At 68.6% G+C, this 110,956-nt stretch carries 114 protein-coding genes and 2 riboswitches (2 of these 116 only partly in view); of the genes, 46 read left to right on the top strand and 68 right to left on the bottom strand.

Annotation, left to right across the window (positions count from 1 at the left end; genetic code table 11):
* The 6 genes in view from B3D50_RS01180 to B3D50_RS01155 are tightly spaced (at most 10 nt apart) and all read right to left on the bottom strand, a layout consistent with a single transcriptional unit that may run on beyond the window.
* Positions 1–77 carry the 5' portion of a 2,3-dihydro-2,3-dihydroxybenzoate dehydrogenase gene (locus tag B3D50_RS01180; protein WP_286948962.1) on the bottom strand. The gene continues 694 nt to the left of window position 1, outside the view, so the window shows 77 of its 771 coding nt (coding positions 1–77); its start codon is at positions 75–77; its stop codon lies off the left edge, out of view.
* Entirely contained in the window at positions 74–3,964 is a 3,891-nt protein-coding gene (locus B3D50_RS01175) for an amino acid adenylation domain-containing protein (RefSeq protein ID WP_286948961.1), read from the bottom strand. The genes B3D50_RS01180 and B3D50_RS01175 overlap by 4 nt, the downstream gene beginning before the upstream one ends.
* Before the next feature lie 10 nt (positions 3,965–3,974).
* Positions 3,975–4,238, bottom strand: coding sequence for a phosphopantetheine-binding protein (locus B3D50_RS01170; protein WP_024353927.1), 264 nt, complete (start codon positions 4,236–4,238; stop codon positions 3,975–3,977).
* The gene (locus B3D50_RS01165; protein ID WP_286948955.1) at positions 4,235–4,882 is read right to left on the bottom strand and encodes an isochorismatase family protein; all 648 of its coding nucleotides are present in this window, start codon (positions 4,880–4,882) and stop codon (positions 4,235–4,237) included. Before B3D50_RS01165 ends, B3D50_RS01170 begins: the two co-directional genes overlap by 4 nt.
* Positions 4,879–6,507: a (2,3-dihydroxybenzoyl)adenylate synthase gene (locus B3D50_RS01160; RefSeq protein WP_286948953.1), complete on the bottom strand. Its 1,629-nt coding sequence runs from the start codon at positions 6,505–6,507 to the stop codon at positions 4,879–4,881. Before B3D50_RS01160 ends, B3D50_RS01165 begins: the two co-directional genes overlap by 4 nt.
* On the bottom strand, positions 6,504–7,751 hold the full coding sequence (locus tag B3D50_RS01155; protein ID WP_286948951.1) for an isochorismate synthase: 1,248 nt from the start codon (positions 7,749–7,751) through the stop codon (positions 6,504–6,506). Before B3D50_RS01155 ends, B3D50_RS01160 begins: the two co-directional genes overlap by 4 nt.
* Positions 7,752–7,898: 147 nt before the next feature.
* Between B3D50_RS01155 and B3D50_RS01150 the strand changes: the two genes are divergently transcribed.
* Complete coding sequence (locus B3D50_RS01150) at positions 7,899–8,570, top strand: response regulator transcription factor (protein WP_313414200.1); 672 nt, start codon at positions 7,899–7,901, stop codon at positions 8,568–8,570.
* Positions 8,548–9,945, top strand: a complete 1,398-nt coding sequence (locus B3D50_RS01145; RefSeq protein ID WP_286948946.1) for a sensor histidine kinase — start codon at positions 8,548–8,550, stop codon at positions 9,943–9,945. Before B3D50_RS01150 ends, B3D50_RS01145 begins: the two co-directional genes overlap by 23 nt.
* Here the strand turns inward: B3D50_RS01145 and B3D50_RS01140 are convergent.
* A complete protein-coding gene (locus B3D50_RS01140; RefSeq protein ID WP_286948943.1) occupies positions 9,910–10,980 on the bottom strand; it encodes a LysR family transcriptional regulator in 1,071 nt (356 codons plus the stop codon). The genes B3D50_RS01145 and B3D50_RS01140 overlap by 36 nt on opposite strands.
* A 171-nt stretch (positions 10,981–11,151) precedes the next feature.
* Here B3D50_RS01140 and B3D50_RS01135 point away from each other — a divergent pair, with 171 nt between their 5' ends.
* Entirely contained in the window at positions 11,152–13,257 is a 2,106-nt protein-coding gene (locus B3D50_RS01135) for a TonB-dependent receptor domain-containing protein (RefSeq protein WP_286948941.1), read from the top strand.
* A gap of 18 nt (positions 13,258–13,275) precedes the next feature.
* Positions 13,276–14,697, top strand: a complete 1,422-nt coding sequence (locus B3D50_RS01130) for a YncE family protein (RefSeq protein ID WP_286948939.1) — start codon at positions 13,276–13,278, stop codon at positions 14,695–14,697.
* Between the two features lie 49 nt (positions 14,698–14,746).
* Here the strand turns inward: B3D50_RS01130 and B3D50_RS01125 are convergent, their stop codons facing one another.
* A complete protein-coding gene (locus B3D50_RS01125) occupies positions 14,747–15,517 on the bottom strand; it encodes an alpha/beta hydrolase (RefSeq protein ID WP_286948937.1) in 771 nt (256 codons plus the stop codon).
* A gap of 67 nt (positions 15,518–15,584) precedes the next feature.
* On the opposite strand from B3D50_RS01125, the gene B3D50_RS01120 reads away from it, so the two are divergent.
* Together B3D50_RS01120 and B3D50_RS01115 are read left to right on the top strand one after the other, a co-directional pair.
* Positions 15,585–16,643 carry a FecCD family ABC transporter permease gene (locus tag B3D50_RS01120; protein WP_286948935.1) on the top strand — a complete coding sequence of 353 codons (1,059 nt, stop codon included), beginning with the start codon at positions 15,585–15,587 and terminating at the stop codon, positions 16,641–16,643.
* Entirely contained in the window at positions 16,640–17,428 is a 789-nt protein-coding gene (locus B3D50_RS01115) for an ABC transporter ATP-binding protein (RefSeq protein WP_286948933.1), read from the top strand. Before B3D50_RS01120 ends, B3D50_RS01115 begins: the two co-directional genes overlap by 4 nt.
* A gap of 86 nt (positions 17,429–17,514) precedes the next feature.
* Here B3D50_RS01115 and B3D50_RS01110 read toward each other — a convergent pair whose 3' ends face one another.
* The 4 genes from B3D50_RS01110 to B3D50_RS01095 all read right to left on the bottom strand — a co-directional run bounded on the left by B3D50_RS01110 (position 17,515) and on the right by B3D50_RS01095 (position 20,904).
* Complete coding sequence (locus tag B3D50_RS01110; RefSeq protein WP_286948931.1) at positions 17,515–18,585, bottom strand: YncE family protein; 1,071 nt, start codon at positions 18,583–18,585, stop codon at positions 17,515–17,517.
* Positions 18,586–18,605: 20 nt separating this feature from the next.
* Entirely contained in the window at positions 18,606–19,736 is a 1,131-nt protein-coding gene (locus B3D50_RS01105) for an ABC transporter substrate-binding protein (protein ID WP_286949104.1), read from the bottom strand.
* A gap of 122 nt (positions 19,737–19,858) precedes the next feature.
* Positions 19,859–20,266, bottom strand: coding sequence for an ArsR/SmtB family transcription factor (locus B3D50_RS01100; RefSeq protein WP_076223458.1), 408 nt, complete (start codon positions 20,264–20,266; stop codon positions 19,859–19,861).
* Positions 20,263–20,904, bottom strand: a complete 642-nt coding sequence (locus tag B3D50_RS01095) for a peroxiredoxin (RefSeq protein WP_286948929.1) — start codon at positions 20,902–20,904, stop codon at positions 20,263–20,265. The genes B3D50_RS01100 and B3D50_RS01095 overlap by 4 nt, the downstream gene beginning before the upstream one ends.
* A 92-nt stretch (positions 20,905–20,996) precedes the next feature.
* Between B3D50_RS01095 and B3D50_RS01090 the strand changes: the two genes are divergently transcribed.
* From B3D50_RS01090 to B3D50_RS01075, 4 genes are read left to right on the top strand one after another with little or no spacing between them, the layout of a single operon-like run.
* Positions 20,997–21,953: an MBL fold metallo-hydrolase gene (locus B3D50_RS01090; RefSeq protein WP_286948928.1), complete on the top strand. Its 957-nt coding sequence runs from the start codon at positions 20,997–20,999 to the stop codon at positions 21,951–21,953.
* A 35-nt stretch (positions 21,954–21,988) separates the two neighbouring features.
* Positions 21,989–22,402: a TIGR01244 family sulfur transferase gene (locus tag B3D50_RS01085; protein ID WP_286948926.1), complete on the top strand. Its 414-nt coding sequence runs from the start codon at positions 21,989–21,991 to the stop codon at positions 22,400–22,402.
* 3 nt (positions 22,403–22,405) lie between these two features.
* Complete coding sequence (locus B3D50_RS01080) at positions 22,406–23,683, top strand: NAD(P)/FAD-dependent oxidoreductase (RefSeq protein WP_286948924.1); 1,278 nt, start codon at positions 22,406–22,408, stop codon at positions 23,681–23,683.
* Entirely contained in the window at positions 23,683–24,483 is an 801-nt protein-coding gene (locus B3D50_RS01075; RefSeq protein ID WP_286948922.1) for a sulfite exporter TauE/SafE family protein, read from the top strand. Before B3D50_RS01080 ends, B3D50_RS01075 begins: the two co-directional genes overlap by 1 nt.
* A 40-nt stretch (positions 24,484–24,523) precedes the next feature.
* Here the strand turns inward: B3D50_RS01075 and adhP are convergent, their stop codons facing one another.
* The 4 genes from adhP to B3D50_RS01055 form a co-directional block, all read right to left on the bottom strand.
* Positions 24,524–25,558 carry an alcohol dehydrogenase AdhP gene (adhP, locus tag B3D50_RS01070; RefSeq protein WP_088411168.1) on the bottom strand — a complete coding sequence of 345 codons (1,035 nt, stop codon included), beginning with the start codon at positions 25,556–25,558 and terminating at the stop codon, positions 24,524–24,526.
* Positions 25,559–25,625: 67 nt separating this feature from the next.
* Positions 25,626–27,143: an aldehyde dehydrogenase family protein gene (locus B3D50_RS01065; protein WP_088411167.1), complete on the bottom strand. Its 1,518-nt coding sequence runs from the start codon at positions 27,141–27,143 to the stop codon at positions 25,626–25,628.
* Positions 27,144–27,291: 148 nt separating this feature from the next.
* Positions 27,292–28,263 (bottom strand): GAF domain-containing protein, encoded by a 972-nt coding sequence (locus B3D50_RS01060; protein ID WP_269299989.1) that lies wholly within the window; start codon positions 28,261–28,263, stop codon positions 27,292–27,294.
* A gap of 75 nt (positions 28,264–28,338) precedes the next feature.
* Positions 28,339–28,764 (bottom strand): RrF2 family transcriptional regulator, encoded by a 426-nt coding sequence (locus tag B3D50_RS01055; protein ID WP_286948916.1) that lies wholly within the window; start codon positions 28,762–28,764, stop codon positions 28,339–28,341.
* A gap of 124 nt (positions 28,765–28,888) precedes the next feature.
* On the opposite strand from B3D50_RS01055, the gene B3D50_RS01050 reads away from it, so the two are divergent.
* The gene (locus B3D50_RS01050; RefSeq protein ID WP_286948914.1) at positions 28,889–29,218 is read left to right on the top strand and encodes a DUF1971 domain-containing protein; all 330 of its coding nucleotides are present in this window, start codon (positions 28,889–28,891) and stop codon (positions 29,216–29,218) included.
* A gap of 55 nt (positions 29,219–29,273) precedes the next feature.
* A complete protein-coding gene (gene hmpA / locus B3D50_RS01045; RefSeq protein WP_286948912.1) occupies positions 29,274–30,476 on the top strand; it encodes an NO-inducible flavohemoprotein in 1,203 nt (400 codons plus the stop codon).
* Between the two features lie 47 nt (positions 30,477–30,523).
* Here hmpA and B3D50_RS01040 read toward each other — a convergent pair whose 3' ends face one another.
* The 3 genes from B3D50_RS01040 to ispH all read right to left on the bottom strand — a co-directional run bounded on the left by B3D50_RS01040 (position 30,524) and on the right by ispH (position 32,335).
* Positions 30,524–30,763 carry a DUF6356 family protein gene (locus tag B3D50_RS01040; RefSeq protein WP_138141879.1) on the bottom strand — a complete coding sequence of 80 codons (240 nt, stop codon included), beginning with the start codon at positions 30,761–30,763 and terminating at the stop codon, positions 30,524–30,526.
* Between the two features lie 110 nt (positions 30,764–30,873).
* Positions 30,874–31,329 (bottom strand): Lrp/AsnC family transcriptional regulator, encoded by a 456-nt coding sequence (locus B3D50_RS01035; protein ID WP_003163725.1) that lies wholly within the window; start codon positions 31,327–31,329, stop codon positions 30,874–30,876.
* 34 nt (positions 31,330–31,363) lie between these two features.
* The gene (ispH, locus tag B3D50_RS01030; RefSeq protein WP_286948908.1) at positions 31,364–32,335 is read right to left on the bottom strand and encodes a 4-hydroxy-3-methylbut-2-enyl diphosphate reductase; all 972 of its coding nucleotides are present in this window, start codon (positions 32,333–32,335) and stop codon (positions 31,364–31,366) included.
* Positions 32,336–32,494: 159 nt separating this feature from the next.
* On the opposite strand from ispH, the gene B3D50_RS01025 reads away from it, so the two are divergent.
* The 4 genes from B3D50_RS01025 to B3D50_RS01010 all read left to right on the top strand — a co-directional run bounded on the left by B3D50_RS01025 (position 32,495) and on the right by B3D50_RS01010 (position 37,516).
* Entirely contained in the window at positions 32,495–33,142 is a 648-nt protein-coding gene (locus B3D50_RS01025; protein ID WP_286948905.1) for a Tat pathway signal sequence domain protein, read from the top strand.
* Between the two features lie 3 nt (positions 33,143–33,145).
* The gene (argS, locus tag B3D50_RS01020; RefSeq protein ID WP_286948903.1) at positions 33,146–34,945 is read left to right on the top strand and encodes an arginine--tRNA ligase; all 1,800 of its coding nucleotides are present in this window, start codon (positions 33,146–33,148) and stop codon (positions 34,943–34,945) included.
* A 38-nt stretch (positions 34,946–34,983) separates the two neighbouring features.
* Positions 34,984–35,994 (top strand): adenosine deaminase, encoded by a 1,011-nt coding sequence (locus B3D50_RS01015; RefSeq protein ID WP_286948901.1) that lies wholly within the window; start codon positions 34,984–34,986, stop codon positions 35,992–35,994.
* Positions 35,995–36,214: 220 nt separating this feature from the next.
* The gene (locus B3D50_RS01010) at positions 36,215–37,516 is read left to right on the top strand and encodes a type VI secretion protein ImpB (protein WP_286948899.1); all 1,302 of its coding nucleotides are present in this window, start codon (positions 36,215–36,217) and stop codon (positions 37,514–37,516) included.
* Here the strand turns inward: B3D50_RS01010 and pncA are convergent.
* Positions 37,507–38,145, bottom strand: coding sequence for a bifunctional nicotinamidase/pyrazinamidase (gene pncA / locus B3D50_RS01005; protein WP_286948897.1), 639 nt, complete (start codon positions 38,143–38,145; stop codon positions 37,507–37,509). The two genes, B3D50_RS01010 and pncA, sit on opposite strands and share 10 nt — an antisense overlap.
* A gap of 4 nt (positions 38,146–38,149) precedes the next feature.
* Entirely contained in the window at positions 38,150–39,118 is a 969-nt protein-coding gene (locus B3D50_RS01000) for a class 1 fructose-bisphosphatase (RefSeq protein ID WP_286948895.1), read from the bottom strand.
* A gap of 114 nt (positions 39,119–39,232) precedes the next feature.
* A riboswitch (glycine riboswitch) is annotated at positions 39,233–39,329 on the top strand.
* Positions 39,330–39,493: 164 nt separating this feature from the next.
* On the opposite strand from B3D50_RS01000, the gene gcvT reads away from it, so the two are divergent.
* From gcvT to B3D50_RS00970, 6 genes are all read left to right on the top strand, one after another.
* A complete protein-coding gene (gcvT, locus tag B3D50_RS00995) occupies positions 39,494–40,606 on the top strand; it encodes a glycine cleavage system aminomethyltransferase GcvT (protein WP_286948894.1) in 1,113 nt (370 codons plus the stop codon).
* Between the two features lie 88 nt (positions 40,607–40,694).
* Positions 40,695–41,060, top strand: a complete 366-nt coding sequence (gene gcvH / locus B3D50_RS00990) for a glycine cleavage system protein GcvH (protein WP_123155206.1) — start codon at positions 40,695–40,697, stop codon at positions 41,058–41,060.
* Positions 41,061–41,181: 121 nt separating this feature from the next.
* On the top strand, positions 41,182–42,528 hold the full coding sequence (gene gcvPA, locus B3D50_RS00985; RefSeq protein WP_286948893.1) for an aminomethyl-transferring glycine dehydrogenase subunit GcvPA: 1,347 nt from the start codon (positions 41,182–41,184) through the stop codon (positions 42,526–42,528).
* Between the two features lie 15 nt (positions 42,529–42,543).
* Positions 42,544–44,121 carry an aminomethyl-transferring glycine dehydrogenase subunit GcvPB gene (gene gcvPB, locus B3D50_RS00980; RefSeq protein WP_286948891.1) on the top strand — a complete coding sequence of 526 codons (1,578 nt, stop codon included), beginning with the start codon at positions 42,544–42,546 and terminating at the stop codon, positions 44,119–44,121.
* Between the two features lie 174 nt (positions 44,122–44,295).
* Positions 44,296–44,700, top strand: coding sequence for a PGPGW domain-containing protein (locus B3D50_RS00975; protein WP_052747942.1), 405 nt, complete (start codon positions 44,296–44,298; stop codon positions 44,698–44,700).
* Positions 44,701–44,818: 118 nt separating this feature from the next.
* Complete coding sequence (locus tag B3D50_RS00970) at positions 44,819–45,289, top strand: DUF6789 family protein (protein WP_003163738.1); 471 nt, start codon at positions 44,819–44,821, stop codon at positions 45,287–45,289.
* 102 nt (positions 45,290–45,391) lie between these two features.
* Here B3D50_RS00970 and B3D50_RS00965 read toward each other — a convergent pair whose 3' ends face one another.
* The 10 genes from B3D50_RS00965 to B3D50_RS00920 form a co-directional block, all read right to left on the bottom strand.
* Complete coding sequence (locus B3D50_RS00965) at positions 45,392–45,907, bottom strand: F0F1 ATP synthase subunit B (RefSeq protein WP_286948889.1); 516 nt, start codon at positions 45,905–45,907, stop codon at positions 45,392–45,394.
* A gap of 1 nt (position 45,908) precedes the next feature.
* On the bottom strand, positions 45,909–46,481 hold the full coding sequence (locus B3D50_RS00960) for a hypothetical protein (protein ID WP_286948887.1): 573 nt from the start codon (positions 46,479–46,481) through the stop codon (positions 45,909–45,911).
* Between the two features lie 80 nt (positions 46,482–46,561).
* Entirely contained in the window at positions 46,562–46,786 is a 225-nt protein-coding gene (locus tag B3D50_RS00955) for a F0F1 ATP synthase subunit C (RefSeq protein ID WP_003168985.1), read from the bottom strand.
* Positions 46,787–46,844: 58 nt separating this feature from the next.
* Complete coding sequence (locus tag B3D50_RS00950) at positions 46,845–47,633, bottom strand: F0F1 ATP synthase subunit A (RefSeq protein WP_269299972.1); 789 nt, start codon at positions 47,631–47,633, stop codon at positions 46,845–46,847.
* 5 nt (positions 47,634–47,638) lie between these two features.
* The gene (locus B3D50_RS00945; RefSeq protein WP_269299971.1) at positions 47,639–48,010 is read right to left on the bottom strand and encodes an AtpZ/AtpI family protein; all 372 of its coding nucleotides are present in this window, start codon (positions 48,008–48,010) and stop codon (positions 47,639–47,641) included.
* Between the two features lie 154 nt (positions 48,011–48,164).
* The gene (scpB, locus tag B3D50_RS00940) at positions 48,165–48,845 is read right to left on the bottom strand and encodes an SMC-Scp complex subunit ScpB (RefSeq protein ID WP_269299970.1); all 681 of its coding nucleotides are present in this window, start codon (positions 48,843–48,845) and stop codon (positions 48,165–48,167) included.
* Positions 48,842–49,666, bottom strand: a complete 825-nt coding sequence (locus B3D50_RS00935; RefSeq protein WP_024353401.1) for a segregation and condensation protein A — start codon at positions 49,664–49,666, stop codon at positions 48,842–48,844. Before B3D50_RS00935 ends, scpB begins: the two co-directional genes overlap by 4 nt.
* A gap of 17 nt (positions 49,667–49,683) precedes the next feature.
* Entirely contained in the window at positions 49,684–50,733 is a 1,050-nt protein-coding gene (gene nagZ / locus B3D50_RS00930) for a beta-N-acetylhexosaminidase (protein ID WP_286948881.1), read from the bottom strand.
* 13 nt (positions 50,734–50,746) lie between these two features.
* Positions 50,747–51,556: an SPOR domain-containing protein gene (locus B3D50_RS00925; RefSeq protein WP_286948880.1), complete on the bottom strand. Its 810-nt coding sequence runs from the start codon at positions 51,554–51,556 to the stop codon at positions 50,747–50,749.
* Positions 51,557–51,643: 87 nt separating this feature from the next.
* Positions 51,644–52,858, bottom strand: coding sequence for a deoxyguanosinetriphosphate triphosphohydrolase (locus tag B3D50_RS00920; protein ID WP_409516095.1), 1,215 nt, complete (start codon positions 52,856–52,858; stop codon positions 51,644–51,646).
* An 81-nt stretch (positions 52,859–52,939) separates the two neighbouring features.
* Here B3D50_RS00920 and B3D50_RS00915 point away from each other — a divergent pair, with 81 nt between their 5' ends.
* The 3 genes from B3D50_RS00915 (at position 52,940) to ypfJ (ending at position 54,664) form a co-directional block, all read left to right on the top strand.
* Complete coding sequence (locus B3D50_RS00915) at positions 52,940–53,287, top strand: HesB/IscA family protein (RefSeq protein WP_167493388.1); 348 nt, start codon at positions 52,940–52,942, stop codon at positions 53,285–53,287.
* A 53-nt stretch (positions 53,288–53,340) separates the two neighbouring features.
* Positions 53,341–53,727, top strand: a complete 387-nt coding sequence (locus B3D50_RS00910; RefSeq protein ID WP_286948878.1) for a hypothetical protein — start codon at positions 53,341–53,343, stop codon at positions 53,725–53,727.
* Between the two features lie 85 nt (positions 53,728–53,812).
* Entirely contained in the window at positions 53,813–54,664 is an 852-nt protein-coding gene (ypfJ, locus tag B3D50_RS00905; RefSeq protein WP_286948876.1) for a neutral zinc metallopeptidase, read from the top strand.
* Between the two features lie 10 nt (positions 54,665–54,674).
* Here ypfJ and B3D50_RS00900 read toward each other — a convergent pair whose 3' ends face one another.
* Complete coding sequence (locus tag B3D50_RS00900) at positions 54,675–55,979, bottom strand: DUF418 domain-containing protein (protein WP_286948874.1); 1,305 nt, start codon at positions 55,977–55,979, stop codon at positions 54,675–54,677.
* Between the two features lie 65 nt (positions 55,980–56,044).
* Positions 56,045–56,989 carry an aspartyl protease family protein gene (locus B3D50_RS00895; RefSeq protein ID WP_286948873.1) on the bottom strand — a complete coding sequence of 315 codons (945 nt, stop codon included), beginning with the start codon at positions 56,987–56,989 and terminating at the stop codon, positions 56,045–56,047.
* Between the two features lie 177 nt (positions 56,990–57,166).
* On the opposite strand from B3D50_RS00895, the gene thrC reads away from it, so the two are divergent.
* Together thrC and B3D50_RS00885 are read left to right on the top strand one after the other, a co-directional pair.
* Complete coding sequence (thrC, locus tag B3D50_RS00890) at positions 57,167–58,555, top strand: threonine synthase (RefSeq protein ID WP_286948872.1); 1,389 nt, start codon at positions 57,167–57,169, stop codon at positions 58,553–58,555.
* 60 nt (positions 58,556–58,615) lie between these two features.
* Positions 58,616–59,362 (top strand): glutaredoxin family protein, encoded by a 747-nt coding sequence (locus B3D50_RS00885; protein WP_286948871.1) that lies wholly within the window; start codon positions 58,616–58,618, stop codon positions 59,360–59,362.
* A 3-nt stretch (positions 59,363–59,365) separates the two neighbouring features.
* Here B3D50_RS00885 and B3D50_RS00880 read toward each other — a convergent pair whose 3' ends face one another.
* Entirely contained in the window at positions 59,366–60,328 is a 963-nt protein-coding gene (locus B3D50_RS00880; protein ID WP_286948870.1) for a homoserine kinase, read from the bottom strand.
* 2 nt (positions 60,329–60,330) lie between these two features.
* Entirely contained in the window at positions 60,331–62,067 is a 1,737-nt protein-coding gene (locus B3D50_RS00875) for a homoserine dehydrogenase (RefSeq protein ID WP_286948869.1), read from the bottom strand.
* A gap of 455 nt (positions 62,068–62,522) precedes the next feature.
* Positions 62,523–62,649: riboswitch (SAM riboswitch) on the top strand.
* A gap of 82 nt (positions 62,650–62,731) precedes the next feature.
* Here B3D50_RS00875 and metX point away from each other — a divergent pair.
* Positions 62,732–63,796 carry a homoserine O-succinyltransferase MetX gene (metX, locus tag B3D50_RS00870; RefSeq protein ID WP_286948868.1) on the top strand — a complete coding sequence of 355 codons (1,065 nt, stop codon included), beginning with the start codon at positions 62,732–62,734 and terminating at the stop codon, positions 63,794–63,796.
* The gene (gene metB / locus B3D50_RS00865) at positions 63,793–64,971 is read left to right on the top strand and encodes a cystathionine gamma-synthase (RefSeq protein WP_286948867.1); all 1,179 of its coding nucleotides are present in this window, start codon (positions 63,793–63,795) and stop codon (positions 64,969–64,971) included. Before metX ends, metB begins: the two co-directional genes overlap by 4 nt.
* Positions 64,972–64,982: 11 nt before the next feature.
* On the opposite strand, the gene B3D50_RS00860 is transcribed toward metB, so the two are convergent.
* The 9 genes from B3D50_RS00860 to B3D50_RS00820 all read right to left on the bottom strand — a co-directional run bounded on the left by B3D50_RS00860 (position 64,983) and on the right by B3D50_RS00820 (position 76,281).
* On the bottom strand, positions 64,983–66,806 hold the full coding sequence (locus B3D50_RS00860; RefSeq protein WP_286948866.1) for a methyl-accepting chemotaxis protein: 1,824 nt from the start codon (positions 66,804–66,806) through the stop codon (positions 64,983–64,985).
* A gap of 98 nt (positions 66,807–66,904) precedes the next feature.
* The gene (locus tag B3D50_RS00855; RefSeq protein ID WP_003163761.1) at positions 66,905–67,726 is read right to left on the bottom strand and encodes a sulfite exporter TauE/SafE family protein; all 822 of its coding nucleotides are present in this window, start codon (positions 67,724–67,726) and stop codon (positions 66,905–66,907) included.
* Positions 67,727–67,794: 68 nt separating this feature from the next.
* Entirely contained in the window at positions 67,795–68,766 is a 972-nt protein-coding gene (dusA, locus tag B3D50_RS00850) for a tRNA dihydrouridine(20/20a) synthase DusA (RefSeq protein WP_409516094.1), read from the bottom strand.
* Positions 68,767–69,059: 293 nt separating this feature from the next.
* Entirely contained in the window at positions 69,060–70,628 is a 1,569-nt protein-coding gene (locus B3D50_RS00845; protein ID WP_286948862.1) for an MBL fold metallo-hydrolase, read from the bottom strand.
* A gap of 233 nt (positions 70,629–70,861) precedes the next feature.
* Complete coding sequence (locus B3D50_RS00840) at positions 70,862–71,419, bottom strand: lipocalin family protein (protein ID WP_286948861.1); 558 nt, start codon at positions 71,417–71,419, stop codon at positions 70,862–70,864.
* Positions 71,420–71,444: 25 nt separating this feature from the next.
* Complete coding sequence (locus B3D50_RS00835) at positions 71,445–72,668, bottom strand: SAM-dependent methyltransferase (RefSeq protein WP_286948858.1); 1,224 nt, start codon at positions 72,666–72,668, stop codon at positions 71,445–71,447.
* A gap of 28 nt (positions 72,669–72,696) precedes the next feature.
* Entirely contained in the window at positions 72,697–74,160 is a 1,464-nt protein-coding gene (locus B3D50_RS00830) for a cryptochrome/photolyase family protein (RefSeq protein ID WP_286948856.1), read from the bottom strand.
* The gene (locus B3D50_RS00825) at positions 74,150–74,953 is read right to left on the bottom strand and encodes a DUF1365 domain-containing protein (protein ID WP_286948854.1); all 804 of its coding nucleotides are present in this window, start codon (positions 74,951–74,953) and stop codon (positions 74,150–74,152) included. The genes B3D50_RS00830 and B3D50_RS00825 overlap by 11 nt, the downstream gene beginning before the upstream one ends.
* A complete protein-coding gene (locus B3D50_RS00820; protein WP_286948852.1) occupies positions 74,950–76,281 on the bottom strand; it encodes an NAD(P)/FAD-dependent oxidoreductase in 1,332 nt (443 codons plus the stop codon). Before B3D50_RS00820 ends, B3D50_RS00825 begins: the two co-directional genes overlap by 4 nt.
* A 164-nt stretch (positions 76,282–76,445) precedes the next feature.
* Between B3D50_RS00820 and B3D50_RS00815 the strand changes: the two genes are divergently transcribed.
* Genes B3D50_RS00815 through B3D50_RS00805 form a run of 3 tightly spaced genes read left to right on the top strand, consistent with a single transcriptional unit; the run spans position 76,446 to position 78,471 of the window.
* Positions 76,446–77,018, top strand: a complete 573-nt coding sequence (locus tag B3D50_RS00815; RefSeq protein ID WP_252865785.1) for a sigma-70 family RNA polymerase sigma factor — start codon at positions 76,446–76,448, stop codon at positions 77,016–77,018.
* Positions 77,015–77,656, top strand: a complete 642-nt coding sequence (locus B3D50_RS00810; protein WP_286948848.1) for a ChrR family anti-sigma-E factor — start codon at positions 77,015–77,017, stop codon at positions 77,654–77,656. The genes B3D50_RS00815 and B3D50_RS00810 overlap by 4 nt, the downstream gene beginning before the upstream one ends.
* Complete coding sequence (locus tag B3D50_RS00805) at positions 77,653–78,471, top strand: DUF1295 domain-containing protein (protein ID WP_286948846.1); 819 nt, start codon at positions 77,653–77,655, stop codon at positions 78,469–78,471. The genes B3D50_RS00810 and B3D50_RS00805 overlap by 4 nt, the downstream gene beginning before the upstream one ends.
* Here the strand turns inward: B3D50_RS00805 and B3D50_RS00800 are convergent.
* From B3D50_RS00800 to B3D50_RS00790, 3 genes are all read right to left on the bottom strand, one after another.
* Positions 78,468–78,875: a DUF2177 family protein gene (locus B3D50_RS00800; RefSeq protein ID WP_286948845.1), complete on the bottom strand. Its 408-nt coding sequence runs from the start codon at positions 78,873–78,875 to the stop codon at positions 78,468–78,470. The two genes, B3D50_RS00805 and B3D50_RS00800, sit on opposite strands and share 4 nt — an antisense overlap.
* Before the next feature lie 517 nt (positions 78,876–79,392).
* Entirely contained in the window at positions 79,393–80,142 is a 750-nt protein-coding gene (locus B3D50_RS00795; protein ID WP_286948843.1) for an SDR family NAD(P)-dependent oxidoreductase, read from the bottom strand.
* A gap of 38 nt (positions 80,143–80,180) precedes the next feature.
* Positions 80,181–80,939, bottom strand: coding sequence for a 3-oxoacyl-ACP reductase (locus tag B3D50_RS00790; protein ID WP_286948841.1), 759 nt, complete (start codon positions 80,937–80,939; stop codon positions 80,181–80,183).
* A 137-nt stretch (positions 80,940–81,076) separates the two neighbouring features.
* Here B3D50_RS00790 and B3D50_RS00785 point away from each other — a divergent pair, with 137 nt between their 5' ends.
* Positions 81,077–81,994, top strand: a complete 918-nt coding sequence (locus tag B3D50_RS00785) for an alpha/beta hydrolase (RefSeq protein ID WP_269299936.1) — start codon at positions 81,077–81,079, stop codon at positions 81,992–81,994.
* Between the two features lie 18 nt (positions 81,995–82,012).
* Here B3D50_RS00785 and B3D50_RS00780 read toward each other — a convergent pair whose 3' ends face one another.
* The 3 genes from B3D50_RS00780 to B3D50_RS00770 all read right to left on the bottom strand — a co-directional run bounded on the left by B3D50_RS00780 (position 82,013) and on the right by B3D50_RS00770 (position 85,105).
* Entirely contained in the window at positions 82,013–82,747 is a 735-nt protein-coding gene (locus tag B3D50_RS00780) for a prephenate dehydrogenase (protein ID WP_269299935.1), read from the bottom strand.
* Positions 82,744–84,081: a dihydroorotase gene (locus B3D50_RS00775; protein ID WP_286948839.1), complete on the bottom strand. Its 1,338-nt coding sequence runs from the start codon at positions 84,079–84,081 to the stop codon at positions 82,744–82,746. Before B3D50_RS00775 ends, B3D50_RS00780 begins: the two co-directional genes overlap by 4 nt.
* A 67-nt stretch (positions 84,082–84,148) precedes the next feature.
* Positions 84,149–85,105: a glycosyltransferase family 9 protein gene (locus tag B3D50_RS00770; protein WP_286948838.1), complete on the bottom strand. Its 957-nt coding sequence runs from the start codon at positions 85,103–85,105 to the stop codon at positions 84,149–84,151.
* A gap of 527 nt (positions 85,106–85,632) precedes the next feature.
* Here B3D50_RS00770 and B3D50_RS00765 point away from each other — a divergent pair.
* Together B3D50_RS00765 and B3D50_RS00760 are read left to right on the top strand one after the other, a co-directional pair.
* Complete coding sequence (locus B3D50_RS00765; RefSeq protein ID WP_286948836.1) at positions 85,633–87,009, top strand: flavin-containing monooxygenase; 1,377 nt, start codon at positions 85,633–85,635, stop codon at positions 87,007–87,009.
* 107 nt (positions 87,010–87,116) lie between these two features.
* Entirely contained in the window at positions 87,117–87,662 is a 546-nt protein-coding gene (locus B3D50_RS00760; protein ID WP_286948834.1) for a hypothetical protein, read from the top strand.
* On the opposite strand, the gene B3D50_RS00755 is transcribed toward B3D50_RS00760, so the two are convergent.
* The 3 genes from B3D50_RS00755 to B3D50_RS00745 are packed head-to-tail and all read right to left on the bottom strand — an operon-like array spanning position 87,647 to position 89,405.
* Entirely contained in the window at positions 87,647–88,231 is a 585-nt protein-coding gene (locus tag B3D50_RS00755; RefSeq protein WP_286948832.1) for a nucleotidyltransferase family protein, read from the bottom strand. The two genes, B3D50_RS00760 and B3D50_RS00755, sit on opposite strands and share 16 nt — an antisense overlap.
* A 41-nt stretch (positions 88,232–88,272) precedes the next feature.
* Entirely contained in the window at positions 88,273–89,064 is a 792-nt protein-coding gene (gene thiD / locus B3D50_RS00750) for a bifunctional hydroxymethylpyrimidine kinase/phosphomethylpyrimidine kinase (RefSeq protein ID WP_286948831.1), read from the bottom strand.
* Complete coding sequence (locus B3D50_RS00745; RefSeq protein ID WP_286948829.1) at positions 89,061–89,405, bottom strand: DMT family transporter; 345 nt, start codon at positions 89,403–89,405, stop codon at positions 89,061–89,063. The genes thiD and B3D50_RS00745 overlap by 4 nt, the downstream gene beginning before the upstream one ends.
* A gap of 267 nt (positions 89,406–89,672) precedes the next feature.
* On the opposite strand from B3D50_RS00745, the gene B3D50_RS00740 reads away from it, so the two are divergent.
* Positions 89,673–90,140: an SRPBCC domain-containing protein gene (locus B3D50_RS00740; RefSeq protein WP_286948828.1), complete on the top strand. Its 468-nt coding sequence runs from the start codon at positions 89,673–89,675 to the stop codon at positions 90,138–90,140.
* 3 nt (positions 90,141–90,143) lie between these two features.
* Here the strand turns inward: B3D50_RS00740 and folP are convergent, their stop codons facing one another.
* Positions 90,144–90,968 carry a dihydropteroate synthase gene (folP, locus tag B3D50_RS00735; protein WP_286948827.1) on the bottom strand — a complete coding sequence of 275 codons (825 nt, stop codon included), beginning with the start codon at positions 90,966–90,968 and terminating at the stop codon, positions 90,144–90,146.
* 259 nt (positions 90,969–91,227) lie between these two features.
* Here folP and B3D50_RS00730 point away from each other — a divergent pair, with 259 nt between their 5' ends.
* Positions 91,228–91,389, top strand: a complete 162-nt coding sequence (locus B3D50_RS00730; RefSeq protein ID WP_269299925.1) for a hypothetical protein — start codon at positions 91,228–91,230, stop codon at positions 91,387–91,389.
* 30 nt (positions 91,390–91,419) lie between these two features.
* On the top strand, positions 91,420–91,830 hold the full coding sequence (locus B3D50_RS00725; protein ID WP_286948826.1) for a GreA/GreB family elongation factor: 411 nt from the start codon (positions 91,420–91,422) through the stop codon (positions 91,828–91,830).
* 77 nt (positions 91,831–91,907) lie between these two features.
* Here the strand turns inward: B3D50_RS00725 and ftsH are convergent, their stop codons facing one another.
* The 12 genes from ftsH to B3D50_RS00665 all read right to left on the bottom strand — a co-directional run bounded on the left by ftsH (position 91,908) and on the right by B3D50_RS00665 (position 102,923).
* Positions 91,908–93,860 (bottom strand): ATP-dependent zinc metalloprotease FtsH, encoded by a 1,953-nt coding sequence (gene ftsH, locus B3D50_RS00720; RefSeq protein ID WP_286948823.1) that lies wholly within the window; start codon positions 93,858–93,860, stop codon positions 91,908–91,910.
* Between the two features lie 42 nt (positions 93,861–93,902).
* Complete coding sequence (gene tilS, locus B3D50_RS00715) at positions 93,903–95,195, bottom strand: tRNA lysidine(34) synthetase TilS (protein ID WP_286948821.1); 1,293 nt, start codon at positions 95,193–95,195, stop codon at positions 93,903–93,905.
* Positions 95,195–96,043 carry a tol-pal system protein gene (locus B3D50_RS00710; protein WP_286948820.1) on the bottom strand — a complete coding sequence of 283 codons (849 nt, stop codon included), beginning with the start codon at positions 96,041–96,043 and terminating at the stop codon, positions 95,195–95,197. Before B3D50_RS00710 ends, tilS begins: the two co-directional genes overlap by 1 nt.
* Before the next feature lie 43 nt (positions 96,044–96,086).
* Positions 96,087–97,235: a DUF3667 domain-containing protein gene (locus tag B3D50_RS00705; RefSeq protein WP_286948818.1), complete on the bottom strand. Its 1,149-nt coding sequence runs from the start codon at positions 97,233–97,235 to the stop codon at positions 96,087–96,089.
* 109 nt (positions 97,236–97,344) lie between these two features.
* Positions 97,345–97,899: a peptidoglycan-associated lipoprotein Pal gene (pal, locus tag B3D50_RS00700; RefSeq protein WP_003163860.1), complete on the bottom strand. Its 555-nt coding sequence runs from the start codon at positions 97,897–97,899 to the stop codon at positions 97,345–97,347.
* Positions 97,900–98,051: 152 nt separating this feature from the next.
* Positions 98,052–99,434 carry a Tol-Pal system beta propeller repeat protein TolB gene (gene tolB, locus B3D50_RS00695; RefSeq protein WP_286948816.1) on the bottom strand — a complete coding sequence of 461 codons (1,383 nt, stop codon included), beginning with the start codon at positions 99,432–99,434 and terminating at the stop codon, positions 98,052–98,054.
* A gap of 119 nt (positions 99,435–99,553) precedes the next feature.
* Positions 99,554–100,417, bottom strand: coding sequence for a TonB C-terminal domain-containing protein (locus tag B3D50_RS00690; RefSeq protein ID WP_052747946.1), 864 nt, complete (start codon positions 100,415–100,417; stop codon positions 99,554–99,556).
* A 6-nt stretch (positions 100,418–100,423) separates the two neighbouring features.
* Positions 100,424–100,888 (bottom strand): ExbD/TolR family protein, encoded by a 465-nt coding sequence (locus tag B3D50_RS00685; protein ID WP_040344561.1) that lies wholly within the window; start codon positions 100,886–100,888, stop codon positions 100,424–100,426.
* 3 nt (positions 100,889–100,891) lie between these two features.
* A complete protein-coding gene (gene tolQ / locus B3D50_RS00680; protein ID WP_046651812.1) occupies positions 100,892–101,653 on the bottom strand; it encodes a protein TolQ in 762 nt (253 codons plus the stop codon).
* A 123-nt stretch (positions 101,654–101,776) separates the two neighbouring features.
* Positions 101,777–102,241: a tol-pal system-associated acyl-CoA thioesterase gene (gene ybgC, locus B3D50_RS00675; RefSeq protein WP_046651813.1), complete on the bottom strand. Its 465-nt coding sequence runs from the start codon at positions 102,239–102,241 to the stop codon at positions 101,777–101,779.
* 4 nt (positions 102,242–102,245) lie between these two features.
* Positions 102,246–102,629, bottom strand: coding sequence for a hypothetical protein (locus tag B3D50_RS00670; RefSeq protein ID WP_223850955.1), 384 nt, complete (start codon positions 102,627–102,629; stop codon positions 102,246–102,248).
* An 84-nt stretch (positions 102,630–102,713) separates the two neighbouring features.
* The gene (locus tag B3D50_RS00665; protein ID WP_003163865.1) at positions 102,714–102,923 is read right to left on the bottom strand and encodes a hypothetical protein; all 210 of its coding nucleotides are present in this window, start codon (positions 102,921–102,923) and stop codon (positions 102,714–102,716) included.
* A 126-nt stretch (positions 102,924–103,049) separates the two neighbouring features.
* On the opposite strand from B3D50_RS00665, the gene B3D50_RS00660 reads away from it, so the two are divergent.
* The 7 genes from B3D50_RS00660 (at position 103,050) to ruvB (ending at position 108,341) form a co-directional block, all read left to right on the top strand.
* On the top strand, positions 103,050–103,823 hold the full coding sequence (locus B3D50_RS00660) for a YebC/PmpR family DNA-binding transcriptional regulator (protein WP_046651814.1): 774 nt from the start codon (positions 103,050–103,052) through the stop codon (positions 103,821–103,823).
* Positions 103,824–103,945: 122 nt separating this feature from the next.
* The gene (locus B3D50_RS00655; protein ID WP_286948811.1) at positions 103,946–104,464 is read left to right on the top strand and encodes a hemerythrin domain-containing protein; all 519 of its coding nucleotides are present in this window, start codon (positions 103,946–103,948) and stop codon (positions 104,462–104,464) included.
* Positions 104,457–105,158, top strand: coding sequence for an MgtC/SapB family protein (locus tag B3D50_RS00650; RefSeq protein ID WP_286948809.1), 702 nt, complete (start codon positions 104,457–104,459; stop codon positions 105,156–105,158). Before B3D50_RS00655 ends, B3D50_RS00650 begins: the two co-directional genes overlap by 8 nt.
* A gap of 59 nt (positions 105,159–105,217) precedes the next feature.
* Positions 105,218–105,940 (top strand): MgtC/SapB family protein, encoded by a 723-nt coding sequence (locus tag B3D50_RS00645; RefSeq protein WP_286948808.1) that lies wholly within the window; start codon positions 105,218–105,220, stop codon positions 105,938–105,940.
* Positions 105,941–106,007: 67 nt separating this feature from the next.
* A complete protein-coding gene (ruvC, locus tag B3D50_RS00640; protein WP_286948806.1) occupies positions 106,008–106,520 on the top strand; it encodes a crossover junction endodeoxyribonuclease RuvC in 513 nt (170 codons plus the stop codon).
* A complete protein-coding gene (gene ruvA / locus B3D50_RS00635; RefSeq protein WP_269299911.1) occupies positions 106,517–107,140 on the top strand; it encodes a Holliday junction branch migration protein RuvA in 624 nt (207 codons plus the stop codon). Before ruvC ends, ruvA begins: the two co-directional genes overlap by 4 nt.
* Positions 107,141–107,309: 169 nt before the next feature.
* Entirely contained in the window at positions 107,310–108,341 is a 1,032-nt protein-coding gene (gene ruvB / locus B3D50_RS00630; protein ID WP_286948805.1) for a Holliday junction branch migration DNA helicase RuvB, read from the top strand.
* 6 nt (positions 108,342–108,347) lie between these two features.
* Here the strand turns inward: ruvB and B3D50_RS00625 are convergent, their stop codons facing one another.
* Both B3D50_RS00625 and B3D50_RS00620 read right to left on the bottom strand, forming a co-directional pair.
* The gene (locus B3D50_RS00625) at positions 108,348–109,193 is read right to left on the bottom strand and encodes a ribokinase (protein ID WP_286948804.1); all 846 of its coding nucleotides are present in this window, start codon (positions 109,191–109,193) and stop codon (positions 108,348–108,350) included.
* A complete protein-coding gene (locus tag B3D50_RS00620; protein ID WP_286948803.1) occupies positions 109,190–110,125 on the bottom strand; it encodes a nucleoside hydrolase in 936 nt (311 codons plus the stop codon). Before B3D50_RS00620 ends, B3D50_RS00625 begins: the two co-directional genes overlap by 4 nt.
* Before the next feature lie 235 nt (positions 110,126–110,360).
* Here B3D50_RS00620 and B3D50_RS00615 point away from each other — a divergent pair, with 235 nt between their 5' ends.
* Positions 110,361–110,956: the 5' portion of a DsbA family oxidoreductase gene (locus B3D50_RS00615; RefSeq protein ID WP_286948802.1), read on the top strand. The gene runs 76 nt beyond the window's last position; the window shows 596 of its 672 coding nt (coding positions 1–596); it begins with the start codon at positions 110,361–110,363; its stop codon lies off the right edge, out of view.

Raw genomic sequence — 110,956 nt, 5'->3', positions numbered from 1 at the left:
CGCACCACAGCGGCGCCGATGCCGCCGCCCGCGCCCGTGACCAGGGCTAGACGGCCGGACAGTCCGCTGTCTCTCATCGTGCGGTCTCCTCGAAAGCGGTCATGCGGGCGTCCAGCGCCGGGGCGATCAGGGCCGTCGCCGCCGGGCCGGTCAGTTGCGGGTGCAGGAAGGGAACCTCGACCACGTCCAGATCGGCGGCGTAAGGGCGCCACAGGCCGGGCGTCAGGTCGCGCTCCTTGTGATCCAGCGCCGCGCGGACGTGGGTGGTGCGGCCGCCGAAGGGTTTGTGATGGTGCTCACGCACCAGACGGTTGGTGTCCAGCACCACGCGGATCACCCCGTCCAGCGCCGCCTCGGGCAGGCCGCCCAACGCGCTGTCGCCCGCCTTCAGGAAGGCGAGGATGGCCGCGCGGCTGCGTAAGTCGGGATACTGGGTCGGGTCGTATCCGGCGATGGCCAGAAGGGCGCGCATGGCGTCGACGGGGTCCGGCTCAGGCTCGGCGCGCCAGCACTCGGCCGGATAGGAGTCCAGCATGGCCATCAGCCCGACCTTGACCCCGCGCCGCTCCAGCTCGACCGCCGCCGCCTGGGCGATGATGCCGCCCACGGACCAGCCCGCTATATGCACCGGACCGGGCGCGCCCAAGGCCAGAATGTGATCGACATAGGCTGACGCCAGCGCGTCGATTCCGTCCGGCAGGGCGTTCTTCGGGTCCAGCGCGGGCGACTGCACGCCCCACACCGTGCGGCGCGGCGACAGGGCGCGCGCCAGGGTGCGATAGCCCCACGACAGCCCCCCCGCCGGGTGAATCAGGAACAGCGGCGGCAGGGCCGGATCGCCCTCGGCCAGACGGATCAGCACGCCCAGCCCGTTGTCGAAGTCCAGCGCCTCGGCGTCGATCAGGGCGGCCAGTTCCGCCACGCGCGGCCGGTCGAACAGGGCGCCCAGCCCCGGATCGCGCCCCAGCCGCTCGCGGATCAGCATCATCAGATGCACCGCCAGCAGGGAGTCGCCGCCCAGGGTGAAGAAGTCGTCGTCGGCGCCCGCCGGTTCGGCCCGGCCCAGCGTCTCGGCGAACAGTTCAGCGATGATCTTTTCCGTTGGCGTCTCGGCCGCCCGGCCTGCCGCCGCCTCGAATACCGGGGCGGGCAACGCCTTGCGGTCCAGCTTGCCGTTGGAGGTCGTCGGCAGGGCGTCCAGCGCCACGATGGCGGCCGGGACCATGTAATCAGGCAGGCGCGCGGCCAGCTTCACCTTCAGGGCGGCGGGGTCATAGCCCTCGGCTGGGACCAGATAGGCGACCAGACGGCGCTCGCCGGGACGGTCTTCGCGCGCCAGCACCACCGTCTCACGCGCCAGACCGCTGGCGATGACGGCGGCTTCGATCTCGCCCAGTTCGATGCGCAGGCCGCGAATCTTCACCTGATGGTCGCTGCGGCCCAGATAGACCACCGCTCCGTCCGCCCGCCGGCGCGCCACGTCGCCGGTGCGATACAGCCGCTGGCCCGAATGGTGCGGGTCAGGGATGAAGCGGTCCTCGGTCAGATCAGGCCGGTTCAGATAGCCGCGCGCCAGCTGAACGCCGCCCAGATGCAGATGGCCGCCCATGCCGGGCGCCACGGGGCGCAGTCGCTCGTCCAGAATGACCAGCCGCGTGTTCCACACCGGCCAACCGATCGGCATGGGCCGAGACGTATCGTCCGGCCCGGCGGCCCAATAGCTGACGTCCACCGCCGCCTCGGTCGGGCCGTAGAGGTTGTGCAGTTCGGCGCTCACCGTCTGGTGGAAGCGGTCGCGCAGTTCGGCGGGCAGTTCCTCGCCGCTGCAGAAGACGTGGGCGACCGCGATCCCCTTGGCCGCCGAATCGGCCAGAAAGGCCGACAGCATGGAGGGAACGAAGTGCAGGTCGGTGATCGTATGGCGGCGGATCAGCCCGGCGATGGCGGCCGGATCGCGGTGCGCGCCGGGCGGGGCCACGACCAGTTCGCCGCCCGAGATCAGGGCGAGGAAGAACTCCCACACCGACACGTCGAAGGTGGCGGGCGTCTTCTGCAGGATGCGGGTGTGGGCGCCTATGCCGTATTCGGCCTGCATCCACAGCAGGCGGTTGACGATGGCCCGATGCTCGACCAGCACCCCCTTGGGATCGCCGGTCGACCCCGAGGTGTAGATGACATAGGCGGCGTCCTCGCCCCCATGGGCGACGGCAGGCGCAGCCCTGTCCAGCGGCCAGTCGGCGGGCGCCAGCAGGGCTTCGCCGAAGGCGCCGCCGATGTCTTCATGGGCCAGAACGACGCTCGGCCCGGCGGCGCGGACTATGGCGGTGATGCGCTCGGCCGGATGCTCCAGATCGAGCGGCAGATAGGCGCCGCCTGCGCGCAAGGTCGCGACCAGGGCGATGACCAGTTCCAGCGAACGCGGCAGGGCCACGGCGACGAGGCTCTCGCGCCCCACGCCGCGCGTCGCCAGCGCCGAGGCCAGCGCGGCCGTGCGGCGGTCCAGCTCGGCGTAAGTCAGGGTCTGCTCGCCGAAGGTCAGGGCCGGGGCGTCCGGCGTCGCCTTCATCGCCGCCTCCAGCAGGGCGGTCAGCGTCGTGTCGGGAACCGGGTGGGCGGTGGCGTTGAAGGCTTCCAGTTCGCGCGCGGCCTCGCCCGGCGTGGCGATGGGAACCTCGCCCAGCGTCTCGGCGTCCAGCGCGTTCGTGAGGAAGGCGGCCAGACGCTCTGCGTGGGCGGCAGCTTCCTCCAGCGTGTAGAGGTCGGGGTTGGCGTCGACTTCCAGCGTCAGGGCCGGGGCGGCGTCGCCGCGGAAGGTGAAGCTGATGTCGTCCACCGGGCCTGTGCCCAGCACCTTCAGCGTCGTGTCCAGTCCCGCAAAGCGCGGCGGCAGGTCGAACGGTAGGACGTTGACCAGCGGCCCATACAGACGCCGCGCCCCGCCGATCAGGCCCAGATCGCGCCGCAGTTGCTCGCTGCGGTAACGCCCGTGGCGGCGGGTCTTGATCAAGGCCTTGGAGGCCAGGATCAATTGCTCGTCCAGCGGCGCGTCCTCGTCCAGCGTCAGGCGCAGCGGCGGGACGTTCATGATCATGGCGGGCGTGCGCGCCGAGGCGCTGCCCATGCGGCCCATCCACGGCACGCCGATCACCGCCTCTTCCGCGCCCGAGAAGCGGCGGACATAGGCGGCGCCGATGGCCGTCAGCACGTCGGGCCATGACAGGCGCCCGGCGTCGGCGCGGGCGCGCAGGCGGGCCGTGACCTCAGGCGGCAGGGCGCGCTCGATGCGGTGGAAGCGGTGTGCGGTCGTGGCCTTGCCGGGAGCCAGGGAGGCGACCTCGGGCGCGTCGCCCATGACCTCGCGCCAGTAGGCGGCGTCGACCGTGCGCTTGTCGGAGGCGCGATAGGCGGCGTCTTCCTCCCACACCTTGGCGATGGAGTTGAAGACCGGGCCGGGCGCCGGGCCGCCGCGCGCGGCGTTGTAAAGCTCGGCTGTGCGGTTGGTCAGCAGGGCCATGCCGAAGCCGTCGGTGGCCAGATGGTGGACGCGCAGGCTCCACAGGAAGCGTTGCGGTCCCATGCGGAACAGGATGTTGGCGGCCAGCGGGTCGCGGGTCGGGTCCAGCGGCGTCTCGTGATCGCGGCGCATGGCGGCCATGGCCTCGGCGACCGGATCGGCGGCGGCGGATACGTCGACGATTTGAAGCTGGGGCCGATGGGTCGGGTCGAGGGTCTGGAAGACCTCGCCGTCTCGTTCGACGAAACGCAGCGACAGGGCCTCGGCCTCGGCGGCGGTCTGATCGACGGCGGCGCGGAAGGCCTCGACGTCCAGATCGCCCCGGATGTCGAGATAGTGGGCCGTGTTGAAGATTGGATTGGCCGGGTCCAGCCTCTGGGCGAACCACAGGCCGGATTGGGCTTCCGTCAGCGGGTATTCCAGCGCCGCCGCCATGCGTCCGTCGTCCATGATACTGGCGTCAGGCGTCGTGACCGGCGGCGCGCAGGCGCGCCTGAACCACGCTCCACCAGCCTGCGAGCGTGGTGTGTTCGGCCAGTTCGCTGAACTCCAGCGGCACGGCCTCGCTCCACGCCAGCGACAGGTTGAGGGCGCGCAAGGAGTCGACGCCCAGGTCCATCAGATTGTCGTCGTCCAGAATGGAGTCCGGCGTTTCGTGCAGCACGGCGGCGACATCGGCGCGCATCCGTTCCAGCGTCAGATCCTGCGGGGTCAGCTTGGTCATTTCAGTCGTTCCAGAACGCGCGCCGTCGAAAGGGCCACGGCGCAGGTGTCGGCGGCCCAGGCCACCGCGCCCATATGCTTGTCGCGCGAGAAGTCGCCAAGCGCATCGGCGACGAAGAAGGGTTCGATATCACGCTGAAACGCCTCGGCGGCCGTCAGCTGGCAGCCGATGTGGGCGTAGACGCCGCAGACGATCAGCTGGTCCCGCCCCCGCACGCGCATCAGCGTCTCCAGGTTGCTGCGCTGGAAGGCGCTATAGCGGTGCTTGACCAGAGGAATGTCGCCCGTCGCCGGGGCCAGTTCGGGCAGGATGTCTTCATGCTCCGGCGTGCGGCTCATGCCCGGCCCCCACAAATCGGCTTGAAGCCCCCGGTCGCGGCGGTCCTGATCGCCATGCTGGGCGGTATAGAAGACGGGAACGCCCGCCGCACGCGCCGCCGCGATCAGCCGGGCGATATTGGCGATCAGGCCCGGCAGAGGCTCGGCGCCCGGCGCATAGGGGCGCATGAAATAGCGCTGCATGTCATGGACCAGCAGGGCGGCGCGATCGCGCTGCAACGTCCACTGGGCGCGCGAGGCGGGAATGTCCGCCTCGGTCGGCAGGGGGTAGGCCGGGACGGTCGGCAGACCCTTTGATGCGCTCACGCCTTGCCCTCTTCTTCCAGAATGCGCTGGCGAAGCGCGGCGCGCAGTTCGCGGCGGCTGACCTTTCCCACGGCGGTCACGGCGAAGTCTTCGACGAAGACGATCTGGTCCGGCACCTTGAAGTCGGCGATGTCGCGCTTGCGCATCCAGGCCTTCAGCTCGACGCCGCGCGGCGCGGCGCCGTCGGGGATGATGAAGGCGCAGATGCGCTCGCCCAGATAGTCGTCGGGCACCGACACCACGGCGGCGTCGAACACGGACGGGTGGGCCAGCAGATGATCCTCGACCTCCTCGGCCGAAATCTTCTCGCCCGCGCGGTTGATGTGGTCGGTGGCCCGGCCCATGACGACCAGATAGCCCTCTGGCGTGCGGCGCACCACGTCGCCGGTGCGATAGAAGCCGTCCTCGGTAAAGGACCGCGCATTGGCGGCCGGTTCGTTGTGATAGGCGCGGATCGTATAGGGGCCGCGCGTCAGCAGATTGCCCGGCTCGCCCTCGGCCACCGGCGCGCCCGCGTCGTCAACAATCAGGATTTCGTCGTCGGGGCTGATCGGCCTCCCCTGCGTCTCGACAATCAGGCTCTCGGGGTCGTCCAACCGGGTGTAGTTGACCAGCCCCTCGGCCATGCCGAACACCTGTTGCAGGGTGCAGTCAAGTTCAGCGCGCACGCGCCGCGCCGCCTCGGGCAGGAACTTGGCCCCGCCGACCAGCAGCACCTGAAGGCTGGACAGGTCGTGAGTCTTCTTGGCCGCCGCCTGCATCCACAAAAGGGCCAGAGGCGGCACCAGTCCGGTGATCGTCACCCCCTCGCGCGCGATCAAGGGGAAGCAGACGTCCGGCGACGGCGAGGGCGCCATCACCACCGTCGCCCCGACATAGAGGGCGCCCAGATAACCCGGCGAGCTCATCGGGAAATTATGCGCCGCCGGCAGGGCCGTCAGATAGACGCTTTCCGGCTCCAGCCCCGAGATGTCGGCGCTTTCGCGCACGCTGTAGAGATAGTCGTCGTGGGTGCGCGGGATCAGCTTGGACAGGCCGGTCGATCCGCCCGAAATCTGCAGGAAGGCCACATCGGACGGATCGGCGTCATCGCTCGGCAGGGCGGCCGGATCGGCGCGGAATCCGTCGAAGGATGCGAACTCTTCGGCCTCGCCCACCACGACCACATGGCGCAGGTCCGGAACCTCGGCCTGAACGGCGCGGGCCAGGGCGCGATAGTCGAACCCCTCATGCCGGTCGGCGACAACATAGGCCGAGGCTTCGGCGCGCGTCACGAAGTGGACGATCTCGGTCGAGCGGTGCGCGGGCAGCGCATAGACGGGGATCAGCCTGGCCCGGAACAGGCCGAAGATCACGCTGAGGAACTCGGGCAGGTTCGGCAGTTGCACCACCACCCGGTCGCCCGGCTTCAGCCCCAGGGCCAGGAAACCGGCGGCGGCCGTCTCGGCCTTTTGCAGCAGTTCGCCATAGGTCCAGCGCTGGTCCATGCCGACCACGGCGACGGCGTCAGGCTGCGCCTCCGCCCGGCTGCGCAGCAGTTGGGAGAATGTCTCGCCACGCCAATAGCCCTTGGCCCGATAGCGCGCCGCCATGTCGTCCGGCCAGACCTGTTGCAGGGGAATCATACGCTCGCCTCATCCACGCCCAGGGCGCGCAGGACGGCCTGGAACTTACCCGACGTCTCGTCCGCCTCGGCGGCGGGATCGGAGCCTTCGACAATGCCCGCCCCGGCATAGAGACGCGCCTGATCGCCGCACGTCTCGGCGCAGCGCAGCGAGACGTACCATGCGCCATCGCCGAAAGCGTTGGTCCAGCCCACGGCCCCGGCATAGAAGCCCCGGTCATAGCCTTCAAGCGCGTGAATCATCTCGGCCGCCCGGTAGCGCGGCGCGCCGCAGACAGCGGGCGTCGGATGCAGCAGGGCGGCCAGTTCGGCGGCGGAGGTTTCATCAGGGCGATGCAGTCGCCCCTCGATGCGGGTGCCCAGGTGCCACATGGTCCGGGTCGAGACCAGCGCCGGTCCGGGCGGCGCGCGCAGGTCGCTGCAATATGGCGCCAGAAAATCCATTATGGCTTCGACCACCAGGGCGTGCTCGCGGCGGTCCTTGTCCGAGGCCAGCAAGCCTTGCGCCGCCGCCTCGTCCTGCACCACGTCGGTGCTTCGGCGGGCCGATCCAGCCAGAGGATGAGAGAAGACGGCCGGGCCGCGCTTGGACGCCAGCAGTTCGGGCGTGGCGCCGACCAAACGGCGCATGGCGCCGCCAGCCCCCTCGCCCAGAGGCGTCAGAAAGCGTGCGGCGGTCGGGTCGGCCTTCAGGTCGCGCCACAGGGCGAAGGGGTCGATCGCGCCGTCGCCCTGAACCTTCAGGCTGCGCGACAGCACCACCTTGTCGACCGGCTCGGCGCCGCCCTGCGAGGCGCGCATGGCCTCAAGCGCCTGCGTCACCGCCCCCTCATAGGCCGCGCGCGAGGGCTCGGGCGTCAGGGCGCGGATCGAAGGGCGCGACGCCGTGGAAGGCCTGTCCCAGATGCGATTGGCGGCGCGCTCGGGCAGGAACAGGCAGTCGTCGGCGTTGCGGTCGAACGGCAGGGCGCCGACCAGCAGGCGCGGCGACGGCTCATCGGTTTCCGGCGCGACGGGCAGGTCAGCGAAGAAGCGACGCACGCGCGCGCCCAGGGTCGCCGCCGGTCCCGGCGTCAGGCGCTGCTTCAGGCCCGTGGTGAAGAGCCGCAGCTCCGGCGTGCTCAATCCAAAAGCCCAGTCCATGTCGTCCTTCGGCGCGGCGGCCTCATGCCGTTCGGATGCGCCGCCGCCGATCTGAACCGACAGATCGGGCGCGCCCCAGAATTCCGCTACTCTCGACTCCATGCTGATCCCTGCCGCACTCAAGCTGTTGCATATCATTCGCAACAAACTGGCCTATAGCCGAGCAACCTTCGCATTGTCTTGCGGCGAGATTAATTCCAAGCCGGTCTGGTCGTTTCGTCGCAGAGGTTTAGAAGGGCGCTTATGCGAATGCTTGTCATTGACGATGATGCCCGAACCCGCGCCTTCGTGGCCGAAGGCCTGCGCCAGCAGGGGCATACGGTCGATGAGGCGGGCGACGGCGAGGCCGGTCTGCACATGGCGATGGAGGGCGCATACGCCGCCATCGTCGTTGACCGCATGATGCCGGGGCTGCCCGGTCTGGAAGCGGTCCAGGCCATGCGCGCGGGCGGGCTGAAGACGCCGGTGCTGATGCTGACGGCGCTCGGCTCGGTGGACGACCGGGTGGCGGGGTTGAACGCGGGCGCCGACGACTATCTGGTCAAGCCCTTCGCCTTCAGCGAACTGAGCGCGCGGCTGCAGGCGCTGGTGCGGCGTCCCCCGCTGGCCGAAGCCACGACGCGGCATCGGGTGGCCGATCTGGAGATCGACGTGGCCGCCCACCGCGCCACCCGCGCGGGCCGGACGCTGGACCTGACCCCGCATGAGTTCAAACTGCTGGAGCGGCTGGCGCGCAACGCCGGTCACGCCGTGACGCGCACCATGCTGCTGGAGAGCCTGTGGGGCTTTCATTTCGACCCGCGCGCCAATCTGATCGACGCCCACATCAGCCGCCTACGCGCCAAAGTGGATCGCGGCTTCGATCAGGAGCTGATCCACACCATCCGGGGGGTGGGTTATGTCCTCAAGGCCCCGGATTGAGCCCAAACGCCCCTCGGTCTGGTCCACGGCCAGCCTGCGCTACGCCGCCGCCTTCTCGGCCCTGTTCGGACTGGGCGCGGCGGTGATGATCGCGGGCGTGGACTACGGCCTGATGCGCTTCGCCGAGGCCGAGGTCCGCGACGGGCTGAACCACCAGATGGACGTCATGCGCGCCGACGCTGACCGGCACGGCACGGCCCAGTTGGTGCAGGAGCTGAACGCCGAAGCCCGCAACCGCGACGCCCGGCGCTATCTGCTGCTGGTCGAGGCGCCGGACGGCAGCACCTTCTCCAACGGCCTGACGCGGCTGGCGGTCAATGAGACGGGCTTCCGTCGCAACCTGCCCAACAAGGCGCGCCCCGCCCGCTGGCCCGACCAGACGCCGAACATGCTGGCGCTGAGCGCGCGGGCCTCCGACGGCGGCCTGCTGGCGGTCGGACGCGACATCCAGCATCTGGACGAGCTGCGCGGCGGCATCCGCCGCTACGCCCTGATGAGCGGGATCGTCCTGATCCTGCTGGCTCTGGCCGGCGGCTGGTTCGCGGGACGGCTGTTCCTGCGGCGGCTGGAGGACGTCAACCAGGCGGTCGGTCGCATCATCGCCGGCCAGGATTCGACGCGCCTGCCCGCCGTCGGCCTGGGGCGGGAGTTCAACGAGCTGTCGGCCAACCTCAACCGAATGCTGGACCGGCAGGAGGCGGCGCTGACGACGCTGAAAACCCTGTCCGAGGGCGTGGCCCACGAACTGCGCGCGCCGCTGAACCGGGTCCGCAATCGGCTGGAGGATCTGGCCGCCAATATGGACGACGCCCAGGCGCGCGGGGCCGCCGTCGAGCGCGCGCTGGAGGAGACGGACCAGGTCAGCGCGCTGTTCGAGGCCCTGGTGACCCTGGCGCGGATCGAGAGCGGCGACGCCGCCTTGCAGACCGAGCGGCTGGACCTCGCCGCCCTGGCCGCCACAGTGGCCGACATCTACAGCCCCTTCGTCGAAGAGGCGGGCGGGTGCCTGACCGTCGCCCTCGCCCCTACAGGAGCGGTCGAGGCCGACCCCGCCCTGATCCAACAGGCCCTGGCCAACCTGATCGAGAACGCCGTCTTCCATGGCGGCGGCCGGATCGAGGTCTCGACGTGCAGCGAAAAAGGCCGGGCGGTCGTCCGCGTCGCCGACCACGGCCCCGGCGTGCCGGAAGCCGAGCGCGACAAGATCCTGCGCCGCTTCTATCGCCTTGATCAGGGCGGGAGCGGCCATACCTCCGGCGCGGGCCTGGGCCTGGCCATGGTGGCCGCCGTGGCGCGGGCGCACGGCGGCGAACTGCGGCTGGACGACAACCGGCCCGGACTAGCCGTGGAACTGGCGCTGCCGGCCGTCTCCTGAACCGTCTGCGCCTTCAGCCCCCACCGGTGCGGGGCCTGGCTCGAATTCAGCGAAGAGGGCGTCGATCAACCACTGGGTTCCAGCGTCCCCGTCCGAGCGTTCGTGCCAGACCAAGTGGTAGTCGAAGGGCCGCATCTCCTGCGGCGCTGGAAAGGCGCCGAGACCATGCGTCGCCGCGAAATGCTCGGCCGCCCGACGCGGCAGCAGGGCCACCGCCTCGCTGGTCTGCAACAGATAGGGAACCAGGGCGAAGCTCTCGGCCCGCACCAGGACGCGGCGCTCGGCCATGTCCGGCAGGTCATCCGCCACCCAATCGCCGAAGCCGTCCCCCGCCGAGGGGACGACATGGGGCCAGCGCAGCAGTTCGGCGTGCGTCGGCGTCGCCTGATGCACAGGATGGTCCGGCCGCGCCAGGCCCAGATGAGTCTCGCGGAACAGCCAGCGCGACTTCAGCCCCGCGCCCTCGGGATTCCATCCCGTCAGCACCAGATCCAGCCGGCCGTCCTCCAGCCGCCGCAGGCTGGCGTCCGACAGAGGCTCGACCGCCAGTTCCACCCCCGACGCCTCGTGCTCGATACGGGCCAGGGCCGGCGTCAGGACGCTGAGCAGGCCGAAGTCGGTGGAGGCCAGGCGGAACACCCGCTTCATCCGCCCGACGTCCAGGCCGGGGTCGCGCAGCAGGCTCTCGCCCGCGTCCAGCCAGGCGCGCAAGGGACCGGACAGGGCCTCGGCGCGCGGCGTCGGCATCATGCCGCGCGGACCGCGCACCAGCAGGGGATCGTCGAACTGATCGCGCAGCCGGGCCAGGATGCGGCTCATCGCCGGCTGGCCGATGCCCAGACGCTCGGCCGCGCGCGAGACGCTGCGCTGCTCGATCAGCACCTGAAGATGCTGAAGCAGGGTGAAATCCACGCGGTGGGGAAGTCGCCCCGACATATGGCCTCGCTGCATGACGCCCGACGCGCCGGCCTTCGCTGTATTAAGAACGCCTCTTAATTGCAACACATCGACATAGCCCTTTGCTCCCCGGCCCATCGTGCCTCCGACGGCCGCGCCCTCATGCGGCTGGGCGAATAGGCCCCATGCCGAATCCGACATTGAGACAATATTGCGAATGATTATTAGGAGCGAGCCGCTCGCACGGTCGAGCTTTCCTCCCCTCCTCGGGCGCTCGTCGCCCGCCAACGCACGCCTTTGGGGGCGCAGATGCACCTTTCGAAACGCCGCATCGGGCTGGGCCTGATGACATCAACCCTTCTCGCCGCCTCGCCGGTTCTGGCCGAGACCGCCCTGCCGGACGCCTCCGGCGTCGATCCCCAGGCCACCTCGGTCGGCGACGTCATCGTCACGGCGTCAGGAACGGCCGTGGACGTCCGCAACGCCCCGGCTTCGGTCAGCGTCATCACCCGCGACGAGATCGAACGTCAGCCGGTCCAGAGCCTGGGCGAACTGCTGGGCCGCCTGCCCGGCGTGACCGGCGGCGTCAGCCCGACCGGCGCCATGTCCAAGATCACCATCCGCGGCCTGCCGGACAACTACACCCTGGTGCTGGTCGACGGACGCCGCGTCGGCAACTCGCGCGACATCAGCTATCGCCCCGACCTGGGCCGACAGGATCTGAACTGGATCTCGCCCGACATGATCGAGCGCATCGAGGTGGTGCGCGGGCCGATGTCGTCGCTCTACGGCTCCGACGCCATGGGCGGCGTCATCAACATCATCACCCGCAAGATCGCCCCGACGTGGCGCGGGTCGGCCAACACCAGCTATACTTGGTCCGAGGATTCCGAGCGCGGCGACGCCTATCAGCTGGGCGTCAACGTGGCCGGCCCGCTCACGGAGAACCTGGGCCTGCGCCTGGGCGCGACCTACGCCCGCACAAATCCGGACGAAGTGAACCTCTCCGGCGCCAACGGCACGGGCGGCGTCGTCAACAAGAGCCTGAACGGCGTGCTGAACTGGGCGCCCGTCGAGAACCACAACCTCTCGTTCGAGGCCAACTACGGGTTGGAGGAGCCCCTAGCGCCCAAGCTGCTGGTGCCGAACCGCAACGGCGTGCTGACGCCGCAGGGGGCCTTCGGCTCGGAAACCGAACGCACCAACTTCCGCGCCAGCCACGAGGGCGAATGGTCCTTCGGCAAGACGCGCCTGGACGTCTATCGCAACGCCTTCGAGAACAAGGCGATGGGCGAATACGGCGGCTCGGCTGAGTTCGAGGAGCTGATCGTCGACGGCCTGTGGAACCTCGAGAAGACCTTCGTCTGGCAGCACAAGTTCGCCCTCGGCGCCCAGTATCGCCAGGAAGAGCTGACCAACACCGACACCATCGGCACGGTGCCGATCGACTATGACGGCAACGTCATCACCGGCGCCACGCTGAAGGGCGACACGGCGGCGATCTTCGCCGAGGACCAGATCACCCTGCGCGAAAACCTGCTGCTGACGCTCGGCGGCCGCCTGGACAGCCACGACAAATACGGCGAGCACTTCAGCCCGCGCGCCTATCTGGTCTGGCGCCCGGCCGAGGCCTGGACCCTGCGCGGCGGCGTCTCCAAGGGCTTCCGCGCCCCGTCCCTGAAGGAAAACAGCGCCGGCGCCGCGACCCAGTCCGGCGGCAACGGCTGCCGGGGCCTGATCGGCATGGCCGCCAAGGACAAGAACGGCAATCCGATCCTGGACGGTAACGGCAATCCGCTGGTCTACACCTCGGGCGGCTGCTGGATGGCGGGCAACCCGAACCTCAAGCCCGAGGAAAGCACCAGCTACGAGTTCGGCTTCGCCTATGACGGCGACGCCTACAGCTTTGCCGCCACCTATTTCCACACCGACTTCGAGAACAAGATCCAGTACGCGCCGCTGGGCTATTTCGAAGGCCGCTGGTGGACCAAGAACGAGAACGTCCAGCGCGCCCGCACCAAGGGCCTGGAGCTCAGCGGTTCTGCGGCCCTGCCCTACGACCTGACCCTGCGCGGCAACGCCACCTGGATGATCGAGGCCAAGAACCTGGACACCGGGGCCAGCCTGATCACCACGCCGGAATGGTCGGGTTACGCCTCGCTGGACTGGCGGGCGACCGATCGTCTGGGGGTCATGCTGTCGGCCCAGTACACCGGCGAACAGTTGAGCGGCGGCTCGACCCTGACCAACGCCCGCACAGAATTCGACCTGACCACCGCTTATGAGGCGTCCGACACGGTGACGCTGCGCACCGGCGTCTCCAACCTCTTCAACGAGAGGGTCAGCGGCGCCGCCGGCGACGGCTACTACTCGCCCGGCCGCCGCTTCTTCGTTGGCCTGACCACCCGCTTCTGATCCGGAGAAACTGCGATCATGACCACCCTGAGCAAATCCCTTCGCGGCGCCGCCTTCGGCGCCCTTCTGGCGGCTTCGGCCGTCGCCGTGCCGACCACGGCTTCGGCCCAGGCCCTGTTCTCGGCGCCCGAGCGTCTGGACGGCGGCCAGGTCGGCTTCTCGTCCGGCGAGCGCGGCAAGCCCGTCCTGCCGGGCGGCCCGGTCGTGGCCAATGGCCGCGGCTTCCATCCGGGCCAGAGCATCGTCCTGATGTACGGTCAGACGCCGCTGTCGACCGGCCCGATCACGGCCGACGCCGAGGGCGGCTTCGAGGCGCAGCTGACGCTGCCCCCCGACGCCCAGCCCGGCAACCACCCGATCGTGGCGGTGTCGCAATCGCCCTACAACGCCGTTCTGGCCGATCTGAAGATCTCGCCGAACGTGCCGCTGTCGAACGAGGCGGCCTATCGGATCACCAGCATCCAGCCCACGCGCGGCCTGTACCAGACCGCCTATAGCGCCAAGCGCAACGCCGTCTTCGCCACCTCGGCGGTCGGCCGCCCGCCGGTGCGTCAGTCGGAACTGCTGCGTCTGAACGCCGACACCCTGGCGGTCGAGGCCCGCGTCACCCCGGCCGCCGCGCCGGGCCGCACCGGCCGCGACGGCCAGCCCCAGGACGGCGGCGTCTTCGCCGTCTACGGCGTCGGCGTGGATGACGCCAACGACACCGTCTGGGTCTCGAACAGCCGTCAGAACACGGTCGCCGTCTATCGCCAGTCGGACCTGTCGCTGGTGCGCCAGTTCGAGCCGGGCACGGTCAACCACGCCCGCGACGTCGTCATCGACGAAGAGCACGGCAAGGCCTACGCCAGCGCCACCTTCGAGCCCGAGGTCGTGGTGTTCGACACCGCCGGCCTGACGGTGGCCAAGCGCATCAAGATCGACTCGACCGTGCGCGGCGAGACCTTCTCGGCCGCCAGCGTCTCCTACGACCGCGAGGCGCGCCGCCTGTATGTCGCCTCCAACTCGACCAATGAGGTCGCGGTCATCGACGCCGCCGCCGACACCGTGCTGAACGTCTTCCGCGTGCCCGGCGCGCGCAGCGTGATCGGCGTCTCGCACGATCCGCAGACCGACCGCATCTTCGTCGCGGCCCAGGGCACCGACAACCTGGTGGTGCTGGACGGTTCGGACGGTTCGGTCGTGGCCGACACCCCGGTCGGCGCGGGCGCCCTGAACGTGGTGTTCGAGCCGAAGTCGCGTCGCGCCTTCGTCAGCACCTTCGGCGCGGGCACGGTGACAGTGACGGACGTCGACGGCCGCATCGTCGCCAACCTGCCCGCCCCGCCGGTGGCGAACCACGTCTCGACCGACGGGCGCGGCAACGTCTATGTCGCGGTCAAGTCCGGCTGGACCACGGACGGAAACGACTCCGTGCTGCGCATCCGCCCGGCGCGTTGATCCGAACAGCCCCCGCGCCCGGCGCGGGGGCTTTTTCTCGCCGCCCCGTCTAGCCTCGATAGGGCGCGGCGAAGCGCAGGACGGCCGGCAGGGCCGCATAAGGGGTCGAGCCGTGATCCTCGTCATCAAGCACCCGCAGGCTCGCCCCACGGGCCTCCAGATCGCGGGCGTTGGAGACCATGCGCCTAGCCAGGTGCGCGGGCGGCAGCCCCTCCATCTCCTCACGGGCGCCGACGGCGACCAGCAGGTTCGCGCGCTCGGGCTGGGCGGCCACCACCGCCGGGTTCCACCAGATCGACGGGCTGATCGCGGCGTAGCGGGCGAAGGGCGCTCCGGCCGCGCGCGCCTCCAGAACGAAAAGACCCGACATCGAATGGCCCATCAGCACCGCCTGCGCGGGATCGGCGCCCAGGGTCGCCAGTTGCGGCAGCACCTCCGAACTCAGGCGCGCCAGCAAGGCTGCGCCCTGCGGCTCCGGCGCCTGGCCCTGCGGCCCCGGCGTGAAGGCGTAGGCGGCCACGCGATCGGCCACGCCCGACAGGCTGACGCCCGCCGTCATCATCGCCTCCACCCGCGTCTTGGCCGAGCGCCGCAGCAGCCGTCCGGACACCTGAGCGGCCGTATCGAAGAAGGCCTCCCCCTCCAGCAGCACCAGAACCGGCCAGCCGCCGGGCGGCCGTTCGCCCTGCGGCGTCGCCACCCGCACGTCCACGGCGGGGGCGCCATCGACAGCGGGCAGGCGGATAGCGTAGGGCTGGGTCGTGTCGGGAGCCGCGTCCTTCTGGGACGGGTCTGCAGGGGCGGGCGAGGTCAGCGTCATACGGCCACCCTAGCCTATCTGGCCATTGATATGTATTGCGACGCATTCTCTGAGTGGAGTTCGTGAATTGGCGAACGCTGAAAACGCCGTGCCCGAGGCGGTCGTCGCCTATTCCAGAAGCGTGCGGACCAAGCTGTTCGCGATCGCCGTCCTGGCCGCGCTGGCGGCGGCGGCCCTGCTGCTGGACATCGCCACCGGTCCGTCGTCGATCTCGCCCCTGACGGTGCTGCAAGGGGTGTTCGACCCGTCCAGCCTGAGCACGGCCCAGCAGGCCATCGTCTGGCAGGTGCGCCTGCCCTACGCCCTGATGGCGATGATGGTCGGCGCCGCCCTGGCTCTGGCGGGCGCCGAAATGCAGACCGTGCTGAACAATCCGCTGGCCAGCCCCTTTACGCTGGGCGTTTCGTCGGCGGCGTCGTTTGGGGCTTCGTTGGCGATCGTGCTGGGTCTGGGATCGTCCTTCATCGGGGCCGACTGGCTGGTGCCGCTGAACGCCTTCGTCTTCGCCTTCGGTTCGGTGCTGGCGCTGCAGGCCCTGGCGCGGATGAAGGGGTCGGGGATCGAGAGCATCGTCCTGTTCGGCATCGCGCTCGTTTTCGCCTTCAACGCCCTGACGGCGCTGGTGCAGTTCCTGTCCTCGGCCGAGGCGCTGCAGCAGCTGGTGTTCTGGACCATGGGCTCGCTGTCGCGCGCGACCTGGAGCAATGTCGCGGCCCTGGCGGTCGTGCTGGTCGCGGTGACGCCCTTCTCGCTTCTGTCGTCGCGCGCCCTGACGGCGCTGCGGCTGGGCGAGGACCGGGCCATGAGCTTCGGCGTCGATGTGAAGCGGCTGCGCTTCCTGTCGCTGCTGCGGGTCAGCCTGCTGTCGGCGACGGCCGTGGCCTTCGTCGGCGCCATCGGCTTCATCGGTCTGGTCGGGCCGCACATCGCCCGCCTGCTGGTGGGTGAGGATCACCGCTACTTCCTGCCCGCCAGCATCCTGGCCGGGGCGGTCATCATGTCGCTGGCCTCGGCGGCGTCCAAGATCATCGTGCCGGGCGTACTGATGCCCGTCGGCATCGTCACCGCCGTCATCGGGGTGCCGGTCTTCCTGCTGCTGATCTTCCGCAATGGAGGCCGGGCATGAGCGACCTCACGATCAGCGGCCTCGACGCCGGTTACGGCGGCCAGCCCATCATCAGCGGCTTCAGCCTGCCGCCGCTGACCGCAGGCGAAGTCGTCTCGGTCGTCGGCCCCAACGGCGCGGGCAAGAGCACCCTGCTGCGCAGTCTGGCGGGCCTGATCCCGGCGCACGGCTCGATCCGGCTGGACGAGGCCGAACTGACCCGGCTGTCGCTGGCCGACCGGGCCAAGCGCGTCACCTACATGCCCCAAACCCTGCCGCAGGGCGTGGCGCTGACGGTGCTGGAGACGGTGGTGGCCTCGATCCGCGCCACGCCCCTGCGCGGCGCCGTCTACACCGACGCCCAAGCGGCCGAGCGCGCCTATGAGGTGCTGCAACGGATCAACGCCGAGGCCCTGGCCGGGCAGCGGCTGGACCGGCTGTCAGGCGGGCAGAAACAACTGGCGGGTCTGGCCCAGGCTTTGGCGCGCGAGCCGCGCCTGCTGCTGCTGGACGAACCCACCAGCGCCCTGGACCTGCACTATCAGCTGCGCGTGCTGGACCTGGCGCGCGAGGCGGCGGCCGAACGGGGCATGACGGTGATGATCGTCCTGCACGACCTGCAGGCGGCGGCGCGCGTGTCCGACCGGATCGCCGTCATGGCCAAGGGACGGCTGGTCGCCTTCGGAACGCCGGACGAGGCGATCACGCCCGATATCCTGGCCGAGGTCTATCGCGTCTCGGCCCGTGTCCAGCGCTGCGACCGCGGCGCGCTGCAGGTCATGATCGACGACGTGCTGACGGGCTAAGCGTCCCGTCCGCCAATCTCTTCAAGCCAAGAAAAAGGCCCGGCTGCATCTGCGGCCGGGCCTTTCCTTATTCAGTCCCGATCGGATCAGGGACGGATCAGCGTCACCACGTCGCCGGTCGGGTCGACCGGGACCGGCGTGCCCGCCGGGGCGCCGCGCGGCAGGCCGCGGGCCTTGTTCGAGACGTAGACGGCGTTGGTCGCGCGGTCGATGGCGATGGTCTGGGGGAAGGTGCCCGTCTCCAGGTTAGCCTTCACCGCATAGGTGTCGGAATCCAGCACCGTCACCGTGCCCGCCTGGCGGTTAGCGACGTAAATCTGCTTGACCGCGCCGTTATAGGCGACGCTCAGGGCGCCCGCGCCGGTGGCGACCTTGTGAATCAGGGCGCCGGTGTCGGCGTTCAGCACCGTCAGTTCGCCCGATTTCTGATTGGCGACGAACAGGCGGCGGCCTTCGGAATCGACGGCGACGTTGATGGTCGAGTCGCCGTGCGACGGCCATTTGCCGACCGTCTCCCCGGTGGCCAGGTCGATGGCGGCGACTTCGTTGCTGCTCATGCCCGTGACGTAGAGGCGGTTGGTCGCGGGATCGAGCGCCGCGCCGGTCAGGCCGCCGACCGTGGCGGTGATGGTGCGTTCGACCGTGTTGGTCGCGCCGTCGATGACCCAGATCAGGTTCGGCTTGGAGGCGTCGCCCGCCTCGCCGCCGACAACACTGATGTAGACCTTGTTGTTCGCCTCATCGACGACGACCTGGCGAACGTGGGCGCCCTCTTCGTCGCCGTTGCGGATGGTGGCGATCACTTCGCCGGTGCGGGCGTTGATGGCCGTGATCACGCCCGAACGCGTGTCCGTGCCGTACAGCACCTGGGTGCGAGTGTTCAGGTTCAGGCCGTAGAGCGGGTTGGCCGAGACATCGACCGAGGATTCCGGCGCCAGCGTCTGACCTTGCAGGCGCACGATCTGGGCCTGGTTGGCGCCGCGCGGGCCGACGGCGGCGACATAGAGGTCGTTGTCGGCCGGATTGAAGACGATCTCGTACAGGCCGCCGGGGGCGACCTTGACGGTCTTCTCGATCGTCTGGGCCGAGGCGGTCGACGCCATCGCCAGGGCGGCGAAGGCGGCGGCGGTCAGAATGCCGTTGCGAAGGGTGATCATGACGGTTCTCCGGGATGAAATCAGGCGGCCGGGACCAGGTCGGTCCAGTAGTCCCCGCGATAGGGGACGGCCAGGAAGTCCTTGTTGATGGCGTCCAGCGTGGCGCGCGGGTCCAGGTCGGCGAACAGCTCGGGCTGGATCCACTTGGCCAGGACTTCGGCAGCGACGATGTCGATGGGCGAGTTGATCAGCTGGTGCGACAGACCGTGCACCCTGCCCTCGCGCACCGCCTTCAGGGTCGACAGGCCGCGCCGCCCGGCCACGCGGCGCAGCGAGGCGCGCGACGTCTCTGCGTCATATTTCGGGCCGACGACGAAGCCGCCGGTCTTCTCCAGATGCGGGCCGCCGGTGGCGATGTAGATGTCGGGATCGCGCTCGACCACGAACTCCAGGTTCAGCTTGCCCGACGGCTGTTTCAGCACCTCGGCGCCGATGTTGCGGGCGCCGACGAAGGTCAGATAGTCGCCGATGTTCCCGGCCCCCACCGAGTTGCAGCAGTCCGGCCCGTTGCCCGCGTGGGCCTCCAGGAAGACGGTCGGCTTCTGCTCATCCTTCAGCCCGGCCACACGATCGGAGATGACTTTCAACCGGGCGGCGCGGAAGGCGTTGTAGGCTTCCGCCTGCTCCTCGCGGCCGATCATGGATCCCAGCAGGGACAGGCTGCGCGGCTGGTTCTGGAACGGGTGCTGGAAGAAGTCGATGTAGGCCACGCGCACGCCCGCCTGCTCCAGCTGGGCGGTCTGGGCGTCGGTCGGGCCGGAATCCAGCGACACCAGGGCCACCTGCGGCTGGGCGCCCAGCACGGCTTCGACATTGAAGGCGGCGGCCGAACTCGGCGTCTTGGGCAGGGCCGCCAGCGTCGGCGACCTCTCCAGATAGGCGGCGTAGATGTCCGGGCTGAGGCGGTTCACGTCGCCCGCCCAGGCGGCCAGCAGGCTGACCGGATCAGGGTGAATCAGCGACAGGGCGATCAGGAAGCGACTGTCGTCGATCGACAGCTTCGTCACCGGCGGAGTGATCGCCAGCGGCCGGTCGCGCAGATCGGTCAGCAGGGAGGTCGGCGCGGCCTGGTCGCGGCGCGTGCAGGCGGCGGCCCCGGTCGCCATCAGGGCGGCGGCGCCCAGCAGCAGGGCCCGACGTCTCAACCTCACCTCGACCATCGACCCGTTCTCCGCCCATTCATCAGCGACGCCAGCGGCGTTTCGCCTCGACGCTTAATGATAATCAGTGTCAGCTTCAATCGCTGATTTGTCGCATGAGGCGGCGCGATTGTTCAGCGCGGCGGGATGATCCGGGCGAAACGGGCGGCGTCCCCGCGGGGAAGCGCCTGGTCCGGCGCCGCTTCCTGACGCACGGCCTCGGTCAGGGCCTTGGGATCGTCGCAGAAGATGCGGTGCAGCATGGCCATGACGGCCTCGGCGCGTTCGTCAGCCAGCGAATAATAGATGGAGCGCGACTCGCGCCGGGTCTTCACCAGCCCCGACTGGCGCAGCTCGGCCAACTGTTGCGACAGACCCGGTTGGCGCAGGCCCAGCTCCTGTTCCAACTGACCGACCGAACGCTCTTGCTGAGCGATATGGCACAGGATCAGCAGGCGATTGGCGTTGGCCAGTTGCCGCAGCAGTTCAGCCGCCTCGGGCGCGGCCGCCTTCAACCGTTCCAGATCGCCGCCGGGGGTCATCGCGACGCCGGTTGATAATACCAGGCGTCATCGCCCAACAGCACATCGCCCAGGTCGGTCGGCGCCGCCTGAAGCAGGGGCGCGCCCGGCGTCCAGCCTTCGGGCGCCGAGGCCCCTTCCCGATCCGCCGCCTGCAGGGCCATGACCAGCCGCAGCAGCTCCTCGATCGAGCGGCCGACGTTCATCGGATACCAGCTGATCGCCCGCACCACGCCGTTCGGATCAATGACGAAGGTGGCGCGCACCGAGGCGCTGTCGGGCGCCGCCGGGTCGATCATCCCATAGGCCTGGGCGATGACCATGGAAGGGTCTTCGATGATCGGAAACTCCACCGTCACGCCGAAGCGGTCACGGATGTCCTTCAGCCAGGCCAGGTGGGAATAGAGGCTGTCGACCGACAGACCCAGCAGCTCGCAGCCGATGGCGTTGAAGTCCGCCTGACGCCGGGCCAGGGCGATGAACTCGCTGGTGCAGACCGGGGTGAAATCCGCCGGGTGCGAGAAGAAGGCCAGCCACCGCCCGCGATAGTCGCTCAGCCGACGCTGGCCCCGCGTCGTGCGCGCGGCGAAATCCGGCGCCGCCTCATTGATCCGCAGAGGCCGCAGCAAAGGCGTGTCCGTCATCGAGTCGGTTTCCATATCCCTGAGGTAGGCGACGCTGAGGCCGCGCGCACCTTGAAAACATTTACTTGCATATAATATGTAAATATCTAATTGCTTGACTCAGATCAATGCGGAGAAACGCCGTGACCGACGCCCATATCGACCCCGCCCGCGATCACGCCGCGGACTTGATCCAGACCGCCCTGGCAGAAGCCAGCCGCCGCCCGGTCGTTAAATCCTTCTTTGACGAAGCCACCTTCACCGTCAGCCATGTCGTGCGCGACCCGAACTCCAGGGCCTGCGCCATCATCGACAGCGTGCTGGATTATGATCCCGCCTCTGGCCGCACCTCGACCGCCTCGGCCGACGCCCTGATCGCCTATGTCGAGGCCGAAGACCTTGAGGTTCACTGGCTGCTGGAGACCCACGCTCACGCCGATCACCTGTCGGCCGCGCCCTACCTGCAGGAACGCCTCGGCGGCCGCCTGGCTATCGGCCGCGACATCATCAAGGTGCAGGACGTCTTCGGCAAAGTGTTCAACGAGGGGACCGAGTTCCGCCGCGACGGCAGCCAGTTCGACCAACTTTTCGACGACGGCGACCGCTTCGCCATCGGCGGGCTTCAGGCCACGGCCCTGCACGTGCCCGGCCACACTCCGGCCTGTCTGGCCTATGTGATCGGCGACGCGGTCTTCCCCGGCGACACCCTGTTCATGCCCGATTACGGCACGGCGCGCTGCGACTTCCCCGGCGGAGACGCGCGGACGCTGTATCGCTCGATCAAGCGGCTGCTGTCCCTGCCCGCCGCGGCGCGCGTCTTCCTGTGCCACGACTACAAGGCGCCGCCCGCCCGCACCGAGTTCGCGTGGGAGACGACCATCGGCGATCAGTGCGCCTGCAACATCCACGTCCACGACGGCGTGACCGAGGATGAGTTCGTCCAGATGCGGAACGCCCGCGACGCCACCTTGTCCATGCCGCGCCTGATCCTGCCTTCGGTTCAGGTCAACATGAACGGCGGCCGGATGCCCGAGCCAGAAGACAACGGCGTCCGCTACCTGAAAATGCCCATCAACGCGCTCTGACGCGCTTCCTTTCCTCAAGCCTAGAGAACCGCCTCATGGACATCCGCCCCCTGGAAGACCGCCTGCACGTCTCGCCGCAGATCCTGCCTGAGGAGGTCCAGACGGCGGCCGCTCAAGGCTATCGCGCCATCATCTCCAACCGCCCCGACGCCGAAGAGTCGGGCCAGCCGATGACCGAGGACATCCGCGCCGCCGCCGAGGCCGCAGGCCTGACCTTCGTCCACATCCCCATTCGCGGCGGAGCCATGACGCCGGACGACGTAGCGCGCTTCAAGGCGGCGCTGGCCGAACTGCCCCAGCCCATCCTCGGCTACTGCCGCTCGGGCACCCGCACCACCTTCCTGTGGGCCCTGTCGCAGGCGGGCGAGCGCCCGGCCGAAGAGATCGTCGCCCTGGCCGCCGCCGCCGGCTACGACGTCTCGCCGCTCGGCCCGCGTCTGGAGGGCTGAGGCATGGCCCATCCGCAAGCTTCCGAAACCTGTGACGTCCTGATCGTCGGCGGCGGCGCCGCCGGGATCGCCACGGCGGCCAGCCTGCTGCGCCGCCGCCCCGGCCTTGACGTCGTGATCGTCGAGCCGTCCGAGCGCCACTATTACCAGCCCGGCTGGACCCTGGTCGGCGCGGGCGTCTTCACGCCCGAGCGCACCATGCGCGAGACCTGCCGCCTGATCCCCACGGGCGCCCGCTGGATCAAGGACAGCGTCGTCGACTTCGCGCCCGAGGCCGATCAGGTGCGCCTGTCGGACGGCCGCCGCATCGGCTATCGCGCCCTGGTCGCCGCGCCGGGCATCAAGCTGGACTGGAACGCCATCCCCGGCTTGAACGAGACGCTGGGCCGCAACGGCGTGACCTCCAACTACCGCTTCGATCTGGCGCCCTATACGTGGAAGCTGGTGCAGGAGCTTAAGGGCGGCCGCGCCCTGTTCACCCAGCCGCCCATGCCGATCAAATGCGCGGGCGCGCCTCAGAAGGCCCTGTATCTGTCAGCCGACCACTGGCAGCGCACCGACGCCCTCAAGGACGTGGACATCGAGTTCCACAACGCCGGGGCCGTGCTGTTCGGGGTCAAGGACTATGTCCCCGCCCTGATGAAATACATCGACCGCTACGGCGTCGACCTGCGCTTCAACTCGCGCCTGACCTCCATCGACGGCGAGGCGCGCAAGGCGACCTTCGCCGTCACCGACGCCGATGGGGCCGTCAGTGAGGTCGTCCGCGATTTCGACATGATCCACGTCTGCCCGCCGCAGACCGCGCCCGACTTCATTCGCAACAGCCCGCTGGCGGCTGACAGCGGCTGGATCGACGTCGACCAGTCGACGCTACACCACAACCGTCTCGACAATGTCTTCGGCCTGGGCGACGCCTGCTCGGCGCCCAACGCCAAGACCGCCGCAGCCGCCCGCAAACAGGCGCCGGTCGTGGCCGAGAACGTCATCTCCATGCTGGACGGCAAGGCGCTGAAGGCGGTCTACGACGGCTACGGCTCCTGCCCCCTTACGGTCGAGCGCGGCAAGATCGTGCTGGCCGAGTTCGGCTATGGCGGCAAGCTGCTGCCCAGCTTCCCGGCGTGGATGCTGGACGGGCGTCAGCCGACGCGCCGCGCCTGGCACCTGAAGGCGCAGGCCCTGCCGGAAATCTACTGGGTCGGGATGCTGAAGGGCCGCGAATGGCTTTGCGCCCCCGACTGCGTCGAGCCGGGCGTCGCCCCGCGAACGAAGGCCGCGTAATGAGCGAGTCGCTCAGCCTTTTGCAGTATGGCCTGGGCGCCGGGGCGGGGTCGCTGGTCGGCTTCACCCTGGGCCTGGTGGGCGGGGGCGGCTCAATCCTGGCCGTGCCGCTGATCGTCTATCTGGTGGGGGTGAAGGATCCGCACCTGGCCATCGGCACCAGCGCCTTCGCCGTGGCGGCCAACGCCTTCGCCAATCTGCTGAACCACGCCCGACACGGGGCGGTGAAGTGGAAGATCGCCCTGCTGTTCGCGGCGGCGGGCGTGGTCGGGGCGGCGCTGGGATCCAGCCTGGGCAAGGCCGTGGACGGGCAGAAGCTGCTGGCCCTGTTCGCCGTGCTGATGCTGATCGTCGGCGCCCTGATGCTGCGCGGCCGTTCGGCCGCGGGCGATCCGCATGTGACTCTGCACGCGGGCAATGCGCCCAAACTGGTCGGCACGGGCGCGGCCACGGGGATGCTGTCGGGCTTCTTCGGCATCGGCGGCGGCTTCCTGATCGTGCCCAGCCTGATGGGGTCGACCGGCATGCCCATCTATTACGCCGTCGGCTCGTCCCTGGTCGGCGTCACCGCCTTCGGCCTGACCACCGCCTTCAACTATGCGCTGGCGGGATGGGTGGACTGGCCGCTGGCGGCGGTCTTCATCGGCGGCGGCGTTCTGGGCGGGTTGGCGGGCGCGCGGCTGGCCAAACTGATGTCCAGCCGCAAGGGCCTGTTGAACAGCGTCTTCGCGGGCCTGATCTTCGTGGTGGCCCTCTATATGCTGTATCAGAGCGCCGTAGCCCTGAATCTGATCGGCTAGGCCTGCGGGCCGCCGCGCGAAACGACGGCCCGCAGCCTTTCTATCCGCCGATGGACATGACCACGCGACCTTCGATCTGGCCCTTGTGCATCCGGGCGAAGATGTCGTTGATGTTGTCCAGCGGCTCGATCGTGTTGATCGACTTCACCTTGCCGTCGGCGGCGAAGTCCAGCGCCTCCTGAAGGTCCAGACGCGTGCCGACGATCGAGCCGCGCACCGTCGTCCCGTTCAGCACCATGTCGAAGATAGACAGCGGGAAATCGCCCGCCGGCAGACCGTTCAGCGCCACGGTCGCCCCACGCGACGTCATCCCCAGCGCCTGTTCGAACGCCTTGGGCGAGACGGCGGTGACCAGCACGCCCTGGGCGCCGCCGTCGGTCTGACGCTTAATGTCGGCGGCGGGGTCGTTGGAGGTCTTGGCGTTGACCGTCACCGTCGCGCCCAACCGCCGAGCCAGATCCAGCTTGGCGTCGTCGATGTCGACCGCCGCCACGTTCAGCCCCATCGCCTTGGCGTACTGCACGGCCAGATGGCCCAGACCGCCGACGCCCGAGATCACCATCCAGTCGCCCGGCTTGGTGTCGGTCATCTTCAGGCCCTTGTAGACCGTGACCCCGGCGCACAGGATCGGCGCGATCTCCTCGAAGCCGATGTTGTCAGGCAGATGGCCGACGAAGTTCGGATCGGCCACCACATATTCGGCGAAGCTGCCGTTAACCGAATAGCCGGTGTTCTGTTGCTCGTGGCACAGGGTCTCCCAGCCGCCGAGGCAGTGTTTGCAGTGGCCGCAGGCGGTGTAGAGCCACGGCACGCCGACGCGGTCGCCTTCCTTGACGTGCTTGACCCCGGCGCCGACGCCCGAGACGTAGCCGACGCCTTCGTGACCCGGAATGAAGGGCGGGTTCGGCTTGACCGGCCAGTCGCCCTCGGCCGCGTGCAGGTCGGTGTGGCAGACGCCGGTGGCTTCAATCTTCACCTGGATCATGCCGGGGCCGGGCGTCGGGATCGGCGCGTCCTCGATCACCAGCGGCTTGCCGAACTCCCGCACGACGGCGGCCTTCATGGTTGCAGCCATGGTCTTTCCTCCTGGGTTGCAATCGCAAGACAAAAGGCGCGAACCGAAGTCCGCGCCTTGATGGAAATCAGAAGAAGCCCAATTTGTCCGGGCTGTAGCTGACCAGCAGGTTCTTGGTCTGCTGATAGTGATCCAGCATCATGCGGTGGTTCTCGCGCCCAATGCCCGACTTCTTGTAGCCGCCGAAGGCCGCGTGCGCCGGATACTGGTGGTAGCAGTTGGTCCAGACGCGGCCCGCCTGAACGGCGCGGCCCGCGCGATAGGCGGTGTTCATGTCGCGCGACCACACCCCGGCGCCCAGGCCGTATTCGGTGTCGTTGGCGATGGCGATAGCCTCTTCCAGCGTCTTGAACGTGGTCACGGCCAGAACGGGGCCGAAGATCTCCTCCTGGAATATCCGCATGTCGTTGGTGCCCTTGAACACCGTCGGCTTGACGTAATAACCGCCCGCCAGATCGTCCTTCAACACGGCCTGGTCGCCGCCGGTCAACACCTCGGCGCCCTCGTCCTTGCCGATCTTCAGATAGGACAGGATCTTCTTCAGCTGCTGGTCCGAGGCCTGGGCGCCGACCTGGGTGGTCGGGTCCAGCGGGTCGCCCTGCTTGATGGCCTCGACGCGGGCGATCGCCTTCTCGATGAAGGCCTCATAGATGTCTTCGTGGATCAGGGCGCGGCTGGGGCAGGTGCAGACCTCGCCCTGATTGAGCGCGAACATGGCGAAGCCTTCCAGCGCCTTGTCGAGGAAAGCGTCGTCGGCGTCCATCACGTCCTTGAAGAAGATGTTCGGCGACTTGCCGCCCAGCTCCAGCGTCACCGGAATGATGTTCTGGGTGGCGTATTCCATGATCTTCTGGCCGACGGCGGTCGAGCCGGTGAAGGCGATCTTGGCGATGCGCGGATTGGTGGCCAGCGGCTCGCCGACCTCGATCCCCGTGCCTGAGACGATGTTCAGCACGCCCGGCGGCAGGATGTCCTGGATCAGCTCGGCCAGCAGCAAGATGGAGGCCGGCGTCTGCTCAGCCGGCTTCAGCACGATGCAGTTGCCCGCCGCCAGAGCCGGGGCGATCTTCCACGCCGCCATCAGGATGGGGAAGTTCCACGGAATGATCTGGCCGACCACGCCCAGCGGCTCGTGGAAGTGATAGGCGACCGTGTCGTTGTCCAGCTCGGAAATGCCGCCTTCCTGCGCCCGGATGCAGCCGGCGAAATAGCGGAAGTGGTCAATGGCCAGCGGGATGTCGGCCGCGAGCGTCTCGCGCACCGGCTTGCCGTTGTCCCAGGTCTCGGCCTCGGCGATGGCCTGAAGGTTCTGCTCCATGCGGTCGGCGACGCGGTTCAGGATCAGGGCGCGCTGGGCGACGCTGGTCTTGCCCCAGCCGTCCCTGGCCGCGTGGGCGGCGTCCAGCGCCAGCTCGACGTCGGCCGCGTCCGAGCGAGCCACCTCGCACAGGACGCGGCCGTTCACCGGGGAGGTGTTCTCGAAATAGCGGCCGTTGACCGGCGCGACCCACTGGCCGCCGATGAAGTTGTCGTAGCGCGCCTTGTATTTCGGCGTCACGGCGCGGACGAATTCGGGTTTGGTCATGGGAACGGCCTCCTTGCGGTTTCCTTGGGCGCCGATTGTCGGCGTCGTTTGAGGCAAGGTCGGTCGGCCCGGCGGCCTGTTCCAGACGCCGCCCGGATGGTGCGGCGCACACCTGTCGCAGACTTGCGACAGTTTCCGTCGGGATCGGTCAGTTCAGGTCGATCAGGCCCAGACGGTGCAGCTTGCGGTGCAGGGTGGCGCGGCTGACGCCCAGGGCCCGCGCCGCCGCCGAGACATTGCCCCCGGTGCGGGCCAGGGCGCGACGCACCGCCCCGCGCTCGGCCTCCAGCAGATCGACCTCGACCTCGCCCGGCGTCAGCAGGTCGGAGGCCGGAAGTTGGGCCGCGATCCGCTCGTCGGTGATGGACAGGGACAGACGCGCCGCCCGCGTGGCCCCGATCACCAGATCGTCCCGGTCCACCGCCAGCAGGGCCGCCGTATTGCGCTCGCTGGCCCCGCCCGCCAGCACGATGCGCGCATCGGCGAAGGCCTGGCGGAAACTCTGCGCCTCGATCGCGCGCGCCGCATCGGCCACCGCCGCCGAGATCAGCCCGATGATCGCCTCGGTCGCATCCGCCCGACACGACGAGACGTCCAGCGCCCCGGCCAGCCGCCCCATGTGGTCGTGGATGGGGTGGGTGATGCAACTCAGCCCCGTGTTGCGGGCGTGGAAATGCTGTTCGCGATGGATGGTCACGGCGCGATGCTCGGCCAGGGCCGTGCCGATGCCGTTGGTGCCCTCGACCGCCTCGGACCAGACGGCTCCGGGCCAGAGACCCCAGCGGTGGAAGGTGTCGTCGTCCGCGGCCGCCCCGCGTCGCTCGACCGGCACCCCCTCGGCGTTGGTCAACAGGACGCAGCACCCCACCCCGCCGACGGCCAGGAACAGCCGGTCCAGCACGCCTTCGGCCGCGCGCGTCATCGGCTCCATCGCCTGCCGCGCCTCGCGCAACTGCTGCTCGGTGATGGTTTCGACCGCGCCGTGTTCGCCGGGGTCCAGGCCGTACAGGGTCACGGACCGACGCCACGACGCCGCCAAGGCCGAGCGCGCCCCGGCGCCCTCGTCATCCAGCGCCTGACGGATCAGGCTGGCGTGTTCATGTCGCACTCTATCGCCCATGGCCGCAGCCTCCCAGGGTCAAGGTCGACCCCGATCAGACCCCCAAGAGCGCCGAGCGTCAATGCGACCTTTGCTCTAGATCTCAGCCCGCTCGAACAGACCGGCCATGTCGACGCGGCGGCTGAGCAGGCCTTCCAGGGTGTAGCCGTCCAGCACCTTCATGAAGGCGGCCAGGGCCTGATGCAGGGCGCCCGTCAGGCCGCAGGCCGGGGCGATGATGCAACTGCCGCAGTCGACCAGATCGAAGCCGTCCTCGGTATGGCGCACCACGGCGCCGACGTTGATCTGATCCGGCGGACGCGCCAGCCGCACCCCGCCGAACCGCCCGCGCACGCTGACCAGATAGCCCGCGTTCACCAGATCGCTGACCACCTTCATCAGATGGTTCTGCGAAATGCCGTAGGCCTGGGCGATCTCCGCGATCGAGCACAGCCGATCCTGACGCGCGCCCAGATAGAGCAGCACCCGCATGGCGTAGTCGGTGTAGCGCGTCAGGCGCATTCAGCCTCTCGTGAGCTTTGGCGATCAGCGCGTTATCGCGCCGCAGAAAATTATATGCATCCTCGTTGCATGTTTCAAACGCGGGCTATAGATGCATTATCAATGTATCAATGGAGCGAAGGCGATGAACGGCCGCTCGCACAGTCAGACATCACAGCCGACGGACCGCCCCGACGCCGCTTCTGCGCCAGCGCCCTATCGCTCCACGCCGGTGTTCGACGCCGCCACCCTGCCCGCCGCCCTGCGAGCCGATCACAGCCTCAAGGCCGGAACCTGGGGCCTGATCCAGGTGCTGGAGGGCGAAGTTCGCCTGACCTATAGCGACCCTCACATGACCACCGTCCTGAAGCCCGGAACGCCGGGCCGCATCGGACCGCAGCAGGTTCATTTCGTCGAGCCGCTGGGGCCGATGAAGATGCGGGTCGACTTCTACGACCGGCCGCCCGACGGCTAGGGCGCGGCCTTTCCCCTTCCTCCCCTTCCCCATCGCAACGCCTAGGAGTTTCCTGATGGCTCAAGCCCTCAGCGAGCGCACGATCGCGCTTGTCAAAGCCACTGTCCCCGCGCTCGAGGCCCACGGCCTCGACATCGTCCGCGAGATGTATTCGCGGATGTTCCAGAACCCCGAAATCCGCGACCTGTTCAACCAGTCGCATCAGGGCGACGTCGGCTCGCAACCGCGCGCCCTGACCGGTGCCATCCTGGCCTACGCCAAGAACATCGACAACCTGGGCGCCCTGGCCGCCGCGGTCGAGCGCATCGCCCAGAAGCACGTCGGCCTGCAGATCCTGCCCGAACACTATCCCCATGTCGGAAACGCCCTGCTGGGTGCCATCGCCCATGTGCTGGGCGAGGCCGCGACCGAGGAGATCATGACCGCCTGGGGCGAGGCCTACTGGTTCCTGGCTAACATCCTGATCACCCGTGAGGCGGCCATCTATGAAGACCTGGCGGCGGCCCACGGCGGCTGGAACGGCTGGCGTGCCTTCGAGGTGGTCGAGGTGCGCCCCGAAAGCTCGGTCATCACCTCCTTCGTGCTGAAGCCCAAGGACGGCGGCCCGGTGCTGCGTCACCGACCGGGCCAGTATCTGACCTTCTGGTTCGATGTGCCCGGCCATGCGCCGATCAAGCGCAACTACTCCATCTCCTGCGCCCCGAACGACGAGACCTATCGCATCTCGGTCAAGCGCGAGGACAAGGGTCTGGCCTCGGGCTGGCTGCACGACAACGCCCGCGTCGGCATGGTGCTGAAGGTCGGCGCCCCGGCCGGCGACTTCTTCCTGCCCGAGACGCCGCCGCGCCCGGTCGTCCTGCTGTCCGGCGGCGTCGGCCTGACGCCCATGGTGTCGATGCTGGAGACTCTGGTAGCGGAGAAGACGGACACCGAGGTCCACTATGTCCACGGCGCCTATGACGCAGGAGTCCACGCCATGGGGCCGCACATCCGCGCCCTGACGGCGGCCCATCCGCGCGCGCGCAGCACCGTCTTCTATGAAGCGCCCGCCAATGACGGCGACGGCCATGACCACGCGGGGCGCATCTCCGGCGCCTGGCTGAGCCAGCAGACGCCGATCCAGGAGGCCGACTACTATCTGTGCGGCCCGCGCCCCTTCCTGCGCGCCCTGGTGTCGGACCTGCGCGACGCCGGCGTCCCGGCCGACCGCATCCACTATGAGTTCTTCGGCCCGGCGGACGAAATCCTCGCCGCCTGAGAACTCACGTCGAATCTGGGCCGTCGACGAGGCGGCCCAGGCTTCGCTCAATCCGGCTCGGTCGCCGCCAGACGAGCGGGGTCGACGCGATGCGTCACCATGCGGCGATGCAGATCGTTGATGACCCCGCTGCCCGTCTTGACGCACAGGCCCGGAAACACGGCGTGGACGAAGCAGGCCAGCGAGCCGACGAACATGGCCGCGCCGAACGAGGCGGCGACGCCCATGTGCTCCGTATAGCTCTCTCCGACCGAGGCCGGGTGATCGACGAACAGACGCTTGAGCATGAACCCTCCGCTACAGGCGACGGAGGATATCTCGATCCTCAGAGAGGATCATTTCTTTTCAATCTCCGAAACCAGCCAGAATAGAGAATATTATTCTCCCCGCAGGCTGATCAGAGCGGCAAGGCCGTCGTAAACTTGATCTGTTCCATGGCGAAGCTGGAGGAGACGTCGTCCAGCGGGGCGATGGCGATCAACCGGCGATAGAAGCGGTCATAGGCGGCGATGTCCTTGACCAGCACCTTGAGCAAATAGTCCACCTCGCCGCTCATCCGGTAGAATTCGACCACCTCGGGCAGGGCGGCGGCCTGTTTGAAGGTCTCCAGCCATTCGGCGTCGTGCCGCCGCGTCTTCACCGAGACGAAGACCACCAGCGGCAGGTCCAGCGCCTCGCGGTCCAAAAGAGCCACGCGCGCGGCGATGATCCCCGTATCCTGAAGCCGCTTCACCCGCTTCCAGCACGGCGTCTGCGTCAGGCCCACCCGCTCGGCCAATTCGGCGATGGGCACGGTGGCGTCGTCCTGCAGTATGGCCAGCAGGCGACGGTCGATGGCGTCCAGTCCGCTCATGTCGCGGCCCTCCCCGGCCGTTCCAGGCGCCGCCTCAGGCCGTCAGGGCGCGGGGCAATTTGAAGGTCACGGTCTCACGGGCGCCGTCGTCCTCGGTCACCGTCACGTCGAAGCGCGTGCCCAGCGCCTCGATCACCCCCTGCACCAGCGGCTCGGGCGCCGAGGCTCCGGCGGTCAGCCCGACCGTCTCGACCCCGTCGAACCAGCTCCAGTCCAGATCGCCCGCGTCATCGACCAGACGCGCGTCCCCGGCCCCCGCCTTCAGCGCCACATCGACCAGGCGCGCCGAGTTGGACGAGTTCTTGGACCCCACCACCAGCACCAGACCGCAGCCCTCGCCCAACCGCTTGACCGCCTCCTGACGGTTGGTGGTGGCGTAGCAGATGTCTTCCTTGTGCGGGTCGGGCAGTTCGGGGAAGCGCCGCTTCAGCGCCGCCAGGATCTCGGCCGTGTCGTCCACCGACAGCGTGGTCTGGGTGGCGTAGGCCAGCGGCTGATCGCCGGGGCGCTGGAAGGCTTCCGCGTCCTCGACCGTCTCGACCAGGCTGATGGCCCCGGCGGGCAGCTGGCCCATGGTGCCGACGACCTCGGGGTGGCCCGCGTGGCCGATCAGGATGACGTGGCGGCCCGCCGCGAAATTGCGCTCGGCCTCGACGTGGACCTTGGACACCAGCGGGCAAGTGGCGTCCAGAAACAGCATCTCACGCGAGCGGGCTGTGGCGGGCACCGACTTGGGCACGCCGTGGGCCGAGAAAACGACCGGCCGATCGTCCGGACACTCGTCCAGCTCCTTGACGAAGACGGCGCCCAGCCCTTTCAGCCGGTCGACGACGTGGCGGTTGTGAACGATCTCGTGGCGCACATAGACGGGGGCGCCGTATTTCTCGATCGCGCGCTCGACGATCTGGATGGCCCGATCCACCCCCGCGCAGAACCCCCGTGGCGTCGCCATGCGGACGGACAGGGGGCGGCGTTGAAACTGTGAGGGCGAAACAGGCGCGTTCATGGCCCGGAACCTAGTCCTTCGCGCGCGCTCTCGCCACCTTCATCGCCGAGTGATGCGCGCGCCGTTTGCCGCGCCTCGCTTTAGCCGCTATCACCACCCAGCGTGGCCCGTTCGGGCGTCTGAACGGCCCCGCCTTCATCGACTGCCGGAAAGCTCCTGATGCGTCGCGTCCTGACCGCCCTCGCCGCCCTCTCCCTCTCGGCCGCGCTGATCCCTCACGCCGCCGCTGCCCAGAGCGGTCGCCCCCAAGGCGGCCAGCAGGGCGGCCAGAAGGCCGAGCAGGCGCCGTCGCGTCCCATGCGCATCGCGCCGCTGAGCCGACGCGCCAACGCCGGTCCGTGCCCGTATGTGAAGATTCTCTACGACGCGGCCCGCTTCGTCGAACTGTCCAGCTATGAGCAGCCCACGACCAACGGCGTCGGCTTCACCGGCGAGATCGAAGGCGTCAGCTCCGACTGCGTCTATCGCGAGTCCGACCCGATCCGTCTGGACGTCAACCTGCTGTTCAGCCTGGGCAAGGGCCCGCAGGCCGAGGGCGACGCCCGCACCTATCGCTACTGGATCGCCGTGACCGAGCGGAACTCCGCCGTACTGGCCAAGGAATATTTCGACCTGCCGGTGACCTTCGGCGGCGCCGACCGCACCCAGGCCGAGGCCAGCCAGACCATCGTCATCCCGCGCGCCGACGCCACCACCAGCGGCGGCAATTTCGAAGTCCTGATCGGCTTCGACGTCACGCCGCAGATGGCCGAGTTCAACCGATCCGGCAGCCGATTCCGTCCGACTGCGGGCCAACAGACCAACTAAGACATGACCGACCTCAAGACTTCTCTCAGCGAAGCGGTCGGAGCCGCCTTCGCCGCCGAAGGCGTGGACAAGGCCCTGGCCCGCGTCACCGCGTCCGACCGTCCCGATCTGGCCGACTTCCAGTCGAACGGCGCCCTGGCCGCCGCCAAGGCGCTGAAGGCCAATCCGCGCGAACTGGCCGCCAAGGTGGCCGAGCGTCTGGCCGCCGATCCGCGTCTCAGCTCGGTCGAGGTCGCCGGTCCCGGCTTCATCAACATGAAGCTGTCGAACGCGGCCCTGGCCCAGCGCGCGGCCGAGGTCGCGGCGGATAAGGAACTGGCCGGCGCCTCGCGCGTCGAGCCGCGCAAGGTGGTCATCGACTACGGCGGCCCGAACGTGGCCAAGCCCATGCACGTTGGCCACCTGCGCAGCGCCATCATCGGCGAGAGCCTGAAGCGGTTGTTCCGCTTGCGCGGCGATGACGTCACCGGCGACGCCCACTTCGGCGACTGGGGCTTCCAGATGGGCCTGCTGATCACCGCCTGCGGCGACGAAGGGCTAGCCGACGCCTTCATGGCCGAGGGCGACGGCCCCTTCCCGGCCGAGACGCCCGTCACCTTGGCGGACCTCGACCGCCTCTATCCGCTGGCGGCGGGCAAGGCCAAGGAAGACCCCGCCTTCCGCGACCGCGCCCGCAAGGCGACGGCTGAACTGCAGGGCGGCCGCCCCGGCTATCGCGCCCTGTGGCAGCATTTCGTCGCCGTCAGCCGCGAAGCGCTGAAGCGCGAATATGACGATCTGTCGGTCGACTTCGACCTGTGGAACGGCGAGAGCGACGCCGATCCCCTGATGGGCGAGATGATCGCCGATCTGAAGGCCAAGGGCCTGCTGGTCGAGGACGACGGCGCCCAGGTGGTCCACGTCGCCCGCGACGGCGAGACGCGCAAGAAGAAGCTGGCCGACGGCTCGGTGATCGAGGCCCCGTCGCCCCCGCCCCTGCTGGTCATCAGCTCCGAAGGCTCGGCCATGTACGGCACGACCGACCTGGCGACGATCCTGGACCGCAAGAAGTCGATCGGCCCGGACCTGATCCTCTACGTCGTCGACGAGCGTCAGGCCGAGCATTTCGAACAGGTCTTCCGCGCCGCCTATCTGGCCGGCTACGCCCCCGAGAAGTCGCTGGAGCACCTTGGCTTCGGCACCATGAACGGCGCCGACGGCAAGCCGTTCAAGACCCGCGCCGGCGGCGTTCTGAAGCTGCGCGACCTGATCGACATGGCAACCGAAAAGGCGCGCGAGCGTCTGCACGAGGCCAAGCTGGGCGACGACCTGCCCGCCGAGGAGTTCGAGGACATCGCCCATAAGGTGGCGGTCGCCGCGCTGAAGTTCTCGGACCTGTCGAACAACCGCACCACCAGCTACGTCTTCGACCTCGACCGCTTCATGAGCTTCGAGGGCAAGACCGGCCCCTATCTGCTGTATCAGGCCGTGCGAGTGAAATCCCTGCTGCGCAAGGCGGCGGAACAGGGCGTGGCCCTGGCCCCCATCGTCATCGAGGAAGCCGCCGAACGCGATCTGGCCCTGACGCTGGACGCCTTCGACGCGGCCACGGCCGACGCCTATGACAAGCGTTCGCCCAATCTGATCGCCGAGCACGCCTATCGGCTGGCCCAGAGCTTCTCGAAATTCTACGCCGCCTGCCCGATCCTGGTCGCGCCGGACGCGGCGACCAAGGGCTCGCGCCTGGCCCTGGCCGCCGCGACCCTGCACCAGCTGGAGACGGCGCTACGCCTGCTGGGCATCGAGACGCCCGAGCGGATGTAATGTGATAAGGGGGAGGCGACCGCCAAGGAGCCTCCCTCATGTCCCTCGACGCCTTCATCGCCGGCCTGCCCAAGGCCGAACTGCACCTGCACATCGAAGGCTCGCTCGAGCCCGAACTGATGTTCGAACTGGCGCAGCGCAACGGCGTCGCCATCCCCTACGACAGCGTCGAGGCCGTGCGCGCGGCCTATGACTTCTCGAACCTGCAGGACTTCCTCGACATCTATTACGCGGGCGCCGCCGTGCTGCTGACGCGTCAAGACTTCGAGGATCTGGCCTTCGCCTATTTCCAGCGCGCCGCCGCCGACAACGTCCGCCACGCCGAGATCTTCTTCGACCCCCAGACCCATACCGACCGGGGCGTGCCCTTCGCCGTCGTGGTCGAGGGCCTGATCGCGGGCATGGACCGCGCGAAGAGCGAGTTGGGCGTCACCAGCGGCCTGATCCTCAGCTTCCTGCGCCACCTCAGCGAGGACGAAGCCTTCGCCACGCTGGAGGCCGCCAAGCCCTATCTGCATCACTTCATCGGCGTCGGACTGGATTCGTCCGAGGTCGGCCACCCGCCGTCGAAGTTCCAGCGCGTCTTCGCCGCCGCGCGCGACCTGGGGCTGAAGCTGTGCGCCCATGCGGGCGAGGAAGGCCCGCCCGAATACGTCCGCGAGGCGCTGGACCTGCTGCACATCGACCGCATGGACCACGGCAACCGCTCGATGGAGGACGAGGCCCTGATCGCCCGCCTGGCCGCCGAACAGATGACGCTGACCGTCTGCCCCCTGTCGAACCTGAAGCTGTGCGTGGTCAGGGATCTGAAGGACCACCCAGTCCCCGAAATGCTGCGTCGGGGCCTGCACGTCACCCTGAACTCGGACGACCCCTCCTACTTTGGCGGCTATGTGAACGCCAACTATATCCAGTTGGCCGAGGCGGTCGGCCTGACGCGCGAGCAGGTGACGCAACTGGCCAAGAACAGCTTTGAGGGCAGCTTCCTCAGCGACGCCGACAAGGCGGAGCGGATCGCCGAGGTCGACGCCTACGCGGCGGCCAACTGAGTCATCCCTCCCCCACTGCCGTCATCCTCGGGCTTGACCCGAGGATCCAGGGCGGCCTTTGCGGGACGCAGGATGCTTATAGGGCCGCGGCCTGATGGACAGGGCGTGCTGGCGGAACGCTGGATCCTCGGGTCAAGCCCGAGGATGACGGCGGAGAGAAGAAGGCCGATTACCCCACATCCGACTCCCCCGGCCCCAACGTTCCTGATATGTTCACATCATGGAGCACCCCGGCCGACAGCCTGATGAAGACCCCACCGGGCTGCGTTGGTTGTTCGTCGACCTGAACGCCTTCTTCGCCAGCGTCGAGCAGCAGCAGAACCCCGACTGGCGCGGCAAGCCCGTCATCGTCCGCCCGGCGATCAGCGAATACACCGGCGCCATCGCCGCCAGCTATGAGAGCAAGGCCTTCGGCGTCCGCACCGGGATGCAGGTGGCCGAGGCGCGCCGCCTGTGCCCCGGCCTGATCGTCGCCGAGGCGCGGCCCGACCTCTATGTCCAGATCCACAAGCAGATCATGGCCGAGATCGACCGCCATGTGCCGGTGTGGAAGGTCGGCTCCATCGACGAATGCTCGTGCCAACTGATCGGGCCGGAGCGCCGCGAGGCGAACGCCGTCGCCCTGGCCCGGCGCATTCAGGCGGGCATTCTGAAGAATGTCGGAGAGTGCCTGCGGTCATCCATCGGATTGGCGCCGTCGCGGTTTCTGGCCAAGACGGCCTGCGGCATGAAGAAGCCCGCCGGGCTGACCATATTGCGCGCCGACGAACTGCCCGGCGCCATCCTGCACCTGCCGCTGTCGCAGTATCCGGGCGTCGGCTCGCGCATGCAGCAAAGGCTGGCCGCGGCGGGCGTCACGGACACGGCGGGCCTGTGGAACATGTCGGCAAAGGAGGCGCGCGCGGTCTGGAACAGCATTGAGGGCGAGCGCATCTGGCGCGGCCTGCACGGTCTCGACAGCGAGCCGACGCCGGTCAAACCGCCCGCCTCCATCAGCCACAGCCATGTGCTGGCGCAGGCCATGCGCAACCCGGACAAGGCGCGGGCGGTCGCGCGGCGGCTGATGGTCAAGTGCGGGGCGCGGCTGCGGCGGATGGGGCTGACCGGCGCAGGCATCAGCCTGCATCTCGACATGGGACCGAAGGTGACCAAGCGCGGCTGGGACACGACGGGCCTGACCCGCGCCGTCGCCCCGACGCAGGACACCTTCGCCCTGCTGGCTGCGCTGGACGCGCTGTGGCGCCGGGTCGAGCCGGAACTGGAGGCCGGGCGGTTGAGCTATGTCGGCGTCGGCGTCCACGGCCTGACGGCGCGCGACGCCTTTGAGGCCGACCTGTTCGACATCGGCCCGGATCAGGGCGGCGACGCGCCATCCTTACGCCTGTCGCAGGCGCTGGATGCGCTGAACAAACGCTATGGCAAGGACACGGTCAGCATCGGCCCCAAGGCGGGCCTGCCCGACTATATCGGCGCCAAGATCGCCTTCACCCGCATCCCCGACGAGGCGGACTTTTATGAGTGAGAGATCAGGTCTGCGGCCGCGATCTCGGCGATCTTCAGCGCGCTGAAACTGGTCTTGGCGGCAGCCGCCGTCTCCGGGGCGATGGCGCGGCAGGCGTCCGCGATGACCACGGCTTCAAAGCCTTCGCGCACCGCGTCCTCGGCGGTGAAGCGGACGCAGTAGTCATAGGCCAGACCGCACAGGAAGACGCGCTTTACGCCCAGATCACGCAGCAGCCCCGCCAGACCGGTCGCCGTCCTGTGGTCGTTCTCATAGAAGCCCGAGTAGCTGTCGACCGCCGGATTATAGCCCTTGCGGACCACGGCCAGCGCCTTGGTCACGGCAGGCGCCGCGTCGGGATGGAAGTCCGCGCCCGGCGTCCCCTGCACGCAGTGATCCGGCCATAACATCTGGGGGCCGTAGGCGACCTCGATCTGCGTGAAGGACGCCGCGCCCGCGTGGTTGGAGGCGAAGCTGATCTGGTCCGGCGTGTGCCAGTCCTGGGTGGCGATGACGGTCGTGAACCGTTCGGCCAGCCGATTGATCAGGGGCATGATCGCCGCCCCGCCCTGAACCGCCAGGGCGCCGCCTTCGCAGAAGTCGTTCTGGGCGTCGATGACCAGAAGGGCGTCAGAAGCGGCGATCTGCATGGCCTCAGGCCGCCGCGATCTGGTCGACTTCGTTGGCCGAGCCGAGCACGACCGGCACCCGCTGGTGCAGTTCGGTCGGGATCACGTCCATGATGGCCTGCTTGCCGTCGGTGGTGGATTTGCCGCCCGCCTGCTCGACCAGGAAGGACATGGGGTTGCCTTCGTACATCAGGCGCAGCTTGCCCGGCTTGTTCGGCTCGCGCTTGTCCCACGGATAGAGGAAGACGCCGCCGCGCATCAGGATGCGGTGCACGTCGGCCACCATGGCGGCGACCCAGCGCATGTTGAAATTCTTGCCGCGCGGGCCGTCGGCGCCCTTCAGGCAGCCGTCGACATAGCGCTGGACGCTCTCGGCCCAGTGGCGCTGGTTCGACATGTTGATGGCGAACTCTTTCGTATCCGCCGGAATGCGCACGTCCTCATGCGTCATCAGCCAGCGGCCATCGGGCGCCAGGGTGAAGCCCGCCACCCCCTTGCCCGTGGTCAGCACCAGCATGGCCTGACCGGCGTAGACGGCGTAGAGCGCCGCGACCTGCTGACGGCCCGACTGCAGGAAGTCGGCCTCGGTCGGCGTCGCCGACGGCGCCTTCAGCACCGAGACGATGGTGCCGACCGGCGCATTGATGTCGATGTTGGACGAGCCGTCCAACGGGTCGAACAGCACCAGATATTCGCCTGCCGGATTGGTCGCCGGTTGCACCGTGTCCATTTCCTCGGACGCCACGCCCGCCACCGCCGGATTGGCCAGCAACGCCTCGGTCAGGATGTCGTTGGCGATGACGTCGAGCTTCTTCTGTTCCTCGTCCTGCACATTGACGGCGCCCGACGCGCCCAGCGCCCCGACCAGGGCGCCGCCCGCCACCACCTGACGGATCTCGACGCAGGCGGCGGCCGCCGTCGTCAGCGTCTCGACCAGTCCCTGCGGCAGGTCGAGGGAGGCGAGGTGGGCGGCGAGATCGGTGCGGGCGGTCATGTCGTCCTTGAAATCCTGTGGGCGAAGCGCGGTTCCCCCCCTCATGGCCGCTCGGATCGATCGCGGCAAGTCCGGCGCCGCTTGACTTCGCGCCGGAGTCGGGGCCTTAGGTCGAACGCTCTCGCGGGAGAGATCGGGTCCGTTCGCGGCGCCCGGAGCCGAAGGCGCAACCGCCCCGGAAACGCTCAGGCAAAAGGACCGCGAAAGCGCACGGACGCTGGAAAGTCGCCGAAGGGTCGTCAAGAATCCGAGGGCGCGCCGACGGAGCAAGGCCGCCCCTTGGGAGGGAACGGTCGAAATCTCTCAGGCTTCAGGACAGCGGGGGCGCGACGACGGCGGAGCTATCGCCGCAACCCGCGACCCGGAGGCGACGCCATGAGCGATCAGGCCCTTAAGACTACCCCCCTCAACGCCGCGCACCGCGCGCTTGGCGCCCGCATGGTCGGCTTCGGCGGCTATGACATGCCGGTCCAGTATGAAGGGGTGCTGGCCGAGCACCGCTGGACCCGCGAGCACGCCGGCCTGTTCGACGTCTCCCACATGGGTCAGGCGCGCATCACCGGCGCCGACGCCATCGCCCAGTTCGAGCGCTTCGTGCCCGGCGACTATGCGATCGTGAAGCCCGGCAAGCAGAAATACTCCCTGCTTCTGAACGGCCAGGGCGGGATCATGGACGACCTGATGGCGGGCAAGCCGTTCGAGGACGGCCTCTACGTCGTCGTCAACGCGGGCAACAAGGACGCCGACTTCGCCTTCCTGAGCGCCAATCTGTTCGGCGACGCCAAGCTGGAGGTGCTGGACCGCGCCCTGCTGGCCATCCAGGGGCCCGAAGCCGCCGAGGTCGTGGCCAAGCACGAACCGGCGCTGGGCGACATGGGCTTCATGGACTGCCGCACCATCCGTCTGTTCGACGAAGACTGCATCGTCTCGCGCTCGGGCTACACCGGCGAGGACGGCTATGAGATTTCGGTTCCGGCCGCCGCCGCAGAGCGTGTGTGGAACCTGCTGCTGACCGACGCGCGCGTGAAGCCGGTCGGTCTGGGGGCGCGCGACAGCTTGCGCCTGGAGGCCGGTCTGCCGCTGCACGGCCACGACATCGACGCCGAGACCACCCCGGTCGAGGCCGCCCTGACCTTCGCCCTGTCCAAGTCGCGCAAGGAACGCGCCGACTTCGCCGGGGCCGAGACCATCCTGAAGCAACTGGCCGACGGCCCGGCCCGCGTCCGCGTCGGCCTGCACGTCAAGGAAGGCGCCCCGGCCCGCGAAGGCGCCGAGATCGCCGACGCCGACGGCGCCGTGATCGGCAAGGTCACCTCGGGCGGCCCCTCGCCGACGCTGGGGCACAACATCGCCATGGGCTACGTCCCCCCGGCCTTCGCCGAGCTGGGCACGACCCTGAAAGTCCTGGTGCGTGGCCGTCCCGCCGCCGCCGAAGTCATCGCCACGCCTTTCGTGGCGACCCGCTACTATCGGAAGCCGAAGGCGTAACGCCTTCCCTTCGTCAGCCTCGGCCTTGCCGCCGAGGATCCAGCATTGAAACACGGCCTGGGCCACAGGCTTCATGAGGAAGACCAAGATGAAGTTCACCAAGGATCACGAGTGGGTTCGCCTCGACGGCGACGTCGCCACGGTCGGCATCTCCAAGCACGCCGCTGACGCCCTGGGCGACGTGGTGTTCGTCGAAACGCCGGAAGCGGGCAAGACCGTCTCGGTCGGCGACAGCTTCGCCGTCGTGGAATCGGTCAAGGCCGCCTCGGACGTCTACGCCCCCATCGCGGGCGAAGTGATCGAGGGCAACGCCGCCCTGGCCGACGCTCCGGAAACCGTCAACGCCGATCCCGAAGGCGAAGGCTGGTTCGCCAAGATCAAGGTGTCCGACGCCTCGGTGCTGGACGGCCTGATGGATCAGGCCGCCTACGACGCCTACCTGACCACCCTCTAAGACCCGCCGTCGTCCCCGGACGGCGCGGCGCGCCGATCCGGGATCGCCGGATTCCCCGCCGCTTGAAGCGCTCCCGGAGCGTCGCCCCGCGCGACCTCCGGGATGCCGCCGAGGACTTGTAATGCGCTACCTCCCCCTGACGCCCGACGACCGTGAGGCCATGCTGGCCGCCATCGGCGCCAAATCCATCGACGAACTCTTTGTCGACGTGCCACAGGCCGCGCGCCGCGACGGCTTCGTCGACCTGCCCCGCGTGGCGGGCGAACTGGAGGTCGAACGCGCCCTCTCGGCCATGGCGAGCAAGAACGCCACGGCGGGAACCGTCCCCTTCTTCTGCGGCGCCGGCGCCTATAAGCACCACATCCCGGCCACCGTGGACCATGTGATCCAGCGGTCGGAGTTCCTGACCAGCTACACCCCCTACCAGCCGGAAATCGCGCAGGGGACGCTGCAGTACCTGTATGAGTTCCAGACCCAGGTCGCGAACCTGACCGGAATGGAAGTCGCCAACGCCTCGCTTTATGACGGCTCGACCGCCATGGCCGAGGGCGTGCTGATGGCCACCCGCGTGACCCGCCGCAACAAGGCCGTCATCTCGGGCGGGGTCCACCCGCACTACGTCAAGGCGACCGAGACCGTGGTCCACGCCGTCGGCGTCGAGACCGAAGCCCTGACCGCCGCCGTTGACGCCGAAGACGCCGTCATCGCCGCCATCGACAAGGACACGGCCTGCGTCGTCGTCCAGACCCCCAACGTCTTCGGCACCGCCACCGACGTGACCAAGATCGCCGAGGCCGCCCACGCCGCCGGCGCCCTGCTGATCGTCGTGGTGACGGAAGCCGTGTCGATGGGCCTGCTGAAGTCGCCCGGCGAAATGGGCGCCGACATCGTCGCGGCCGAAGGCCAGTCGATCGGCAACGCCCTGAACTTCGGCGGTCCCTACATCGGCCTGTTCGCCACCCGCGAGAAGCTGCTGCGCCAGACGCCCGGCCGCTACTGCGGCGAGACGGTGGACGCCGAGGGCAAGCGCGGCTTCGTCCTGACCCTGTCGACGCGCGAGCAGCATATCCGCCGCGACAAGGCCACGTCGAACATCTGCACCAACTCGGGCCTCTGCTGCCTGGCGTTCAGCATCCACATGAGCCTGCTGGGCGAGACGGGCCTGCGCCAGCTGGCCCTGCTGAACCACGAAAAGGCGGTCGCCACGCGCGACGCTCTGGCCGCCATTCCGGGCGTCGAGATCCTGACCCCGCGCTTCTTCAATGAGTTCGCGGTCAAGCTGCCGAAGAACGCCGCTGAAGTCGTTCAGACCATGGCCGACAACGGCATCCTGTGCGGCGTGCCTTACAGCCGTCTGGCGCCGGATGCGGGCCTCGACGACGTCCTGCTGGTCGCCGCCACCGAGACGACGCTGGACGCCGACATCCAGATCCTGGCGGGTGCGCTCGCCAAGGTTCTGGCCGCCTAAGGGGAGATTGGAACCATGAGCACCATGAACACTGTCGGCCGCCCAACCGCCCCGAACGCCGCCTCGGACGCGTCCTACAAGCCCGCCACCCTGACCGGCGGGCGCGGCCTGCTGCAGGACGAGCCGCTGATCTTCGAAGGCGAAGGCTGGGGCAAGACCGGCGTCGACCTGCCCAAACCCGCCAGCAACGGCTCGGATCTGGGCGATCTGGTCCGCAAGGATCCGATCGGCCTGCCCGGCCTCAGCGAGCCCGAGGCCATGCGCCACTATGTGCGCCTGAGCCAGAAGAACCACGCCATCGATCTGGCGCTGTATCCGCTGGGTTCGTGCACGATGAAGCACAACCCGCGCCTGAACGAGAAGATGGCGCGCCTGCCGGGCTTCTCGGACATCCACCCGCTGCAGCCGCAGTCGACGGTGCAGGGCGCGCTGGAGCTGATGGACCAACTGGCCCACTGGCTGACGACGCTGACGGGGATGCCTGCGGTGGCCCTGTCGCCCAAGGCGGGCGCTCACGGCGAACTGTGCGGCCTGATGGCCATCCGCGCCGCCCACGAAGCCAAGGGCGAGCATGAGCAGCGCCGCAAGGTGCTGGTCCCGACCTCGGCCCACGGCACCAACCCGGCCACCGCCGCCTTCGTCGGCTATTCGGTGGTCGAAGTGGCCCAGACTGACGACGGCCGCGTCGACGTGGCCGATCTGGCGTCCAAGCTGGGCCCGGACGTGGCGGCCATCATGGTCACCAACCCGAACACCTGCGGCCTATTCGAGCGCGACATTCTGGAGATCAGCCGCCTGACCCACGAGGCGGGCGCCTATTTCTACTGCGACGGCGCCAACTTCAACGCCATAGTCGGCCGGGTGCGTCCGGGCGACCTGGGCGTCGACGCCATGCACATCAACCTGCACAAGACCTTCTCGACGCCGCACGGCGGCGGCGGTCCGGGCGCCGGTCCGGTCGTACTGTCGGAGGCCCTCGCCCCCTTCGCGCCCGCTCCCTGGGTCGTGAACACCGGCGACGGCTACAAGCTGGTCGAGCGTGAAGAAGACGAAGCTGAACAGGCCTTCGGCCGCCTGTGCGCCTTCCAGGGCCAGATGGGCATGTATGTGCGCGCCCTCAGCTACATGATGTCCCACGGCTCCGACGGCCTGCGTCAGGTCGCCGAGGACGCCGTGCTGAACGCCAACTACATCAAGGCCCGTCTGGAAGACCTGATGAGCCCCGCCTTCCCCGACGGTCCGTGCATGCACGAGGCCCTGTTCGACGACGAATGGCTGAAGGGCACGGACGTCACCACGCTCGACTTCGCCAAGGCGATGATCGACGAGGGCTTCCACCCGATGACCATGTATTTCCCGCTGGTCGTCCACGGCGCCATGCTGATCGAGCCCACCGAGACGGAGTCCAAGGCCGAACTGGACCGCTTCATCGAGGCCATGCGCCTGCTGGCGGGCGCCGCCAAGGCGGGCGACGTGGAACGCTTCAAGGGCGCGCCCTTCCATGCGCCCCTGCGGCGTCTGGACGAGACCCGCGCCGCGCGCTCGCCGCGCCTGCGCTGGGCCGCGCCGGAAGGCTCCAACCGCGCCGGTTGATCCGGGCGGAACAAGCCTGAGCACAAGGAACGCCGTGTCTTTCGGGACACGGCGTTCTGTATTTCTGGGGCGACTTACGAAAGCGTCATGGCGACGCCGCCTTTCGGCCTTGTCTCGTGCGTTTACTGATCGTCGGCCCTCCTTGGCCGAACCCTTGTTCGAGACGCCGCCCCCGTGACCCTGGTCCTGCCCTCGCTGCGCCCGCCTCCGCCGCCCCGTCCGGGGCTGGCGCGGCGTCTGCGTCGCCTGGCGCTGATGGCGGTCGGTTTCCTCATCATCGTATTGGGCATATTAATCGCCCCCCTGCCCGGCCCCGGCGGCGTGCCGGTCATCGCCCTGGGTCTCGTCATCGTCCTGCGCAACTCCTGGTGGGCCAAGCGGCAGTTCATCCGCGCCCAGCGCGCCCGGCCGAAATGGGTCTATCCCTTCCGCCGCCTGATGCGCAAAAAGCCCGAGATCGCCCCCGTCTTCTGGCAACAGACCCTGCGCGCCGAAAAGATGGTGCTGCGTCGCCGCCGCCGTCCCTTGGCGCGATTCCGTCGTCGGCTGCGCCGCGCCTGGCGCGCCTTCCGGCGATAAAGGCCAAGCTAAGGCAAACACGGGAATGTGAACGAGGTTCACGCCGCATCCGCGCGGATCGGCGTATGCTCCGCCTTGCGTAGTCTCGAAGTTGAATGCGTTGGGAGGCGCTGTTCACATGATGTCACGCGTAAAAAAGGGAATCATCGCCGGCTTCGTCGCTACGGTTGCGGTTTCCGTGCTTGAAATAGCCAACCTGTTCCTCAATCACATGTTCGATCCCTTTCCGGGGATCATCGCCCAGATGTTCGGCATGCCGGGCAATATGGCGGCCGGTTGGGTGATCCACCTGCTGATGGGCACCTTCGTGCTTGGGTCGCTGTTCGGCGTCGTCTATCCGCGACTGCCCACCGCCACGCCGATCACCAAGGGCATCGTCTTCGCCGTCGGAGCCTGGGTGGCGATGATGCTGTTCCTCACCATGGTGGGCGACTATCGGACCTTCACCGGCTCGTCCGGCTTCGGCACCATCGGCTGGCTGCTGGCGCTGCACATGGTCTTCGGCGCCGTCCTGGGCAACGTCTACTATCGCCTGGTCGAGCGCGAGAAACGCGGCGCAGCTCCGATTGGAGCCGCCCCCGCCCACTGACCGTCCTCCGTCCCGACAACAGGATTTCGGACCAGCAAAAAGGCCCCGCCGTCGCCGGCGGGGCCTGATGCTTTTCGGGGCTAGGCCTGTTCGCCGAAGCGATCAGTTCAGCTTGCCGCCGATCTGGGCGATGGCCTGGTCGATCAGCGCGTCCGTCTTGGAGCCGGCGATGCGGGCGGCCAGGATCTGGTGCGCGGCCTTGGCGGCCAGGTCGGCGGCCGCAGCCTTGACCTCTTGGGTGGCCTCCGCCTCGGCCTGGGCGATGCGGCGCTCGGCCAGGGCCTGACGGCGGGCGGTCGATTCCTCGATGCGCGCCTTGGCGTCGGCTTCCAGACGCTTGGCGTCGGCTTCGGCGGTGGCCAGCAGGTCGGCGGCCTGAGCTTCAGCCTCGGCCTTCTCCTGACGAATCTGGGCCAGCATGGCTTCGGCTTCGGCGCGCAGGCGGGCGGCCTCGTCCAGATCGCCCTGAATCTTGGCGGCCTTGGCGTCCAGGTTGGTCGCAACCAGCTTGGGCACGCCCGCCATCACCACGATGGCGATGAAGATCAGCAGGCCGATCGCGACCCACAGTTCAGGATTGGCGAAATCGTAGAAATGACCGGTCAAGAAGGCGGGCATATCAGGCGGCTCCCTTGATCGCGGCGGCCAGTTCGGCGTCTGACGCCTTCGAGCCGGTCAGACGCTCGAGCATGGCGCCCGCCGCGTCCGATGCGATGATCGTGACGTTCGCCATGGCGGCGTCACGGGTCTTGGCGATGGCGCCTTCGGCCTCGGCGATGCGCACGTTGACCACGGCTTCGTCCGCCGCCAGGCGGGCGTTGAATTCTTCGGTGACGCGCTGCTTGGCGGCCACGGCGGTCGCGCGGGCGTCGGCGCGGGCCTTTTCGACCTCGGCACGGGCGGTTTCAGCCTGAGCGGCCGCTTCGGTCTGGACCGAGCGGGCGGCGGCGATGGCGCTGTCGATCGTGTCGGCGCGCTCGTCCATGACCTTGCGCAGACGCGGGGCGAAGACCTTGGCGACCAGGACGTACAGAAGGACGAACAGGATCAGCAGATAGCCGATCTGGCCCGCCCAGTGCTGGAATTCGAACTGGGGCAGACCGCCCGAGCCATGCTCGGCCGCCGCCTGCGTCTCCGCATGGAGATCGCCCGGCGCCGGGGTCTGAACGTCAAGTGTGGGTGTGCTGGCCATGAACCGTCTTCGCTAGATCAGGACAGCGGCGCACAGGACAGGCCCGCGCGCCGCCAATTCTGAGAGATCGTAGGCTGGGATCAGCCGAAGATCATCAGGACGCCCAGCACGAAGGCCAGGATGCCCAGGGCTTCGGCCAGAGCCGCGCCGACGAACAGGTTGCCGACTTGCGAAGCGGCGGCGGCCGGGTTGCGCAGGGCGCCGGCCAGGAAGTTGCCGAAGATGTTGCCGACGGCCAGGGCCGAGCCGATCATGCCGAGGGTGGCCAGACCGGCGCCGATGTACTTAGCGGCTTCAGCGTCCATGATGATTTCCTAATTTCTTGGAGCGTTGGAGGGTAGGGTTACGAACTGAGCTCTAGCCTTAGTGGCCGTCGCCCAGGTTGACCACATCGTTAAGGTAGATGCAGGTCAGAACGGTGAAAACAAAGGCCTGAAGGAAGGCCACCAGGAACTCGAGCGCCGTCATCGCCACGACCATGCCCAGCGACAGGGCCGCCACGGGGATGAAGGCGTAGGCCAGACCGCCCGTGACGATGGCCACAGCGCCCAGTTGAACGACGAACTGGGCGAAGATCTTCAGCGCCACGTGACCGCCCAGCATGTTGCCAAACAGACGAAGGGCCAGGGTGGCCGGGCGCAGCAGGAAGGAGGCCAGTTCGATCAGGCCCACAGCCCAACGGATCGCCAGCGGCGCGCTCGACGGCCAGAACAGCTTGAGCATTCCGACGCCATTCTTAGCGAAGCCGATCACGACGACGGTCAGGAAGGAGATCAGACCCAGGGTCGCCGTCACAGCCAACTGCGAGGTGGCGGTGAAGGTCAGGAACATGCCCAGCAGGTTCATCGACAGAACCATCAGGAACACGGTGAAGGCGAAGGGGAAATACTTCCGGCCCTCGTGACCGATGATGGAGTTGGCAAGGTTGTCGACCATGCCGAACAGGCTTTCGCCCGCCGCCTGCATCCGGCCCGGCACCACCTTGGCGCCCGAGGTCGCCAGCGACAGGAAGCCCACCACGCCGACGAAGGCGATGGTCATGGCCACATGCGAATTGGTGATGGCGATCACCTGCTCGCCCAAGACGGGAACATTGACCGTGCCGAACTCTACGAGCGGCTTGACCTCAAATTGTTCAATCGGACCGGCCATAAAGCCTATCGTTCCCTGTTTTCTTCGTCAGCCTCGACGATAGGTTCGCCTTGTTGAGGCAAACCCGCCGCCTTGGCCTGCGCCATCAGCCGGTTGGCTGTGCGGCGCGCCATATAAACCGATAAGGCGAAGCCCAGAAGAACCCCGCCTACAACGCCCATCGGCGTCGTCCCGAACAACCGGTCGACGCCAAAACCTATTGCAAGACCGATCAGCACCCCCCCGAGCAGTTCGGCGATGATGCGATAGGCCTGGCCGACGACCTTTTGCGCGGCGACATCGACGGACTTATCCGCCTGAACCTTCGCCTCCAATGCGGATGCGCTTTCGTGGAGGCGTTTGATCGCCTCTTCGCGCGATTCCTTCGTCGGGGACATGGGCCTGTTCGCTCAGCGCCCGGCGCAGGGCCGGAACGGGTCTGAATTTCGGCGCGGAACCTATAGGCGAGAGGGCCTCAGGTCAAGGCGGCGCGCCTTGGACTTAAGTCCATGACTTTCCGACGCTTCTTGGGGGCGCGACGATCCGTCCCCATCAAGGTTGCGACTCTTCGTCCTCGCTGACGAAATCCTGAGCGAACTCGGGCGCCGCGTCGTCCAGCCCGGTCAGCAGATCCTCGCCTTCGTCGTCGCCTGCACGCGAGGGATCGGGCACCTCGAAACCGACCGGCATGGACAGATCCAGCAGGCCCGCCGCCTTCATCTCCTGCACGCCCGGCAGGTCATAGAGACTCGCGAGGCTGAAATGCTCGAGGAAGCGGTCGGTCGTGGCGTAGGTCACCGGCCGCCCCGGCGTGCGGCGACGCCCACGCAGGCGCACGAAGTCCATCTCCAGCAGCAGGTCCAGCGTCCCCTTGGACAGGGAGACGCCGCGCACGCTCTCGACCTCGGCGCGGGTGCAGGGCTGGTGGTAGGCGATGATGGCCAGGGTCTCGAGCGCGGCCTTGGACAGGCGGCGCGGCTCCTCGCGCTCCTCGGTCATCAGGAAGCCAAGGTCGGGCGCCGTGCGGAACCGCCAACGCTCGGCCACGCAGTCCAGCTCGACCCCGCGTCCCTGATAACGCTGCTGCAGGGCGGTCAGCGCCCCGCCGACGTCGGCGCCCTCGGGCAGACGACGCGCGATCTCGGCCAGCGACAGCGGCGCGGCGGCGGCGAACAGCAGCGCCTCGACCCGGCGTTCGATCTCGAGGTGATCCGGGGTGAAGTCGAGGGTCACGGCGTCAGCTCCAACGGCTGCCCCAGCCCTCTGCGCTTCAGCCACACCGCGTCGAATGGCCGCTCCTGCCGGATGTCCATGCCGCCCTCCTTCACCAGCTCCAGACTGGCCGACAGGGTAGAGGCCGTATAGCTGGCCTGGCTGGGGCCTTCCTGCCCCTCCGGCTTCTGCGGCGCGACACGCTCCAGCGGCGTCCACTCGGCCAGGCGCGGCATGATCTCGCGCAGCCAGTCGCGCGCGGCCTCCAGCTGGAAGGCCTCGACCCGCTGACCGGGGGCGTATTTGCGGCGTTCCTCGCGGCGGCGCTGGGCGACATAGGCGCTCATCAGCTCATAGAGGCTGGCGTCCACCCGGTCGGACGGGATAATGACCGTCGCCTGCGGGTCGCCGCGCGTGAAGACGTCGCGCTTCAGCTGCGGGCGGCTGGTGATGGCCTCCACCGCCGTGCGCATGGCCTCCAGCTTTTGCAGGCGAAAGGCCAGGGCGGCGGCGATCTCTTCGGCCGGAGGCTCCTCCGGCTTGTCCTTTTCATTGCGCGGGATCAACAGGCGCGACTTCAGATAGGCCAGCCACGACGCCATCACGAGGTAGTCGGCCGCCAGCGCGAAGTTGCGCCGTCGCGCCTCATGCACGAAGGCCAGATACTGTTCGGCCAGACGGGTGATGGACAGCTTCAGCAGGTCCACCTTCTGCGTCCGCGCCAGGGCCAGAAGGACGTGCAGCGGGCCTTCATAGCCCTCCAGATCGACGACAAAGGCCTCCTGCGCCTCGACCTGTTCGACGGCGGTGAAGTCGAGATTCGGCTGGAAGGCCTCGCTCATGCGCCCTCCCCCGCCATTCAGGTCTGCGCCTCGCCCACGTCCGGCCCTTTGGCGGCGTCAAAGCGGCCGTTCAGCGCCGCCTCCAGCCGAGCGCGGCCCTCGGCGACGTCCAGCGGCTCGGGCGCGCGGACGATGCGGTTCAGCGCAGCCTCGGCGCGGCGTTTGGCCTCGCCCTTCAGCTTCTTCGTTCCGTCGGCGACGGCGGCCATTTCCTTCAGGTCGCCGTTGCAGTGAAGCACGACGTCGCAGCCTGCCTTCAACGACTGCTCGGCGCGCTCGGTCAGCGTGCCCGACAGGGCCTGCATCGACAGGTCGTCCGACAGGATCAGGCCGGAAAAGCCCAGCCGCTCGCGCATCAGGCGGATGGCCTTCTTCGAGGTGGTGGCCGGGCGCTTGGCGTCAACGGCGGTGAAGACGACGTGAGCCGTCATCGCCATCGGCATGTCCGACAGGGCCTTGAACGGCGCGAAGTCCCAGGCGTCCAGCTCCTCGATCGCCGTCTCGACCACCGGCAGGTCGTGGTGGCTGTCCGAGAAGGCGCGGCCATGACCGGGAATGTGCTTGATGATCGGCAGGACGCCGCCCGCCAGCAGGCCTTCGGCGGCGGCGCGGCCCAGCTGGGTCACGGTCGCCGGATCCTGAGCATAGGCGCGGTCGCCGATGATGTCGTGGGCGCCCGGCACCGGCACGTCCAGCACCGGCACGCAGTCGACGGTGATGCCCAGTTCGCGCAGGTCATGGGCGATCAACCGCGCCCCCAGACGCACCAGTTCGCGCGCCGCCGCCGGGTCGTTGGTCGCCCTCAGATAGGCGGCGCCGGGCGGATATTTCGGCCAGTGCGGCGGGCCGAGGCGCTGGACCCTGCCGCCCTCCTGATCGATCAAAACGGGCGCGTCGTCGCGGCCCACGCTGTCGCGCAGTTCGGACACCAGCGCCTTGACCTGCTCGGGGCTGTCCACATTGCGGCGGAACAGGATGAAGCCCCAGGGCCTGGCCTCGGCGTAGAAGGCGCGTTCCTCCGCCGTCAGCCGGTGTCCGGAACAGCCGTAGATGGCGGCGGAGGTCATGCTTGCGCGATCCTTAGCGGACGATGCAGTCGCGGCCCGCAGCCTTCAGCGCATTGCAGAAGGCGACGGCGCGGTCGCGGCTCATGCCGGTGAAGGTGGTGCGGTAGACGGTCGAGCCGTTGGCGGCGGTGACTTCCTGCACGCGCTTTTCGGCGCCCGAGGCGTACTGGCCGAAGCGGGCGGCGACGGCGGCGTATTCGCGGTCGGCGATGGCGGTCGAGGAGAAGGCGCCGATCTGCACGCCCGACGACCCGCCCGTCGCGGCCGGAGCGGGCGCGGGAGCCGGCGCCGGAGCCTTGGTCGCCGGAGCGGGGGTTGCGGGCGCAGGCGCGGCCGGAGCCTTGGTCGCCGGCGCGGGCGCGGCGGGCGGCAGGGTCGAGGATTCGACCGGCGCGGCCGGGGTCGTCGGCGCGGGGCGCGGCAGCACCTCCTCCGGGCCGGGGGTGAAGGTCGGCGCGGCGTCGGTCGGGGCGCCGCCGTCGCGATAGACGCGGATGTCGGCTTCCGGGTCGACCGGCTGGGCGTCCAGCGGGGCCTCGACCTTCATGCTCTCGACCGGCGTGCCGACGGCGGGCGGCGCGTCCGTCGAGGAGCGCACGCCCGAGCGATAGAAGACCACCACCGCCACGATCAGCAGCAGCAGGACGACGGCGCTGATGATCAGGGTGATCGGCGGCGACTTGGCGGCCGGGGCCCGGCGCGGGTCATAGCCGCCGCGGGTGAAGGGCAGGTCGTCGTCGGTCGGCGGCGTATAGGCGCCCCGATCGCGGCCGGCGTTGGGCCCGGCGTTGGGATTGCCTCGGTGATCGTCGTCGTAGGACATTGGGTCGCGCCTTGATGGTCGTGGGACACGCGCGCGAATCGGCGCGCGTCGGCGCTCAGTCTAACGCGCCGTGAAGCCCTTCTCGAATCACAGATCGAGGGCGAGGTCGAGGCTGAACAGCTTGCGATGGACCTCGATAGCGTAACGATCTGTCATACCGGCGATGTAGTCGCACACCGCCCGCGCCCGCGCGTCCCGGTCGTCGGTCAGGGCCGAGGCCTGCCATTCCGGCGGCATGACCTCCGGCTCGGCCATGAACAGCTGGAACAGCTGGGCCAGCACCCGGCGCGCCTGACTGCGGGTCCGGTTGACGCGGTAATGGCGATACATCCGCTCGAACAGGAAGCGGCGCAGCACCGCCAGTTCCGCCATCATGCCGCTTGAGAACTGCACCAAAGTCTCCGGCGCGTTGCGGACGTCCTCGACCGTCTCGATGCGGTGTTTGGCCAGACGGGCCTCCGTCTCGGCCAGAACGTCATCGACCATGACACCGATCATGCGGCGGACGGCTTCAAGCCGCAGCATCCGCTCGTCGATGTCGGGCCAGTCGGCGCGCGCACTGGCGATACAGCGTCCGATCAGCGGCACGTCGGCCAGATCGGACAGGCTGAACAGCCCTGCCTGCACCCCGTCGTCCACGTCGTGGTTGTTATAGGCGATGTCGTCGGCGATGGCCGCGCACTGGGCTTCCAGCGAGGCGAAGGTGCCCAGACGCAAGTCCCAGTCGGCCGCCCCGCCCGGCGCATAGGCGGCGACCGCCTTCCACGCCGGGTCCGACAGCAGATGCGCCACCGGGCCGTTGTGCTTGACCACGCCCTCGACCGTCTCCCAGCTGAGGTTCAGACCGGGAAAGCCGGGATAGCGGATCTCCAGCTCGGTCACGACGCGGAAGCTCTGGACGTTGTGATCAAAGCCGCCGAACGCCTTCATCTGTTCGTGCAGTTCGTCCTCGCCCGCATGGCTGAACGGCGGGTGGCCCAGGTCGTGGGCCAGAGCGACCGTCTCGGCCAGATCGTCGTCCAGCCGCAGGGCGTGGGCCAGCGACCGGGCGATCTGCGCCACCTCAAGGCTGTGCGTCAGCCGGGTGCGGTAGTGGTCGCCCTCATGCGCCACGAAGACCTGCGTCTTCTCCTTCAGGCGGCGGAAGGCGGTGGCGTGGATGATGCGATCGCGGTCGCGGGCGAAGGCGGTGCGGGTGCGGCTGGCAGGCTCGAAAATATGACGGCCGCGGCTGGCGGCGTGGTTTTCAGCATAGGGGGCGCGGGGCAGGCTCAAGACGGCAGCACTTCGTGATGGCGACAGGCCTTTGCGAACGCCTGTCGGCCCCTCATATAGAGGGCCGTGAGCACCGTCCAATCCACAGAATCAGTCCGCGACCTGTCGCTGTCGGTCGCAACCCGGTCGCCCGAGGGCATTGTCCTGGCCGAAAGCGGCGCGCGCCGTCTGGCCAAGCTGTCCGAGGCGGAAGGCAAGCCGGTCCTGCTGCGCGTCGCCGTCGACGGCGGCGGCTGCTCAGGCTTCCAGTATCGCTTCGAGCTGGTCGACGGTCCCGAGGCCGACGATCTGGTGGTGCGTCGCGACGGGCAGGCCGTGGTGATCGACCCGGTCTCCATCCCCTTCCTGAAGGATTCCGAGATCGCCTTTGTGGATGAATTGGCAGGCGCCCAGTTCGTGATCCGCAATCCAAACGCCGCCTCCAGCTGCGGTTGCGGCGTCAGCTTCGCGATCTGAACCGCGAAAAGCCTCGCTTGGCGGCGAGGCGTAACACACCCATCTGTATGGGCATGACGCGCTTGTTCGCCCTGACCCTGCTGTTCTGCGCCGCGCCCTTGGCGACGAGCGCCCAGACCTGGTCCGGTTGGCCCGGCCCTCCCCCCGCGGGTTACGACCCCCACATCGCCCGCGCCGAGCAGCACGCCCAGGCCATGGAGCGTCTGCGCCTTCAGGCCGACCAGCGTGAGGCCGAGGCCGCCCGAATGAGGCTTCAGACCAGTCAGACATTGCAGCGGCTTGAAGCCGCGCGGTCGCCGGCCCCAGCGACGCCGCCTGCGACGGCCTATGCGCCGCGCCCGGCCGCCCTGCCCGAGCCGGCGACCCTGACGCCGCCGCTCGACCAGACCGCGCCCGGCGTGACGGAGATCGACGCCTGGCTGAGCCGCCCGCCGCACTGAACCACAGCGTTACATTTGCATCTCTTCACCTGCGCCTGCGTTTCAGCCTAGCTTCGGAGCAGACGACGAAAGCGGAGAGCGACAGATGCGTTGGCAGGGCGGACGGCGCGGCGGCGGGATCGAAGACCGACGCGGCATGGGCGGCGGCGCAGTCGCGGGCGGCGGCATCGGCGTGCTGGTGCTGGCGGCCATCGGCTATTTCGTCTTCGGCATCGACCCGAACACCACCCAGCAGCTGGCCAGCCAGTTCGGCGGCGCCGGTCAGGCCGAGCAGCAGGGCCAGATGGGCTCGCCCGAGGATCAGGACGGCCAATTCGTCGAAGTCGTCGGCTCCAACATCAACGACGTGTGGAAGACCAAGCTGCGCGGCTACACGCCGCCGACCACTGTCCTGTATGAGCAAGGCACCCAGACCGGCTGCGGCTACGGCCAGGCGGCGATGGGGCCCTTCTACTGCCCGGCCGATCAGAAGGTCTATCTGGACCTGAGCTTCTGGCGCGAGATGGAAAGCAAGCTGGGCGCGTCCGGCGCGGACTTCGCCAAGGCCTATGTCATCGCCCATGAGTTCGGCCACCACGTCCAGACCCTGACCGGCGCCAGCGCGCAGGTGCAGCGCGCCCAGCAATCGGCGCGGTCGCAGGCCGAGGGCAACCGCTACTCCGTCGCTCTGGAGCTTCAGGCCGACTGTTACGCCGGGGTCTGGGCCAGCAACGCCGCCGCCGTGTCGAACGGCCAGGTGGCGCTGGAGCCGGGCGATCTGGAGGAAGGCATGAAGACGGCCCAGGCCATCGGCGACGACGCCCTGCAACGCCGCGGCGGCGGCCGCGTCTCGCCGGAAAGCTTCACCCACGGCTCTTCGGCCCAGCGGGTCGAGTGGCTGCAGCGCGGCTATCAGACCGGCGACCCCGCCGCCTGCGACACCTTCGCCCAGCTTTAAACCCGAAACGTCAGGCGGCCTTCGCGCGCCTCAGGGGCGAGGGCCGTCCATAGGCGAACCATCGCAGCGCCCATTCCAGCGGCCCCATGTTGAACCGCACCAGCCACAGGGCGCTGAAAACCATCTGTAACACCCAGATGCCCGCCGCCACACCCCACAGGCCCCACCAGTCCAGCCTGCCCCACAGGTTGAGGCCATAGAACAGCAGGCCCGCGATCGCCGACTGGGCCAGGTAGTTGGTCAGGGCCATGCGCCCCAGATTCCTCAAGGCGCGCCCCACGAAGCCGAGCGCGTTCATCTTCCACAACGACAGAAGCAGGCCGACGTGCCCCAGGGTCATGGCGCAGCGACCCAGTTCATAGCTGGTCTGCGCCGTCCAGGACTCGGACGAGAACTGGCTGGTCCACAACATCACGGCCTGGGTGCCGTTGACCGCCAGACCCAGGGCGTAACCGCCCCCGGCCAGCGCCAGATAAAATCCGAGCGAACGCGCCCCGCCCAACACCCCCAGCTTGAAGAGCGCCATGCCCAGCAGCATGAAGGCGACCGATTCAATGACCAGGGTGATGGTGTAGCTGGACGCTGCATAGTCCAGCCAGGTCCGCACGCTCCATTTCAGCAGACCGACGACGCTTCCCGTGCGTGCGGCCGTTTCCTCGACGATGGTCTCGGGCGTCAGGGTCTGCGCCTCTCGCGCGCGGACATGGAGCTTCAACGCCTCGGCGTCCTCGACCGACAGGGCGGCCCCGGTCTCGACCTGACTGGCCAGCTCAGCGCCGCGTCGCGCCTCCATGGCCTGATAGGCGCCGACCACGGCCGACTCGAGCGTCAATAGCAGAAGCAGAGCGGCCGACAGGGCGATCAGCGTGCGCGGCCGAACAGCGCGAAAGACGAACAGCAAGAATCCCGACAGGCCGTAGACATAGAGAATGTCCCCCGGAAACAGCAGGACGGTGGCGTTGAACACGCCCAGCGCCAACAAGGCCATACAACGCCGGAAGTAGACGTCGGCCGCCTGGATCGTCCCGCGCCCGTCTTCGCCGCGCAGGGTGATCAGCAGCATCCCCGCCCCGAACAGCAGGGTGAACAGGCCCCGCATCGAGCCCTGCACGAACAGGTGCTGGATGATCCACGCCGACCAGTCGGGATTGGCCAGGGTCGGCGGCAACTCCGGATGATACTGCCCCCAGAGTCCGCCCATCATCATGATGTTGACCAACAGGATGCCGCACAGGGCGAACCCGCGCAGGAGATCCAGGCTCTCCAGACGTTGATTGGGCGACACTGATGTCATGCGAGGCGGCGGGGCGGTCATACGGGCCGCTTATCCCCCTTCAGGTCGCGGATGAAACAGATTTTTCAGATGGAAACCTATCAAAACTAAACAATGGTCACATCCATCAACGGCGCGAGGTGCAGCCGTCCGTCGCCCAAATTCATAATAACGTTCCGCCCGGCGAAAGCCTCCATGCCCAGCAGGGCTTCGGGGTAGTTGGGCAGCGCCCGGCCGGCGTAGACGGCGGTCGCCACATTGCGCCACGCCTCGCCGCCCAGCGCCACGCTTTGCGCCCGGACCATCCGCGTCCTGGCCACCCCGCCCAGGACGATGCTGGACCCCGACTGCTCGGGCCGTCCGTCCAGCAGGCCCGCGGTCCGCGCCGCCTCGTCGCTGAGCGCCAGAAGCGAAGACGAGCCGGTGTCCACCACCGCCCTGACCAGCGCGCCCTCGACCACGACCTCGGCGATCAGAGCCGTGCCCGAGCGCCGAACGGGCAAGGGCCGATAGGCGGGCGCCAGCGCCGTCCGGGCCTCGTCGAGCAGCCGCAATCGCCGTCGACGCAGGTCCATCTCCAGCGCCGCCTCCATCAGCAGATCCTGGCCCAGGATCAGCGGCGCGCCCAATCCCTCGTCGCCCCCCAACGGTCCCAGGTCCAGTATGCCCGCGCGTAGACGCCCCACGCGCGCCGTCCCTACCGCCAGATCCAGCGTCACGCCTCGCCCCATCTGGGGGCGCCCGTCCACGCCATAGGCGATCAGCGGCATGTCGAAGAGGTCGTCCAGCCCCAGCTCCGCCACCAGCCGTCGATCGACCACCGAATACTGCGCCCCGCTGTCAATCAGGGCGGTCAACTCCCGCCCCGCCAGCCGCACCCGCACCGTCGGCAACAGGGTCCGTGGCGCGACGAAACCCAACCAGCCGCTCGTCCCGTCGGCGCCGAAGGTCACGCTGGGTCGCCGCCACAGCACATGATCCTTCAGCCACAGCCCGCCGCCGACGGCGGCGGCGACGGCCCCGGCGCGAATGAGAAGGGTACGGCGGTTCATTCGTCTGACATGAACCGGGCGGCCGCGCGACGCCAGCCCCTTTTCCGGCGCCGCGTGATCAAGGCGCACGTCCGTCGTCGACTGAGCCAGGTTGTTGCGTCACGGCGCGAAAATTCCTTTCGCATACGCAAAATAATCATGACGAAGCGCCGGATCGCGGATAGAAACGACCCCGATATGACGACCTCCCCTGATCGCTACATCTCGACGCGCGGCGACGCCGCTCCCACCCGCTTCAGCGACGCCCTGTTGCGCGGCATCGCGCCGGACGGCGGCCTCTACATGCCGCAGGCCTGGCCCTCCCTGCCCGCCGACGCGACACGTCCCGGCCGCGGCTACGCCGAGATCGCCAAGGCTGCTATAGCGCCCTTCATCGGCGACGCCCTGCCTGCAGGCGCGCTGGACCGCGCTCTGGAACGCCTGACCAAGGGCTTCGACCATCCGCTGGTGACGCCGCTGGTCGAGCTGGAGCCCGGCCTGTTCGTGCTCGAACTGTTCCACGGCCCCACGGCGGCGTTCAAGGATCTAGCCATGCAGTTGGTCGCCGCCCTGTCGGACGAGGCCCTGGCCGCGACGGGCGAGACCCTGACCCTGCTGACCGCCACCAGCGGCGACACCGGCGCCGCCGCCGTGCGCGCCTTCGCGGGCGCTGAGCGCATCAAGCTGATCGTCCTGCACCCGCTGGACCGCGTCTCGCCGGTGCAGCGCAAGCAGATGACGACGGTCGAGGCGGACAACGTCCTGAACCTGGCCGTGCGCGGCGACTTCGACGACTGCCAGCGTCTGGTGAAGGGGCTGCTGGCCGAGGAATCTTTGCGCGAACAGGGCCGTCTGTCCTCGGTCAACTCGATCAACTGGGGCCGTCTGGCGGGCCAGATTCCCTATTACGTCTCGGCCACGGCCCAACTGGGCCAAGCCGCGACCTTCGTGGTGCCGACCGGCAATTTCGGCGACGCCTTCGCCGGGATCGCCGCCAGGAAGATGGGCCTGCCCGCCGCCGGCTTCGTCGCCGCCGTCAATCAGAACGACGCCCTGGCCCGCGCCATCAACGACGGCGTTTACGCCCGTCGCCCGGCGGTCAAGAGCGGCAGCGTGTCGATGGACGTGCAGGCGCCGTCCAACTTCGAGCGTCTGGTGTATGAAGCGTCCGGCCGCGACGCCGAGACGACCCGCGCCGTGTTCGAAACCTTCGCGCGCGAGGGGGCCGTCACCCTGCCCTCCGACCTGCTGGCCGCCCTACGCGCCGAGGTTTCGGCCGTATCGGTCGATGAGGCGACGACAAAGGCCGAGATCGCCCACGCCCATGCAACCTGGGGCCGCGTCGTCTGCCCGCACACGGCCGTCGCCCTGGCCGCCGCGCGCCGCCTGGACCGCAACGGCGCGCCCATCGTCGCCCTGTCCACGGCCCACCCGTCCAAGTTCGGCGCCTTCGTCTCGGACGTCATCGGCGCCGAGCCGGAACCGGCCCCCGTCATCCGCGCCCTGGGCGACCGTCCCGAGCGGCTGACGGTGATCGAGAACACGCCCGAAGCGGCCCTGGCGGCGGTGAAGAGGTTCGCCGGGTAGGGCCATCCCCGAAGGAGCCTGAACCGTCCTGGTTCGTTGTCATCGGCGAAGGAGACGCCGATGCCTCGCAACACACGTCCCGTCGCTGTCCTCTATCGCATGGTCATGCCCGATCATGTCTGCCCCTGGGGCCTGAGAGCGCGACACCTGCTGAATTCCAAAGGTTATCAGGTCGATGACCGTTGGCTGGAGACCCGCGAAGCGACCGACGCCTTCAAGGCCGAGCATGGGGTGAAAACCACGCCGCAGACCTTCATCGACGGGCGCCGCATCGGCGGGTTCGACGACCTGCGTCGCTTTTTCGGGCTTCGGGTGCGCGACCCCGAGGCGACCAGCTATACGCCCGTTCTGGTCGTCTTCGCGGTCACGGCTCTGACGGCGCTGGCCGCCAGCCATGCCGCCTACGGCGCGCCGCTGACCGGCCGGACGATTGAGTGGTTCATCTCGTTCAGCATGTGCGTCCTGGGCATGCTGAAGCTGCAGAACCTGGACGGCTTCGCCACCATGTTCCTGAACTACGACCTTCTGGCGCGGCGCTGGGTTCCCTACGGCTGGGTCTACCCCTTCGCGGAGACGGGCGCGGGGGTGCTGATGACCGCCCACGCCCTCACCTGGCTATCCGCGCCCGTCGCCCTCTTCATCGGCGGCATCGGCGCCGCCTCGGTGTTCAAGGCCGTCTATATCGACAGGCGCGAGTTGAAGTGCGCCTGCGTCGGCGGGGACAGCAAGGTTCCGCTCGGCTTCCTGTCGCTGACCGAGAACCTGATGATGATCGCCATGGCCGTATGGATGCTGGCCCGGATGTGAGACCTAAGCCGGCTCCGCCGCCTTCCAGTAGTCCAGCCGCCGGAAGAAGGGCGTCGGATCTTTGGGCGTGACCAGATTGGCCGGGTCGTGGAACAGCCGGTCATGCAGGCGCGTCAGGGTGAAGCGCACCGCCGCCGCCGCGCCCAGTTCCGGCAGGGCCTGACGCTCGGCGTCCGACAGGGGCCGCACCGACTCATACCCCTTCTGGAAGGCACGTAGGGCTGACGGCATGGGCCGCCCCTCGGCGTCGAAGCCCCAGGCGCTGAGCGCGATGGCCAGGTCATAGGCCAGCACGTCGACGCAGGCGAAATAGAAGTCGATCACCCCGCCCACATCCGTCGCCCCATGCTCGTTCGTCGCGAACAGGACGTTGTCGGGGAAGTAGTCGGCGTGGATCGGCCCGCGCGGCAAGGCCGGGTCGCTCCACGGTCGGGCCAGATCGGGCAGCAGGCGCTGCATCTGCTCCAGCATCCGGCGATCCTCGCCCGCGGCGACCGTGTCGCAGCGCGCGGCCAGATCGGCCCAGGCGCGCGGCCCGACCGGATTTTCGCGCACGCCGTCATAGTCAGCCGCGTCCAGATGCAGCAGGGCCAGCACCTGACCGGCGCGATATTGGTCCTTGTCGGTCGGCTGGCGCTTCCAGGCGCCGGGCGTCCACTCGACGATGGCGGCGGCGCGGTCATTCAGGCGACCGATCACCCGCCCCTCCCGATCCGTCACCGGCGCGGGCGTCGGAAAGCCCTGCGCCGCCAGCCGCCCCGTCAGGCCGAGGCAGAACGGCAGGGCCGAGGCCTCGGTCCGCCCCTCGAACAGCGTCAGGACATAGGCGCCCCGTTCTGTCGTCAGACGATAGTTGGTGTTCTCGACCCCCTCGGCGATCGGGGTCAGTTCGACCAACCCGCCGAGAGGGTAGCGCATGAGATAGTCGTCGGCCTGTTGCGGCGTGACGGGCGTGAAGACGGCCATGACTAGACAAGCTCCGCAGCGGCGCGCCGGGCGCGCATGACGTCGGCCACATCGGCCAGCACGCTCTCGGTCGTGGCCCAGCGCCCCGCGCCGCGCCCCTTGCACGTCCACACCCGGCCGTCCTGACCATAGACCTTCAAGGCGTTGCGCTCTCCGTTCAGCGACAGGAAGAGCGCGTCTTCCAGTTCGCCGTCAAGGCGGACGTAAGGGTCCAGTTCGCCGTCGCGTTCGAAACAGGCGCCAATCTGGCGCACCGGCCGGTCGCCCAGCGCCGTTTCCGCCGACAGCACATCCCGCGGCAAGTCTTCAGGCGAGCGGCCGAAGGCCTCGAACGACAGCAGCTTGACCTTGGCCGCGGCGTCAAAGCCTTCCAGGTCCGACGAGGGGTCTTCCTCGGCGAAACCGGCGGCGCGGGCGTCGGCCAGGGCGTCGGAGAAGGTCGCCCCCTCGCCCAGACGTTGCAGCATGAAGTTGACCGTGCCGTTCAGCACCGCCTCGAAACCGACCACCGGACCGGCGGCGCGGGCGGCGCGCAGGGTCTCGATCATCGGCGAGCCGCCGCCGACCGAGGCCGACCAGGCGACGCGACAGCCGTTGACGTCGGCCAGGGCCTGAAGCCCCTTGGGATCGCGGGCCACGGCCTGCTTGTTGGCGCTGACCACGTCGCAGCCCGCCTCCAGCGCGCGGCGGATCAGGGCATGGCCCGCCTCCCCCTCGGACAGGGCCTCCAGCACCAGGTCCGGCTTCTTGGCCAGCAGGGCTTCGACGTCATTGGTGAACAGTTCGGCGGGCGCCGATACGTCACGTTTTTTCAAGGGGTTGCGGACCAGGACGCCGACCACTTCAAAGCGGCTGTCCGGCAGCAGGCGGCTGAGCAGGCCGCCGCCGACGACGCCGCAGCCCGCCACGGCGACCTTCAACGGCGCCGCCGCCTGCACCGGGCCCGGAGGCGCGCCGCGTTCGCCGACGATCGTGCCTTCGGCGCGGCCGAGCGCAGCGACTTCGATATCGACGCCCCGCGCCTCGGCCAGGTCGATGGCGTCGTGCTGGACCAGGGCGCCCCCGACCTGACGCGCCGTGTCCCAACTGGCGCGGCGATAGCGCAGCGGCGTGCCCGTTTCCGAGGCCGGATCGCGGTCGTAGAGGCCGTCGACGTCCTTCACCAGACGCACCCGCTTCAGGCCCAATTCGGCGGCCAGGACCACCGCCGTCAGGTCCGATCCGCCGCGGCCCAGCAGGGCCACCCGGCCGTTCGAACGCACCGCGCCGAAGCCCGGAACCACCACCACCTCATGCTCGGCCAGGGCCTGATGCAGACGCTCGCCCTTCAGCGACACGGGGCGGGCGTGCTGGGCCGGGCCTTCCGCGACGATGCCCAGTTCGCGCACCGACAGGCCGATGGCGTCCAGCCCCACCCGGTCGCAAGCCACGGCCACCAGGGCGGCGGCCTTTTCCTCGCCCAGCACGACATAGGCGGGCAGCAGCTCGTTCTCGTGATCCAGACCCAGGCTGCGGGCGTCGGCCAGCAGCTGATCCGTCTGCCCGGCCAGGGCCGAAACCACCGCCACAACCTTACGCCCGGCGCGGACGTGGCCGTAGATTTCGCTGGCGACGGCGGGGGCCTGGGACGCATCGCGCAGGACCGAGGAGCCGAACTTCAGCACCACCACATCGGCGGCGGGGGCGAGCGCTGCGACCGGTTTCGACTGATCGGCGACGAGGGCGAGAGAGGCGGACATGGGCGGTTTCCTGAAGGCTGGATCTGGGAGGATTTCGAGAGAAGTCGGCGGTGATCGGAGGTGGGTTCGGGCCAATAAAAAACCCGCCCGGAGGTCCGGGCGGGTGATCGGTTTTCTGCGTTGTCTCGCCTAGACGGCGCGCATCATCCGGTCCCCGCCCGCAAGGGCATGGTGGTGGTACCGGTGGTGGTAATCATGGACGCGAAGAGGCCCGTCGCCGAGGCGGCGATCGCAGTCGTCTTCATGCTGGCGAGGCGGTAAGGCACAGGCGGCGTCCGGTTGAAAATCGTGCCTTAGGGTGAGCCAGGGCGCCGCGTCGCGTCAACCCCGTGTCGGAATAATTTTTCGCGACATCGCCTCAAGGGGCCTATTTCGCCATCGCACCGAGGCGCTTTCGGTGAAACGGGGTGAAATTTTTCGCTTGACCGGCGCTCTTCGCAACCGCACCGTAAGCTCACTCATCAAGACCGGCTGAGGGATTAGGCCCTTTGACGCCGGGGCAACCATCGGGTTCCGCCCGAAACGGTGCCAACTCCTGCGGGGTTCTTCGGGCTTGCCTGATAGGACCGCGAGAGATGGGTGGAGCATCGACGAGGCGACGCTCCACAGGTCTGTCACTGCATGGGTTCCTTGGCGAGCCGTATTTGCTGAGTGACCGAGACCCATGACCCTGGCCCTTATCGACCCCGCTTCCGCTGAAGAGCCCGCCTGTCGTCCCGCTTCCGCGCGCCGTCCGTCCGAGCTGCTGCAACGCGACGGGGCCCATGACGTCGTGGTTCCGATCCCCGACGGTTTCGAGCTGGATTTCGGCGGAACCCTGACCCAGAAACAGGTCATCGGCCGCCTGCACGGCAAGGCTGACGCCCCCCTGATCGTGGTCGCGGGCGGCATTTCCGCCGATCGCTACGTCCACCGCACCGAGACAAAGGGGCTGGGCTGGTGGTCCGGCGCCGTGGGCGTGCGCGCGCCGATCGACCTGACCCGCTTCCGCGTCCTGGCCTTTGATTTCGCACCCGAATTCGGCGAAGGCGTGAAGGAGCCGAAAACGCCGCTGACCATCACCACCCAGGATCAGGCCCGGCTGCTGGCCCTGTTGCTGGACCATCTGGGGGTGGAGAAGGTCGCCGCCTTCGTCGGCTGTTCCTACGGCGGCATGATCGCCCTGGCCTTCGGCGAAATCTTCCCCGACTGGGCCGAGCAGCTGGTGGTCGTGTCCGCCGCCCACCGACCCCACCCGCTGGCCACCGCCTGGCGCGGCATCCAGCGCCGCATCCTGCAACTGGGCCTGGAGACGGGCCGCGTGGATCAGGCCGTCGGCCTGGCGCGCGAACTGGCCATGACCACCTATCGCACCCAGGAAGAGTTCGGCGACCGCTTCGATTCCGAGGCCCCCAGCCATGCGGGCCAGGCCTATCCGGTGTGCGACTATCTGCAGGCGCGCGGCCGGGCCTATCGCGACCGCACCACCCCCGCCCGCTGGCTCAGCCTGTCGGACTCCATCGACCGCCACCGCGTCGAGCCCGAGGCGATCACCGCCCCCGTCACCCTGGTCGGCTTCACCACCGACCGCCTGTGCCCCATCGACGACATGAGGGAGCTGGCCGACCGCCTGCCCAATCTCTGGCGCTTCGAACAGCACCCCTCCATCTACGGCCACGACGCCTTCCTGAAGGAAGACGCCCTAGTCGCCGACATCCTGACCTCCGTACTGAAGGACATCGACCAATGAGCCGCGCCCGTCCCGCCGATCCCCGCACCATCGCCGCCCGCTCGGGCGTCGATACGGACACGGCCCACGGCGCGGTCATGCCGGCGCTGTATCTGTCGTCCAACTATTCCTTCGCCGCCTTCGGCCAGCCGCGCAAATACGACTATTCGCGCTCGGGCAATCCGACCCGCGACGTGCTGGCCGAGACCTTGGCCGAGTTGGAAGGCGGCGCGGGCGCCGTCATCACCGCCACCGGCATGGCGGCGGTCGACCTGCCCCTGTCGCTGCTGGAGCCGGACGATCTGCTGATCGCGCCGCACGACTGTTACGGCGGCACCCACCGCCTGCTGACCGCCCGCGCGAAAAAGGGCCATTTCCGCGTCGCCTTCATCGATCAGAACGACAGCGCGGCGCTGGACGCCGCCCTGGCCGACGGGTGCAGGCTGGTGCTAGTCGAGACGCCGTCCAACCCCCTGCTGCGCGTCACCGACATCGCCGATGTCTGTCGCCGCGCCCACGCCGTGGGGGCCAAGGTCGTGTGCGACAACACCTTCCTGTCGCCGGCCCTGCAACGGCCGCTGGAGTTGGGCGCCGACATCGTGGTCCACTCGACCACCAAATACATCAACGGCCATTCCGACGTGGTCGGGGGCGCCGTGGTCGCAGCCGATCCGGCCGATCATGAAAAGCTGGCCTGGTGGGCCAACTGCCTGGGCGTCACCGGCTCGCCGTTCGACGCCTATCAGACCTTGCGCGGCCTGCGGACCCTGTTCACCCGCATCGAGCGCCAGCAGGCGACGGCCGGCCTGGTCGCGGCGGTGCTGGAGCTGCACCCGGCGGTCAAGGCCGTCCACTATCCGGGCCTGACCAGCCACCCCGGCCATGATCTGGCGGCGCGGCAACAGTCGGGGCCGGGGGCCATGCTCAGCTTCGAACTGAACGGCGGGACCGAGGCGGTGCGCCAGGTGATCGAACGGCTGGAGGTCTTCACCCTGGCCGAATCCCTGGGCGGGGTCGAAAGCCTGGTAGCCCACCCGGCCACCATGACCCACGCCGCCATGACGCCCGAGGCGCGGGTGACGGCAGGCATCACCGACGGCCTGCTGCGCCTGTCAGTCGGTCTGGAGCATCAGGACGACATCCTGGCCGACCTGACTCAGGCGCTGGATGCGGTGACGCTGAAGGCGGCGGCGTAAGCGCGGCCGGGCTAAGCCACAGCTCGCGCCAGGGCTGCCATCCGTCCGCGCGCATCCAGGTCGCGCGCATCGTCCAGAGCGAACTGACCCATCATGCGGTCCAGCTCGACCGCGTCGGAGGCCAGGGCGTGGCTGGCGGCGGTCGATTCCTCGACCATGGCCGCATTCTGCTGCGTCACCTGATCCATCTGGTTCACGGCGATGTTGACCTGCTGCAGGCCGCTGGACTGCTCGTGCGAGGAGGCGGCGATCTCTTCGGCGATGACGGTCAGGCGCTGGATCTGACCGGCGATCCGTTCCAGCGCATGGCCGGTGTCGCCCACCAGGGCCACGCCCGCGCCGACCTGACGGCCCGACTCCGTGATCAGGGCCTTGATCTCCTTGGCGGCCGAGGCCGAACGCTGAGCCAGGGCGCGAACCTCCGACGCCACCACGGCGAAGCCGCGCCCGGCATCGCCCGCCCGCGCCGCCTCGACGCCGGCGTTCAGCGCCAGCAGGTTGGTCTGGAAGGCGATCTCGTCGATCACGCCGATAATGGCCCCGATCTCGGACGAAGAGCGTTCGATCTCGCCCATGGCGGCGATGGCGCGGCCGACCACGGCCTGTCCTTCGACGGCTTCAAACTGGGCGCCGCGCACCACGCCGCCCGCCTCAAGCGCCCCTTCGGCCGAACGGGCCACGGTGGCGGTGATCTGCTCCAGGGCGGCGGCGGTCTCTTCCAGGCTGGCGGCCTGCTGTTCAGTGCGACGCGACAGGTCGTCAGACGCCTGTGAGATCTCACGTGCGCTGGCGCCGATGGCGGCGGCGCGCTCGACGATCACCCGCATCACGCCCTGCAGCTTGTCCATCGCCGCGTTGAAGTCGGCGCGCAGTCCTTCATACTCAGGCGCGAACGGGTCGTTGAGACGGAAGGCCAACTGGCCGTGCGACAGCCGATCCAGACCCTTGGCCACGCCCTCGACCACGCGGGCCTGCTGGCGGGCGGCCTCGGCGTCGCGCTCCGCCTGGGCCTGGCGTTCGATTTCGGCGGCGGCGCGGGCGGCCTCGGCCTCGGCTTCCAGGCGCACCTTCTCCTCGGCGTTCTGCTTGAAGGTCAGGACGGCGTCGGCCATGCGGCCGATCTCGTCGCGACGGCCGATCGCCGGAATGGCGACGTTCAGATCGCCGCCGGCCAGACGGGTCATGGCGCGCGTCATGGCCTCGACCGGGCGGCTCAGCGCCCCGATCAGCCACAGGGCCGCGCCCACGGCGATACCCAGGGCCAGCACCCCGCCCACAGCGAAGGCGAAATAGGCCTCAGTGAAGGCGAAGGCCTTGGCCTCGGCGCGAGCCTGGGCGTGAACGGCCTCCTTGTCGCGGATCGAACCGACCGCCTGGCGAATGTCCGACAGGCGCGCCGCCGTGGCCAGTTGAGCCAGGGCCTCCTGATGCGTCGCCGGGTCGCGCGCCAGGGCCATGACGCCTTCCGCGCTTTTCTCGAAGTCGGCCGTGGCGGCGATCAGCGCCGTCTGCTCGGCGGCGTAGGCGCCCTCGACATCGGACGCGGCCAGATCCGCCATCCGCGACTTCACGTCGGCGCCGCCCTGGTTGAAGGCCTCGATGAAGCCGGGATCGCGGCTGGCGACATAGCCGCGCATGGCGTTCTGCTGCTCTACGGCGGCGGCCATCAAACGGTCCGACGCCTTCATCACCTCGCGCGAGGCCGTGTCCGCCGCATCCGCGCGCTGCAGGGACGCCACGCACCACAGGACGATCAGGGTCGCCGCCCCGCACGCCGCGATCACCGCCATGAAGGACAGGATCAGCTTCTTGGGGACCGACAGGTTCTGCAACATGACTCTAAGGCTCGGGGAGAGAGGTTCAGCCTCGCTCCTAGCCCGCGCTTGTTCGACAAAGTGTTAGCGCCCGCCTGCGGGCATCTACTTAATCGTGGTCACAGCGCCTTCAGCACCACCGACAGGGCTGTCAGCAGCAGATAGACCGCAAAGGCCCGGCGCAGCATCTTCCGATCCAGCCGATGCGCCAGGCGCGCGCCATAGGGCGCCGTCAACGCCGTCAACAGCCCCATGATCACCGCCGCCGGCACATTGACGTAGCCCAGCGACAGCGGCGGCCGCCCCGGCGCGTCCCAGCCGAAGACGGCGAATCCCAGAGCCGCCGCCGCGCCGATGGCCAGGCCGAAGCCCGAGGCCGTCGCCACCGCCTGATGGATCGGCCGCCCGCACAGGGTCATGGTCATGCCGCCGAAACTGCCGCCCCCGACGCCCATCATGGCCGACAGCAGGCCGATGCCCGTGCCCACGCCGCGCCGCCCCCAGCCGGTCGGCATATCCTTTCGCAAGGTGAACCGTTCGGGCAGCAGCCCCATCTGCGCCGCGATCAGCAGCAGGCAGACGCCATAGACGATCGCCAACCCCTCCATGGAGGTGAAGCCCGCGACCGCCGCCCCGATCAGACCGCCGAACGCCACCCAGGGCGTCCAGGTCTTCAACACCTGCTCATCCACCGCCCCATGCGCCCGGTGCGTCGCCAGCGAACGCAGCGAAGTGGCGACGATGGTCAGCAGCGAGGTGCCGATGGCGACGTGCAGATTGCTCTCGCCCCCCACGCCCAGCACCGAGAAGGCGTAGAACAGCGCCGGCACCAGCACTGTCCCGCCGCCCACGCCGAACAGGCCGCCGATCACCCCCGCAACCGCCCCCGCCCCGACCAGGGCGGCGAGCATCAGGGCGAGTTCGGACAGGGGCAGGGTCATGAGCCATGGCTTAGCCGTCCGCCGTCGCGCCGTCAGCCCCTTCGCCGAGATCAGCGGAGGCGAGCGATCTACGCCGCCTTGCGCGCCTCGGCCTCGCGCACGGCTTCGACCGCGCGATCGACGACCTCCAGCCCCGCGCCGGGCTTCACGCCTTCGACCGTCAGGATGCGGCGGAAGGCGCGCGCCCCCGCCCGGCCGTGCATCAGGCCCAGCATGTGCCGGGTCATGCCGGCCAGGTTCGCCCCCTCCTCCAACCGCGCGGCCATATAGGGTCGGTAGCGCTCTAGCGCCTCGAACACATCCACGTCCGGCGTCGTCTCGCCGAAGATGCGTCGATCCACCTGCCCCATCAGCGCCGGTTCGTGATAGGCGGCGCGACCCAGCATGACGCCGTCCAGCTGCACGCCGTCAGACGCATCCAGGTGGGCCTCGGCCTGATCCAGGTCGCCGATGCCGCCGTTGATGCTGATGCTCAGATGCGGCCGTTCGCGCTTCAGCCGCCGCACCAGCGCATAGTCCAGCGGCGGCACGTCGCGGTTCTCCTTGGGCGACAATCCCTTCAGCCACGCCTTGCGCGCGTGAATGATGAAGCTGTCGATGCCGACGGCGGCCGAGGCGTCGACCGTGGCGAACAGGCTGATCTCAGGGTCTTGATCGTCCACGCCGATGCGGCATTTGACGGTGGCCGGAACACTGACCGCCTCCTTGATCGCCGCCATGCAGTCGGCCACCAGTTCAGGCTCGCGCATCAGGCAGGCGCCGAACTTGCCCGACTGCACCCGATCCGAAGGGCAGCCGACGTTCAGATTGATCTCGTCATAGCCATAGGCCTCGCCGATCTTCGCCGCCTCGGCCAATTGGGCCGGGTCCGACCCGCCCAGTTGCAGCGCCACGGGATGCTCCACCGCGTCAAAGCCCAGCAGGCGGTCGCGGTCGCCGTGGATCACCGCCGGGGCCGTCACCATCTCCGTATAGAGCAGGGCGCGTGTGCTCAGGGCGCGGTGAAACGCCCGGCAATTGCGGTCGGTCCAGTCCATCATCGGGGCCACGGATAGCCTACGATCTTGATTTGTCAGCATTTTCATTAAGATCAAAATGTTGGAAGGCGACGTGTGCACTCGAACTTGCGACGTGTTGCGACATTTGCCGAGTTTCGACACCTGACACACACAGAGCGTGCACGAAATGGCGACCTACTCGAAACTCCCGTCAGGAACGTGGCGCGCCCAGCCGAGACGGAAGGGTCGCTATATAAGCGAGACCTTCCTCAAACGCGATGACGCGCGCCGGTGGGCCGCCGAAGCCGAGGGGCGGATCGATCGCGGCGAGGTCCCTACCCCCTCAATCGCGCCAACAGGGCCTCGCGAGCCTCGTCGTCAGGCGCGCCTTGCAGGGCCTCGTTGATGTCGCCGAGCAGCGCGGCGCGCCCGTTGCGCCAGTCAGGCCGGCTCGCCGCCCCAGGCCTCAGCCGCCCAACGGCCCCCAGCGGCTGCGCCTCTGTCGCTGTGAGAGCGAACGCCGAATCCAGCATCGGCGTGACGATGGCTTCGGCCTCCACGCCCGCCCGCATGAGACGGGACGCCAGGCCGGAACGCGCGTCAGGCTCGCCGTGGGTCAGGAAGACCTTTCCCGTCATCGGCATGCGGCCCTTGAGCCATTCCACCAGGCCGTCGGCGTCGGCATGAGCCGAGTAGGCGTCTATTTCGCGTATGCGCGCATTGACCCGTACGTCATCCCCCTGGATGCGGACCAGTCGGCTCCCTTCCAACAACACCCGCCCCAAGGTTCCCACGGCTTGAAAACCGGTGATCAGGACCGTCGTTTCACGGCGCCAGAGCAATCGCTTCAGATGCCGCCTGATGCGGCCCGCGTCGCACATGCCGCTGCCCGCCAGGATGATGTGCCAGTCGCGCAGCCGCTCCAGCCCATCGCTTTCCTGAGGCCGCATCAGATAGTGAAGGCGCGTCGCGCCGCGAAGCTCCAGATAGGGGTTCTCCTCCGCCTCGGCGTTCCATCCGCGCCTCAGAAAGACATCGGTCGCTTCGATCGCCAGCGGCGAGTCGAGGAAGATCTCGGTCGCCAGCTCCGGCTCATCGCGCATCACCGCCAGAAGATCCAAGATCAGTTCCTGGGCCCGGCCGACGGCGAAACTCGGCATCAGCAACGGCCCCCCGGCCGCCTTGGCGTCGTGCATCTCCTTGGCCAGCAGAGCCCGACGCGCTTCGGGCGTCAGGGCCTGGCGAACGCGGTCGCCATAGGTGGATTCCAGGATCACATGATCGACCCCGACCGGGCCGTCAGGCGTGGGCAGCAAGGGTTGATGGCCGGATCCCAGATCGCCCGAGAACAATAGCCGCACCGGCCCTTTGTCCTCATGGAGCACAACCTCAATGGAGGCGGCGCCCAGCAGGTGCCCGGCAGGCCACCACCGAGCCTGGATTCCCGGCAGCGGGTCGATCATTTCGCCGAACTTGACGGTCTGAAACAGCCGCAACGTCGGCGCGACGTCCGCCGTCGTATAGATGGGCTCTACCGCGCGGACGCCCCGCCTCTGGTTGCGGCGGTTCAGATGGGCGACGTCGCCTTCCTGGATCTCCGCCGCGTCGGCCAGCATGACCTCGCAAAGATCGCGCGTGGCCCGTGTGGCGTAGATAGGCCCCCGATAGCCCGCCCTCACCAGCTTGGGCAGCAGGCCGGAGTGATCGATATGCGCATGGGTCAGCAGGACGGCGTCGATCGAATCCGCCTCGAACGGCAAGGGCTCGTAGTTCAGCGCCTTGAGCGACTTGGAGCCCTGGAACATCCCGCAATCCACCAGGAAGCGCGCGCCGCCGCTCTCCACCAGCATGCACGACCCCGTGACGCATTCCGCCGCGCCGTGAAAGGCGACGTTGACGCTCATGACGCTCGCTCCCTGTCTTCGTCAGTCGTCGGGACGCCGCGCCGCCGGGATACAAAGCGGAAAGTCTCTTGCGGCGAACGCCGATCACCATCTCACCGAAGTCGAAAGGCCATTTGACCATCGTCAATTCTTGTACGGTCCAGGAACAAGAATGAGCCGTAGAAGTCCCCGCCGTCTTGGCGACGCTGAGTGGGACGTCACACAACGGCAAGGGCGTCGGATCGACGTGATCCCTAGTGTCGGACTTCCCGCACAATGGAGAGGTCGTAGCCGAGCGCCTTCGCGCGCTCCATGATGGCGGCGCGCGTCGGGGCGGACGGCTGGGCGGTGCGGCTCAGCAGCCAGAGATAGCGCCCCGACGGTTCGCCGACGATCGACCACGAATAGTCGTCGGCCCGGTCCAGCACCCAATAATCGCCCAAGTAGAAGGGACCGAAGAAGGAGACCTTGAGCTTGGCGTTCTGGCCGCCCGGCACGACCTTGGCCCTGCCTTGCGCCGTCTTCACAGGACCGTCGACCGCACCCTGGCGGCAGGTGTTCAGCACATTGACCAGACCGTCATCCCGCAGGGCGTATTCAGCCGTCACGGCTTCGCAGCCTTGTTCGAAACCGTTCTCATAGCGCCCGATCTCGTACCAAAGCCCCGCGTAGCGCGTCAGGTCCACGGCCTTGGCGGGCTGGGGAACGGCCGGATTGCCGACAGGGCCGCGCTGCAACGTGGCGCAGGCGGAAAGAGCCGCGGCGGAGGTCGCCGCGATCAGAAGAATAAGGAAATGGCGTTTGAGGCTCATCGTCAGCTCCACAATCCAAGGGTAATCAGAGGGGGCGATCCAGGGCGATCTGGATCACGTCGGTGCGCCCCGAACGAAAACCCGCCTCGCAATAGGCCAGGTAGAAGCGCCAGAGACGGCGAAACCGGTCATCGAACGCCTGGCCGTCCTGGCGGATCTCCGTCCATGCGGCGTCGAACCGGCGCATCCATTCGGCCAGGGTGTCGGCGTAGTCCCCGCCGAAGCGTTCCACGGCCGTCCGGTTCAGTCCGGCGCTCTCGACCACGGGCGCCATCCTGGCCTCCGAGGGCAGCGAACCGCCGGGGAACACGTACTTCTGGATGAAGTCGGTGCGGGCGTCATACTCGTCGAACAGATCGTCCTGAATGGTGATGATCTGCAGTCCGGCGCGTCCGCCCGGCTTCAGGACGTCATGAACTTTCTGGAAGTAGGTCGGCCAGTATTCACGCCCCACGGCCTCGAACATCTCGATGGAGGCGACGCGATCGAAGCGCCCCTGAACGTCGCGATAGTCAATCAGGCGAATGTCCGCGCGCTCGGCCAGCCCCGCCTCGAACATCCGACGACGGGCGTAGTCGTGCTGCTCGCGCGAGATGGTCACGCCGGTGACGACGGCTCCGACTTCGCGCGCCGCGAACTCGGCGAAACCGCCCCAGCCGCAGCCGATCTCCAGCACGCTGTGACCCGGCTGCAGATCCATGAGGCGCGCCAGCGCGGCGTATTTCGCCCGTTGGGCCTCCTGCAGCGACTGGCCCGGCCGCTCGAACCGCGCCGCGGAGTAGGTCATGGAGGGGTCCAACCACGCCGAATAGAAGGCGTTGCCCAGATCATAGTGGGCGTGGATATTGCGGCGCGATCCGCGACGACTGTTGCGGTTCAGCCTATGGCCCAGCCAGTTGACCGCGTTCATCAGGGGATTGCCGTCGAACAGGCGCCTGATGTGGTCATAGTTGTTGACCAGGGTCTCCAGCAGAACCGCCAGGTCCGGCGTATCCCACTCCCCCGCCATATAGCCCTCGGCGAAACCGATGTCGCCGCTCTTCAGCACCCGGGCGGCGAAGCGCGGATCGCGGATGACCAGAACGGCCGAATGCCCCGGCGATCGGCCGGTCAGTTGTCGGCTCGCGCCGTCGGGCAGCACCAGGGTTAGCCGCCCCCAGGTCCAGTTCGAGGACAACAGCCGCAGCAGCAGGTCGAGCACAGGGGTCGATGCCTTTTCCCGCCGGTCGCCGTAGAAGGTCGTGGTCATGGCGTCACAAGCCTCTTGCGTAACAGCGTCATAGCGCTTCGTCATCCACGCGTCGTCCCGAGACCGTCTTCAGCGCCTCCAGGGCCCGCGCCCGCGCGTCACCATGGTCCACGATCGGACGTGGATAGTCGCGCCCCAGGCTGATCCCGGCATCGGCCAGAACAGCGCCCGGCGCCGTCCATGGCGCGTGCAGCCAGCGGTCCGGCAAGGCGCGAAGTTCAGGAACCCAGCGACGGACATAACGGCCGACAGGATCGAACTTCTCGCCCTGGGCCACAGGGTTGAAGATGCGGAAATAGGGGGCGGCGTCGGCGCCGGAACCGGCGACCCACTGCCAATTCTGCACATTGCTGGCCAGGTCCGCGTCCACCAGCGTGTCCCAGAACCACGCCTCGCCCTCGCGCCAGTCGATCAGCAGATGCTTGATCAGGAAGGAAGCGACCACCATCCGCACGCGGTTATGCATCCAGCCGGTCGCCCACAGCTCCCGCATCCCCGCATCGACCAGGGGATAGCCGGTCCGCCCTCTCCTCCACGCCTGCAGCCGCTCGGGATCGGTGCGCCAGGGCATGGCGTCGAACTCGGGCCGGAAGGCCCGCTCCGTCATGTAGGGGAAGTGATGCAGCAAATGGGCCGAGAACTCTCGCCAGCCTATCTCGGCGACGAACTTGTCGGCCTGGACGGAGGCGACACGCCCTTCGACGGCGGCGGCGCGAACGGCCCGAACCACGCCGCGCGGACTGATCTCGCCCCAGTGCAGGTGCGGCGACAGGCGCGACGTTCCGTGACGCCCCGGCACGTCCCGCCCCGCGGCATAGTCCGCCAGGCCGCCGTCGATGAAGGCGGACAGGGCCGCCGCGGCCCCCGCCTCGCCCGGCGTCCAGTCGAAGCCGCCTGACCAGTCAGGCGCCGAGGGATGCAGCCCCCATGCGTCGAGATCGTCGCCGGCCGGTCCCTCGGGCGTGGTCAAACTCTCGGGCGCGGGCGTCTCCGGCTTTTCAGGCGCGACTTGCAACAGCGCCTTCAGGAAGGGGGTGAAGACCCGATAGGGCTTCCCTTCACCCGTCAGCACAGCGCCGGGACGCGCCAGCAGACCGCCGTTGAAGCCGTGGCTGTCGACGCCTTCGGCCTTCAGGGCATGGGCGATGTCGGCGTCCCGGGCGAAGGCGTCCGGTTCGAAGCGCCGGTTCATGAAGACCCCGTCCGCGCCCGTCTCGTCGATCAGACGGCGCAGCTCGGCCTCGCTGTCGCCGCGCCGCAGGATGAGCCGCCCCCCGCGTCCGCTCAGCGCCGCATCGAGCGCCCGCAGCGACTTGTCCAACCACCACAGGGAGGCGGCGCCGAGACGACGCCCCTCTCCGCTCTCGTCCAGGATATAGACCGGCAGGATCGGCCGTCCGGTCGCGATCGCGGCCGTCAGCGCCGGATTGTCCGTCAACCGGAGATCGCGCCGAAACCACAGGATGACGGGACGCGAGAACTCACCGGCCAAGACGGCTCTCCCGCGCTTGTTTTTGAATCGTCACAGGCTCCCAGGCGGGGGGCGGCTGACGGGTCAGAGGAACCCGCTTGAGCCAGAGTTTCAGCGCCTCCCAATGAATCGCGGCCACGACCTTGAGCGTCAGGAACGGCAGGGCGACCGCCGCCGACAGCAGATCGGCGTCGGTCAGGTCATGACGCTCGCCCGACATGGCGGCCGTGATCAGCACGCCGTCGGAGTCGACGCCGTCGATGGTCAGGTCCAGACGCTCGCCCGGCGCATGACCGCGAAACTCGTAGTCCATCTCCATCCCCATGAAGGGCGAGACATACAGGGCCTTGGCCGCGCCCTGCCGGATCAGGCCCGCCGCCCGGTCCTCGACCGGGACGGGGATGACATAGGCGTGGCGCACGCCGAAGGTGCTGGTCACTTCATAGACCATCGCCGCCAGACGGCCGTCGGCGCGATGGCAATAATAGAGGCTGATGGGATTGAAGACATAGCCCAGCACGCGCGGCATGGTCAGCAAGCGTATCGGCCCGCCCTCCAGCGCGACGCCGGCCCGCTCCAGCCAGGCCTCGACCTGAGGCCGCAGGGCCGCGCCCGAACCGTCGCCGTGGTCCCGATCGTGAAAGGACAGCAGGTTGAAGCGATTGCGCGAGAACAGGCGCAGCCGCCGATCCAGGCCGTCGATCTCAGCCAGGTCCAGCAGCAGCCAGAAGACGCGATAGTTCAGGCGGTGATCGCGCGGCCGCAGCCGCCTGTGCGTGACGCCGCCGCGATACAGGGCCGAGGCCTGGGTCACGCCGCCTCCAATAGATTGGGCGCGGGCGGCAGATGGATGCGCCCGCTCTCGTTCCGGACCGTCCAGGGCCGCCGCCCCCCGCCCAACTGTTCGGCCACCGCGAGGCCGGACTGCAGGCCGTCCTCGTGAAAGCCTGCGCCGAAATGGGCGCCGCAGAACCAGACGCCGCCCTGCCCCTGCAGGCTCCACAACTGCTTCTGGGCCTGAATGGAGGCGGGGTTGAAGATGGGGTGCTCATACAGTTCGCTGCGCAGCAGGGTGTCCGGACGCGGCGGCCGCGGCGGATTCAGGGTGACGAACAGGTCTTGGCCCCCCAGCCCCTGGAGCCGGTTCATCCAGTAGGTGACGCACAGGCCGTCGTCGGCCCCGATGTAGTTCCAACTGGCCCAGGCGCGCCGACGACGCGGCATCAGGCTCTGGTCCGTATGCAGTACGGTCAGGTTGCGGCTGTAGCGGAAGCCCCCCAGCACCTCTCGTTCGCGCGGCGTCGGCTCGGCCAGCATGGCCAGGGCCTGGTCCGCATGGGCGCCGATGACCACATGGTCGAACCGTTCGACGCCGCCCTGGCTGTCATGGACGACGACGCCCTCGCCGGAACGCCGCACCGCCGTCACGCCGCGATCCAGACGAATGTCAGGGATCGCCCGCGCCAGCCTCTCGACATAGACCCGGCTGCCGCCCTCCACCGTACGCCAAAGGGGGCGGCCGACCAGCTTCAGCAGACCGTGATTGCCGCAGAAGCGGATGAAGGCCTCGGCCGGATAGTCCAACAGCGTGTGCGCGGGCGAGGACCAGATGGCCGCCGCCATCGGCAGCAGGTGATCGTCGCGAAAGGCTTCGCTGAACCCCTGTCGCTTCAGATAGTCGCCCAGCGTCAGTTGGGGGTCGGTCAACCCGGACAAATCCTCCGGCGCCTGCCGATAGAACCGCAGGATCTCGCTCAACATGGACCAGAAGCGCGGCCGCAACAGATTGCGCCGTTGAGCGAACAGGCCCGGCGCGGCGTATTCGAACCGCCCCTGATCCAAGGACACGGCGAAGGACATGTCGGTCGCCCGTGTCGCAATCCCGAGATGCTCGAACAGGGCGATCAGATTGGGATAGGTGGCGTCGTTGAAGCAGATGAAGCCCGTATCGACCGGAACCTCGCCCTGCGGCGTTCCGGCCGTCACCGTATTGGAATGGCCGCCCAGCCGTTCGGCCTTTTCATAGAGCGTGACCCTGTGCTTCTGGGACAGCAGCCAAGCCGATGACAGAGCGGCCACGCCCGACCCCACGACGGCGACCTTCAGGGGCGCTTTGGACGGGGCGGCGAAGGATGACGACATGGGAGCTCCGACGAAACCCGCGATCGAAGGCGATGCAGGTCCGGCTGATACGACCGGATAGGTCGAACGGATGACGATTGATCCAGACTTTTGCGCGAAGCGTATTAGGCTCCATGCATGTCGAGGCTCCGTCTTTCGCATCCCCTGAACAGCGCGTCGGCGTAATGAGCGGCGAGGCTGAAGACGCGCTTGAGCATGATCGGCTGATCGAGGCGGTGGCTCTTCGCCGCGATCGCGAAGCCTTCGCCCGCTTGTTCGAACATTTCGCCCCGCGCCTGAAGGCCTGGCTGATGAAGTCGGGCGCGACGGCCGCCGCGGCCGAGGACTTCGCCCAGGACGCCATGCTGACCGTCTGGCGCAAGGCGGACCTGTTCGACGCCCGCAAGGCGCGGGCCGCGACCTGGATCTTCACCATCGCCCGCAACCGCCGCCTGGACATGCTGCGACGCGACGCCCGCGCCCTGCCCACGCCCGAGATCGAACCGACCGAGGACGAGGCGATGCGGCCCGACGCCATCCTGGCAATGGCGGACGACGCCCGGCGCGTGCGCGAAGCCCTGTCCCGGCTGAAGCCCGATCAGGTCGAAGTCCTGCGCCTGGCCTTCTTCATGGACAGCCCCCATTCCGAAATCGCCCGGCGGCTCGACCTGCCGCTGGGCACGGTCAAATCCCGTATCCGCAACGCCATGATCAAGCTGCGCACGATCCTTGAACCGTCAGAGGAGGCGTCGCGATGACCGTCGCCGCCCGCAATCCTTCCGAAGAACGCCTGCTCGCCTACGCCGCAGGGACGCTGAGCCCCCCCGAGGCCGTGGTCGTCGCCGCCCACCTGGCGCTGCGGCCCGCCAACGACGCCTGGGTCCGTCGGCTGCAGTCCGTCGGCGGCGAGTTTCTGGAGACCACCCGTCCCGCGGACCTGTCAGACGGCGCTCTGGCCCGAGCCATGGCGCGGATCGAGACCGACGCCGGCGAGGCGCGCGTTCCGCCGCCGCTGAACGACATGGCGGAACTGCCCGAGCCCTTGCGCCGCTACGCCCTCGGCCCCTGGCGCTGGATCGGGCCGGGGATGCGGGTGCGCGACGTGCACGCCCCGCGTGACGGCGACTGCCGGGTCATTCTGCTGAAGATCGACCCCGGCCGGGAGACGCCTCGCCACACCCACGGCGGCGTGGAACTGACCTGCGTCCTGTCCGGCGCCTACGCCACCGAGACCGAGCGGTTCGGGGTCGGCGATCTGGAAGAAGCCGACGAGGATGTGCTGCACCGACCGCGCGTCGTCTCCGACGAGCCGTGCCTGTGCGTCGTCGCCCTGGACGGCCAGATTCAGCTCGACGGCTGGCTGGGCCGGCTGATGCAGCCTTTCGTGCGGCTGTGATCGGCCCCGTCCTGGCGCTGTGGGCTGGGGCGGCGCTGTTCCTCGTCCTCGTTATGACCGCCGCCTGGCTGGTGCAGCGTCGCACCGGACAGGGGGGCTGGGCGGACGCCTTCTGGTCGCTGGGCCTGGGCTCCGCGGGCGTCTTCGTCGCCCTTTTCCCGCTTGACGATGGCGCGCCGTCGGCTCGCCAGACGCTGGCGGCCTGCCTGATCGGCGCCTGGGGGCTGCGCCTTGGGCTGCACATCGCCGCGCGCGCCCGCTCATCAGAAGAAGATCCGCGCTACGCCCGCCTGCGACAGGAGTGGGGGCCGCGTTTCCAGTCGCGGATGTTCGGCTTTCTGATGCTGCAGGCGGGCGCCGCCGCCCTCCTGGCGCTCAGCATCCTCGTCGCCGCCCGCAATCCGGCGCCGGGCCTGACGGTTCAGGACGCCCTTGCGACTCTGGTGTTCGGGGTCGCCTTGATCGGCGAAGGACTGGCCGACCATCAGCTGAAACGCTTCAAGGCCGACCCCGCCAACCATGGCAAGGTCTGCGACTCGGGCCTCTGGGCCTGGTCGCGCCATCCCAACTACTTCTTCGAATGGCTGGGCTGGTGCGCCTGGCCGATCTTCGCCGTCGATCTGAGCGGCGGCTGGCCCTGGAGCTGGCCATGGGGCTGGCTGGCGCTGAGCGGGCCGGCCTACATCTACTGGCTGCTCACCCGCGTATCGGGCGTGCCCCTGCTGGAGGCCCATATGCGTCGCTCACGGCCACAGGCCTTCGCCGCCTACGCCGCCCGCACCAGCGTCTTCTTCCCTCGTCCGCCGCGCGACTAGAGAAGACGCAACGCCTTGGCGGCTAGGGCGCAGGCGATCGCGGACGAACCGCCGCTGACGATCACGCCCCACGTCATGTCGATGAGCGAGAGCTTCAGGCTCCAGGTCTTCAGCGTGGCCAGATTGGTCAGGTCGTAGGTTCCGTAGGCGAACAGGCCGAACAACCCGCCCCACACCAACGCCTTCTTCCACCCGCCCTCGGCCAGCCCCGGCAAGACGGCGAAGATCGTCAGCCCGGCCGCGTACAGGGCGTAGAAGGCGATTGCGGGCGCGAGCCTGAAATTATCAGCCAGCATGGAGCCGATGAAAGGTCGATAGAGCCGATCCCCCATGCTCCCCAACCAGGCCGTGTCGATCACCGCGAAGACGATCAGCGTGAGCAGGTAGGCGATCGCAATGTTCATAGAGAAAGCTCCGGATGCATCAATGCCCATACGCTCGCCAACTCCAGTTGGATCAGAACGCCCGGCCTGCGCGCTGCGATCAGCATCGCGTCAACACCGCCAGAGATCCGATCATTGGATGGCCCCCGCTCCCTCTTCCCCCTTGCAGACGCTTGATGGCGAAATCCGCCGCGGCGGGCTTTGGAATCCATGAGATGCTCGGAAGCGGCGAGACCGGATAACAGTTCGACAACGTCGGCTGGAGCTTTCTGCGCCCGCAGCCTCTGCTTGCGCCCCCGCACAGGCGGATCCCAGCACAGCTGCGCTTAAGGGCTGTATAGAGCGGCATCCGGCGCCACAATTCACGCGATTTCAGACAGGCAGGACGGCCGGCCATGAACGAAGACTCGCGCATCCATAACCCAGGGCCGCGCAGGCGCTCTTTCGAAGGCGCCGATACGCCGCCACGAAATCGCGCTTGGACGCCTAGGCTGGATGATCGCCCGATCAACAGAAGGCGTGACGACCATGGCCGAACTCAGTCGCGCGCCACCTGGAAGCCCGCGAACGACTGGCTGACCGGCATCAGCTCCAGCGCATTAATGTTCAGATGCGCAGGCAGGGTCGCGACCCAGAACAGGGTCTCGGCGATGTCCTCGCCGGTCATCGGGGCCGCCCCGCCATAGAGGGCGTCGGACGCCGCCTGGTCGCCGCCGGTGCGGACCAAGGTGAATTCCGTCTCGGCCATGCCCGGCTCGATGGAGGTGACGCGCACCCCCGTCCCGTGCAGGTCTGAGCGTAGCCCCAGCGAGAACTGGCGCACGAAGGCCTTGGTCCCGCCATAGGCGTTGCCGCCCCTGTACGGATAGGTCGCCGCCACCGAACTGATGTTCAGGACCGCTCCCTTGCGCGCGATCAGGCGCGGCAGCAGGCGGTGGGTCAGCGTCACCAGGCCGGTGATGTTGGTGTCGATCATCTGGCGCCACTGGGCCAGATCGGCCTCCTGCGCGGTCGCCGTGCCCAGCGCCAGCCCGGCGTTGTTGATCAGCACGTCGATGTCGCGGAAGCCTTCCGGCAGAGCATCCAGCGCCGAGTCGATAGCGGCTTCGTCCCGCATGTCGAAGGCGGCTGCGTGGACCCGATCCGCGCCCAGTTCGGCGACCAGTTCGTCCAGACGTTCCTGACGGCGGCCGGTGGCGATCACCTTCCAGCCCGCACCGGCGAAACGGCGCGCCGCCGCCCGGCCGATGCCCGAGGTGGCTCCGGTGATCAGAATGACGCCGCTCATGATGTCCGTCCTGGCTGAGGCTCTACTATCGAGCCGACTTAATCCCGCACCAGCCCGCCGTCGACCACCAGATTCTGCCCCGTCACCGCTCGGCTCCACGGCGAGGCGAAGAACAGGGCCGCATCGGCGAACTCTTCCGGCGTGGTGACGGACCGCAGCGGCGTCATGCCGGCGATCAGGTCGAACACCGCCTCCGGCGTCGCCGCGCTGGCGTCGGTCGTGCGCAACAGACCGCCCGAGATCATGTTGACCGTGATCCCCGACGGCCCCAGATCGCCCGCCGCCGTCCGCGTCAGGCTGAGCAGGGCGGCCTTGGCGGCGGTGTAGTCATGGTAACCCACCACGGGATTTTGAAAGAGGTTCGTCCCGACGTTGATGACCCGGCCGAAGCCTTGCGCGCCCATGCCCGGCGCCGTCGCCTGAATGACGTTCAGGGCGCCGCGGATCACGGTCGTGAACTGACGCTCCATGTCCGCCCACGGGATATCGGCCATCTGGGCGCGGGCGTCGCCGTTGAAGCTGTAGTCCAGCGCATTGTTGACCACCGTGCTGACCGGTCCGCCGAAGTGCGCCTCGACCCCGGCGACCATGGCGTCAACGCCTGCACGATCCGTCACATCAGCCTGAACGGCGAGCGCCCGCTCGCCCAGTTCAGCCGCCAGCGCCTCGGCCCGCTCGCCACTGTTGCGCCAGTTGATCGCCACCCGCGCGCCCTGCCCCGCAAAAGCCCGCGCCGCCGCCGCGCCCACGCCGCGCGCCCCGCCGGTGATGAGAATGATCTGATCGCGGATTTCCATGAGAACAACTCGCAAATTCTGAACCGACCTCAGCCATAGGCCGCGCCCGCCGCCAAGGCCAGCGGCGCCTGAAAGAACAAGGGTTGCCCTTGCGCCTCCCTTGGCCGACTAACTCAGAAGACGCTCAGGAGACATCTATGCTGACCTTCGCCGCCGCCCTGCTGCTCTCGCCGGTTTCGACGCCGGTCGAACTGCCATCCAGCCCCGCGCCGCTGCACGGAACCCTGCTGACGCCCGAGAGCCAGATCCACGCGGCCGCCGTCATCCTGTCCGGCTCCGGCCCGACGGATCGCGACGGCGACAGCCCGCAAGTCGGCATCCGCGCCGCGACCTATCGCCTGCTGGCCGAAGGTCTGGCCGAGCGCGGCGTCGCCACCGTCCGCATCGACAAGCGCGGCATCGGCGAGAGCGCCGCCGCCGGCCCCTCCGAGGCCGATCTGCGCTTTTCCGCCTATGCGGACGACGCCCGCGCCTGGGCGGCCGAGGCGGCGGCGAAGACGGGCCGCCCGTGCGCCTGGCTGATCGGCCACAGCGAAGGCGCGCTGGTCGCCCTGGCCGCCGTGGCGGAGGGCGACGACAAGGTGTGCGGTCTGGTGCTGCTGTCCGGCGCCGGACGTCCGGCGGGAACGGTGCTGCGCGAGCAACTGTCCAGCCTGCCCGAGCCGCTGAAGGCCGAGGCCTATACTGTCGTCGGCGAACTGGAGGCGGGCCGCACGGTCGCCAATCCGCCTGCATCGCTGGCCGCGCTGTTCCGGCCCTCGGTCCAGCCCTACCTCATCTCCTGGCTGACGCTGGACCCGGCGAAGCTGGCGGCCGCCTATGAGGGCCCGATCTTCATCGGTCAGGGGACGACGGACATTCAGGTGACGGTCGCCGACGCCGAGGCGCTGAAGACCGCCCAGCCGCGCGCCGAACTGGCGATCTGGGACGGAGTGAACCACGTCCTGAAGGTCGCGCCCGCCGAGCGCGCCGCCAATATCGCGACCTATATGGACCCCGCTCTGCCGCTGGCGCCCGGCGTGGTCGAGGCGTTGGCGGATTTCGTGCTGAAGTAGATTCAGGCGCCGCCAGACTCAGTCGTCCAGTTCCGCCCGCGCCTGTTCGGCCAGGTCGAAGAAGCGGCGGCGGACCTCGGCGGCGAAGGGGTTGTCGTGTTCGATGGCGCGGAAGACCGCCGCGCTGTCGTGGCGGACCATGTCGACGCCCTGCATGACGCGCTCGAAGCTGGTCGTCGTCATGCGCGTGGGCAGCGGCTCCATCGCCAGCAGCACCTTGGCGATCAGATGGGTCAGGCCCTGCACCGTCGCCGCCTCGCGGTCGTGATCCTCTGGCGTGACGACGAAGACCTTGAGCCCCAGCGCCTTCCTACAGAAGGCGGCCACGCGCCACGCCGCCCTGTCGCTGCGCACCGGGCAGACGGCGATCCTCAACCCCGCAATGCCGTCCTTGCCGCTCTGGGGGCCGAACAGGGGGTGTGTTCCGACGATGCCGACGCTGTCAGGCAGACCGTCCAGCATGACCTGCGCCGGCTTCACCTTCACCGAGCCGACATCGAGGATCAGCGCGCCCGGCGCCAGATGCGGCGCGATCGCCGCGACCGTCTCGGCCAGGACGCCCACCGGCACGGCCAGCACCACCGTCGAACAGGCGGCCGCCTCCTCCAGCGTCGTCATTCGGGCGAGCCCCTCGCCGTCGCTGACCGCCGGATCATGGGCGAGGATGTCGAACCCCGGCGACAGATGCTTGGCCGTCAGCCGCCCGAAGGCGCCGAAGCCGATCAGGCCGAGTTGGGGCTTTGGGCCGCTCACCCCGCCAGCGTCTCCTGGAACCGCACCGGCTGGCCGTGGGCCTGGCCGATCAGTTCGCCGTCCTTCATCACCACCCGGCCGCGCACGATGGTGGCCACCGGCCAGCCCGTGGTCTCGAAGCCGTCGAAGGGGGTCCAGCCGCAGCGCGTGGCCTGCTGGTCGTGTGTGATGGTCTTCTTCGCCTTCAGGTCGACGATGGTCAGGTCGGCGTCATAGCTGACCGCCATGCGGCCCTTGTTCGCCGTGCCGAACACCCGCTGCGCCCCGCCCGAGGTCAGGTCGATGAACCGCTCCAGACTCAGCCGCCCGTTCGCGACATGCGTCAGCATCAACGGCACCAGGGTCTGCACCCCCGGCATGCCCGACGGCGAGGCCGGATAGGGCTTGGACTTTTCTTCCTTGGTGTGCGGCGCATGGTCCGAGCCCAGGACGTCGGCCACCCCCTGCTGCATGCCCCACAGCCACAGGGCGTCGACATGCTCCTGCGACCGGATCGGCGGGTTCATCTGGGCGTAGGCGCCCAGCCGCTGATAGGCTTCCGGCGCCGCCAGGGTCAGGTGCTGCGGCGTGATCTCGACGGTGGCGACGTCCTTGTGGAAACGCAGGAACTCCATCTCGTCCTTCGTCGTGACGTGCAGGACGTGGATGCGGGCGCCGGTCTCCTTGGCCAGCCCGACCAGACGGCGGGTGGACATGATGGCGCTTTCGGCGTCGCGGACTTCCGGGTGGCTGGTCCAGTCGCCGGTGCGGGCCAGGTTGCGGCGCTCGACCAGGCGGTATTCGTCCTCGGAGTGGAAGGTGGCGCGGCGGCGCACGTTCGACAAAACCTTGCGCACGCCTTCGTCGTCGGCGATCAGCAGGTCGCCGGTCGAGGCGCCCATGAAGACCTTGACCCCGCAGCAGCCCGGCAGGCGCTCCAGATCAGCCAGATGGTCTGCGTTCTCATGCGTGCCGCCGACGTAGAAGGCATGGTCCGTCCACATCCGGTCCCTCGCCCTTGCCAGCTTGTCGGCCATGGTGTCGGGATCAGTCGTATTGGGGTTGGTGTTCGGCATCTCGAACACGGCGACGACGCCGCCCAGAGCCGCCGCGCGGCTGCCGGTCTCGAGGTCTTCCTTCCATTCCAGCCCCGGCTCGCGGAAGTGGACCTGGGTGTCGATGACGCCGGGCAGGACGGTCAGGCCGGTGGCGTCGAACACCTCGCCCGCCGAGGCCTGGCTCAGGTCGCCGATGAAGGCGATACGGCCGTCGATGACGCCGACGTCGGCCTTGCCCCGCCCGGCGTGGTTGGCCACCTCGCCGCCCCGAACGATCAGGTCATAGGTCTGGGTCATCACGCGCATCTCCTGAAGTTCCGGCGCTTATGCGCGCCGAAGGCTTGGAGACGCAAGCCGAGGGCGATCAGGCCGTCCGTTCGGCCAGCAGCTTCTTCGCCGCCTTCAGCACCCGCTCATAGGGCAGGTCCATCATGTGCTGGATGTGCTGGTTCAGGCGCGGGTCCAGTTCGCGGAACTCGTCCAGGGTGCGCGGACCGCGTACGGCGACGCCGGTCCATGGGCGTTTCAGCGTCTCGTCCGAGGGGCCGAACACCGCCACCGCCGGAACGCCCGCCGCCACAGCCAGTTGGGTCCACAGGGAGTCGCCGCCCACATAGAGGTCGGCGTGCGACAGGGCCGCCGCCGTCTGCAGTCGCGTCAGCCGCCCCTGTAGTTCGATCACCCGGTCGCGCTTCACGGCAGAGCGGACGGTCTGGGCCGCGTCGCGGTCCGCCTCCTCGCCCACGATCATCAGCCGTCCGCCCGCCAGAGGCCCGCCCTCGCCCAGCAGGGAGATGGCGACCTTGGCGTAGCGGTCGGCGGGCCAGCGTTTGCCGATCCAGTCTGCGCCCGGCCCGACGGCCAGGATCGGACCTTCGCCCTGCGGGATCAGGGCGTCGGCGGCTTCCTGAGCGTCACGGCCGATGAACAGTTTCGGCGCCGGAATCTCGTCCAGTTGCAGGGTCCGCGCCGCCTGCTCCACCAGATGCACGCCCGGCAGGGTCTTGCCCCGAACCGCCCGACGCTGGCGCCGCAGCTTGCCCGACAGGGTCGAGCCGCGCATGTCGACCACCAGCCCCCAGTTGGTCTCGCGCACCTGGTTCCACAGGGCGATCCAGTCCCAGCGCCCATCCCGGTCAAGGGTGATCAGCCGCTGCAGACGCGGCAGGTCGGCGAACAGCGGCGCGCTGGCGGGCGAGCCAACGACGGTGAAGGTCGCCTGAGGGATGGCCTCGACCAACTGGGCCAACACGCCCGACGACAGGACCGCCTTCTCGGCGTCCGCCTCGGCAATGTAGAGGATCGGAAAACGACCATGCATGGGCTGAGTCTAGCCGGATTCTCTTCGGAATTCAGCGGGAATGCGGGACGGCGGGCCGCCGCTGCACGCCAACCGCCCCGTCATCCTCGAGTCGGACGAAGCGCACGGGGCGAGCGGCGCGCTCGCACCCCGCCAAAAGCCCTGACAGCGGGAAAGAAACGACTTTTCGGACGCGCCTTGAAATTATGCTTACGGGGGCGAAATTTGCGATCGCGTCAACATTGTTTCATAATCGAAGGATTGAAATGACAATATGAGAACGACTTGGCGAATATTTCTTCATATTCGCTGAAAATGCATTTGTTCTGATGTTGCCGATCAATCGAAGAATTAGAAAGATAATCACTCAATTCGATAAGCATGAACTCTAAGATATTAAGACAGTTTTATATTTTCGCGCGCCGATTCCATGACCTCATTCCATATATTGGGAGTGCTGGCGGTTCGGCCCTTCGTTCGTCCCGTGTGATTTGCGGCCGCAGCGCCGCCCTGCGCCGGGGCCTCTGACCCATCAGCCCAGAGTGAATATGCCCAAGCAAAAACGTATCGCCATCATCGGCGCCGGCCCTTCGGGACTGGCCCTGCTCCGCGCCTTCCAGTCGGCCCGCGACAAGGGCGCGGACATCCCTCAGATCGTCTGTTACGAAAAGCAGAAGGACTGGGGCGGCATGTGGAACTACAGCTGGCGCACCGGCATCGATGAGAACGGCGAGCCCGTTCACGCCAGCATGTACCGCTACCTGTGGTCGAACGGCCCCAAGGAATGCCTCGAGTTCGCCGACTACACCTTCGACGAACATTTCAAGAAGACGATCTCATCCTATCCGCCGCGCGAAGTCCTGTGGGACTATATCCAGGGCCGGGTGAAGAAGGCGAATATCCGCCAGTACATCCGGTTCAACACTGCCGTGAAGGACGTGGTCTTCGACAAGGCGTCGGGCCGGTTCACCGTGACGGCCAAGGACTATTCGGCCGGTCGCCGCACCACCGAGACGTTCGACCATGTGATCGTCGCCACCGGCCACTTCTCGACGCCGAACGCGCCGTCCTATCCGGGTTTCGACCTGTTTCCCGGCCGCATCCTGCACGCCCACGACTTCCGCGACGCGGCCGAGTTCAAGGGCAAGGACGTGCTGCTGATCGGCTCCAGCTATTCGGCCGAGGACATCGGCTCGCAATGCTACAAATACGGCGCGAAGTCGGTCACGACCAGCTATCGCAGCCAGCCGATGGGCTATGACTGGCCCAAGGGGTGGGAGGAGAAACCCTGCCTGACGCGTGTCGACGGCAAGACCGCCCACTTCAGCGACGGCACGCGACGCGACGTCGACGCCATCATCCTGTGCACCGGCTACAGGCACCACTTCCCGTTCCTGCCGGACGATCTGCGCCTGAAGACCAGCAACCGCCTGTGGCCGCTGAACCTGTATGAGGGCGTGGCCTTCACGCCGAATCCCAAGCTGTTCTACCTGGGGATGCAGGACCTCTGGTACAGCTTCAACATGTTCGACGCCCAGGCCTGGCTGACGCGCGACATTATCATGGGCCGCATCCAACTGCCGTCGCGCGCCGATATGGAGGCCGACAACGACCTCTGGCGCGAGAAGGAAGTCGCCATCCGCACCGATGCCGAGGCCTTTGAATATCAGGGCGACTACATCAAGCGCCTGATCGCCCAGACCGACTATCCTGATCTTGATGTCGACAGCATCAACCGGATCTTCCTGCAGTGGAAGAAGGACAAGAAGGCCGACATCATGGGCTATCGCGACAAATGCTATCGCTCGGTCCTGACCGGCACGCTGGCGGCGCGTCACCACGTGCCGTGGATGAAGGCGTTCGACGACTCTCTCGAGGCCTATCTGCGCCTGCCCTCGGCCCGCACCCAGGCCGCGCGCGCCTGATGCACGGGCCCTCCCTCCGGCCGTGCGGGTCGGAGGGAGGGGCGCCCCTGACGCCGCACCTCGTCAAAGCGCGCGCATTTGCGCCCCGACTGCGCTAGACGGCGGCCATGTCCCTGCCCCTTCTTCCTGAGCGCACCTGCGGCGGCTGCGTCGAATGCTGCCGCGTGATCCCGCTGGACCTGCCCGAACTGGCCAAGCCGACGGGCGAACTGTGCGCCTATTGCGTCGACGGCGCGGGGTGTTCCGTGCATGAGATCCGGCCGCAGACCTGTCGGGTCTGGTTCTGCCTGTGGCGCGCGGTCGAACTGTCCGACGACTGGCGTCCCGACCGCAGCGGCGTGATCGTGCGGCCCGACGGGGTCGAGGACGGGATCATCACCCTCTATGTCCTGCGCCGTTCGGACTTTCTGCTCGGGATGGACTTCTTCATCACCGTGGCGGGCTGGATCGCCGAGGGCATTGAGGTCGCGCTGAGCACGCCCGGCCCGGTCGGAACCTATCCGGCGCGCGCCGTCGTCACCGACTGGCTGCGGCCCGCCGTCGAGGAGGGCGACCCCCACGATTTCGCCGCGCGCGTCCTCGCCTCGCTGGACCGGCTGGCCGCCCACGACTTCCAGCCGGACGGGATCACCGCGCGCTACGCCGTCAGCTGAGCCCCGTCGACGACCGTGATCTCGGGCCAGCGGCCGCGAGCGTTGGCGATCACTCGTTCCCAGCCCTTGGCCAGGCCGCGCGTCGGATTGGGGCGGATGGTCATGGCGAACACGTCCTCCAGCCCGAAGGGGGCGACCACGCTGAGACTGTCGTCCGCCTCCAGCCGCACGCCGACGGCGAAGGCCGGGGCGACGAAGCGGGCCGGGGCGTCGTCGGTGCAGGTCAGGGGATCATAGGGCTCGCCGAACTTGCCCTCGAACCACAGATGGACCCGCGCCTGGTTCCGCACCTCGACCTGATCGCGCAGGGGCGGCTCAAAGGCGGCGGCGACGCGCTTGATGACGGCGTCCTCGGCGTCCCATGAGGTGTCGGCGTCGAAATAGCCGATGTCGTAGTCCTTGATCCCATAGCCGACCGGCCGGCCTGTCTGGGCGTTCCACACCGCCTGATAGACGGCGCCGGAGAACAGCCGCCAGTCGGGCAGATCCAGTTCCCGCATCACGGTCAATACGTGCATCAGGCCCGCGTCGGCGCGGACGATCTCGGTCAGGCGAGTTTCCAGGGTCATGCCGTCCTGTGAGGGCGATTCCGGCGCCGCGCCAAGCGGCCTCAGCCCCGTACCGGCCAGGCGTGATCCAGCGGACCGTGCCCCTGACCCAGGCCGGGCGCGCGGCGGATGGCTTCGGCGACATAGGCCCAGGCTTCCGCCACCGCGACCGGCAGGGGCAGCCCCTTGGCGACCCCCGCCGCGCAGGCGCTGGCCAGGGTGCAGCCGGTGCCGTGCGTGTGGCGCGTCTCTATCCGTTCGCTCTCCAGCACCGTCTCGCCGTCGGCTGTCAGCAACAGGTCGACCACCGTCGCGCCCGGCACATGGCCGCCTTTCATCAGGACCGCCCGCGCGCCCATGTTCAACAGCGCCTCGCCCGCGCGGCGCTGGCCGTCCAGATCGGCGACCTCCAGCCCGGTCAGGGCCTCGGCCTCCGGTGCATTGGGGGTCAGCAGGGCCGCGCGCGGAACCATCAGGCGGCGGACGGCCTCGACGGCGCGGTCCTCCAGCAGGGGCGAGCCGCCCTTGGCGATCATGACGGGATCGACCACGGCCGGAACGCCCCCCGCATAGTCGATCAGACCGGCGACCCTCTCCACCACCTCGACCGAGCCCAGCATGCCGGTCTTCAGGGCGTCGGCGCCGATGTCGTCCAGCACCGCCTTGGCCTGGGCCTCGATCACCTCCAGCGGCACGGGGTGGACGCCGTGAACGCCCAGGGTGTTCTGGATGGTGATGGCGGTGATCGCCGTGGCGGCGAACCCGCCCAGCATGGTCACGGCCTTGATGTCCGCCTGGATGCCGGCGCCGCCGCCGGAATCCGAGCCCGCCAGGATCAGCACCCGGCCTTTCATGCCGTCACGCCCGAGAACAGCTTCAGCCCGACAATGCCCGCGACGATCAGCAAGATGCAGACCGCCCGCACCGCCGTCGCCGGCTCGCCATAGACGGCCACGCCGACCACCGCCGCGCCCACGGCGCCGATGCCCGTCCACACGGCATAGGCCGTGCCGACCGGCAGGCGCTGCGTCGCGGCCCACAGCCCGACCATGCTGGCGGCCAAGGCTACGGCCACGCCCAGCGAGACCAGCGGCCGCTGCACGCCGACGTATTTGACGCCGGACGCCCAGCCCACTTCGAACAGCCCCGCCACCACGAGAACCAGCCAGGGATTAAGAGACAGAAGCCAAGACATGAAGGCTGAATGGCGGATGGCGCCCATTCAGACAAGAGGCCGCCTGCCCTTGCAACGCGAGCGCCAGCCGATCCCAGCACTCCGCGCCCACAGGACAGCCCATCAGCACAACAACCCGCGCAAACAACGATCACTGTGAACATTTACACATGGTAATGTTCGTCGATTTTGAGTTATCCCTCAGGTTGCATTCTTTTATTCACGCCACAGAAACCATTATTCGACTACAAGCGTTGCCGCCTCGATTCCCAGAAAGAATGGGTCTGCATGTCGACGCCCACAGTTCATACCGGAATACTCATCCGGCGCCCCATCGATGAGGTTTATCAAGCCTTTACCGAACCAGGGGTGACGTCGTGGTTCTGGTTCACCCACGGCGATCGTCGCATGTCACCGGGGGCGACCGTGACATGGACCTGGGGGATGTACGGCGTTTCGACGCGTGTCCTGGTCAAGGATGTTCAGGTTAACCGGCGAATTCTTATCGACTGGAACCTGGATGATCAGCCGACCGAGGTCGAATGGCGTTTCGAAGCGCGCGGCAAGACGACCTGGGTCGAAATCTTCAACCGGGGCTTTCCCGCCACGGACGAAGGGATGAAAGCCGCGCTTGACGCCATGGAAGGCTTCACCCTGGTCCTGGCCGGGGCCAAGCTGTGGCTGGAGCGGGCGATCGAGCCGACATTTATCGTCGATCGCTTCCCCGACCAGGTGCTGCCCGACTGGAAGGGCTGAGGCTCAACCGGCCGCCCTCACCGCCGCCTGAAGCTTCAGCGCCTGGACCGTTTCGCGCACGTCGTGGACCCGCACCATGAGGGCGCCGCGCCGCGCGCCCTCCAGCGCCAGGGCCAAGGAGCCGCCCAGACGGTCGCCCGCCTCTATCGCCGCGGCGTCCACCCCCTGGATGAGACGCTTGCGACTGGCGGCGTAAAGGACCGGAAAGCCCAGATCGACCAGGGCGCCCAGTCGCGCCGTCAGCGTCAGATTGTGGGCCGTCGCCTTGGCGAAGCCGATGCCGGGGTCCAGCCAGATCTTCTCGCGCGCGATACCCGCCGCCATGGCCGCCTCGGCCCGCGCCGCCAGATGGGCGACGACCTCGGCTGTGACGTCGTCATAGCGCGGGTCGTCCTGCATGGTCTTGGGCGCGCCCTTCATATGCATCAGCACCACCTCGCAGCCCAGCTCGGCGGCGGTCGCCAGGCTGTCGGGCGCATGGTTCAGGGCCGTGACGTCGTTCCACATCGTCGCCCCGGCGGCGACGGCGGCGCGGGCGACGGCGGGCTTCATGGTGTCGATGCTGATCCGGCCGCCCCAGCGCGCGCGAATCGCGGCGATCAGGGGAGCGACGCGGGCGATCTCTTCGGCCTCATCAACCGGATCCGAACCGGGGCGCGTGCTTTCTCCGCCCACGTCCAGTACGTCGGCGCCCTGTTCGATCAACTTCAGGGCGTGAACCAGGGCCGCCTCGGCCGTCGCGTGGCGCCCGCCGTCGGAAAAGCTGTCCGGCGTGACGTTGACGATGCCCATGACGAGCGGCGGCTTCACGAGGGATTGATGGGTCATGCGACATCGACTCCAGAGGCCGCAGTTTGACTTTCACCGCGCCTGGGTCCAGCCTCTAAAGGCAATGGAACGCTTCGTCAGCCAGGCTCGACGCCTCACCCACGCGGGACGCCGCGTCGAAGGCCTTTAACCCGTAGCGGTCCGCCGTGCGCCCTGCGCCGGGCGCCCGTTACGGGACCAAGTCGCTTTAAGTCTCCTGTTTCCCCCATTCATTTTGCAGGACCGCGCCGGCCTGAAGCCGCTCGCGTAGATTTGCGCCATGACACGCCGCCCAGACACTACGGACGACAGCCGTCCCGGCGAACCGCCGCGCGGCGCCGACATCATTCCTTTTCGGAGGCCGACCGCGCCCGAGGCGCCGTCCGACCCCGAACATGCCGATCCAGAACACCCCGACGACGACGGCCCCTCCGCCGCCTGACGTCGCCCGAATTTCCAGAGAGTTTTCCTCATGACCACCCCCAGCAAGGGCGCCCTGCCCGCCATCACGCTTCGCAGCGACGACTTCGACGCCCTGGACCGCCTGGTCGGCGACCTGCCCGGCTCGGGCCCCGCCGGCCTGCTGCAACAGGAACTGGACCGCGCCAAGGTGTGCGAGCCCATGGCCATGCCCAAGAACGTCGTCACCCTGAACCGCTGGCTTCAGTACGTCGACGACCACAGCCCCGAGGTGCGACGCGTCCAGCTGGTGCTGCCCAAGGACGCCGATATCGACGCCGGGCGCGTCTCCATCCTGTCCTATGTCGGAGCGGGACTGATCGGCCTGAAGGAAGGCCAGTCGATCAACTGGCCCGACACCTCCGGCGCTGCACGCAAGCTGACCCTGGTCAAGGTCGAGGACGCCGAAACGGCCGCAGGCTAAACCGCTTTCGATCAGAGCAAAAAAAGGGGCGCGTCCGGCGGACGCGCCCCTTTTCATATCGATCTGACGGACGGGCTCTACGCGCTCGTCGCGGGCTGGGCGGCGGGCTCGGCCTGCGGCGCCGCCTCGTCTTCCGGCGTGGCCGGGACCGACAGCGACGGGCCGACGACCGTGTCGTTCTCGTCGTCGCGTTTGGGCGGCTGGTCGTTCTCCAGCAGATCCTTGATCTCGTCGCCCGACAGGGTCTCGTACTCCAGCAGGGCTTGAGACAGCTTCTCGTGGTCGCCCGCCTTCTCGGTCAGGATACGGCGCGCCTCGTCCCAGCCTTCGGTGACGATGCGGCGGACCTCTTCGTCGATGATGCGGGCCGTCTCTTCCGAGACGTTCTGGCTGCGCGACACCGAGTGGCCCAGGAAGACCTCCTCCTGGTTCTCGCCATAGGCCACCGTGCCCAGCTTCTCGGAGAAGCCCCAGCGCGTGACCATGGCCCGCGCAAGCTTGGTCGCCTGTTCGATGTCCGAGCTGGCGCCCGAGGTGATGCTTTCCGGCCCGAAGATCAGCTCCTCGGCGACCCGGCCGCCCGCCATGATGGCGATGCGGTCGATCATCTGCTGGAACTTCATGGAATAGCGGTCGCCTTCCGGCAGCTGCATCACCATGCCCAGCGCACGGCCGCGCGGGACGATGGTCGCCTTGTGCACCGGGTCGGCCATCTTGACGTTGATGGCGACGATGGCGTGACCGGCTTCGTGATAGGCGGTCAGGCGGCGTTCTTCCTCGTTCATGGCCATGGACTTCCGCTCGGAGCCCATCATGACCTTGTCCTTGGCGTCCTCGAAGTCGCGGTGCGTGACCATGCGACGGTCCTTGCGAGCCGCCATCAGGGCCGCCTCGTTGACCAGGTTGGCTAGGTCCGCGCCCGAGAAGCCCGGCGTGCCGCGCGCCAGCGTCTTGACGTTGACGTCGGCGGCCAGCGGCACGTCCTTCATGTGGACGCGCAGGATGCGCTCGCGGCCCGAGACGTCGGGGTTGGGCACCACGACCTGACGGTCGAAGCGGCCCGGACGCAACAGAGCCGGGTCCAGCACGTCGGGACGGTTGGTTGCGGCGATCAGGATGATGTTCTCGGACGCCTCGAAGCCGTCCATCTCGACCAGCAGCTGGTTCAGCGTCTGCTCGCGCTCGTCGTTGCCGCCGCCCAGACCGGCGCCGCGGTGACGGCCCACGGCGTCGATTTCATCGATGAAGATGATGCACGGCGCATTTTTCTTCGCCTGCTCGAACATGTCGCGCACGCGGCTGGCGCCGACGCCGACGAACATCTCGACGAAGTCCGAACCCGAGATCGAGAAGAAGGGCACGCCCGCCTCGCCCGCCACCGCGCGCGCCAGCAGGGTCTTGCCGGTGCCCGGAGGGCCGACCAGCAGGGCGCCCTTGGGGATCTTGCCGCCCAGACGCTGGAACTTGGCCGGATCTTTCAGGAAGTCGACGACCTCCTGCAGTTCGTCCTTGGCCTCGTCCACGCCCGCGACGTCGTCGAACGTCTTGCGGCCCTTGTGCTCGGTCAGCAGCTTGGCCTTGGACTTGCCGAAGCCCATGGCGCCCTTCGCCCCGCCCTGCATCCGGTTCATGATGAACAGCCAGAAGCCGATGATTAGCGCCACCGGCAGCAGCAGGCCCAGCAGGCCCGACCACCACGGCTGACGGGTGCTCTTGGTCTCGACCTCAACGCCGGACTTGCGGATCTGCTCGACCAACTCGGCGTTGGGCACCGGCGTCACGGCGGTGAATTTACTGTCGTTCTTGAAGACGCCGGTGATCGTCTCGCCGCGCGCGACGATCGACTTGATCTCCTGACGCTCAACAGCGGTCATCAGCTGGGAGTAGGTGATGGGTTCGGGGCGACCGGCGGCCGCGGCGCCCTTGGCGCCCGGCATGGCGGGGGCGCCGCCGTTCTGGCTGATCGCGGCGTAAACCGTCACCAGTCCCAGAAGGATCACGCCCCAGATGGCGAAATTGCGCAGGTTCATTCGGTCCTCGGTTCCTCGACGCGGCCGCGCTCGGTCCGTCGATCAGCAGTCTTTCTCTGAAAATAGGTCAGACGGCGGCGTTTCGCCATGAAGGGATTGAAAGAGTCCGTCTTCCTGCGTCGTTTCGCCCCCGAACGCCGCTAGGGCGAGCGCCAGACGTCGCGACGCAAGCGCCCTTACACACGCCCCGCGCCAGGCCAGAACCAGCCGTCCTTCGGGATCGATCAGCACCGGCGCAGCGGCGCGCGCGGCGGGCGGCAGGAGCGCCAGAACGGTGCGCTCAACGTCGGAAAGTTGCGCCAGCCGCCCGGCGGCCGCCTCGACGTGCAGGCCCGACTGATCCGTCACGATCTCGAAACGCCCGTCCCAGATGGCAGGTCGCCCCGGCGTCAGGGCCAGGGCGGCAGGCGGGCGGCGTTTCCACTCGCCCGGTTCACGCATCGCCTGAACATGCGCGCCGGACGCCTCGACGCGAGCGCCGCACAGGACCGCGGTGAAGTCCTCACCGTCCGCCAGCCGCGCCCGAAGGGCCGCCAGGCGATCCCCGCGCGGCGGCGTCACGCCTCCGCCTGCGCACAGCAGCACGGCCGCCAGCATCGAGGCGGGCAGGCCGCGCGATAGAGGCAGAACCCCGGCCCAAGCCTGATCGCCCGCCTCATGGGCGGCGCTCGCGCAAGCAACAGTCGCCGATGACGCAGCAGGGCCTTCTGCCTGCGCCAGCGCCGCCCGTGCCCTGCCCCGACCGTAGCGCAGGTCCGCGTTGGCGGGGTCTTCCAGCCATGTCAGACCCCGCGCGCGCAGATGATCCCTCAGCGTCTCGCGCCCCTCGCCCAGCACAGGCCGCAGCAGAAGCATCCCCCGCCCTTCCGGCCAGACGGGCGACGGCGACGCCTCGCGCAGGCGGCCCAGCGTCGCGCCTTGGGCCCGCATCCAGTCGCCCTCTGCGACGTCATCAGCGGTGTGGCCGGTCAGGATGACGCGCGCGCCTGCTTCCCGCGCAGCCTCGGCCAGCAAGGCGTGACGCGCCGCCCGCGCCCGCGCCGGGACGCCGGGGCCGCCGCGCGCACCCCGCCACGCCAGCCCCCGCCAGTCGGCGCCCGCCGTGCGCGCGGCCTCGGCGGCGAAACGGGTCCAGTCCGCGCTGTCGGGGTGGAGATTGTGATCGACCGTCAGGGCCAGCAGCCGCCGCCCCCTCGCCTTCGCCCAACCGGCGGCGAGATCCAGCAGGGCCAGGGAATCGCCCCCGCCGGACAGGGCCAGGGCCACCGGCTCAGGCCCGGCGTGGTTCAGACGTACGTCCAGCCGGGTGAAGACCCGGCTGACCAGATCGCCCATCAGCTGCAGCTGGCGCGCGTCCGCAGTTGGGTCGCGCGGGTTTTCTGCGCCGCCGTGGCCGCCTCGGCGTAGCGGCGGCCGAACTCGGTCAGGGCGCCGCAGGCCTGGGTCGCGCGGTCGGTGGCGCGCAGGGCCTCGGCCAGCTTCAGCGTCGTCTCGGGCGCCCACGGCGTGCGCGGCCAGCCGTTCAGGGCGGCGGCATAGGCCTGAACGGCCGCCGCATTGTCGCGCGCAGCGACGTGCAGATCGCCCAAACGGCTGTTGGCCTCGCGCGCCTGGGGCGTGTTCGGCCAGGTGACGATGACGGTCTCCAGCGCGCGTCCGCCGCGCGCCGCGTCCTCGCCCGCCAGACGCATGGCGGCCTGCAGATCCTGCGCCGCGTCGCCGGTCGGCGAGTGGGCGACGATCGGGCCGTTCAGTTCAGCGGCTTCCTCGGCGGCCTTTTCGGCGCGCTCGACGCGGCCTTCTAGATCGCGCAGGCGGCGGCTCATCTGCGTGTTCTCGCGCGTGACCTCGTCCAGTTGGAAGGTCAGACGCTCGCTGTCGGCGTTCATGCGCTGGAACGTCTGCTCCACGTCGCTGAGGCGGCGCTCCATGATCGAGACCTGGCCTTGCAGGGCCACGACCTCGGGATCCGTCTCGACCAGCACCGGCTCGCCGGCCGCGTTGCGCTGGGTCAGGGCGCGCTCCAGACGGCGGACGTTGCGGTCCAACTGGTCCAGGCGGCGCTTGTCCCACTGGATCGGCTCCATCGGCTGCACCTGGGCGACGACGGCGCCCCCTATCAGGGTCAGGCCGATCGCCGTCAGGACGGCGGGTTTGGTGAGGCGGAATGGCGTTTTCAGCATGGTCCTGTCGTCCCATCGATTTGCGGCGACGGCAAGGCCCTGATCAATGTCCGAAGCCCAGATAGATGATGGCGACGATGAACAGCGTCGCCGCGATTTCGCAGAAGATCAGCAGCGCCACGGTCCGCCACAGGGTCGAAAAGACCTTCAGGCCATAGGCGCCCTTCAACTGGGCGAACATGTGCGCCGGCACGATCAGGGCCGCGATCGTCCCGGCCGCCGCCCCCGCCCCCTTCAGCGTCGTCGCGACCAGCACCACCGCCATCAGCAGCAGGGACATGAATGTCAGGGAATAGAGGACGAAGACCCCGTGATCGTACAGGGTGAAGCCCCGCTTCCACAGGAACATCAGGGCCACGAAGGGGATCGACAGCGGCACCAGCAGGAAGGCGAATTTGTAGATGGTCTGCTGCAGCTTGTAGAGCGCCAGGTCCGGGTTCTTCAGCTTCTTGGCGACGGTCTTGGTCAGGCCGTTGGTCTGGCCGTCCGTGCCGACGCTAGAGGCGATGTCCGCCACCTGGGCCTGCCAGCTGCCCGAGGCCAGACCGTCCTTGCGGCCCTCGATCGCGTCCTTCTGCAGACGCTCCAGCTTGGCCTTTTCGGCGATGACGCCCGCCTCGGCCCCGGCCAGGGCGCCCGCCGCGACACCCGCGCGTGCGCCGCTGTTCGCCGGGGGCGGCGAGCCGTCGGCCGGCTCCATCGCCGCCACGGCCGCATCGACTTCCCTCTGGGCGGCGGCGACGACCCGTTCAGCCTCGGCCACGGCCTTCTTCTGCGCCTCAATCTGCTCCGGCAGGGACGGCAGCGTCACCGCCTGGTGCGGCATGAAGCTCAGGGCGAAGAACATGACGAACAGGGTGAACAGGAACATCGCCAGCGGCGAGACGTAGCGGGTCCGCCTGCCCTGCACCCATTCGCGGGTCAGCCGCCCCGGATTGAGGATCAGCAGCGGCAGGGTGCGCCACAGACGGCCGTCGAAATGCATGACCCCGTGCAGCAGCTCTTCGCCCAGATGCAGCAAGGTGCGGTGGACGTGGGCCGCCTGGCCGCAGTTGGAGCAGAAGTTGCCCGTGACCTCGGCCCCGCAGTCGGCGCAGGCGCCGTGAGCTTCGCCCGCATGGCCCGTCGGCTTCTCGATCGCCCCGGCGATGACGCCCGCCGTCACCGCTCCGCCCGCCGCTTCCAGATCCATGCCGTCCCTCCCCAGGATTCGCGGCGGACTTTGATCGTCTGGAGGCGCAAAGAAAAGAGGCGCCGGCTTGCGCCGACGCCTCGATCCGTCTGTTTTTTACGTCGCGTGTTTAGCGCGGCGCGCCCGACACGATGGCGGTGCGGGCGTTGCGGTTCTGGGCCCAGGCCGACTCGTTCGAACCTTCGGCGATCGGACGTTCCTTGCCGAAGCTGATGGTGTCGATGCGGGCGGCCGGAACGCCGCGGCTGATCAGGTAGGAGCGAACGGCCTCGGCGCGGCGGGCGCCCAGGGCCAGGTTGTATTCGCGCGTGCCGCGTTCGTCGGCGTTGCCTTCGATGCGGACTGTGACCTGCGGATAGCGGGCCAGCCAGGCGGCCTGGGCGTCCAGACGCGGCTGGGCCTCGGCGCGCACCGAATAGGAGTCCAGGTCGAAGTAGACGCGATCGCCGACATTGACGACGAAGTCCTGCTCCGAGCCGGGCGCCGGGGCGCCGACGTTGCCGCCGCTGACGGGGCCGGTCGGGGCGGTCGGATACTGCGGGCCGACGGCCGGCGGCGGCGTTTCGACCGGCACGGCGGGCTCGACCTTGGGCTTGGTGCAGGCGGCCAGCGAGGCCATGGCGACGCCGACAGCGGCGAGCCGGATCAGGGTGGAGGTGTTCATGGATCGTCTCCTTCTCATTCGGTTCGAGGCCGACGCCTCTAGCTTGACTGTATGCGAGCGCTGCTAACGTGCAGCGCAGCACCGCGCCAGCCGCGATAACGCACAGTTTATGGGAATGGCTCCGCTCGTGATCTCACGAAGCCGTAACCCCGTTAGGCCGGGCAGGAATCCGCGCCCTGGCCGATGCCCAGATTGACCGGCGGGGCGTCCAGCAGACCCGACCAGGCCGGGTCCGAACCGCGTCCGTCATAGCCCGCCTGGGACACGACGCGGCCCGACAGATCTACGGTCCACAGACGGGTGTCGCCGCCGGGGCTCTGACGCGCGAAGGCGATGTAGCGGCCGTTCGGCGCCCAGGACGGGCCTTCCTCGAAATAGGAGGACGACAGGATGCGCTCGCCCGTGCCGTCGGGCTTCATCACGCCGATGTGGAAGCGGCCGCCCTGCTGCTTGGTGAAGGCGATCAGGTCGCCGCGCGGGCTCCAGGCCGGGGCGGTGTAGCTGCCGCCGCCGCGGCTGATCGGACGCTGGCCCGAGCCGTCGGCCCGCATGGTGTAGAGGCGCGCCGAGCCCGAACGGTCCGAGGTGAAGACGATCTGATTGCCGTCGGGGCTGAACGAGGGCGAGGTGTCGATGCCGGGGTCGGTCGTCAGGCGCGACAGCTGGCGGCTGCGCAGGTTCATCACATAGACGTCGGTGTTGCCGCCCCGGATGATGGAGAAGGCCATCTTGGACCCGTCGTTCGAGAAACGCGGCGCCAGCACCTGGCCGTCGAACTCGCCCAGGCTTTCGCGGCGGCCGGTCGACAGATTGTAGAGGTAGATGCGGCTGTAGTCCTTGCCCAGCGCCACATAGGTCACTTCATCGGGATTCGAGGCCGAGAAGCGCGGCGACATGATCACCTCGTCGCCCTGGGTCAGGAAGACGGGGTTGTAGCCGTCCTGGTCGACGATGGTCAGACGCGACAGCTTGTTCAGCTGGGTGCCGCTTTCGGACACGAACAGGACGCGGGAATCGAAGAAGCCCGCCTCGCCCGTCAGGCGCTGATAGACCACGTCCGAGATCTTGTGGGCGATGCGGCGCCACTGCTCGGACGTAGCGGTGAACTGGTAAGAGACCAGCTGGCACTGGCGATAGGGATCATAGAGGCGGAAGCCCACGTCGATCCGCCCGTCCGCACGCGGCGTCACCCCGCCGTAAAGCACCGCCTGGGCGCCGATGGAGGTCCACTGCGGGAAGTTCGGCGCATTGGCCAGGGTCAGGCCGGTCTCGATGAAGCTGGCCGGGTTCAGCGGATCGAAGAAGCCCGAGCGCTTGAGGTTGCCGCTGATGACGCCCGAGATCTGCGACCCGTTCTGGCCGGTGAAGGGCACGACCGCGATCTGAAGCGGGCGCAGCACGCCCTCGTCCACCACCACATCCTGCATCGGCGCCCCGACGGCCGGGGTGGATTGCGCCTGGACGGACCCGCCCAGCGCCAGGGGCGCGGTCATCGCAAGCACGGCGGCCGAGGCGAAAAGGCGGTTCAGGCGCATGGGTCGATCCTTCGGGTCGTTACGGTCAGGCTGGCCGCCCCTCTTTAGCATCAGCGCGGCGGATGATCGCCAGCTTCACGGGGATTTGGGCGACTTTGGGGTGATAGGCGATTTACGTCCTAACGGTTCCCGCATTGACGCTTGGTTTCAAAGCGGAAGGGCACTTCCTGCGCCTGGAAGCCATCGGGCACGGTGAAGGGCGAGGTCGCCCGCAGCGCGCGCAACATGGCCTCGGATGCGGCGCGCCAGGTCGGGTCGTTCCGGGTGTCCTGAAGACGCGGCGTGCCGATGATCTGGCCGTCGGCGCTCAACCGCACCGTCACGCGGATCACCAGGTCGTCCATGCCCGGCATGTCGCAGTTCAGGTTCCAGTTCGGCGTCACCTGGGCGCCCAGGGCGGCCAGCTGCGGCCCGGTCGCGCGCGGCGCGGAGCCCGCGCCCTGCTGGCCCGGCGCCGGACGGCCGCGGTTCTGGGTCGGGCGCGGCGGCCCGGCCAGGGCGTCAAGGTCCAGTCCCGGCGCCGGGCGCGTACGCGGCGGCGTGGCGGGAGCCTTCTTCTCGGGCGGATTAGGCGTGGGCCGAGGCGACGGCGTCGGCGCCTTCTTCTCAGGCGGCGTCGGGGTCGGCCGCGGCGTAGGCGTGGGACGCGGCGTCGGGGCCTTTTTCTCGGGCGGAGTCGGGGTCGGGCGCGGCGCAGGCGGCGTCGGGCGCGGTTGCGGCGCGGGCGGCGTGGGGTCCGGCTCGGGCGGAGTCGGCTCGGGCGGAGTCTCGACCGGGGCCGTCTCCCCATCCTCGAGCGAAGGCTCCTCCTGCGGATTGTCGGCGGGCGCGGCGGCGATCTCGATGTCCGAGACGATCGACACCGGCACGGAGTTCACCAACGGCTTCGGCTCGTCCTTCGACGACCAGGACACGAAGGCGAGCGCCACCACCCCCGCGTGCAGGGCGATGGAGCCGAGGATGGCGGGGCTGGGGCGGCGCAAGGTCCGTCAGCCCTCCGTCGGCTCGTCGGCGGCGGTGTCGGTGATCAGGTTCAGCTTGGTGAAGCCCGAAGCCGACAGGCGCGCCATCACGCGCGCCACGGCCTGATAGGGGGCGCGGCCGTCGGCGCGGATGAAGATGGCCTTGTCGCGCGCGTTCTCGCCGCCCTCTTCGGCCACGCGCAGGGCCAGTTGCTCCCAGCGGACCTCGCCCTCGCCGATGAAGATGGCGCCGTTCCGGTCGATGCTGACCGTAACCGGCTTGTCGGTCGTCTCAACCGCGCTGGCCTCGGTCTTGGGCAGCTCGACCGGCACCCCGACCGTCAGCAGGGGCGCCGAGATCATGAAGATGATCAACAGCACCAGCATGACGTCCACCAGGGGCGTGACGTTGATCTCGCTCAGCGGCCGTTTGCGCGCGCGGCGACGGCCGCGCCCGCGCGCTTCACCGCCGCCTCCTCCACCCAGGGCCATGGATCAGGCGCCCCGGCGCAGGTTCAGGTCGGATGACGGCGGCGGGGGCGGAGGCGGAGGCGGCGGCGTCGCAGGCGCGCCCAGACGCCGGGCGATGGCCGACTGCAGATCGTCCGCAAAGGCTTCCAGACGCCCGGTGAACTTGCCCGCCGACACCGAGAAGGCGTTGAAGGCGATATAGGCCGGAATGGCCGCCGCCAGACCGATGGCCGTGGCGAACAGGGCTTCGGCGATGGCCGGGGCCACGGTCGTCAAATTGGTGTTGCCCGCCGCCGCGATGCTGTCGAAGGCGTTCATGATGCCCCACACCGTGCCGAAAAGGCCGATGAAGGGCGAGGCCGTGGCCACCACCGACAGCACGCCCAGACCGTTCTCGATCTTCTGGCTTTCCCGAGCGATGACCGAATCCAGCGCCCGGTCGATACGGGCGATCAGCATGTTCCCTTGCGTGTCCGTCATGGCGCCGCGCGCGCGCGCCTCGCGCCAGTCCTGCAGGGTCAGCACCAGCATGCGCGGCAGGGGATCGGCCGGCTGCGGCCCGGCCTGGGCGGCGACCTCCTCCAGCGAGCGGCCGCTCTCGACCTGCTTTTCGAATTCGGTCGCGCGGGCGTTCATGCGCGAGAACCGCACCGCCTTGTCGATGATGATGGTCCAGGACCAGACCGAGGCCGCGGCCAGGCCGATCATCACCGTCTTGACCACCCAGTCGGCGGTCATGAACAGCTCGATGGGATTCAGCAGGGAGGCGTCGGCGGGCGGAGTCATGCGTGGTCCTTGGCGAAGAGTCCGTTCATCCGCCTTTTGCACCGGGCGGACGTGGCGGTTTCATGGCGGCGGGTCTAGCGGGCGTCGCGCCCGGCGTCATCAGCCTACCGGCTGACAACCTCGTTATTGCCGAGCCGATCCTGTTTCACCCGACAGCCAGGGCGTCACCAGTTCGATCAGCCGCTTCGTCGGACGGCGCGGACGCCCGTCCAGATGGATGCAGACGGCGACGACGTCGGCCCGGCACAATACTTCACCGTCGCGCTCGACCGTCTGGCGAATGATCAGGCGCGGCCCCTTGATCGCCTCATAGCGGGTGCGCACCACCAGGGCGTCGTCGATCCGCGCGGGCTTCAGATATTTGATCGCCAGGTCCGACACCACGAAGGCCAGCGGCTCCTCCTGCTCCAGCAGGTCGACATGCCCTACCCCCGCCAGACGCAGGAAGTCCGACCGCCCCCGCTCGAAATAGCGGACGTAGTTGGCGTGATAGACCAGGCCGGTGAAGTCCGTGTCCTCGTAATAGACCCGCACGGGCAACAGGTGATCGCGGCCGTCGAAGCGGCCGGCGCTGGGTTGGTCGGTCATGGTCTCAGCTCTTGCCGGAAACGGCGGCGGGCGCCGGGGCGTCGAAGCCCGGACAGTAACGCGATTTCAGCGTCGCGAACTCGCCCGTCAGCGGGTCGTGGCTCATCAGGATGCGGTTGGGCCGGGAAACGAAGGCCACGGCCTCCCGACTGCCCTTCAGCCCGGCGTAGCCGCAGGCGGCCTTGCCGCGCCCGGCCTCGACATGCCGGACCTCGGCCTGCGGCCCCATCTGTTCGCGCACCTGCTCAAGCGCGCGTTCAGCGGGCGTGGTCTGGCGGGGTCCGAAGCGCGCCCCCTGGGTCAGGGCGTAGAGGCTGAAACCGCCCAGCACCAAGACAGCCGCGCCGAGCACGACGATCATCCGGTTCATCCTGCGGGGATGCGCCAAGGCCGCCTCCTTCTGGGAAAGGGAGGATGACCGGCTTTACCGCCGAGGTGAAGTCTTTTTGCGAAAGATTCGCGCGACGTCTGCTCAGTCGCGGTCGTAGAGGCGCATCACGGCCAGGGCGCCGATGGTGGTCAGCACGCCCAGCGCAAAGGCGCCGACCAGCGAGCTGGTGGCCGCCGCCGTCGACACCGTGACGGGCCGCTTGGCGTACCACTGAACGATCTCGCCGGCGTGGGCGTGATCGATGCCCTCGTCATAGGCTTCGTCCAGATAGGTGTCGTCGGCGGCGGCCATCGGCGTCTCCAATTCTTGCCTGCGCATAATCCCCGGCGCGTTCGGGCGGTTCCCCTCTCGTGACAGAGGAAGCGCCATCCAGTAAAGGGCGCCCCTCAGCATATTCGACATCTGGCGAGCGACTCCATGGCCGGCCATTCCAAATTCAAGAACATCATGCACCGCAAGGGCCGCGCTGACGCGGTCCGTTCAAAGCTCTTTTCGCGCCTGTCACGGGAAATCACCGTGGCGGCCAAGTCGGGGATGTCCGACCCGGCGATGAACCCCCGGCTGCGCCTGGCGGTCAACAACGCCAAGGCCGAATCGATGCCGAAGGAAAACATCGAGCGCGCCATCAAGAAGGCCTCGGGCGGCGAAGTCGATGCGATGGAGGAGATCCGCTACGAGGGCCGCGGCCCCGGCGGCGTCCAGGTCATCGTCGAAGTCCTGACCGACAACCGCAACCGCGCCGCGTCCGGCGTGCGCTCGGCCTTCGCCAAGAACGGCGGCGCCCTGGGCGAGAGCGGCTCGGTCACCTTCATGTGGGACCGGGTCGGCAAGATCCACTATCCGGCCGAGGCGGGATCTGAAGACGCCGTGATGGAGGCCGCCATCGAGGCCGGCGCCGCCGACGTCGAGAGCGACCTGGTCAAGCCCGACATCTATGAGGATGCGCCGGGCCACACCATCTGGACCGCCTTCGAAGACCTGAACGAGGTGGCCGAGGCCATGTCCAAGGTGCTGGGCGATCCCAAGTCGACCGCCATCGTCTGGAAGCCGCAGTCGGAGATCGACCTGTCGGGCGATTCGGTCGGCGTCCTGTTCAAGCTGCTGGACGCCCTGGACGGCGAAGACGACGTGCAGCAGGTCTATTCGAACGAGAACATCTCGGACGAAGACGCGGCCAAGTACGCGGGCTGATCCGCACGCGATGATCCTGCCCCCGACGCCGCCCCCATGCGGGAGCGGCGCCGGGGCTCAGGAACCGGACCTGAGTTCGGAGGCTTCTTAGGGCTCAAGCCTTGCCGCGAGGAGCCTGCCCCATGGACATCACCCAGCTGATTCTGGACGACCACGCCGAACAGCGCAGGCTGTTCTCGCTGATCGAGCAGATCGGCGCGGATGATGTCGAGGCGCTGGAGGCGGTCTGGGGGCGGCTGTCGGCCTTTCTGGACGCCCACGCCGAGGCCGAGGAGCGGCATTTCTATCCCGCCCTGCTGAAACTGGGCGAAGGCGCCAATGACGCCGAGGACGGCACCGTCGAGGGCGAGACCGAGGACGCCATCGCGGATCACAACAAGCTGCGCGACGCGGTGAAGGCGGTGGCCGCGCACGCGGTCGGCAGTCGCGCATGGTTCGACGCGGTCGGCGCGGCCAACATCGTCAACTCCAAGCACATGGGCGAGGAGGAGCGGCAGGGGCTGACCGACTTCCGCCTGAACGCGGACCTGCAGACGCGGCACGACCTGGGCGTGCGCTTCGCCGCCTTCCAGGCCCGCCACATCGCCGGGGTGAAGCCGGTCAACAAAGACCCCGAAACCTACATCGAGAATCATGGCTGACGCCGCCTGGCTGGAGACCGTCGTCCTGCCCATCGCCGGCGCCCTGATCGCCGGCGGGATGATCGGCTTCGAGCGCGAGTGGCGCGGCCGGCCGGCGGGGTTCCGCACCCACATCCTGGTCAGCCTGGCGTCCTGCCTGCTGATGCTGGCGGCCATGACCCAAGCCGACTGGGCTTTCCGCGCCCTGCCGGACGAGAACATCGTCACCGACCCGACCCGCATGGCCCACGGGGTGCTGACGGGGATCGGCTTCCTGTGCGCCGGCGTGATCTTCCGCACCGGCTTCTCCATCCACGGCCTGACGACGGCGGCCTCGCTGTGGATCACCTCGGCCATCGGCCTGCTGTTCGGGGCCGGGCTGTTCGCCCTAGGCGCGGCGGGGACGGTGATCACGGGCCTGATCCTGGTCGCGCTGCGGCTGGTCAGCGCGCGGCTGCCGGACCGCACCCTGACAGATGTGGAGGTGCGCTGGCGTCGTGACGGCCCCTCGCCCGAGGCCGAGGTCGAGGCCGCCCTGCGCGCGATCGATCCGAAGCCCGCGCCCGACCGTTTCGAACTGATCGACGGCGGCGCGGTGGTGCGCCGCAGCTGGCGCGTCCGCGCCGAGGGCGAGACGGCGCTCAAGGCCCTGGCGGGGCGGCTGTCGGCCCTGCCTTCGGTCTGCGGCTACGTGCTGAATCCGCGCGACGACTGACGACTTGCCGAGGCCTGCGCGGAGGTCCAACCTGCGCGGTCGTTGGGAGCGTTGGGATCATGGCGATCGACTGGGGCGTGACGCATTGGGGCGTCGAGGAACTGAGCCTGCTGGCGCCGGTGGCCTCGGCCATGGTCGCGGGCGGGCTGATCGGCATCGAGCGGACCTATCACGGCCATCCGGCGGGGTTCCGCACCCACATCCTGGTCTGCATGACCTCCTGCGTCCTGATGCTGGCGGCCATGCATCAGGCCAGCTGGGGTTTCGTCGCCCTGCCCGAACAGCGGCTGGTGATCGACCCGACGCGGATGGCGCACGGCATATTGACCGGCATCGGCTTCCTGTGCGCAGGAGTGATTTTCCGCGAGCGCTTCTCGGTCCACGGCCTGACCACGGCGGCGTCGATGTGGACCACCTCGGCCATCGGGGTGATGTTCGGCGTCGGCCTGTGGAAGCTGGGACTGATCGCGGCGGGAGCGACCGTGGTGGTGCTGGCCATCCTGCGCTTTCTCGACGCGCGCCTGCCCCACGTCGGCGTCTTGGACGTCACCCTGCGCTGGACGCGCGGCGCCGCGCCGCAAGAAAAGGCGCTGCGCGCCCTGCTGGCCGAGAACGGCCTCAAGCCCACGCGCATCGGCCATGTCGTCAGCCCCGACGGCCAGATCCACGAACACCATGTCAAGGCGCGCGGCTCCATGCCGCTGAAGGTCGACGCCCTGTCCCGCGTCCTGTCCGAACAGGCGGGCCTGGCAGGCTTTTCGGTGATGCCCAGAGACGATTGAGCCGACAGGGCGCCCTGAGCTGCCCCCGGTCATTGTTCGCTAACCCTCTTTGAGGCAATAGGAACGGATGGCGAACGAAACGACTCGGATCCTGGGGCTGGACCCCGGCCTGCGCCGCACCGGCTGGGGCGTCATCGAAAGCGAGGGCAGCCGCCTGCGCTGGATCGCGCACGGCGTCGTCGCGCCCAGCGAAAAGGCGCCCTTCTCCGAGCGGCTGCTGCATCTGCTGGAGCAGGTGGGCGAGGTCTGCACCGCTTATGACTGCGACGAGGCGGCGATCGAAGAGGTCTTCGTCAACGTCAATCCGGCCTCGACGCTGAAGCTGGGCCATGCGCGGGCGGCGGTGATGCTGGCCCCGGCGCGGGCGGGTCTCAGCGTCGCCGAATACGCCCCGACCCTGATCAAGAAGGCGGTGGTGGGCGCAGGGCAAGCCGACAAGAGCCAGATCGCCTTTATGATCAAACGGCTGCTGCCCGCCTCGGGCGAGGTCAAGGCCGACGCCGCCGACGCCCTGGCCGTGGCGGTCACCCATGCGCATCATCGTCGGTTTCGGGCCTTGCCGGTGCGAGGCGCGGCATGATCGGCCGTCTGCGCGGCATCCTGGCCGAGGTCGGCGAGGCGGAGTGCCTGATCGACTGCGGCGGCGTGGGCTATGTGGCCGCCTGCGGGGCGCGGACGCTGGGCCGCCTGCCCGCGCCGGGCGATGAGACCCTGCTGTTCATCCAGAGCCAGTGGAGCCAGGATCAGGGGCCGCGCCTCTACGGCTTCCTGAGCCGGGACGAGCGCAAGGTCTTCAACCTGATGCTGACCATTCAGGGCGTGGGGCCGAAGGCCGCGCTGGGGGTGCTGGACGTGCTGCCGCCCGCCGAACTGGCCGCCGCCGTCGCGCGCGAGGACAAGGCCGCCGTGGGACGCGCCAACGGCGTGGGGCCGAAACTGGCCCTGCGCATCGTCACCGAACTGAAGGGCAAGAGCCTGACCGACGGCGTCTTCGCCCCGACCGCGCCCGGCGTTCACGCCGAGGTCGCCGTCGCCCCGCCGCCGCCCAGCGTCACGGGCGAGGCGGTCGCCGCCCTGCTGGGCCTGGGCATCGCCGAGGTCAACGCCCGCCGCGCCGTCGATCACGCCCTGATCAAGCTGGGCGAGGAGGCCGAACTGCCGCTGGTCATCCGTACGGCCCTGCAGGAGCTGGGACGATGAGGGCCGCTGCGACTATCCCTTCTCCCCTTTTGGGAGAAGGTGGCAGGCGTAGCCTGACGGATGAGGGGTTGCGCCCACATCCAGCGCTGCCTGACATCACCGATAAAGGGACCCCTCATCCGACCTCGCTGCGCTCGGCCACCTTCTCCCACAAGGGGAGAAGGACGAAATGACCGACGACCGCATCATCTCGCCTGCCCCCGCGCCGGGTGAGCAGCATGACCGCGCCCTGCGGCCCCAGACCCTGTCCGAGTTCGTCGGCCAGTCGGCGGCCAAGGGCAATCTGAAGGTCTTCATCGACGCCGCTCGCGCCCGCTCCGAGGCGCTGGACCACGTCCTGCTGTTCGGCCCCCCCGGTCTGGGCAAGACGACGCTGGCGCAGATCGTGGCGCGCGAACTGGGCGTGGGTTTTCGCGCCACCTCCGGCCCCATCCTGGCCAAGGCGGGCGATCTGGCGGCCATCCTGACCAATCTCGAACCGCGCGACGTCCTGTTCATCGACGAGATCCACCGCATGGCCCCCCAGGTGGAGGAGATCCTCTATCCGGCGATGGAGGATCATGTGCTGGACCTGATCATCGGCGAGGGGCCGTCGGCGCGCAGCGTGCGCATCGACCTGGTGCCCTTCACCCTGGTCGGGGCGACGACGCGGGCGGGCTTGCTGGCCACGCCGCTGCGGGACCGCTTCGGCATCCCGTTGCGGCTGGAGTTCTATACGCCCGAAGAGCTGACGGCGGTGATCCGCGGCGCGGCGCGCAAGATGGGCGCCGCCATCACCGAGGACGGGGCGATGGAGATCGCACGCCGCGCGCGCGGCACCCCGCGTATCGCCGGGCGCCTGCTGCGGCGCGTGCGGGATTTCGCCGACGCGGAAGGGACCGCCATCGACCGGCTGGCGGCGGCGCGGGCGCTGGCGCGGCTGGAGGTGGATGGGGCGGGGCTAGACAGCCTGGATCGCCGCTTCCTAAAGGCCCTGATCGAGAACTACGGCGGCGGGCCGGTCGGCATGGACACCCTGGCCGCCGCCATCGCCGAGGCGCGCGATGCGGTCGAGGACGTGATCGAGCCCTATCTGCTGCAACAGGGCTTCATCCAGCGCACCCCGCGCGGCCGCATGGCCTGCGCCCGCGCCTATGAACATCTGGGGCTGGAGGCGCCGCAAGCGCCGCCCGCCGCCGCGCCGGACCTGTTCGGGAAATAGAAGGCCCTACCCCGCCATCAGGGCCTCGACCTCGGCGCGGTCGCCCAGCGACGGCTGCGCCCCCGGCCGGGTCGCCGCCAGCGCCCCGGCGGCGCAGGCGAAGTGAAGCGCGGCGTCCGGCTCCATGCCTTCCAGCAGGGCCACGGCGATCGCCCCGACGAAGGCGTCGCCCGCCCCCACCGCGTCCACAGCCGTGATGCGCGGCGGCGTGGCCCAGGCCATCGCTGCGCCGCGCCGATACATGACCGCTCCGCGCGCGCCCTTGGTCACGACCACCAGCCCGCCGCCGACGTGCAGGGCGTCGCCGTAGAAAGCGGCCTCCGTCTCATTGACCACCAGCAGATCGGCGCGGCGCAGCAGGGCCTCCGACACCGGCGCGGCGGGCGCCAGGTTGACGCAGACGAAGTCCGTCGCCCGGCCCACCGCCGCCTCCACCGTTTCAATCGGCAGCTCGAGCTGGGCGATCAGCGGCGTCTCGATCCGGGCGGGCAACTGCTCGGGCGTCACGAAGTGGTTGGCGCCGGCGGCCACGGTGATCTGGTTCTCGCCGGTCGGATCGACGGTGATCAGGGCCACGCCGGTCGGCGCCGCGATGTCCGTCTCCACCCCCGACAGGTCGACGCCGTGCGCCAGCATCAGGGCCACCGCCGCGCCCGACATCTCGTCATCGCCGACCCGGCCGATCAGCGAAACCTCTGCGCCCAGCCTGCGCGCCGCCAGAGCCTGATTGGCGCCCTTGCCGCCGGGGTGGCGCGACAAGGCGGCCCCCGTCACCGTCTCGCCCGGCGCAGGCAGGGACGGCGCCGCCGCCACCATATCCAGATTGATCGAGCCGACGACGGTGATCCTCATGCGCCCTCTCCCAACTTCTCGGTAATCAGGGCGAAGACCCCGGCCGCGTCGGCCTTTGTCGCCCAGAAATGGTTCGCTCCGGCGGCCTCGACGCGGAACTCAACCGCCGTGTGGCCGCGGGTCAGGTCGCTGTCCGTCTCCACCGCGATGCGGCAGGGGGCCAGCTCGAACAGGTCCGGCTCCAGCAGCCAGGCCACGGTGCAGGGGTCATGCAGCGGCGGCGCGTCCCAGCGCACGACCTCGCGCTCCACCCGTTGGGAAAAGCGCAGCATGGCCGCCGCCGTGCGGGCCGAGGCCGTGGGCAGGGCCTCGATCGCCGCGATCCGCGCCTCGGTAGCCCGCACCTGATGGGTGGCGTCCAGCCCCATGACGATCATGCGGCAACCCGAGGCGAAGACCTCGGCCGCCGCATCCGGGTCGGCCCAGATGTTGAACTCGGCCGAGGCGGTGATGTTGCCGCCTTCCGCGCGCGCCCCGCCCATGGCCACGACCGGCCCCAGATGCGCCGCCAGCGCCGGCTCGGCCCGCAGAGCCAGCGCCAGATTGGTCATCGGCCCCATGACGGCCAGCGCCACGGAACCCGCTGGTCGCGCCATCACCAGCCGCACGAGCGCCTCAGCCGCCGCTCCTTCGGCCACAGGCGCGGCGGGCTCGAACGGGGTCAGGTCGCCCAGCCCCTCAGCCCCGTGGAACTCGCCCGCCCCGGCCGGGTCGCGGCGCAGGGGGCGCTCGGCGCCCGCGAACACCGGCACCTCCTCGCGCCCGGCGATCTGGCGCAGGATGCGGGCGTTGCGCGCGGTTTTCTCGGCGCTGACGTTGCCCCCGACCGTGGTCACGGCCAGCAGGTCGAGGTCAGCAGAGGCGAAGGCGGTCAGCAGCCCCGTGGCGTCATCCACGCCGGGGTCGCAATCAATGATCAGGCTCTGTTTCACCGATCCGGTGTGCCGTTTGGCAGGCCGTGAATCAATCGTCCTCTTCGCCCCTTCTCCCCGTGTGGGAGAAGGTGGCCCGTCAGGGCCGGATGAGGGGTCTCGTGACAGAGCAACCCCTCATCCGTCTCGCTTCGCGAGCCACCTTCTCCCGCAAGGGGAGAAGGACAGGCGCTTGCCTCCTTCTCCTGCGCGCCCATATGCTTCGTCACACACGCTGTTTCAGAAAGCCGTCCCCATGACCGACGCCGCCCCGCTCAAGCCGCTGAAGATCGACTTCGTCTCCGACGTCATGTGCCCCTGGTGCGCCGTGGGGCTGGGCGGGCTCGAACATGCTCTGGAACGTCTGGAGGGCGAAGGAATCGCCGCCGACATCACCTTCCAGCCGTTCGAGCTGAACCCCGACATCGCGCCCGAGGGCGAGAACATGGGCGAGCATCTGGCCCGCAAATACGGCTCCACCCCCGAACAGTCAGCCGCCAACCGCGCCGCCATCACCGCCCGCGCCGCCGAGGTCGGGGTCGAGATGAACTTCCGCGACGACAGCCGCATGTGGAACACCTTCGACGCCCACCGCCTGCTGCACTGGGCCGGTCTGACGGCGCCGGACAAACAGGCGGCGCTGAAACACGCCCTGTTCAGCGCCCACTTCACTGAGGGCCGCAACGTCTCGGACGCGGGCGTCCTGACCGAGGCGGCGCAGGCCGCCGGGCTGGACCGCGCCGAGGCCGCCGAAGTGCTGGCGTCGGGCCGCTATATGCAGGAGGTGCGCACGGCGCAGGCCCTGTGGCGCGCGCGGGGCATCACCTCCGTGCCCGCCGTGGTGGTGGAGGA

The sequence above is a fragment of the Brevundimonas sp. UBA7507 genome (genome assembly GCF_002478355.1).
GTDB lineage: Bacteria > Pseudomonadota > Alphaproteobacteria > Caulobacterales > Caulobacteraceae > Brevundimonas > Brevundimonas diminuta_D.
The sequence above is the reverse complement of the archived record's forward strand: the minus strand, read 5'-3'. Positions and strand labels throughout refer to the sequence as shown.

Coding starts and splice junctions, on each gene's coding strand:
- B3D50_RS01175 (WP_286948961.1), bottom strand. CDS start 3,964: ATGGACGACGGACGCATGGCGGCGGCGCTGGAATACCCGCTGACGGAA.
- B3D50_RS01170 (WP_024353927.1), bottom strand. CDS start 4,238: ATGACCAAGCTGACCCCGCAGGATCTGACGCTGGAACGGATGCGCGCC.
- B3D50_RS01160 (WP_286948953.1), bottom strand. CDS start 6,507: ATGATTCCCCTGCAACAGGTCTGGCCGGACGACATGGCGGCGCGCTAT.
- B3D50_RS01155 (WP_286948951.1), bottom strand. CDS start 7,751: ATGGAGTCGAGAGTAGCGGAATTCTGGGGCGCGCCCGATCTGTCGGTT.
- B3D50_RS01150 (WP_313414200.1), top strand. CDS start 7,899: ATGCTTGTCATTGACGATGATGCCCGAACCCGCGCCTTCGTGGCCGAA.
- B3D50_RS01145 (WP_286948946.1), top strand. CDS start 8,548: ATGTCCTCAAGGCCCCGGATTGAGCCCAAACGCCCCTCGGTCTGGTCC.
- B3D50_RS01140 (WP_286948943.1), bottom strand. CDS start 10,980: ATGGGCCGGGGAGCAAAGGGCTATGTCGATGTGTTGCAATTAAGAGGC.
- B3D50_RS01135 (WP_286948941.1), top strand. CDS start 11,152: ATGCACCTTTCGAAACGCCGCATCGGGCTGGGCCTGATGACATCAACC.
- B3D50_RS01130 (WP_286948939.1), top strand. CDS start 13,276: ATGACCACCCTGAGCAAATCCCTTCGCGGCGCCGCCTTCGGCGCCCTT.
- B3D50_RS01125 (WP_286948937.1), bottom strand. CDS start 15,517: ATGACGCTGACCTCGCCCGCCCCTGCAGACCCGTCCCAGAAGGACGCG.
- B3D50_RS01115 (WP_286948933.1), top strand. CDS start 16,640: ATGAGCGACCTCACGATCAGCGGCCTCGACGCCGGTTACGGCGGCCAG.
- B3D50_RS01110 (WP_286948931.1), bottom strand. CDS start 18,585: ATGATCACCCTTCGCAACGGCATTCTGACCGCCGCCGCCTTCGCCGCC.
- B3D50_RS01100 (WP_076223458.1), bottom strand. CDS start 20,266: ATGACCCCCGGCGGCGATCTGGAACGGTTGAAGGCGGCCGCGCCCGAG.
- B3D50_RS01095 (WP_286948929.1), bottom strand. CDS start 20,904: ATGGAAACCGACTCGATGACGGACACGCCTTTGCTGCGGCCTCTGCGG.
- B3D50_RS01090 (WP_286948928.1), top strand. CDS start 20,997: ATGCGGAGAAACGCCGTGACCGACGCCCATATCGACCCCGCCCGCGAT.
- B3D50_RS01085 (WP_286948926.1), top strand. CDS start 21,989: ATGGACATCCGCCCCCTGGAAGACCGCCTGCACGTCTCGCCGCAGATC.
- B3D50_RS01080 (WP_286948924.1), top strand. CDS start 22,406: ATGGCCCATCCGCAAGCTTCCGAAACCTGTGACGTCCTGATCGTCGGC.
- B3D50_RS01075 (WP_286948922.1), top strand. CDS start 23,683: ATGAGCGAGTCGCTCAGCCTTTTGCAGTATGGCCTGGGCGCCGGGGCG.
- adhP (WP_088411168.1), bottom strand. CDS start 25,558: ATGGCTGCAACCATGAAGGCCGCCGTCGTGCGGGAGTTCGGCAAGCCG.
- B3D50_RS01065 (WP_088411167.1), bottom strand. CDS start 27,143: ATGACCAAACCCGAATTCGTCCGCGCCGTGACGCCGAAATACAAGGCG.
- B3D50_RS01060 (WP_269299989.1), bottom strand. CDS start 28,263: ATGGGCGATAGAGTGCGACATGAACACGCCAGCCTGATCCGTCAGGCG.
- B3D50_RS01055 (WP_286948916.1), bottom strand. CDS start 28,764: ATGCGCCTGACGCGCTACACCGACTACGCCATGCGGGTGCTGCTCTAT.
- B3D50_RS01050 (WP_286948914.1), top strand. CDS start 28,889: ATGAACGGCCGCTCGCACAGTCAGACATCACAGCCGACGGACCGCCCC.
- hmpA (WP_286948912.1), top strand. CDS start 29,274: ATGGCTCAAGCCCTCAGCGAGCGCACGATCGCGCTTGTCAAAGCCACT.
- B3D50_RS01040 (WP_138141879.1), bottom strand. CDS start 30,763: ATGCTCAAGCGTCTGTTCGTCGATCACCCGGCCTCGGTCGGAGAGAGC.
- B3D50_RS01035 (WP_003163725.1), bottom strand. CDS start 31,329: ATGAGCGGACTGGACGCCATCGACCGTCGCCTGCTGGCCATACTGCAG.
- ispH (WP_286948908.1), bottom strand. CDS start 32,335: ATGAACGCGCCTGTTTCGCCCTCACAGTTTCAACGCCGCCCCCTGTCC.
- B3D50_RS01025 (WP_286948905.1), top strand. CDS start 32,495: ATGCGTCGCGTCCTGACCGCCCTCGCCGCCCTCTCCCTCTCGGCCGCG.
- argS (WP_286948903.1), top strand. CDS start 33,146: ATGACCGACCTCAAGACTTCTCTCAGCGAAGCGGTCGGAGCCGCCTTC.
- B3D50_RS01015 (WP_286948901.1), top strand. CDS start 34,984: ATGTCCCTCGACGCCTTCATCGCCGGCCTGCCCAAGGCCGAACTGCAC.
- B3D50_RS01010 (WP_286948899.1), top strand. CDS start 36,215: ATGGAGCACCCCGGCCGACAGCCTGATGAAGACCCCACCGGGCTGCGT.
- pncA (WP_286948897.1), bottom strand. CDS start 38,145: ATGCAGATCGCCGCTTCTGACGCCCTTCTGGTCATCGACGCCCAGAAC.
- B3D50_RS01000 (WP_286948895.1), bottom strand. CDS start 39,118: ATGACCGCCCGCACCGATCTCGCCGCCCACCTCGCCTCCCTCGACCTG.
- gcvT (WP_286948894.1), top strand. CDS start 39,494: ATGAGCGATCAGGCCCTTAAGACTACCCCCCTCAACGCCGCGCACCGC.
- gcvH (WP_123155206.1), top strand. CDS start 40,695: ATGAAGTTCACCAAGGATCACGAGTGGGTTCGCCTCGACGGCGACGTC.
- gcvPA (WP_286948893.1), top strand. CDS start 41,182: ATGCGCTACCTCCCCCTGACGCCCGACGACCGTGAGGCCATGCTGGCC.
- gcvPB (WP_286948891.1), top strand. CDS start 42,544: ATGAGCACCATGAACACTGTCGGCCGCCCAACCGCCCCGAACGCCGCC.
- B3D50_RS00970 (WP_003163738.1), top strand. CDS start 44,819: ATGATGTCACGCGTAAAAAAGGGAATCATCGCCGGCTTCGTCGCTACG.
- B3D50_RS00965 (WP_286948889.1), bottom strand. CDS start 45,907: ATGCCCGCCTTCTTGACCGGTCATTTCTACGATTTCGCCAATCCTGAA.
- B3D50_RS00960 (WP_286948887.1), bottom strand. CDS start 46,481: ATGGCCAGCACACCCACACTTGACGTTCAGACCCCGGCGCCGGGCGAT.
- B3D50_RS00955 (WP_003168985.1), bottom strand. CDS start 46,786: ATGGACGCTGAAGCCGCTAAGTACATCGGCGCCGGTCTGGCCACCCTC.
- B3D50_RS00950 (WP_269299972.1), bottom strand. CDS start 47,633: ATGGCCGGTCCGATTGAACAATTTGAGGTCAAGCCGCTCGTAGAGTTC.
- B3D50_RS00945 (WP_269299971.1), bottom strand. CDS start 48,010: ATGTCCCCGACGAAGGAATCGCGCGAAGAGGCGATCAAACGCCTCCAC.
- B3D50_RS00935 (WP_024353401.1), bottom strand. CDS start 49,666: ATGAGCGAGGCCTTCCAGCCGAATCTCGACTTCACCGCCGTCGAACAG.
- nagZ (WP_286948881.1), bottom strand. CDS start 50,733: ATGACCTCCGCCGCCATCTACGGCTGTTCCGGACACCGGCTGACGGCG.
- B3D50_RS00925 (WP_286948880.1), bottom strand. CDS start 51,556: ATGTCCTACGACGACGATCACCGAGGCAATCCCAACGCCGGGCCCAAC.
- B3D50_RS00910 (WP_286948878.1), top strand. CDS start 53,341: ATGACGCGCTTGTTCGCCCTGACCCTGCTGTTCTGCGCCGCGCCCTTG.
- ypfJ (WP_286948876.1), top strand. CDS start 53,813: ATGCGTTGGCAGGGCGGACGGCGCGGCGGCGGGATCGAAGACCGACGC.
- B3D50_RS00900 (WP_286948874.1), bottom strand. CDS start 55,979: ATGACCGCCCCGCCGCCTCGCATGACATCAGTGTCGCCCAATCAACGT.
- B3D50_RS00895 (WP_286948873.1), bottom strand. CDS start 56,989: ATGAACCGCCGTACCCTTCTCATTCGCGCCGGGGCCGTCGCCGCCGCC.
- thrC (WP_286948872.1), top strand. CDS start 57,167: ATGACGACCTCCCCTGATCGCTACATCTCGACGCGCGGCGACGCCGCT.
- B3D50_RS00885 (WP_286948871.1), top strand. CDS start 58,616: ATGCCTCGCAACACACGTCCCGTCGCTGTCCTCTATCGCATGGTCATG.
- B3D50_RS00880 (WP_286948870.1), bottom strand. CDS start 60,328: ATGGCCGTCTTCACGCCCGTCACGCCGCAACAGGCCGACGACTATCTC.
- B3D50_RS00875 (WP_286948869.1), bottom strand. CDS start 62,067: ATGTCCGCCTCTCTCGCCCTCGTCGCCGATCAGTCGAAACCGGTCGCA.
- metX (WP_286948868.1), top strand. CDS start 62,732: ATGACCCTGGCCCTTATCGACCCCGCTTCCGCTGAAGAGCCCGCCTGT.
- metB (WP_286948867.1), top strand. CDS start 63,793: ATGAGCCGCGCCCGTCCCGCCGATCCCCGCACCATCGCCGCCCGCTCG.
- B3D50_RS00860 (WP_286948866.1), bottom strand. CDS start 66,806: ATGTTGCAGAACCTGTCGGTCCCCAAGAAGCTGATCCTGTCCTTCATG.
- B3D50_RS00855 (WP_003163761.1), bottom strand. CDS start 67,726: ATGACCCTGCCCCTGTCCGAACTCGCCCTGATGCTCGCCGCCCTGGTC.
- dusA (WP_409516094.1), bottom strand. CDS start 68,766: ATGATGGACTGGACCGACCGCAATTGCCGGGCGTTTCACCGCGCCCTG.
- B3D50_RS00845 (WP_286948862.1), bottom strand. CDS start 70,628: ATGAGCGTCAACGTCGCCTTTCACGGCGCGGCGGAATGCGTCACGGGG.
- B3D50_RS00840 (WP_286948861.1), bottom strand. CDS start 71,419: ATGAGCCTCAAACGCCATTTCCTTATTCTTCTGATCGCGGCGACCTCC.
- B3D50_RS00835 (WP_286948858.1), bottom strand. CDS start 72,668: ATGACCACGACCTTCTACGGCGACCGGCGGGAAAAGGCATCGACCCCT.
- B3D50_RS00820 (WP_286948852.1), bottom strand. CDS start 76,281: ATGTCGTCATCCTTCGCCGCCCCGTCCAAAGCGCCCCTGAAGGTCGCC.
- B3D50_RS00815 (WP_252865785.1), top strand. CDS start 76,446: ATGAGCGGCGAGGCTGAAGACGCGCTTGAGCATGATCGGCTGATCGAG.
- B3D50_RS00810 (WP_286948848.1), top strand. CDS start 77,015: ATGACCGTCGCCGCCCGCAATCCTTCCGAAGAACGCCTGCTCGCCTAC.
- B3D50_RS00800 (WP_286948845.1), bottom strand. CDS start 78,875: ATGAACATTGCGATCGCCTACCTGCTCACGCTGATCGTCTTCGCGGTG.
- B3D50_RS00795 (WP_286948843.1), bottom strand. CDS start 80,142: ATGAGCGGCGTCATTCTGATCACCGGAGCCACCTCGGGCATCGGCCGG.
- B3D50_RS00790 (WP_286948841.1), bottom strand. CDS start 80,939: ATGGAAATCCGCGATCAGATCATTCTCATCACCGGCGGGGCGCGCGGC.
- B3D50_RS00785 (WP_269299936.1), top strand. CDS start 81,077: ATGCTGACCTTCGCCGCCGCCCTGCTGCTCTCGCCGGTTTCGACGCCG.
- B3D50_RS00775 (WP_286948839.1), bottom strand. CDS start 84,081: ATGACCCAGACCTATGACCTGATCGTTCGGGGCGGCGAGGTGGCCAAC.
- B3D50_RS00770 (WP_286948838.1), bottom strand. CDS start 85,105: ATGCATGGTCGTTTTCCGATCCTCTACATTGCCGAGGCGGACGCCGAG.
- B3D50_RS00765 (WP_286948836.1), top strand. CDS start 85,633: ATGCCCAAGCAAAAACGTATCGCCATCATCGGCGCCGGCCCTTCGGGA.
- B3D50_RS00760 (WP_286948834.1), top strand. CDS start 87,117: ATGTCCCTGCCCCTTCTTCCTGAGCGCACCTGCGGCGGCTGCGTCGAA.
- B3D50_RS00755 (WP_286948832.1), bottom strand. CDS start 88,231: ATGACCCTGGAAACTCGCCTGACCGAGATCGTCCGCGCCGACGCGGGC.
- thiD (WP_286948831.1), bottom strand. CDS start 89,064: ATGAAAGGCCGGGTGCTGATCCTGGCGGGCTCGGATTCCGGCGGCGGC.
- B3D50_RS00745 (WP_286948829.1), bottom strand. CDS start 89,405: ATGTCTTGGCTTCTGTCTCTTAATCCCTGGCTGGTTCTCGTGGTGGCG.
- B3D50_RS00740 (WP_286948828.1), top strand. CDS start 89,673: ATGTCGACGCCCACAGTTCATACCGGAATACTCATCCGGCGCCCCATC.
- folP (WP_286948827.1), bottom strand. CDS start 90,968: ATGACCCATCAATCCCTCGTGAAGCCGCCGCTCGTCATGGGCATCGTC.
- B3D50_RS00730 (WP_269299925.1), top strand. CDS start 91,228: ATGACACGCCGCCCAGACACTACGGACGACAGCCGTCCCGGCGAACCG.
- B3D50_RS00725 (WP_286948826.1), top strand. CDS start 91,420: ATGACCACCCCCAGCAAGGGCGCCCTGCCCGCCATCACGCTTCGCAGC.
- ftsH (WP_286948823.1), bottom strand. CDS start 93,860: ATGAACCTGCGCAATTTCGCCATCTGGGGCGTGATCCTTCTGGGACTG.
- tilS (WP_286948821.1), bottom strand. CDS start 95,195: ATGGGCGATCTGGTCAGCCGGGTCTTCACCCGGCTGGACGTACGTCTG.
- B3D50_RS00710 (WP_286948820.1), bottom strand. CDS start 96,043: ATGCTGAAAACGCCATTCCGCCTCACCAAACCCGCCGTCCTGACGGCG.
- B3D50_RS00705 (WP_286948818.1), bottom strand. CDS start 97,235: ATGGATCTGGAAGCGGCGGGCGGAGCGGTGACGGCGGGCGTCATCGCC.
- pal (WP_003163860.1), bottom strand. CDS start 97,899: ATGAACACCTCCACCCTGATCCGGCTCGCCGCTGTCGGCGTCGCCATG.
- tolB (WP_286948816.1), bottom strand. CDS start 99,434: ATGCGCCTGAACCGCCTTTTCGCCTCGGCCGCCGTGCTTGCGATGACC.
- B3D50_RS00685 (WP_040344561.1), bottom strand. CDS start 100,888: ATGGCCCTGGGTGGAGGAGGCGGCGGTGAAGCGCGCGGGCGCGGCCGT.
- tolQ (WP_046651812.1), bottom strand. CDS start 101,653: ATGACTCCGCCCGCCGACGCCTCCCTGCTGAATCCCATCGAGCTGTTC.
- ybgC (WP_046651813.1), bottom strand. CDS start 102,241: ATGACCGACCAACCCAGCGCCGGCCGCTTCGACGGCCGCGATCACCTG.
- B3D50_RS00665 (WP_003163865.1), bottom strand. CDS start 102,923: ATGGCCGCCGCCGACGACACCTATCTGGACGAAGCCTATGACGAGGGC.
- B3D50_RS00660 (WP_046651814.1), top strand. CDS start 103,050: ATGGCCGGCCATTCCAAATTCAAGAACATCATGCACCGCAAGGGCCGC.
- B3D50_RS00655 (WP_286948811.1), top strand. CDS start 103,946: ATGGACATCACCCAGCTGATTCTGGACGACCACGCCGAACAGCGCAGG.
- B3D50_RS00650 (WP_286948809.1), top strand. CDS start 104,457: ATGGCTGACGCCGCCTGGCTGGAGACCGTCGTCCTGCCCATCGCCGGC.
- B3D50_RS00645 (WP_286948808.1), top strand. CDS start 105,218: ATGGCGATCGACTGGGGCGTGACGCATTGGGGCGTCGAGGAACTGAGC.
- ruvC (WP_286948806.1), top strand. CDS start 106,008: ATGGCGAACGAAACGACTCGGATCCTGGGGCTGGACCCCGGCCTGCGC.
- ruvA (WP_269299911.1), top strand. CDS start 106,517: ATGATCGGCCGTCTGCGCGGCATCCTGGCCGAGGTCGGCGAGGCGGAG.
- ruvB (WP_286948805.1), top strand. CDS start 107,310: ATGACCGACGACCGCATCATCTCGCCTGCCCCCGCGCCGGGTGAGCAG.
- B3D50_RS00625 (WP_286948804.1), bottom strand. CDS start 109,193: ATGAGGATCACCGTCGTCGGCTCGATCAATCTGGATATGGTGGCGGCG.